The 111,653-nt window shown below is 58.4% G+C and carries 113 protein-coding genes and 1 tRNA gene (2 of these 114 only partly in view); 62 read left to right on the forward strand and 52 right to left on the reverse strand.

The window, feature by feature from the left end; all coding sequences use genetic code 11:
• The 13 genes from ACR0NF_RS11745 to ACR0NF_RS11805 all read left to right on the forward strand — a co-directional run.
• Positions 1–763, forward strand: partial view of a toxic anion resistance protein gene (locus ACR0NF_RS11745; RefSeq protein ID WP_480470476.1) — the 3' portion only. 428 nt of this gene lie to the left of the window's left edge; the window shows 763 of its 1,191 coding nt (coding positions 429–1,191); its start codon lies off the left edge, out of view; the stop codon is at positions 761–763.
• 14 nt (positions 764–777) lie between these two features.
• A complete protein-coding gene (locus tag ACR0NF_RS11750) occupies positions 778–1,734 on the forward strand; it encodes a DUF2927 domain-containing protein (protein ID WP_480658401.1) in 957 nt (318 codons plus the stop codon).
• Positions 1,735–1,756: 22 nt separating this feature from the next.
• On the forward strand, positions 1,757–2,905 hold the full coding sequence (locus ACR0NF_RS11755) for an SPFH domain-containing protein (protein ID WP_480778291.1): 1,149 nt from the start codon (positions 1,757–1,759) through the stop codon (positions 2,903–2,905).
• Between the two features lie 34 nt (positions 2,906–2,939).
• Positions 2,940–4,031: a TFIIB-type zinc finger domain-containing protein gene (locus ACR0NF_RS11760; RefSeq protein ID WP_480658405.1), complete on the forward strand. Its 1,092-nt coding sequence runs from the start codon at positions 2,940–2,942 to the stop codon at positions 4,029–4,031.
• 59 nt (positions 4,032–4,090) lie between these two features.
• Positions 4,091–4,759: a nitroreductase gene (locus tag ACR0NF_RS11765; protein ID WP_480778292.1), complete on the forward strand. Its 669-nt coding sequence runs from the start codon at positions 4,091–4,093 to the stop codon at positions 4,757–4,759.
• Between the two features lie 33 nt (positions 4,760–4,792).
• Positions 4,793–5,230 (forward strand): D-aminoacyl-tRNA deacylase, encoded by a 438-nt coding sequence (dtd, locus tag ACR0NF_RS11770; RefSeq protein ID WP_480470481.1) that lies wholly within the window; start codon positions 4,793–4,795, stop codon positions 5,228–5,230.
• On the forward strand, positions 5,230–6,333 hold the full coding sequence (locus tag ACR0NF_RS11775) for a glycerate kinase type-2 family protein (protein ID WP_480778293.1): 1,104 nt from the start codon (positions 5,230–5,232) through the stop codon (positions 6,331–6,333). Before dtd ends, ACR0NF_RS11775 begins: the two co-directional genes overlap by 1 nt.
• Positions 6,334–6,377: 44 nt before the next feature.
• On the forward strand, positions 6,378–8,372 hold the full coding sequence (locus ACR0NF_RS11780; RefSeq protein WP_480778294.1) for a CocE/NonD family hydrolase: 1,995 nt from the start codon (positions 6,378–6,380) through the stop codon (positions 8,370–8,372).
• 125 nt (positions 8,373–8,497) lie between these two features.
• Complete coding sequence (locus ACR0NF_RS11785; RefSeq protein ID WP_480470484.1) at positions 8,498–10,084, forward strand: ABC transporter substrate-binding protein; 1,587 nt, start codon at positions 8,498–8,500, stop codon at positions 10,082–10,084.
• A 1-nt stretch (position 10,085) separates the two neighbouring features.
• Positions 10,086–11,042, forward strand: coding sequence for an ABC transporter permease (locus tag ACR0NF_RS11790; protein ID WP_480470485.1), 957 nt, complete (start codon positions 10,086–10,088; stop codon positions 11,040–11,042).
• Positions 11,039–11,896 carry an ABC transporter permease gene (locus ACR0NF_RS11795; protein ID WP_480470486.1) on the forward strand — a complete coding sequence of 286 codons (858 nt, stop codon included), beginning with the start codon at positions 11,039–11,041 and terminating at the stop codon, positions 11,894–11,896. The genes ACR0NF_RS11790 and ACR0NF_RS11795 overlap by 4 nt, the downstream gene beginning before the upstream one ends.
• Positions 11,893–13,530, forward strand: coding sequence for an ABC transporter ATP-binding protein (locus ACR0NF_RS11800; RefSeq protein WP_480470487.1), 1,638 nt, complete (start codon positions 11,893–11,895; stop codon positions 13,528–13,530). The genes ACR0NF_RS11795 and ACR0NF_RS11800 overlap by 4 nt, the downstream gene beginning before the upstream one ends.
• A 149-nt stretch (positions 13,531–13,679) precedes the next feature.
• Complete coding sequence (locus tag ACR0NF_RS11805) at positions 13,680–14,516, forward strand: alkaline phosphatase family protein (protein WP_480778295.1); 837 nt, start codon at positions 13,680–13,682, stop codon at positions 14,514–14,516.
• 3 nt (positions 14,517–14,519) lie between these two features.
• Here ACR0NF_RS11805 and ACR0NF_RS11810 read toward each other — a convergent pair whose 3' ends face one another.
• From ACR0NF_RS11810 to ACR0NF_RS11825, 4 genes are all read right to left on the reverse strand, one after another.
• Complete coding sequence (locus tag ACR0NF_RS11810) at positions 14,520–15,443, reverse strand: alpha/beta hydrolase (protein WP_480778296.1); 924 nt, start codon at positions 15,441–15,443, stop codon at positions 14,520–14,522.
• A 15-nt stretch (positions 15,444–15,458) separates the two neighbouring features.
• Positions 15,459–17,348, reverse strand: coding sequence for an acyl-CoA synthetase (locus ACR0NF_RS11815; protein ID WP_480778297.1), 1,890 nt, complete (start codon positions 17,346–17,348; stop codon positions 15,459–15,461).
• A gap of 159 nt (positions 17,349–17,507) precedes the next feature.
• Positions 17,508–19,328, reverse strand: a complete 1,821-nt coding sequence (locus ACR0NF_RS11820) for an ABC transporter transmembrane domain-containing protein (RefSeq protein ID WP_480778298.1) — start codon at positions 19,326–19,328, stop codon at positions 17,508–17,510.
• Positions 19,329–19,468: 140 nt separating this feature from the next.
• A tRNA-Gly gene (locus ACR0NF_RS11825) sits at positions 19,469–19,542 on the reverse strand.
• A 188-nt stretch (positions 19,543–19,730) separates the two neighbouring features.
• Here ACR0NF_RS11825 and ACR0NF_RS11830 point away from each other — a divergent pair.
• On the forward strand, positions 19,731–21,374 hold the full coding sequence (locus ACR0NF_RS11830) for a hypothetical protein (protein ID WP_480470492.1): 1,644 nt from the start codon (positions 19,731–19,733) through the stop codon (positions 21,372–21,374).
• Between the two features lie 158 nt (positions 21,375–21,532).
• On the opposite strand, the gene ACR0NF_RS11835 is transcribed toward ACR0NF_RS11830, so the two are convergent.
• Both ACR0NF_RS11835 and ACR0NF_RS11840 read right to left on the reverse strand, forming a co-directional pair.
• Positions 21,533–22,093: a tetratricopeptide repeat protein gene (locus ACR0NF_RS11835; protein WP_480470493.1), complete on the reverse strand. Its 561-nt coding sequence runs from the start codon at positions 22,091–22,093 to the stop codon at positions 21,533–21,535.
• Between the two features lie 31 nt (positions 22,094–22,124).
• Positions 22,125–22,610, reverse strand: coding sequence for an Lrp/AsnC family transcriptional regulator (locus ACR0NF_RS11840; protein WP_480778299.1), 486 nt, complete (start codon positions 22,608–22,610; stop codon positions 22,125–22,127).
• Between the two features lie 103 nt (positions 22,611–22,713).
• On the opposite strand from ACR0NF_RS11840, the gene putA reads away from it, so the two are divergent.
• The gene (gene putA, locus ACR0NF_RS11845; RefSeq protein WP_480778300.1) at positions 22,714–26,112 is read left to right on the forward strand and encodes a bifunctional proline dehydrogenase/L-glutamate gamma-semialdehyde dehydrogenase PutA; all 3,399 of its coding nucleotides are present in this window, start codon (positions 22,714–22,716) and stop codon (positions 26,110–26,112) included.
• Between the two features lie 42 nt (positions 26,113–26,154).
• The gene (locus ACR0NF_RS11850; protein ID WP_480470496.1) at positions 26,155–26,898 is read left to right on the forward strand and encodes a rhomboid family intramembrane serine protease; all 744 of its coding nucleotides are present in this window, start codon (positions 26,155–26,157) and stop codon (positions 26,896–26,898) included.
• A gap of 6 nt (positions 26,899–26,904) precedes the next feature.
• Here the strand turns inward: ACR0NF_RS11850 and ACR0NF_RS11855 are convergent, their stop codons facing one another.
• Positions 26,905–27,723, reverse strand: a complete 819-nt coding sequence (locus ACR0NF_RS11855) for an IclR family transcriptional regulator (RefSeq protein ID WP_480470497.1) — start codon at positions 27,721–27,723, stop codon at positions 26,905–26,907.
• A gap of 191 nt (positions 27,724–27,914) precedes the next feature.
• Between ACR0NF_RS11855 and bhcA the strand changes: the two genes are divergently transcribed.
• The 4 genes from bhcA (at position 27,915) to bhcD (ending at position 32,305) form a co-directional block, all read left to right on the forward strand.
• A complete protein-coding gene (gene bhcA / locus ACR0NF_RS11860) occupies positions 27,915–29,105 on the forward strand; it encodes an L-aspartate--glyoxylate aminotransferase BhcA (RefSeq protein ID WP_480470498.1) in 1,191 nt (396 codons plus the stop codon).
• Between the two features lie 10 nt (positions 29,106–29,115).
• Complete coding sequence (bhcB, locus tag ACR0NF_RS11865) at positions 29,116–30,087, forward strand: beta-hydroxyaspartate dehydratase BhcB (RefSeq protein WP_480667575.1); 972 nt, start codon at positions 29,116–29,118, stop codon at positions 30,085–30,087.
• Between the two features lie 11 nt (positions 30,088–30,098).
• Positions 30,099–31,262, forward strand: coding sequence for a 3-hydroxy-D-aspartate aldolase BhcC (gene bhcC / locus ACR0NF_RS11870; RefSeq protein ID WP_480778301.1), 1,164 nt, complete (start codon positions 30,099–30,101; stop codon positions 31,260–31,262).
• Between the two features lie 77 nt (positions 31,263–31,339).
• Positions 31,340–32,305, forward strand: a complete 966-nt coding sequence (gene bhcD, locus ACR0NF_RS11875; protein WP_480778302.1) for an iminosuccinate reductase BhcD — start codon at positions 31,340–31,342, stop codon at positions 32,303–32,305.
• A 59-nt stretch (positions 32,306–32,364) separates the two neighbouring features.
• On the opposite strand, the gene ACR0NF_RS11880 is transcribed toward bhcD, so the two are convergent.
• Both ACR0NF_RS11880 and ACR0NF_RS11885 read right to left on the reverse strand, forming a co-directional pair.
• Positions 32,365–33,150: an inositol monophosphatase family protein gene (locus tag ACR0NF_RS11880; RefSeq protein WP_480778303.1), complete on the reverse strand. Its 786-nt coding sequence runs from the start codon at positions 33,148–33,150 to the stop codon at positions 32,365–32,367.
• Positions 33,151–33,245: 95 nt separating this feature from the next.
• Positions 33,246–34,151, reverse strand: a complete 906-nt coding sequence (locus ACR0NF_RS11885; RefSeq protein WP_480470503.1) for a LysR family transcriptional regulator — start codon at positions 34,149–34,151, stop codon at positions 33,246–33,248.
• A 94-nt stretch (positions 34,152–34,245) separates the two neighbouring features.
• Between ACR0NF_RS11885 and metF the strand changes: the two genes are divergently transcribed.
• Together metF and ACR0NF_RS11895 are read left to right on the forward strand one after the other, a co-directional pair.
• The gene (metF, locus tag ACR0NF_RS11890; protein ID WP_480658432.1) at positions 34,246–35,112 is read left to right on the forward strand and encodes a methylenetetrahydrofolate reductase [NAD(P)H]; all 867 of its coding nucleotides are present in this window, start codon (positions 34,246–34,248) and stop codon (positions 35,110–35,112) included.
• Between the two features lie 191 nt (positions 35,113–35,303).
• Positions 35,304–35,966: a J domain-containing protein gene (locus ACR0NF_RS11895; protein WP_480778304.1), complete on the forward strand. Its 663-nt coding sequence runs from the start codon at positions 35,304–35,306 to the stop codon at positions 35,964–35,966.
• A gap of 59 nt (positions 35,967–36,025) precedes the next feature.
• Here the strand turns inward: ACR0NF_RS11895 and ACR0NF_RS11900 are convergent, their stop codons facing one another.
• Entirely contained in the window at positions 36,026–36,544 is a 519-nt protein-coding gene (locus ACR0NF_RS11900; RefSeq protein WP_480470506.1) for a YHS domain-containing (seleno)protein, read from the reverse strand.
• 245 nt (positions 36,545–36,789) lie between these two features.
• Here ACR0NF_RS11900 and yghU point away from each other — a divergent pair, with 245 nt between their 5' ends.
• A complete protein-coding gene (gene yghU, locus ACR0NF_RS11905) occupies positions 36,790–37,665 on the forward strand; it encodes a glutathione-dependent disulfide-bond oxidoreductase (RefSeq protein WP_480470507.1) in 876 nt (291 codons plus the stop codon).
• A 12-nt stretch (positions 37,666–37,677) separates the two neighbouring features.
• Here the strand turns inward: yghU and ACR0NF_RS11910 are convergent, their stop codons facing one another.
• Positions 37,678–38,466: an SseB family protein gene (locus ACR0NF_RS11910; RefSeq protein WP_480778305.1), complete on the reverse strand. Its 789-nt coding sequence runs from the start codon at positions 38,464–38,466 to the stop codon at positions 37,678–37,680.
• On the reverse strand, positions 38,459–39,046 hold the full coding sequence (locus ACR0NF_RS11915; RefSeq protein ID WP_480471915.1) for a uracil-DNA glycosylase family protein: 588 nt from the start codon (positions 39,044–39,046) through the stop codon (positions 38,459–38,461). Before ACR0NF_RS11915 ends, ACR0NF_RS11910 begins: the two co-directional genes overlap by 8 nt.
• A gap of 198 nt (positions 39,047–39,244) precedes the next feature.
• On the opposite strand from ACR0NF_RS11915, the gene ACR0NF_RS11920 reads away from it, so the two are divergent.
• The 4 genes from ACR0NF_RS11920 to ACR0NF_RS11935 are packed head-to-tail and all read left to right on the forward strand — an operon-like array spanning position 39,245 to position 43,814.
• Positions 39,245–39,904, forward strand: a complete 660-nt coding sequence (locus tag ACR0NF_RS11920; protein WP_480470509.1) for an ABC transporter ATP-binding protein — start codon at positions 39,245–39,247, stop codon at positions 39,902–39,904.
• Positions 39,882–41,462 (forward strand): KpsE/RkpR family capsule polysaccharide export protein, encoded by a 1,581-nt coding sequence (locus tag ACR0NF_RS11925; RefSeq protein ID WP_480667579.1) that lies wholly within the window; start codon positions 39,882–39,884, stop codon positions 41,460–41,462. The genes ACR0NF_RS11920 and ACR0NF_RS11925 overlap by 23 nt, the downstream gene beginning before the upstream one ends.
• Before the next feature lie 6 nt (positions 41,463–41,468).
• Entirely contained in the window at positions 41,469–42,302 is an 834-nt protein-coding gene (kdsA, locus tag ACR0NF_RS11930) for a 3-deoxy-8-phosphooctulonate synthase (protein WP_480470511.1), read from the forward strand.
• A gap of 15 nt (positions 42,303–42,317) precedes the next feature.
• On the forward strand, positions 42,318–43,814 hold the full coding sequence (locus ACR0NF_RS11935; protein WP_480778306.1) for a phosphomannomutase/phosphoglucomutase: 1,497 nt from the start codon (positions 42,318–42,320) through the stop codon (positions 43,812–43,814).
• A 27-nt stretch (positions 43,815–43,841) separates the two neighbouring features.
• Here ACR0NF_RS11935 and ACR0NF_RS11940 read toward each other — a convergent pair whose 3' ends face one another.
• The gene (locus ACR0NF_RS11940; protein WP_480778307.1) at positions 43,842–45,770 is read right to left on the reverse strand and encodes an AsmA family protein; all 1,929 of its coding nucleotides are present in this window, start codon (positions 45,768–45,770) and stop codon (positions 43,842–43,844) included.
• 93 nt (positions 45,771–45,863) lie between these two features.
• Between ACR0NF_RS11940 and rimO the strand changes: the two genes are divergently transcribed.
• Entirely contained in the window at positions 45,864–47,261 is a 1,398-nt protein-coding gene (rimO, locus tag ACR0NF_RS11945; protein ID WP_480667582.1) for a 30S ribosomal protein S12 methylthiotransferase RimO, read from the forward strand.
• A 4-nt stretch (positions 47,262–47,265) separates the two neighbouring features.
• On the opposite strand, the gene ACR0NF_RS11950 is transcribed toward rimO, so the two are convergent.
• Positions 47,266–47,622, reverse strand: coding sequence for a diacylglycerol kinase (locus ACR0NF_RS11950; RefSeq protein WP_480778308.1), 357 nt, complete (start codon positions 47,620–47,622; stop codon positions 47,266–47,268).
• 133 nt (positions 47,623–47,755) lie between these two features.
• Positions 47,756–47,944 carry a hypothetical protein gene (locus ACR0NF_RS11955; RefSeq protein ID WP_480470516.1) on the reverse strand — a complete coding sequence of 63 codons (189 nt, stop codon included), beginning with the start codon at positions 47,942–47,944 and terminating at the stop codon, positions 47,756–47,758.
• Between the two features lie 215 nt (positions 47,945–48,159).
• On the opposite strand from ACR0NF_RS11955, the gene ACR0NF_RS11960 reads away from it, so the two are divergent.
• Positions 48,160–48,402, forward strand: a complete 243-nt coding sequence (locus ACR0NF_RS11960; protein WP_480470517.1) for a CDGSH iron-sulfur domain-containing protein — start codon at positions 48,160–48,162, stop codon at positions 48,400–48,402.
• 5 nt (positions 48,403–48,407) lie between these two features.
• Here the strand turns inward: ACR0NF_RS11960 and ACR0NF_RS11965 are convergent, their stop codons facing one another.
• The 5 genes from ACR0NF_RS11965 to ACR0NF_RS11985 form a co-directional block, all read right to left on the reverse strand.
• Positions 48,408–48,665 carry a DUF6455 family protein gene (locus ACR0NF_RS11965; RefSeq protein WP_480470518.1) on the reverse strand — a complete coding sequence of 86 codons (258 nt, stop codon included), beginning with the start codon at positions 48,663–48,665 and terminating at the stop codon, positions 48,408–48,410.
• Between the two features lie 8 nt (positions 48,666–48,673).
• Positions 48,674–48,934: a DUF6455 family protein gene (locus tag ACR0NF_RS11970; RefSeq protein ID WP_480470519.1), complete on the reverse strand. Its 261-nt coding sequence runs from the start codon at positions 48,932–48,934 to the stop codon at positions 48,674–48,676.
• Between the two features lie 14 nt (positions 48,935–48,948).
• The gene (locus tag ACR0NF_RS11975) at positions 48,949–49,200 is read right to left on the reverse strand and encodes a DUF6455 family protein (RefSeq protein ID WP_480470520.1); all 252 of its coding nucleotides are present in this window, start codon (positions 49,198–49,200) and stop codon (positions 48,949–48,951) included.
• A 68-nt stretch (positions 49,201–49,268) separates the two neighbouring features.
• Positions 49,269–49,631: a YigZ family protein gene (locus tag ACR0NF_RS11980; RefSeq protein WP_480470521.1), complete on the reverse strand. Its 363-nt coding sequence runs from the start codon at positions 49,629–49,631 to the stop codon at positions 49,269–49,271.
• Positions 49,631–50,332 (reverse strand): M48 family metalloprotease, encoded by a 702-nt coding sequence (locus ACR0NF_RS11985; protein WP_480470522.1) that lies wholly within the window; start codon positions 50,330–50,332, stop codon positions 49,631–49,633. The genes ACR0NF_RS11980 and ACR0NF_RS11985 overlap by 1 nt, the downstream gene beginning before the upstream one ends.
• Positions 50,333–50,452: 120 nt before the next feature.
• On the opposite strand from ACR0NF_RS11985, the gene ACR0NF_RS11990 reads away from it, so the two are divergent.
• The 3 genes from ACR0NF_RS11990 to ACR0NF_RS12000 all read left to right on the forward strand — a co-directional run bounded on the left by ACR0NF_RS11990 (position 50,453) and on the right by ACR0NF_RS12000 (position 52,112).
• Complete coding sequence (locus ACR0NF_RS11990; RefSeq protein WP_480470523.1) at positions 50,453–50,701, forward strand: hypothetical protein; 249 nt, start codon at positions 50,453–50,455, stop codon at positions 50,699–50,701.
• A 137-nt stretch (positions 50,702–50,838) separates the two neighbouring features.
• The gene (locus ACR0NF_RS11995) at positions 50,839–51,417 is read left to right on the forward strand and encodes a nitroreductase family protein (protein WP_480470524.1); all 579 of its coding nucleotides are present in this window, start codon (positions 50,839–50,841) and stop codon (positions 51,415–51,417) included.
• Positions 51,414–52,112, forward strand: coding sequence for an EI24 domain-containing protein (locus tag ACR0NF_RS12000; RefSeq protein WP_480470525.1), 699 nt, complete (start codon positions 51,414–51,416; stop codon positions 52,110–52,112). Before ACR0NF_RS11995 ends, ACR0NF_RS12000 begins: the two co-directional genes overlap by 4 nt.
• Before the next feature lie 4 nt (positions 52,113–52,116).
• On the opposite strand, the gene ACR0NF_RS12005 is transcribed toward ACR0NF_RS12000, so the two are convergent.
• Together ACR0NF_RS12005 and mce are read right to left on the reverse strand one after the other, a co-directional pair.
• Positions 52,117–52,392: a DUF1467 family protein gene (locus tag ACR0NF_RS12005; RefSeq protein ID WP_480470526.1), complete on the reverse strand. Its 276-nt coding sequence runs from the start codon at positions 52,390–52,392 to the stop codon at positions 52,117–52,119.
• 5 nt (positions 52,393–52,397) lie between these two features.
• On the reverse strand, positions 52,398–52,802 hold the full coding sequence (gene mce / locus ACR0NF_RS12010; protein WP_480778309.1) for a methylmalonyl-CoA epimerase: 405 nt from the start codon (positions 52,800–52,802) through the stop codon (positions 52,398–52,400).
• Positions 52,803–52,938: 136 nt separating this feature from the next.
• Here mce and ACR0NF_RS12015 point away from each other — a divergent pair, with 136 nt between their 5' ends.
• Positions 52,939–53,655: a response regulator gene (locus ACR0NF_RS12015; protein WP_480470527.1), complete on the forward strand. Its 717-nt coding sequence runs from the start codon at positions 52,939–52,941 to the stop codon at positions 53,653–53,655.
• A gap of 183 nt (positions 53,656–53,838) precedes the next feature.
• Here ACR0NF_RS12015 and aspS read toward each other — a convergent pair whose 3' ends face one another.
• The 4 genes from aspS to ACR0NF_RS12035 all read right to left on the reverse strand — a co-directional run bounded on the left by aspS (position 53,839) and on the right by ACR0NF_RS12035 (position 58,091).
• Complete coding sequence (aspS, locus tag ACR0NF_RS12020; RefSeq protein WP_480470528.1) at positions 53,839–55,614, reverse strand: aspartate--tRNA ligase; 1,776 nt, start codon at positions 55,612–55,614, stop codon at positions 53,839–53,841.
• Positions 55,615–55,693: 79 nt separating this feature from the next.
• Positions 55,694–56,365, reverse strand: a complete 672-nt coding sequence (locus tag ACR0NF_RS12025) for a CPBP family intramembrane glutamic endopeptidase (protein ID WP_480470529.1) — start codon at positions 56,363–56,365, stop codon at positions 55,694–55,696.
• Entirely contained in the window at positions 56,362–57,009 is a 648-nt protein-coding gene (locus ACR0NF_RS12030) for an aminotransferase class IV family protein (protein WP_480470530.1), read from the reverse strand. The genes ACR0NF_RS12025 and ACR0NF_RS12030 overlap by 4 nt, the downstream gene beginning before the upstream one ends.
• Entirely contained in the window at positions 56,964–58,091 is a 1,128-nt protein-coding gene (locus ACR0NF_RS12035) for an aminodeoxychorismate synthase component I (protein ID WP_480667613.1), read from the reverse strand. Before ACR0NF_RS12035 ends, ACR0NF_RS12030 begins: the two co-directional genes overlap by 46 nt.
• Before the next feature lie 177 nt (positions 58,092–58,268).
• Here ACR0NF_RS12035 and carB point away from each other — a divergent pair, with 177 nt between their 5' ends.
• Both carB and ACR0NF_RS12045 read left to right on the forward strand, forming a co-directional pair.
• A complete protein-coding gene (carB, locus tag ACR0NF_RS12040; RefSeq protein ID WP_480470531.1) occupies positions 58,269–61,613 on the forward strand; it encodes a carbamoyl-phosphate synthase large subunit in 3,345 nt (1,114 codons plus the stop codon).
• Positions 61,614–61,716: 103 nt separating this feature from the next.
• Positions 61,717–62,127: a VOC family protein gene (locus ACR0NF_RS12045; RefSeq protein ID WP_480667590.1), complete on the forward strand. Its 411-nt coding sequence runs from the start codon at positions 61,717–61,719 to the stop codon at positions 62,125–62,127.
• A gap of 18 nt (positions 62,128–62,145) precedes the next feature.
• On the opposite strand, the gene ACR0NF_RS12050 is transcribed toward ACR0NF_RS12045, so the two are convergent.
• Genes ACR0NF_RS12050 through ACR0NF_RS12060 form a run of 3 tightly spaced genes read right to left on the reverse strand, consistent with a single transcriptional unit; the run spans position 62,146 to position 66,699 of the window.
• The gene (locus ACR0NF_RS12050) at positions 62,146–65,187 is read right to left on the reverse strand and encodes an efflux RND transporter permease subunit (protein WP_480778310.1); all 3,042 of its coding nucleotides are present in this window, start codon (positions 65,185–65,187) and stop codon (positions 62,146–62,148) included.
• A 10-nt stretch (positions 65,188–65,197) separates the two neighbouring features.
• A complete protein-coding gene (locus ACR0NF_RS12055) occupies positions 65,198–66,235 on the reverse strand; it encodes an efflux RND transporter periplasmic adaptor subunit (RefSeq protein WP_480778311.1) in 1,038 nt (345 codons plus the stop codon).
• On the reverse strand, positions 66,232–66,699 hold the full coding sequence (locus ACR0NF_RS12060) for a MarR family winged helix-turn-helix transcriptional regulator (protein ID WP_480470535.1): 468 nt from the start codon (positions 66,697–66,699) through the stop codon (positions 66,232–66,234). Before ACR0NF_RS12060 ends, ACR0NF_RS12055 begins: the two co-directional genes overlap by 4 nt.
• Positions 66,700–66,853: 154 nt before the next feature.
• On the opposite strand from ACR0NF_RS12060, the gene ACR0NF_RS12065 reads away from it, so the two are divergent.
• Together ACR0NF_RS12065 and ACR0NF_RS12070 are read left to right on the forward strand one after the other, a co-directional pair.
• Positions 66,854–67,978: a beta-ketoacyl-ACP synthase III gene (locus ACR0NF_RS12065; protein ID WP_480470536.1), complete on the forward strand. Its 1,125-nt coding sequence runs from the start codon at positions 66,854–66,856 to the stop codon at positions 67,976–67,978.
• Positions 67,979–68,189: 211 nt separating this feature from the next.
• Positions 68,190–68,795, forward strand: a complete 606-nt coding sequence (locus ACR0NF_RS12070) for a hypothetical protein (RefSeq protein ID WP_480470537.1) — start codon at positions 68,190–68,192, stop codon at positions 68,793–68,795.
• 112 nt (positions 68,796–68,907) lie between these two features.
• On the opposite strand, the gene ACR0NF_RS12075 is transcribed toward ACR0NF_RS12070, so the two are convergent.
• Positions 68,908–69,369, reverse strand: coding sequence for a hypothetical protein (locus ACR0NF_RS12075; RefSeq protein WP_480470538.1), 462 nt, complete (start codon positions 69,367–69,369; stop codon positions 68,908–68,910).
• A gap of 358 nt (positions 69,370–69,727) precedes the next feature.
• Here ACR0NF_RS12075 and ACR0NF_RS12080 point away from each other — a divergent pair, with 358 nt between their 5' ends.
• Positions 69,728–70,306 carry a thymidine kinase gene (locus tag ACR0NF_RS12080; protein ID WP_480667594.1) on the forward strand — a complete coding sequence of 193 codons (579 nt, stop codon included), beginning with the start codon at positions 69,728–69,730 and terminating at the stop codon, positions 70,304–70,306.
• Positions 70,307–70,342: 36 nt separating this feature from the next.
• Here ACR0NF_RS12080 and ACR0NF_RS12085 read toward each other — a convergent pair whose 3' ends face one another.
• The 4 genes from ACR0NF_RS12085 to ACR0NF_RS12100 form a co-directional block, all read right to left on the reverse strand.
• Positions 70,343–70,681, reverse strand: a complete 339-nt coding sequence (locus ACR0NF_RS12085; protein ID WP_480667595.1) for a tRNA-binding protein — start codon at positions 70,679–70,681, stop codon at positions 70,343–70,345.
• Positions 70,674–71,489, reverse strand: coding sequence for a pyrroline-5-carboxylate reductase (gene proC / locus ACR0NF_RS12090; protein ID WP_480667596.1), 816 nt, complete (start codon positions 71,487–71,489; stop codon positions 70,674–70,676). The genes ACR0NF_RS12085 and proC overlap by 8 nt, the downstream gene beginning before the upstream one ends.
• A gap of 36 nt (positions 71,490–71,525) precedes the next feature.
• On the reverse strand, positions 71,526–72,026 hold the full coding sequence (locus ACR0NF_RS12095; RefSeq protein ID WP_480470542.1) for a type III secretion system chaperone family protein: 501 nt from the start codon (positions 72,024–72,026) through the stop codon (positions 71,526–71,528).
• Positions 72,027–72,340: 314 nt separating this feature from the next.
• Positions 72,341–72,589: an accessory factor UbiK family protein gene (locus tag ACR0NF_RS12100; protein WP_010441801.1), complete on the reverse strand. Its 249-nt coding sequence runs from the start codon at positions 72,587–72,589 to the stop codon at positions 72,341–72,343.
• Positions 72,590–72,686: 97 nt separating this feature from the next.
• On the opposite strand from ACR0NF_RS12100, the gene lgt reads away from it, so the two are divergent.
• From lgt to ACR0NF_RS12120, 4 genes are all read left to right on the forward strand, one after another.
• A complete protein-coding gene (gene lgt, locus ACR0NF_RS12105; protein WP_480778312.1) occupies positions 72,687–73,571 on the forward strand; it encodes a prolipoprotein diacylglyceryl transferase in 885 nt (294 codons plus the stop codon).
• Positions 73,568–74,635 (forward strand): class I SAM-dependent methyltransferase, encoded by a 1,068-nt coding sequence (locus ACR0NF_RS12110; RefSeq protein WP_480778313.1) that lies wholly within the window; start codon positions 73,568–73,570, stop codon positions 74,633–74,635. Before lgt ends, ACR0NF_RS12110 begins: the two co-directional genes overlap by 4 nt.
• Positions 74,632–75,390 carry a peptidoglycan editing factor PgeF gene (pgeF, locus tag ACR0NF_RS12115; protein ID WP_480667599.1) on the forward strand — a complete coding sequence of 253 codons (759 nt, stop codon included), beginning with the start codon at positions 74,632–74,634 and terminating at the stop codon, positions 75,388–75,390. The genes ACR0NF_RS12110 and pgeF overlap by 4 nt, the downstream gene beginning before the upstream one ends.
• A gap of 730 nt (positions 75,391–76,120) precedes the next feature.
• The gene (locus tag ACR0NF_RS12120) at positions 76,121–76,903 is read left to right on the forward strand and encodes a Hint domain-containing protein (protein ID WP_480470546.1); all 783 of its coding nucleotides are present in this window, start codon (positions 76,121–76,123) and stop codon (positions 76,901–76,903) included.
• Positions 76,904–77,021: 118 nt separating this feature from the next.
• On the opposite strand, the gene ACR0NF_RS12125 is transcribed toward ACR0NF_RS12120, so the two are convergent.
• A complete protein-coding gene (locus tag ACR0NF_RS12125; RefSeq protein WP_480667600.1) occupies positions 77,022–77,522 on the reverse strand; it encodes an Lrp/AsnC family transcriptional regulator in 501 nt (166 codons plus the stop codon).
• A 227-nt stretch (positions 77,523–77,749) separates the two neighbouring features.
• Between ACR0NF_RS12125 and trxB the strand changes: the two genes are divergently transcribed.
• The 5 genes from trxB (at position 77,750) to ACR0NF_RS12150 (ending at position 83,804) form a co-directional block, all read left to right on the forward strand.
• Positions 77,750–78,691, forward strand: a complete 942-nt coding sequence (gene trxB, locus ACR0NF_RS12130; RefSeq protein ID WP_480470548.1) for a thioredoxin-disulfide reductase — start codon at positions 77,750–77,752, stop codon at positions 78,689–78,691.
• Position 78,692: 1 nt separating this feature from the next.
• Complete coding sequence (locus tag ACR0NF_RS12135; protein WP_480778314.1) at positions 78,693–79,148, forward strand: RES family NAD+ phosphorylase; 456 nt, start codon at positions 78,693–78,695, stop codon at positions 79,146–79,148.
• A 75-nt stretch (positions 79,149–79,223) separates the two neighbouring features.
• The gene (locus ACR0NF_RS12140) at positions 79,224–80,909 is read left to right on the forward strand and encodes an adenylate/guanylate cyclase domain-containing protein (protein WP_480778315.1); all 1,686 of its coding nucleotides are present in this window, start codon (positions 79,224–79,226) and stop codon (positions 80,907–80,909) included.
• A gap of 202 nt (positions 80,910–81,111) precedes the next feature.
• On the forward strand, positions 81,112–82,830 hold the full coding sequence (locus ACR0NF_RS12145; protein ID WP_480470551.1) for a bifunctional sulfate adenylyltransferase/adenylylsulfate kinase: 1,719 nt from the start codon (positions 81,112–81,114) through the stop codon (positions 82,828–82,830).
• A 125-nt stretch (positions 82,831–82,955) separates the two neighbouring features.
• The gene (locus ACR0NF_RS12150) at positions 82,956–83,804 is read left to right on the forward strand and encodes a glycosyltransferase family 32 protein (protein WP_480778316.1); all 849 of its coding nucleotides are present in this window, start codon (positions 82,956–82,958) and stop codon (positions 83,802–83,804) included.
• 5 nt (positions 83,805–83,809) lie between these two features.
• Here the strand turns inward: ACR0NF_RS12150 and ACR0NF_RS12155 are convergent, their stop codons facing one another.
• From ACR0NF_RS12155 to ACR0NF_RS12165, 3 genes are all read right to left on the reverse strand, one after another.
• The gene (locus ACR0NF_RS12155) at positions 83,810–84,688 is read right to left on the reverse strand and encodes a PhzF family phenazine biosynthesis protein (protein ID WP_480470553.1); all 879 of its coding nucleotides are present in this window, start codon (positions 84,686–84,688) and stop codon (positions 83,810–83,812) included.
• Positions 84,689–84,773: 85 nt separating this feature from the next.
• A complete protein-coding gene (locus tag ACR0NF_RS12160) occupies positions 84,774–84,998 on the reverse strand; it encodes a DUF1150 family protein (RefSeq protein ID WP_480470554.1) in 225 nt (74 codons plus the stop codon).
• A gap of 5 nt (positions 84,999–85,003) precedes the next feature.
• Positions 85,004–85,417, reverse strand: a complete 414-nt coding sequence (locus tag ACR0NF_RS12165) for an Hsp20 family protein (RefSeq protein WP_058275530.1) — start codon at positions 85,415–85,417, stop codon at positions 85,004–85,006.
• Positions 85,418–85,581: 164 nt separating this feature from the next.
• Here ACR0NF_RS12165 and ACR0NF_RS12170 point away from each other — a divergent pair, with 164 nt between their 5' ends.
• The 4 genes from ACR0NF_RS12170 to ACR0NF_RS12185 all read left to right on the forward strand — a co-directional run bounded on the left by ACR0NF_RS12170 (position 85,582) and on the right by ACR0NF_RS12185 (position 88,190).
• Positions 85,582–85,806 carry a YdcH family protein gene (locus ACR0NF_RS12170; protein ID WP_010441787.1) on the forward strand — a complete coding sequence of 75 codons (225 nt, stop codon included), beginning with the start codon at positions 85,582–85,584 and terminating at the stop codon, positions 85,804–85,806.
• Positions 85,807–85,882: 76 nt separating this feature from the next.
• Positions 85,883–86,368, forward strand: coding sequence for a 5-(carboxyamino)imidazole ribonucleotide mutase (gene purE, locus ACR0NF_RS12175; RefSeq protein ID WP_480778317.1), 486 nt, complete (start codon positions 85,883–85,885; stop codon positions 86,366–86,368).
• Positions 86,365–87,120 (forward strand): NAD(P)-binding domain-containing protein, encoded by a 756-nt coding sequence (locus tag ACR0NF_RS12180; protein WP_480778318.1) that lies wholly within the window; start codon positions 86,365–86,367, stop codon positions 87,118–87,120. The genes purE and ACR0NF_RS12180 overlap by 4 nt, the downstream gene beginning before the upstream one ends.
• Positions 87,121–87,122: 2 nt before the next feature.
• Positions 87,123–88,190: a 5-(carboxyamino)imidazole ribonucleotide synthase gene (locus tag ACR0NF_RS12185; protein WP_480778319.1), complete on the forward strand. Its 1,068-nt coding sequence runs from the start codon at positions 87,123–87,125 to the stop codon at positions 88,188–88,190.
• A 26-nt stretch (positions 88,191–88,216) separates the two neighbouring features.
• On the opposite strand, the gene ACR0NF_RS12190 is transcribed toward ACR0NF_RS12185, so the two are convergent.
• The 6 genes from ACR0NF_RS12190 to ACR0NF_RS12215 form a co-directional block, all read right to left on the reverse strand.
• Positions 88,217–89,368 carry an alpha-D-ribose 1-methylphosphonate 5-triphosphate diphosphatase gene (locus ACR0NF_RS12190; protein ID WP_480778320.1) on the reverse strand — a complete coding sequence of 384 codons (1,152 nt, stop codon included), beginning with the start codon at positions 89,366–89,368 and terminating at the stop codon, positions 88,217–88,219.
• Complete coding sequence (locus ACR0NF_RS12195; protein ID WP_480778321.1) at positions 89,365–90,138, reverse strand: alpha/beta fold hydrolase; 774 nt, start codon at positions 90,136–90,138, stop codon at positions 89,365–89,367. The genes ACR0NF_RS12190 and ACR0NF_RS12195 overlap by 4 nt, the downstream gene beginning before the upstream one ends.
• Before the next feature lie 39 nt (positions 90,139–90,177).
• On the reverse strand, positions 90,178–91,020 hold the full coding sequence (locus tag ACR0NF_RS12200; RefSeq protein WP_480470560.1) for a DMT family transporter: 843 nt from the start codon (positions 91,018–91,020) through the stop codon (positions 90,178–90,180).
• Positions 91,021–91,200: 180 nt separating this feature from the next.
• Positions 91,201–92,841 carry a chaperonin GroEL gene (gene groL, locus ACR0NF_RS12205; RefSeq protein ID WP_480778322.1) on the reverse strand — a complete coding sequence of 547 codons (1,641 nt, stop codon included), beginning with the start codon at positions 92,839–92,841 and terminating at the stop codon, positions 91,201–91,203.
• Between the two features lie 54 nt (positions 92,842–92,895).
• Positions 92,896–93,183, reverse strand: a complete 288-nt coding sequence (groES, locus tag ACR0NF_RS12210; RefSeq protein ID WP_039523824.1) for a co-chaperone GroES — start codon at positions 93,181–93,183, stop codon at positions 92,896–92,898.
• Positions 93,184–93,336: 153 nt separating this feature from the next.
• Positions 93,337–94,011, reverse strand: coding sequence for a DUF2161 domain-containing phosphodiesterase (locus tag ACR0NF_RS12215; RefSeq protein ID WP_480470562.1), 675 nt, complete (start codon positions 94,009–94,011; stop codon positions 93,337–93,339).
• Between the two features lie 91 nt (positions 94,012–94,102).
• Here ACR0NF_RS12215 and ACR0NF_RS12220 point away from each other — a divergent pair, with 91 nt between their 5' ends.
• From ACR0NF_RS12220 to ACR0NF_RS12250, 7 genes are all read left to right on the forward strand, one after another.
• Positions 94,103–95,083, forward strand: coding sequence for a TraB/GumN family protein (locus ACR0NF_RS12220; RefSeq protein WP_480484977.1), 981 nt, complete (start codon positions 94,103–94,105; stop codon positions 95,081–95,083).
• 98 nt (positions 95,084–95,181) lie between these two features.
• Entirely contained in the window at positions 95,182–96,102 is a 921-nt protein-coding gene (locus ACR0NF_RS12225; RefSeq protein WP_480484976.1) for a manganese-dependent inorganic pyrophosphatase, read from the forward strand.
• Positions 96,103–96,245: 143 nt separating this feature from the next.
• Positions 96,246–97,121: an HAD family hydrolase gene (locus ACR0NF_RS12230; protein ID WP_480484975.1), complete on the forward strand. Its 876-nt coding sequence runs from the start codon at positions 96,246–96,248 to the stop codon at positions 97,119–97,121.
• 101 nt (positions 97,122–97,222) lie between these two features.
• A complete protein-coding gene (locus ACR0NF_RS12235; RefSeq protein ID WP_480470566.1) occupies positions 97,223–97,666 on the forward strand; it encodes a MaoC family dehydratase in 444 nt (147 codons plus the stop codon).
• 60 nt (positions 97,667–97,726) lie between these two features.
• Positions 97,727–98,659, forward strand: coding sequence for a bifunctional riboflavin kinase/FAD synthetase (locus ACR0NF_RS12240; protein WP_480470567.1), 933 nt, complete (start codon positions 97,727–97,729; stop codon positions 98,657–98,659).
• Positions 98,656–99,129, forward strand: coding sequence for a YcgN family cysteine cluster protein (locus ACR0NF_RS12245; protein ID WP_480470568.1), 474 nt, complete (start codon positions 98,656–98,658; stop codon positions 99,127–99,129). The genes ACR0NF_RS12240 and ACR0NF_RS12245 overlap by 4 nt, the downstream gene beginning before the upstream one ends.
• Positions 99,129–100,163, forward strand: a complete 1,035-nt coding sequence (locus tag ACR0NF_RS12250; RefSeq protein ID WP_480470569.1) for a threonine aldolase family protein — start codon at positions 99,129–99,131, stop codon at positions 100,161–100,163. Before ACR0NF_RS12245 ends, ACR0NF_RS12250 begins: the two co-directional genes overlap by 1 nt.
• Positions 100,164–100,245: 82 nt before the next feature.
• Here the strand turns inward: ACR0NF_RS12250 and ACR0NF_RS12255 are convergent, their stop codons facing one another.
• On the reverse strand, positions 100,246–100,848 hold the full coding sequence (locus ACR0NF_RS12255; protein WP_480470570.1) for a DsbA family protein: 603 nt from the start codon (positions 100,846–100,848) through the stop codon (positions 100,246–100,248).
• A gap of 108 nt (positions 100,849–100,956) precedes the next feature.
• On the opposite strand from ACR0NF_RS12255, the gene ACR0NF_RS12260 reads away from it, so the two are divergent.
• Together ACR0NF_RS12260 and rpiB are read left to right on the forward strand one after the other, a co-directional pair.
• On the forward strand, positions 100,957–101,976 hold the full coding sequence (locus tag ACR0NF_RS12260) for a ribose-phosphate pyrophosphokinase (RefSeq protein ID WP_480470571.1): 1,020 nt from the start codon (positions 100,957–100,959) through the stop codon (positions 101,974–101,976).
• Positions 101,977–101,991: 15 nt separating this feature from the next.
• Positions 101,992–102,441: a ribose 5-phosphate isomerase B gene (gene rpiB, locus ACR0NF_RS12265; protein ID WP_480470572.1), complete on the forward strand. Its 450-nt coding sequence runs from the start codon at positions 101,992–101,994 to the stop codon at positions 102,439–102,441.
• An 11-nt stretch (positions 102,442–102,452) separates the two neighbouring features.
• Here rpiB and ACR0NF_RS12270 read toward each other — a convergent pair whose 3' ends face one another.
• From ACR0NF_RS12270 to ACR0NF_RS12300, 7 genes are all read right to left on the reverse strand, one after another.
• Positions 102,453–102,803, reverse strand: a complete 351-nt coding sequence (locus ACR0NF_RS12270; protein ID WP_480470573.1) for an H-type lectin domain-containing protein — start codon at positions 102,801–102,803, stop codon at positions 102,453–102,455.
• 114 nt (positions 102,804–102,917) lie between these two features.
• Positions 102,918–103,328 carry a F0F1 ATP synthase subunit epsilon gene (locus ACR0NF_RS12275; protein WP_480470574.1) on the reverse strand — a complete coding sequence of 137 codons (411 nt, stop codon included), beginning with the start codon at positions 103,326–103,328 and terminating at the stop codon, positions 102,918–102,920.
• A 12-nt stretch (positions 103,329–103,340) separates the two neighbouring features.
• Positions 103,341–104,765 carry a F0F1 ATP synthase subunit beta gene (gene atpD / locus ACR0NF_RS12280; protein ID WP_170588732.1) on the reverse strand — a complete coding sequence of 475 codons (1,425 nt, stop codon included), beginning with the start codon at positions 104,763–104,765 and terminating at the stop codon, positions 103,341–103,343.
• An 18-nt stretch (positions 104,766–104,783) separates the two neighbouring features.
• Positions 104,784–105,662 carry a F0F1 ATP synthase subunit gamma gene (locus ACR0NF_RS12285; RefSeq protein ID WP_480658510.1) on the reverse strand — a complete coding sequence of 293 codons (879 nt, stop codon included), beginning with the start codon at positions 105,660–105,662 and terminating at the stop codon, positions 104,784–104,786.
• Positions 105,663–105,674: 12 nt separating this feature from the next.
• Entirely contained in the window at positions 105,675–107,213 is a 1,539-nt protein-coding gene (atpA, locus tag ACR0NF_RS12290) for a F0F1 ATP synthase subunit alpha (protein ID WP_480470576.1), read from the reverse strand.
• Positions 107,214–107,774: a F0F1 ATP synthase subunit delta gene (locus ACR0NF_RS12295; protein WP_480658511.1), complete on the reverse strand. Its 561-nt coding sequence runs from the start codon at positions 107,772–107,774 to the stop codon at positions 107,214–107,216. It abuts the gene before it with no gap.
• Between the two features lie 302 nt (positions 107,775–108,076).
• A complete protein-coding gene (locus tag ACR0NF_RS12300; protein ID WP_480658512.1) occupies positions 108,077–108,811 on the reverse strand; it encodes a class I SAM-dependent methyltransferase in 735 nt (244 codons plus the stop codon).
• A 61-nt stretch (positions 108,812–108,872) separates the two neighbouring features.
• Here ACR0NF_RS12300 and gloB point away from each other — a divergent pair, with 61 nt between their 5' ends.
• Together gloB and clpA are read left to right on the forward strand one after the other, a co-directional pair.
• The gene (gloB, locus tag ACR0NF_RS12305; RefSeq protein WP_480470579.1) at positions 108,873–109,640 is read left to right on the forward strand and encodes a hydroxyacylglutathione hydrolase; all 768 of its coding nucleotides are present in this window, start codon (positions 108,873–108,875) and stop codon (positions 109,638–109,640) included.
• 174 nt (positions 109,641–109,814) lie between these two features.
• Positions 109,815–111,653, forward strand: the 5' portion of a protein-coding gene (clpA, locus tag ACR0NF_RS12310) for an ATP-dependent Clp protease ATP-binding subunit ClpA (RefSeq protein WP_480470580.1). The gene runs 486 nt beyond the window's last position; the window shows 1,839 of its 2,325 coding nt (coding positions 1–1,839); it begins with the start codon at positions 109,815–109,817; the stop codon falls past the right edge of the window.

The following is a 111,653-nucleotide window of genomic DNA, read 5'->3' on the forward strand; positions in this document are numbered from 1 at the left end:
CCGGATCACGGACAACCTTCTGGGGCATGAGCATACGCTGCTGAAAGACATCAAATCCCTTGATCTGCTCTATGAAAAGACGCTGGATTTCTATGACGAGCTGGCGCTTTACATCGCGGCCGGAGAAGAAAAGCTGACCGAGTTGGACAGCCACGACATTCCAGAGAAAGAGGCCGAGGTTCAGGCCGCGCCCGAGGACCAGCAAGTGATGAAAGCACAGGAACTGCGTGACCTGCGCGCCGCCCGCGACGATCTGGAACGCCGGGTGCATGACCTGAAACTGACACGGCAGGTGACGATGCAGTCGCTGCCCTCGATCCGGTTGGTGCAGGAGAATGACAAATCGCTGGTGACCAAGATCAACTCGACTCTGGTCAACACCGTGCCACTGTGGGAGACGCAGCTGGCACAAGCGGTCACCATTCAGCGCAGCGCCGAAGCGGCGGCAGCGGTTCGCGATGCCAATGATCTGACCAATGAGCTGCTGACCTCAAACGCGGCTAATTTGCGCGAATCCAACAAGATGATCCGCGAAGAGATGGAGCGCGGCGTGTTCGACATCGAAGCGGTCAAGCAGGCCAATGCAGACCTGATCGGCACGATCAACGAAAGCCTTGCGATTGCGGATGAAGGCAAAGCCAAACGCGCCGCAGCCGAAGAGGAGCTGCAGAAGATGGAAGCGGAGCTGCGCGATACGCTGGCTGCGGCAAAGGCACGACAGGATGGCATTGGCGACAATGCCGGAACCGCCGTTCCCGGGTAAGGGGATCAACGCGCGTGTGGCCGTTTCCAAGGATCAACGCTGCTGTGCTTGGCCTGTCACTGCTGGCTCTGGCCAGCTGTGACGAGGTACTGACCACCTCGGTCGTACCCGAGCCGCGCCCGGTTCAGCCGCAGGGACCCAGCAACGCCTATGTCGAACCCTCTGCCGCAAGCCTCGATCTGGCACGGTACTACCAGAGCGTAGAGAACAATCTGCTGACCCGCGGCTTGCTGCGCACGGATGGAGGGGGGCCGGATACGCCATATGACGCGGATGATCTGGCCCGCAATTTCGAGACGATCGCCTTCTACAACGAATATCCCGGTCAGGGCGTGTCAAACGGCGCAGGCCGGACTCGTAGGCAGTTGAGCCGCTGGTCAGCCGCAGTTCGCATCAAACCTGAGTTCGGCCCTTCGGTCGCGCCTGAGGTCCGGCAGTTGGACGCGGCTCAGATCAATGCCTATGCGGATCGCTTATCCCGGCTGACGGGCCATCCGGTCTCAACCGTGAGCCGCAACGCAAATTTCCACGTCTTTGTGGCGGGTGAAGATGACACGGCTTATGTACAAGCGCGGTTGCGGCAGTTGATCCCTGGCATCGGACAGGCGCAACTTGATCTTTTTGATAAGCTGCCACGGTCGTTCTATTGCTTCGTTTTTGCCTCAGCCTCGAGCGGATCACCGCAGACTTATACAAGAGCGGTCGCCCTAATCCGGTCCGAGCATCCCGATCTTGTGCGCCTCAGCTGTATCCACGAAGAGCTTGCGCAGGGGCTGGGTCTGCCAAACGACAGCCCGCAGGCCCGACCGTCGATCTTCAATGATGATGACGAGTTTGCCTTGCTCACCAGCCATGATGAGAAGCTGCTGACCATCCTCTACGACCCACGCCTGCGCTCTGGCATGACCGCTGAAGAGGCGCGCCCGGTGGTCCGTATCATTGCACGCGAATTGATGGGGCAGTCGCTCTGACCCCGAAGACAGGAGTAATCCAATGGGAATTTTTGATTTTCTGACCGGCGAATTCATCGACGTCATTCACTGGGTCGATGATACCCGCGACACCATGGTCTGGCGGTTCGAACGTGAGGGGCACGAGATCAAATACGGGGCCAAGCTGACCGTGCGCGAAGGTCAGGCGGCGGTCTTTGTGCATGAGGGGCAGCTGGCGGATGTGTTCACGCCCGGTCTCTATATGCTTGAGACCAACAATATGCCGATCCTGACGACGCTGCAGCATTGGGATCACGGGTTCCAGTCGCCTTTCAAGTCCGAGATCTATTTCGTCAACACGACCCGGTTCAATGACCTGAAATGGGGCACCAAGAATCCGATCATGCTGCGCGACCCCGAGTTCGGGCCCACCCGCATTCGGGCGTTCGGCACCTACACGGTACGCGTGAAAGATGCGGCCAAGTTTTTGATCGAGATCGTCGGTACCGATGGTGAATTCACTATGGACGAGATCAGCTTTCAGATCCGCAACATCATTGTGCAGGAATTCAGCCGCGTTATCGCCAGTTCCGGCATCCCGGTTCTGGACATGGCGGCAAACACCGCTGATCTGGGCAAGTTGATCGCTGCGGAAGTCTCGCCCGTTCTCGACGGTTACGGGCTGGAGATGCCCGAGTTCTACATCGAGAATATCTCGCTGCCGCCTGCGGTTGAGGCTGCGCTCGATAAGCGCACCTCGATGGGTCTTGCCGGTGATTTGGGCAAATTCACGCAATATTCGGCAGCCGAAGCGATGACGGCGGCGGCCAACAACCCCGGTCAGGGCGGTGGCATGGGCGCAGGGCTCGGCATGGGAATGGGCATGGCGATGGCGCAGCAGATGTCGAATATGGCAGCGGGTCAGCCAAGCGGCCCTTGGGGCGGTTCCGCCCCCGCTGCCCCGCAACCCTCGGCGCATGCGGCGCCGCCGCCTCCGCCACCCGTCGAACATGTGTGGCATATCGCGGTTGACGGACAAACCAGCGGGCCGTTTTCGAAGGCCAAGATGGGGCGTATGGCCGCTGAAGGAGAACTGACGCGCGACACCCATGTCTGGACCGCCGGTCAGGACGGGTGGAAAAAGGCGGGCGACGTGCAGGAGCTGGCGCAGTTGTTCACGATCCTGCCCCCTCCGCCGCCGGGCGCGTGATCTGGCCATTGGCAACCTGAGATCGGAATCTGGAATGGCCAAAGACGAACACCGTTTTCCCTGCGATCAGTGCGGGGCGGATTACCGGTTCAACCCGGGTGATGGCACGCTCACCTGTGATCATTGTGGCCATTCCGAACCCATTGGCGCAGGTCCCTGGGGCGGTGCCAGCTTGCGCGAACTGGATTTCGACGCAGCCATCGCGGAGCGGTTACCAGACAGCGAGATCGAAGAAACCCGCGTACTGACCTGCCCGAACTGCGCTGCGCAGGTCGAGTTCGACCCGAACACCCATGCGGCTGAATGCCCATTCTGCGCCACTCCGGTGGTTACGGATACGGGCGTGAACCGTCACATCAAACCACGCGGCGTGTTGCCGTTCGCCCTGGATGAACGCAGCGCCCACAAAGCGATGGGCGACTGGTTGGGGCGGCTTTGGTTCGCGCCGAATGGCCTTAAGGAGTATGCGCGCAAGGGGCGAAAAATGCAGGGCATTTATGTGCCCTACTGGACCTTCGACGCCGACACCAAATCGAGCTACCGGGGCGAGCGCGGGGTCGTATACTACGAAACCCGCACCGTGATGCGGGACGGCAAACGTGTGCAGCAACAGGTGCCAAAGGTGCGTTGGACGCCGAAATCGGGACGCGTGGCGCGGTTCTTTGATGATGTTCTGGTGCTTGCCTCTCGATCCTTGCCAAAATCCTATACCGATGCGCTGGAGCCATGGGACCTGCCCGCGCTTGAGCCCTATCAGCCAGAGTATCTGGCCGGATTCCGGGCCGAAGCCTATACCGTTGAATTGCAGGACGGATATGCCGAGGCGCGTGCGCACATGGCCCGCGTGATCGAACGCGATGTCCGGTTTGACATAGGTGGGGACCGGCAGCGCATCCATGCGATCGACACGGACGTGCGTGATGTCACGTTCAAGCACATCCTCCTGCCGGTGTGGATGGCCGCGTACAAGTATCGCGGCCAAACTTATCGCTTTGTGGTCAATGGCCGGACCGGACGCGTTCAGGGTGAGAGGCCCTGGTCCGCAATCAAGATCACCATCGCTGTCGTTCTGGGTCTGCTGATCGCGGCAGGAGTTGGCTATCTGGTGGCTACCGGTCAGCAATAGCGGCCTTGCGCATCGCGCACCATCAGGTCATCTTCGCGCCGACCGGATCGGAGGGGTAAGTGACCTTTTCAACATTGAACCAGCTGCTGCACGCGCGCCATTCCTGTCGCGCGTTCAAGGCTGATCCTGTGCCCCGCGATCAGATCGAACAGATCGTGGCCAGTGCCAGCCGCGTGCCCAGCTGGTGCAACGCACAACCATGGCAGCTGACGATCATCGGCGGGCCTGAGACCGACGCGTTCCGCGCGGCTCTCCTGCAAGAGGCAACAAGCGGCACACCGTCCCCTGACCTGCCCTTCCCCACTCGATATTCCGGCGTCTATCAAGAGCGCCGACGCGCCTGCGGTTGGGCACTTTATGACGCCGTGGGGGTTGAGAAAGGCGACCGCGCTGCCTCGGCCCGGCAGATGATGGAAAATTTTTCTCTATTCGGTGCGCCGCACTGTGCGATCCTGTCGAGCCCGGCAGAGCTGGGCGCATACGGCGCGATGGATTGCGGCGGGTTCGTAACAGGGTTCGCTCTGGCGGCTCAAGCCTTAGGCGTGGCCACCATTCCGCAAGCAGCGGTCGCATCATATGGCCCGTTTCTGCATCGCTATTTCGACATCCCGGAAGATCGCCTCATCCTTTGCGCGATCTCTTTCGGCTATCCCGACCCTGATCACCCGGCCAATGCGTTTCGGACAGAACGCGCCGAGGTTGAGCAGATTATCGAGTGGCGCGGTTGAGCCCGAAACCTGACTGAACGAGAAGACAAGAACATGCGCGCATTGCTTCAACGAATTTCCCGAGCTTCGGTTCGCGTCGATGGCGCCGTGATCGGTCAATCTGGGCCGGGATTGATGATCCTGGTTTGCGCGATGCAAGGGGATGGTGAGGCTCAGGTCGTGCAACTGGCGGAAAAGATTGCGAAGCTGCGAATATTTAAGGATGAAGCAGGGAAGATGAACCGCTCGATCCTGGATGTTCAGGGCTCGGCGCTGGTGGTCAGCCAATTCACACTTGCAGCGGATACCTCGCGGGGAAACCGGCCCGGCTTTTCAGCGGCAGCGCCCGCGGCCGAAGGTGAGCAACTGTATGAAGCGTTCGCGCGCAAATTGGCAGCTTTGGGCATTCCGGTCGAGACCGGGGCGTTCGGGGCCGACATGGCGGTGGAACTGGTCAATGATGGGCCAGTCACGATTTGGATGGAAAGCTGATGCAGACTTCTCAACAGGCACTAGAGTTCTGGCACGCGGGCGTCGCAGCCGTTGATGGCTATCGGTCGACTCTGGATGCGACGCAAGGCATGGACCGCCCCGACCAGATACTGGCCGTTGGAAAAGCTGCAGGCGCGATGGCGCGTGCGGCGGCAGAGCGGTTTGGCGATGTGCCCGTACTGGTAGTAACCAAGGATGGCCATGGTGAGGGGCTACCCGCGCATATCCAGGTTCTTGAAGCCTCGCACCCGGTTCCCGATGCCCGCAGCCTGGCCGGAGGGCGCGCCCTGCGCGAAACCGTTGAGGGGCTGCCCGCCAGTAGCCATCTGCTGTTGCTGGTGTCGGGCGGAGCTTCGTCGCTGGCCGATGACCTCGTGCCGGGCAAAACACTGGACGATCTCGAAGCGTTGAATCGCCAACTGCTGGCAGATGGTTTGGATATCGGTGCGATGAATGCAGAACGGCGCAAACTGTCTCGGATCAAAGGCGGTGGTTTGCTGTCTCATTTTCACGGCGTGTGCGCGACGGTTTTGGCGATTTCAGATGTACCCGGCGACGATCTGGGCGTGATCGGATCAGGCATCGGTTCGTTGCCCGATACCCCAGAATTTGAGGCACAAACCTCGATCATCGCATCCAATGCCCATGCCCGCCATGCGGCGGCGCTGGCCGCGCAACAGGCCGGGTTTCAGGTTCTGGCTGATGAAGAAGCGATGCATGACGATTATTTAACCGTCGCAACCCGGATCGGCGCGCAGCTGCGCGATATGCCGAACGGTGTGATGGTGTTCGGAGGCGAACCGACAGTTGTCCTGCCCGACACGCCGGGGCGCGGAGGACGCAATCAGGGGCTGGCTCTCGCCCTGGCACGTGAAATCGCCGGACAATCAAATCTGACGGTCATCGTGGGGGGCACCGATGGCACCGACGGACCAACAGATGCGGCCGGAGCGATCGTCACAGGTGAGACATGGGCGGACGAGGCCAAGGGCTACCTGGACCGTGCAGACAGCGGCAGTTTCCTCGATATGGCCGGGGCTTTGCTGATCACGGGTCCCACGGGCACAAATGTCATGGATCTGGTGATTGCAATCCGGGACTGATCTGACATCTTGGCCGGGTCAGTTTTGGCCCGGAGATCAAACCCATGGCTCAGCCCCCCAATACACTTCGTGAAATCGAAGACATCGCCGACATGGGTATCGTCATGCCCGATGGCTGCCGCCTGTCGGCACGCGTCTGGCGGCCTGTGGATGCGCTCGACAATCCTGTTCCGGCTATTCTGGAGCACTTGCCCTACCGCAAACGTGACGGAACGACGACGCGCGATGCGCTGACCCATCCGTGGTTTGCCAAGCGCGGCTATGCCTGTATCCGGGTCGATATGCGCGGCAATGGCGATAGCGAAGGGCTGATGGAGGATGAATACACGCAACAGGAGCTGGATGACGCCGTTGAGGTGATCCGGTGGCTGGCGGATCAGACTTGGTGCAACGGTTCGGTCGGGATGATGGGGATCAGTTGGGGCGGCTTCAACTCCCTGCAGGTTGCCGCGATGCAGCCCGAGGCTTTGAAAGCGATTATCACGCTCTGCTCGACAGCGGATCGTTATGCCGATGACATCCATTATAAAGGCGGGTGTCTGCTGAACGAGAATCTGGGTTGGGGGGCGACGATGTGGTCTTATTCGTCGCGCGCGCCGGACCCCGCGCTACGGGAAAACTGGCGTGATCTCTGGCTGAAACGGCTTGAAGCTGAACCTTTCCTGCCATCGGTCTGGCTGCGCCATCAGGCGCGCGATGCCTATTGGCGGCATGGTTCGGTCTGCGAAGATTTCAGCGCAATTCGCGCGGCCACTCTTGCTGTGGGCGGCTGGGGCGACGCCTACAAGAACACTGTGCCATTGCTGGTCGAGTCGCTCGACGCGCCAGCGAAAGGAATCGTCGGCCCTTGGGTTCACAAATATCCGCATTTTGCGATCCCCGAGCCTCGCATCGGGTTTCTGCAAGAGGCACTGCGCTGGTGGGATCACTGGCTTAAGGGCGAAGACACCGGCGTTACGGATGATCCCGACTATCGTGCTTATGTGATGAACGGCGTCCGACCGGCGCGCTGGTACAGTGAAAGACCGGGACGATGGATTGCCGAGACCGTGGGGGCGACCTCGCATCTTCCTACGGTGGCAATGCGCCTCGCAGATGACGGGTTAGGCAGCGATGGCCCGCTGGATGCACGCATCCGGTCACCGCACACATGCGGGATGGAAGGCGGAGAATATTGCGCGATCTGGCTTGGTCCCGACATGCCGGGTGACCAGCGGAGCGACGATGCGCTGTCGGCCTGTTTCGACAGCACCCCACTGGGCGATGATATCGAGATCGTCGGCGCGCCCAAAATCCGGCTGCGCCTGAGTGCCGACAAACTGCAGGCACAGGTTGCCGTTCGGCTGAACCATCTGCACCCCGACGGGGCCTCGACCCGGATCACCTATGGTGTACTGAATCTGACGCATCGCGAAGACCACGCCGAGCCAACCACTCTGACCCCTGGTGAGAGCTATGACATCGAACTGGACCTTGATCATATTGCCTATCGCATACCCAAGGGGCATCGCTTGCGGGTCGCAATCTCAAGCTCCTATTGGCCATTGATTTGGCCCTCACCCGAAACAGCAGAGCTGCACCTGACCGGCGGTGAAATCGTCGTGCCAACGCGTGAGCCGGGCCACAGGGACGAGTGCGGCTTTGCTCCGCCAGATGCCGAATCCCCCCGTCCAGTCTCGACAGTGCGCGAATCGCACAACGCGCGTAGGGTTGAGATCGACATGAACACGGGTCAAACGCACATGATCATTGAGGATGACTTCGGGAAGATCCGCGACGAGATGCACGGACTGATCAACGGCAGCACTGCATATGAAAAATGGTCAATCCAACCAGATGATCCCCTGTCGGCCCGCGGCGAATGCCGCTGGACGCAAGAGCTTGAACGGGATGATATCCAACTCAGATCCGAAACCGAGTGTGAAATGTGGTCGGATTCCGGGCATTTTTTCCTGCGCGCACAGATAAACGCCTATGAAAACGAGGTTTTGGTTTTTTCGAAAAAGCTAGAGGATACCATACCACGCAAGCTTATATGACTTTCAGGCCCATTGGGTGACAGATTATTGCTTGCCCGTCGGCCTGAAATGCGCCTAGTTTGACTCATGCGTCAATAAAAAGCCCGAAAACGGGCTGACCATCCAACCAATTGGGAGATTTCTGGATGAACGATCAACTCACTCACATGTCTAAACTCGTGGCGGCAGGCAGAATGTCGCGCCGTGAATTCATGGGCCGGGCAGCTGCTCTGGGTGTATCCGTCGCAATGGCGGGCAGCGTATTCGCAACCGCGGCACGGGCGGCAGGACCGGTCAAAGGCGGTACCATCCGCGTTGGTATTCAGGGCGGCGGCTCCTCTGACAGCCTCGATCCGGCGCTGGCCGCAAACGCGACTGCAACGCAGGTGCTGCGTCTGTGGGGCGAACCGCTGCTGGAACTGGACCCCAAAGGCGGTCTGTGGCCGCGTTTGGCCGAAAGCTTCGAGGCATCCGCCGATGCGCGCGTCTGGACCTTCAAGATTCGCTCGGGTGTGAACTTCTCGAACGGTAAGACCATGACCGCCGACGACGTGCTGGCCACAATGGAGCGCCACGCCGGCGAAGAATCGCAGTCAGGTGCGCTTGGACTGCTACGCGGCATCAAGGCCATGAGCGTCGAGGGTGATAAATTCATTGTCGAACTGGACAAACCCAACGCCGACCTGCCCTATCTGCTGACCGACTATCACCTGCTCATTCAACCCAATGGTGGTAAAGACGATCCAACCGCGGCAATCGGAACCGGGCCCTATGTCCTGAGCGATGTCGAACCTGGCGTGCGCTTCGTTGGTGAAAAGAACCCCGACTATTGGGATGATAATGTTGGCCATGCCGACACGATCGAACTGATCGTCATCAACGACGACACCGCGCGTGTCGCGGCGCTGCAGTCGGGTCAGGTGCATATGATCAACCGCGTTCCGCCGCGCACGGCAAACTTGGTTGGCCGCGCGCCAAACATCAACCTGCGCACTACGTCTGGTCCGGGTCACTATGTGTTCATCATGCACGCCAACACCGCCCCCTTCGACAACAAAGACCTGCGGATGGCGCTGAAGTACGGCATCAACCGCCAAGAAATGGTCGATAAAATCCTGTTCGGCTTTGGCTCGATTGGCAACGACACACCAATCAACAGCTCATACCCGCTGTTTACCGAGTTGGAGCAGCGCGAATACGATCCGGACAAGGCCAAGTTCCATCTGGAGCAGTCAGGCTTTGACGGAGCGGTATTGCTACGCACATCTGACAACTCGTTCCCGGGTGCGCCAGACGCAGCAGCTCTGTTCCAGCAATCCTGTGGCGCTGCCGGTATCAATATCGAGATTAAGCGCGAGCCCAATGACGGCTATTGGTCTGAGGTCTGGAACAAACAGCCTTTCTGCACCAGCTACTGGGGTGGTCGCTCGACGCAGGATTTCATGTTCTCAACCGCTTATCTGTCGACCGCCGACTGGAATGACACGCGGTTCAATAACGAACAGTTCGACCAGCTGTTGTTCGCAGCCCGCGGCGAGCTGGACGAAACAAAGCGGATCCAGATGTATGCCGACATGTCCACCATTCTGCGTGATGAAGGCGGCCTGATCTGTCCGATGTTCAACCAGTTCATCGACGCGACGACTTCGGACGTGGATGGCTGGATCGATTCCGAGAACGGATTCGATCTGAACAACTTCTACGCTCCGATGACCATGTGGGTTGCTGCCTGATATGGGAATCGCGATGAAACTTGTGGTCCAGCGCATTGCGCTGGGCCTTTTGCTGCTATTAGCTGTATCTGTGCTGATTTTCGTGGGCACGCTCATCCTGCCCGGTGACGTGGCCCAATCCATCCTCGGTCAGTCCGCTACGCCCGAAGCCCTCGCCAACCTGCGCGAAGAGCTGGGATTGAATGAACCCGCCATCACCCGCTATTTCGACTGGCTATTTGCCGCGTTGCAGGGTGATTTAGGTACTGCGCTGACCAATGGTCGTGACATTGCCGAGAGTATCGGTCAACGCATGTCCAACACTCTGTTTCTTGCCTTTTGGGCCGCCCTGATTTCGGTACCTCTGGCAATCCTTCTGGGTCTGATCGCGGTGCGCTATAAGGACCGCTGGCCCGACAAGCTGATCTCGGCCGTTACGCTGGCATCAATCTCGATCCCGGAATTCCTGATCGGTTATCTGCTGATGTATTTCGTCGCGGTGAAGCTGGGCTGGTTCCCATCCGTTGCGATGATCGGTGACCACATGAGCCTGCTGCAGAAGCTTCAGGCGATTGCATTGCCCGTGATGGTTCTGACGCTTGTGGTACTGGCACATATGATGCGCATGACCCGCGCGGCAATTCTGAACGTGATGCAATCGGCCTATATCGAGACGGCCGAGCTCAAGGGATTGACCGGGTTTCAGGTTATCGCGCGCCACGCCTTCCCGAACGCCATCGCTCCGATCGTCAACGTGGTGATGCTGAACCTGGCCTATCTGGTGGTCGGCGTCGTGGTGATCGAGGTGGTGTTCGTCTATCCCGGCATGGGACAGTACCTTGTTGACCACGTGGCGAAACGTGACGTTCCGGTGGTACAGGCCTGCGGTCTGATCTTCGCCGCCGTCTATATCGGCCTCAACATGATTGCAGACATCGTCTCGATCCTGGCCAACCCGCGTCTGAGGCATCCGAAATGAAGAACATCCCTATTTCTGCACTGATCGGGCTGTTCCTGACGGCCCTCTACTTTCTCGTGGCGCTGTTCGCGCCGCTCATCGCGCCTTACGGCATGGCTGAAATTGTCGGCGGTGTGTGGGAACCCTCGAAGATCGAGATCATGCTTGGGATCGCTCCCGAAGGTTTCACCGAGTCGAATTTCTGGCTGGGCACCGACAATATCGGCCGCGATCTGCTGAGCCGGATGATCTATGGCGGGCGTACCACCATCTTCATCGCGACGGCTGCAACGATACTGTCCTTCGTGACCGGTTCGGTCCTGGGCTTCTTTGCGGCGGTGATGGGCGGCTGGGTCGATCAGGTGCTGTCGCGCTTTGTCGATCTGATCATGTCGATCCCGACACTGATCTTCGCCCTCGTGGTCCTCTCGGTGATGCCGGTGACCGTCCCGATCCTGATCGTCGTCATGGGTCTGCTGGATTCGACCCGTGTCTATCGTCTGGCCCGTGCTGTTGCCGTCGACATCACCGTCATGGACTATGTCGAAGCCGCGCGTCTGCGGGGCGAAAAGATCGCCTGGATCATCTTCCGCGAAATCCTACCCAACGCGCTGTCACCGCTGGTGGCCGAGATGGGCCTGCGCTTCATCTTCGCCGTGCTGTTCGTCTCGACTCTGTCATTCCTGGGTCTCGGCGTGCAACCGCCCGAGGCTGACTGGGGTGGCATCGTGAAAGAGAACAAGGAAGGCATCGTCTACGGCATTCCCGCCGCCCTGCTGCCCGCTGTCGCCATCGCGACGTTGGCAATCTCGGTCAATCTTGTGGCTGACTGGGTTCTGAACCGTACCACATCGCTGAAAGGAGGCCGGGGATGAGTGATACCCTTCTCAAGGTCCGCGACCTCAAAATCGGCGCGACCGTCTATCCGCCGGGTGAGAAACCCCATGACATCGAAATCGTGCACGGGGTCAGCTTTGACCTTGAGCGCGGCAAGGTGCTGGGGCTGATCGGTGAATCCGGGGCGGGCAAGTCTACCATCGGTCTGGCCTCGATGGCCTATGGCCGCGGAGGTGTGAAAATCACCGGTGGCGAGGTTTGGGTCAACGGGCGCGATATCCTCAAGACATCCTTGCGTGATATCCGCAAACTGCGCGGGGGTGAGGTCACCTATGTGTCCCAATCCGCTGCGGCGTCGTTCAATCCGGCCAAGAAGATCATGGATCAGGTGGTCGAGGCCGCGGTCGAACAGAAGAAGTTCACCCGCAAAGAGGCCGAGGCCCGCGCGCGCGAGCTGTTTGCCAAGCTGGGTCTGCCTGACCCCGACAATATCGGCAATCGCTATCCGCACCAGGTCTCGGGCGGCCAGCTGCAACGCTGCATGACTGCACTTGCCCTATGTCCGGAACCGGATCTGGTGGTGTTCGACGAGCCCACCACAGCGCTGGACGTAACCACGCAGATCGACGTTCTGATGGCCATCAAAGAGGCCATTGCGGATACCGGTGTCGCCGCTCTCTATATCACCCACGACCTTGCTGTTGTTGCGCAGGTAAGCGATGACATCATGGTTCTGAAGATGGGTAATACCGTTGAATACGGCACAACCGATCAGATCATCAACAACCCGCAGGAGGAATACACTCAGGCGTTGGTCTCGGTCCGGTCCATCGAGCACGAAGAAAAGAAACCCACGCCAGAACCTGTGCTGACCGTCGAGGGTATCACTGCGCGCTACAAGGGTCTGAATTTCGACGTCCTGCACAACGTCAATGTTGAGCTTCATCCGGGGCAGACTTTGGCGGTCGTGGGCGAATCCGGCTCAGGTAAGTCCACACTGGCGCGGGTGATTACTGGCCTGCTGCCGCCGCGTGATGGAGAGATCACCTTTGCAGGGCGCAAGCTCAGCCCTGATCTGGCTGGCCGCTCTCGCGAGGACCTGCGTGAATTGCAGATGATCTACCAAATGGCTGACGTCGCGATGAATCCGCGCCAAACCGTCGGGACTATCATCGGTCGCCCGTTGGAGTTCTACTTCAACATGCGCGGGGCCGAGAAACGCAAGCGGATCATCGAACTGCTGGATGAAATCGAACTGGGCGAAAAGTTCATCGATCGGTATCCGGCGGAGCTGTCGGGTGGTCAGAAACAGCGTGTCTGCATCGCGCGGTCGCTGGCGGCCAAACCGAAGATGATCATCTGCGATGAAGTCACCTCGGCGCTCGATCCACTGGTGGCGGATGGCATCCTGAAACTGCTGCTGGACCTGCAGAAGATCGAGGATGTGGCCTATCTGTTCATCACTCACGATCTGGCGACGGTGCGTGCGATCAGCGACAGTATTGCGGTGATGTATCAGGGACGCGTCGCGCGCTACGGCTCGAAAAGCCAGGTGCTCAGCCCGCCGTTCGATGATTATACCGACCTTCTGCTCAGCTCGGTGCCAGAAATGCATCTGGGTTGGCTGGAAGAGGTTGTCGCGCATCGCAAGATGGAGAGCGCCGGCAACTGATCACATCGTAACAGTTCCATGAAATCTCATAATCCCGACATCTTGTCCGATGACAGGTGTCGGGATTTTGCTATTGGGGGCGCGAACGGACGCCCTTGGAATCGCGAATCCAATAGGGTCACTGGAAAGAGCAAAAAGAAGGCTGAAACATGGACCGCAAACTGCTTTTGATCATCCTCGACGGCGTCCCATGGCGCAATTTCCGCCGCCTCTTTGGCAACCTCGAAGGCTGGGTCGACACCGGTGAAGCCCGCGTGTGGAAGCTGCGCGCCGTCCTGCCCTCCACCTCGGCCAGTTGCTATGCGTCGATCCACACCGGCGTGACACCGCAAGAGCATGGTTGTACCGGCAATGGCAACGTATTCCGTCTGAGCCATAAGGATGTGTTCAGCCAGGTGCGTGAAGCCGGGGGAGTGACCGGCGCCGTCACCCACAGCTATTGGTCGCAGTTCTTCAATCGCCACCCGTTCGATTACGTTCGCGACGTGGAATATGACGAACCGGACAGCAAGACCATCAACCATGGCCGGTTCCACACCATGACCGGCTATGGCAAAGCCAACCAGATGACGCCATGCGATGTGGATCTGTTCGCTTCGCTCACCAACCTGTGCCTGCGCTTCGGGCTGGACTACGGCATTCTGCACACCTGCACGCTAGACAGCATGGGCCACCGTTTCTTCCACGACTGCCCCGAGATGGATCACGCCTGTTTTGTCGCGGATGAAATGCTCGCCCCTTTCATCCCCCGCTGGCGGCAACTGGGGTACGAGGTTATCGTTACAGCAGACCACGGTCAGGATGAGCGCGGCCACCACGGCGGGCGCAGTCCGCTGCAACAGGAGACAGCCTTATATTACTTCGGTGACGCCGAAGGTCCTGAGGCCGCTACGGTGATTGATCAGCTACAGCTGGCACCGACCATCCTGACCCGGATGGGCGCGCCCGTGGCAGATACGATGAAAGCCGAACCTTTCCTGATCTAGGCTTCAATCGTAGGACCAGATCCCCTGCCCCAGCGCCTCGATGGCGACCGATATTCGTTCAAAGCTGTCGGCGGCGCGCTTTACCGTGCTTCGGGCGCGCAAATAGCCGTGGATCAGCCCAGGTTCATTGACGCAATGCGCATGCCCACCGGCGGCTGTGATGCGCTTGCAATAGGCAGGCCCGTCATCGCGTAACGGATCACAATCGGCTGTCACCACAACCGTAGGTGGGAGGTCCGAGAAATCGCGATCCTGCAAAGGCGCAAATGTTGGGTCATTATCCGGCACGTCGCCCGCACAGCGGATCGATTGGTAGAAAAGAACATCGTCGCGCGTAAGCATCGGGGCGTTAGCGTGTTCGATATATGAGCCATGCGAGGGATCTCCGCCCAGCCCAGGGTAGATCAGAACCTGCCCGAGCACATTGTCCAATCGACCCCGGCCATGATGTGCAACTGTTGCGGCAAGATTACCGCCCGCGCTGTCCCCGGCCAATACGATGGGATCGCCGAATTCCCGGACAACCCAGCAGGTTGCAGTCCAGCTGTCCTGAAACTGGGCGGGGTGCGCATGTTCCGGACACAGCCGGTAGTCGACCGACACGACGCGGTATCCGGTCTGCACACAAATCTCGGCGCAGACATCGTCATGGCTGTCCAAACCGCCGACAACGAACCCACCGCCATGAAAATACACAACGCTTCGGGTCGGATCACCCGCAGTATAGAGGCGAACCGCAACACCATCCGCGTCACGGTCTTCTACTTCAACACCCGATGGACGAGGCTGACGAAACTCCTGACACATCGCATCATAAACGCGGCGCTGATCTTCGATGGACATATCGACCGCGTCATCAGGATAGCTTTCGGCCGTGCGACGTATGAACGCCCAGGTTTCTTCGTCGATCAGGCGTTCATAGTCCATTGTCCCTCCTGCGGCTTACTCAGACCACTCCCACGGCCGGGTGAATGACCCCAGCACCTTGGCCACATCGTCCTCGGAAGACCCGTTCGCGTCAAGCTGTGCGACAAGCCCGCGTTTCTTGTCATCGATGACGGACACAACGCGCGCCGCGACACCTGCAGTTTCCAGGGCACCATTGTAGATGCGGGTGATGGCCTGTTTGCGCAGATCCGGTTTGAACACCTTGCCGACCGCGGTTTTCGGCAGCTCATCCAGAATGGTCATATGCTTGGGCTGCGCCGCGCGTTCGTGGACGTGGACCTTGCAATACTCCATCAGCTCTTTTTCGGTAACTGACGCACCCTCGACCAGCTCCACAAACGCACAAGGCACCTCACCCGAGTGCGCGTCCGGCTGGCCGATGGCCCCGGCAAAGGCGACGGCTTCGTGGCCAAGCAGAGCCTCTTCGATCTCGGCAGGATCAATATTGTGACCACCCCGGATGATCAGGTCCTTCGCGCGACCGGTGATCCAGAGGTAGCCATCCTCATCAAACCGTCCCAAATCGCCTGTGCGCAGGTATTTGTCGAAATGATAGAGGTTCGTGTTCTTGTCTGTCTCGGTATAGGTGTTGCCCGTGTAGACGCCGGGGTTCGAAATGCAGATTTCACCGATCTGATCTGCGCCGCATTCTTTAGGGCCATCCGGTCCGTCCTGCAGGATTTTGACATCCGTATAGGGGAACGGAATGCCGATCGAGCCGATCTTCTTCTCTCCATCCACAGGGTTGCACGACACCAGACAAGTTGCCTCGGTCAGGCCGTAACCTTCGACGATGGTGACGCCTGTCGCTTCTTCGAAGCGGCGGAACAGTTCGACGGGCAGCGGGGCTGAGCCTGAGAAGGCGGTTTTTACGCTTGAAATATCAGCATCAACCGGGCGCTGCATCTTGGCCGAGATTGCCGTTGGCACGGTGATGATGAACGAGACCTTCCAGCGTTCGATCAGCTTCCAGAAATTGTCGAACACGCCGTCCCCGCGATATCCAGCGGGCGTTGGGAAAATCACATGCGCCCCCGAGGACACAGCTGCCATCACAATCACATGCACCGCAAAGACATGGAACATCGGCAGAGGGCACATGATGACGTCGTTTTCGTCAAACAGCAGCGTGTTGCCCAACCAGCCGTTGTAGATCAGGCCAGAGTATTTGTGTTGCGCTACCTTTGGCATGCCCGTTGTGCCGCCGGTGTGGAAATAACAGGCGACGCGGTCTTCCTGACTGTCCTCAAAATTCAGCGTTTTCGGCTGCTTGTTCAACTCGGCATTGAAGTTCTTGTAATCCGCATGGGCCAGTTTTTCCTTGTCGCCCATCTTGGGGCGCAGGAACGGCACGAGCCAGGATTTAGGCGGCGTCAGATAGCGGTTCAGGTCAATCTCGAGGATCGTGTTGACCCCCGGCGCGTGGCGCACGGCCTCTTCCACCTTCTGGGCCACATCGGTTTTGGGGAAGGATTTCAGCGTGACCACGACCTTCGCCTTGGTCTCACGCAGGATCGCGGCAATCTGTTCGGGTTCAAGCAGAGGGTTGATCGGGTTCACGATCCCTGCAACCGCGCCACCCATCATGGTAACCAGCGTCTCGTTACAGTTGGGCAGTACATAAGCCACCACGTCCTTTTCGCCGATGCCTAGCGAGCGGAACAGGTTGGCCGCTTGATTGACTTTGCCCAGCAGCTCCGACCATGTCAGCGTCTCTGCCTTGTCAGTCGGGCCAGATAGCAATTGAAAGCTGATCGCCTTGTGGTTCGGGAACTTGCCCGCCGTCCGCGACAACAGCTGATGGAAGGTGACGGGCACATCCCGGTCCTCCCACGCCATCTCCTGCTCGATGCGCGCCTTGTCTTCCAATCCCACAAAGGCCATGTGGCTCCTCCCCTGATCTGTCTCCCGTGTCGCGCACAGGTTTGTTTGTGCCTCCAAGATGGAAGCAAAACACAGCATGCGCAAGCAAGGGCTTAGCGATCAGGTTCGGGAAAATGTAGAATGACGCTACGGCGAAACAAGATGTGCCGGAGCGTCACTTTATTCTGCGGCCACTCCGTCGGTGAACTGCAAACGCGCCAGACGGGCATACAAGCCGTCCTGCGCCACCAGATCATCATGCGTGCCCTGCGCTACGATCTGTCCCGCCTCAAGCACGACAATACGATCAGCCTTCTTCACGGTCGCCAGACGGTGCGCCACGATCAGCGTGGTACGCCCTGCCCTCATATTATCAACTGCGCCCTGCACCGCGCGTTCGCTTTCCGCATCCAGCGCAGAGGTCGCCTCGTCCAACAGCAGCACCGGCGCATCGCGGAGGATGGCGCGCGCGATGGCGATACGCTGTTTCTGACCACCTGAAAGCATTACGCCGCGCTCACCCACGAAGCTGTCATACCCTTCGGGCAGAGCCGAGATGAAGTCATGCGCGGCAGCAGCCCGGGCGGCGGCCTCAACTTCGGCATCCGTCGCATCAAGGCGGCCGAAGCGGATATTCTCGCGCGCCGACGTGGCAAAGATCACCGGGTCTTGTGGCACCAGCGCGATGTGCTGACGGAAGTCGTCACGGTTGAGGTCGCGCAGATCGCACCCGTCGAGGCTGACCTGCCCGGCATCCGGATCGTAGAACCGCTGGATCATCTGGATCACGGTCGTCTTGCCCGCACCAGACGGGCCGACAAAAGCCACCGTTTCCCCGGGTTTGATCTGCAGCGACAAATGATCCAATGCAACGACATCCGGGCGGGCGGGATAGCGGAAAGTCACATCGTCAAAGTGAATCTCGCCCCGGACTGGCGCAGGCAGAGCTCTGGCCTGCGACGGATCATTTACTGTGTCCTGAGCATTCAGCAACTCGACCAGCCGCTCAGTTGCGCCCGCCGCGCGCTGCAGTTCGCTCCAGATTTCCGACAATGCGGCAACCGAGCCTGCCATGATAATCGAATAGATCACGAACTGAATCAGCACGCCCTCGGTCATCACCCCGTTACGCACGTCATTCGCGCCCATCCATAGCACACCGACGATGCCCGAGAAAACGAGGAAGATAACGATGACCGTCAGGATCGCGCGGGTCTGGATTCGGCGCAGAGAAACTTCGTACGAAGTTTCTGTCATCTCACCGAACTGCGCCCGGCTGGCCTGTTCATGGGTAAAGGCTTGCACTGTCTGCACCGCGCCCAACGCCTCGCCCGCGTTTCCCGATGACGCCGCAATCCAATCCTGATTTTCGCGACTGATCACCCGCAACCGGCGACCCAGCACCAAAATCGGTACGACAACCAACGGAATAAGTAGCAGAACCATCCCGGTCAGCTTGGCCGAAGTCAGCAACATCAAAACCAATCCGCCTACGAACATCAGCAGATTACGCAGGGCAATCGACACCGACGAGCCCAGCACCGACTGGATTAGCGTTGTATCGGTGGTGATCCGGCTCAGGACTTCTCCGGTCATGATGCGTTCGTAAAATTCGGGACTCATCCCGATCACGCGGTCGAATACAGCCTTTCGGATATCGGCCACCACGCGCTCACCCAGTCGGGTCACCAGCGCATATCGAATACCCGTGCCTATGGCGAGGATACCAGCAATGACCAGAGCGGCCAGAAAATACCAATCCAGAAGCTCGCCATCTTCAATACGGAAATTATCAACCACACGGCGCACAGCCAAAGGCAGCATTAATGTCATGCTGGCAGTCAGGATCAGCGCCAAAGTCGCACCGATCATCAACAAGCGATACGGCAGCATGAAAGGCCACAGCGACCGCAATACGCCGATCTTCTTCGACCCGGCCCGCTCTTCATGCGCACCGGGCGCGTGTGCATTCGCTGGACTGGCTGAGCGTGTTCTTGCCATGTCTGGCCCTTGTCTTCTGGTCATCGCCGTTATCTGGCGCGTTTCAACGCTTCTTGGCGGCAGAGGCCGATGGGGTCAAGCATTGGGCGCAAATCGGACACGATCCGGGCCTTTTGACGCATTCGGCGGAGGGGCTGAACTGGAGCGGGTAGACGGAATCGAACCGACATAGCCTGCTTGGAAGGCAGGGGCTTTACCATTAAGCTATACCCGCTCAGCGTCTGGGCTGAGTAGTCCATGCGCCCCCGGGCGTCAAGAAGCGAAATCACCTATTTGTTTGGTTTTGCCATCCTCGGCTTATCTCGCTCCGGCATTGATCACAGAAATGTGATATTGTGTGGAAATCCGCGACACAGCGCACTGCTGAGCGTCTGCGCATGTACACCATGGGGGATATTCCAAATGACCGATTTTGACCTTGGCACCTACCAACGCAGGATTACCACTGGATCTCAAGATGCGCAGCGCCTGTTCGATCAGGGGCTGATCTGGTTGTTTGGGTATAATCATGAAGCGGCAGCGCACTGTTTTGAGCAGGCCATAGCTCAGGATCCGGACTGCGGCATGGCACATTGGGGCGTCGCTTATGCAATCGGCCCCAACTACAATAAACCTTGGGAGTTTTTTGAGCCCGATGAAAAAGTGGCCACGCTGGAACGAGCACATCAGGCGATCGACGCAGCGATGGCGCTGCGCGAGCGGGTTAGCCCGGTCGAAGCCGCGCTGATCGAGGCCATCGCCCACCGATTTCCAACAGATCCCACGATTGAGGATTACGGGCCATGGAATGACGCGTTCTCGGATTCGATGCGCCAAGTCTATGCCGCATATCCGGACGACCTTGAGGTCTCCTCGATCTTCGCCGAGGCGCTAATGAATCGCACCCCTTGGACGCTTTGGGATCTGAAGAACGGGGTGCCCGCTGAAGGTGCATCAACCACCGAAGCGCAAACGGTGCTGGAACGCGCCTTTGACACGTTGCCGGGCGCGTGGGACCACCCCGGCCTGCTTCATATGTATATCCACCTGATGGAGATGTCGCCCACACCCGAGAAGGCCCTGCAACATGGCGACCGGCTGGTCGATCTGGTGCCCGACAGCGGACATCTGGTGCATATGGCCACGCATATCGACGTTCTCTGCGGCGAGTATCAGAATGTCGTCTGGCGCAATCATCGCGCCGCCGCCGTCGACCAGAAATACGAAGCGATGGCGGGGGGTGAGAACTTCTATACGGTTTACCGCGTCCACAACGTGCATTTCGAAGCCTATGGCGCAATGTTCCTTGGACAACCCGAAAAAGCGCTGGCTGCATCTGAGGAACTGATGCGGATGCTGCCCGACAACGTGATCCGCTTTTTCCCGGACCTGTTCGAATCTTTCTACGGCAAAAAGATCCACGTTATGGTCCGCTTTGGCATGTGGCAGGAAATTCTGGACGAGCCACTGCCGGGGGATGCTGAGTTGTACAGCTACACCACAGCCGCGATCCATCAGGCGCGCGCCGTAGCTTTGGCCAATCTCGGGCAATTGGATGCCGCGCAGGAAGCGCGCGCACTTGCGGTTCAGGCACGCGAAGCCGTGCCGGAAAGCCGTCTGGTCTTCAATAACACCGCAGAGGATGTCTTGATGATCGGCGAGGCCATGATGGATGGAGAGATTGCGTTCAAATCCGGCGATCACGAAGGTGGCTTGGCGTATCTGCGCCGGTCTGTCGAACTGGATGATGCCTTGGTCTATGACGAGCCCTGGGGCTGGATGCAGCCCACCCGTCACGCATTGGGGGCATTGTTGATGGAGGCTGGCCAATACGAAGAGGCCGAGGCCGTCTATCGTGCCGATCTGGGCCTTGACGACACACTAGCCCGCGCCTGTCAGCACCCTCGCAATATTTGGAGTCTGCACGGCTTGCACGAATGTCTGGTCCGGCGCCGAGAAGAAACCGAAGCGCGGCATATCAAACTGCTGCTGGATCAGGCCTCGGCCCGCGCAACTATACCGGTACATGCGTCCTGCTATTGCCGCAGCAAAGCAAAAGCCGCCTAGGTCGTTTTTAGTTCGGAAACGCTAGGGTCCTGCTGCTGCAGCCGGTCGTACTAAGCTCTGCATTCGCGGCAGCCGAAGCAGAAACCACCATTGCGAGCTCATCGGTTAGTTGAACGGCGAGCATCCGCCTCTTAGCACCGGCACCGGGGACGTTTGGCTCAGATATCTTCACCCGGCGGATCAAGCAGTCCACCTGGTGCGAGCAAAGCACGTTCGGACAGCCACGGGTTCAACTCAAGGGCGTGATTCAGCGCCTCACGTGCTTCGTCGAGGCGTTTTAACCCCAACAACGACAATGCTCGCCCGCTCAGCGCAGCAACATGGTTCGGAGATAGTGCTATCGCGTGGTCCAAATCAATGAGGGCCGCGCCATAGTTTTGCTGGAGGTAATTGACAAACGCCCGCTGGTTATAGCCTTCGGCATAATCGGGGCAATAAGCGACCAAAGCGTCAAACTCGGCCAGCGCGCCCGCCAAATCCCATGCCTCGCGCAAAGACATTCCGCGGTCCAATAGGGTTTGCGCACGGACATCCGGCGCATCGGTCCAAAGCTGCCACATCTGGCCTGAAATGCCCCGTGCCTCGCGCTCGGTCACCGCGCCTTGGGCTTGCGCGATCAGCGCGTCGATCCCGGAGGTATGATCCGGCGCGACGGGGCAGTCAGCAGCGGCTTGCGCAGCAGAGGTAGCGAGAAATACAAGTGCAAGTGTGTGCTTCATCCTCTCTAACCTGATCCCGTCGGCCTATACGTCAACCGTTTTTTAGCGGGTTCAGCAGCCCGGTCTCTTTCACCGCCTCCATCGCCACGAAAGTGGATGTGTTGGCAACATGCGGCAGGGATGAGATTTTTTCGGCCAGAACCGTGCGGTATTCCGTCATTGAACGGGTGCGTATCTTGAGCAGATAGTCGAAGTTCGACGCGATCATATGGGCCTGTTCAATCTCGGCCACCTTGCGCACCGCCGCGTTGAACTCGGCCAGAGCCTTTTCGCGGGTATCGGTCAGGCGCACCTCGACAAAGGCGACATGATCCAGCCCCAGTCGGATCGGATCAAGCATGGCGCGATAGCCCGTGATGATCCCATCGGCCTCAAGTCGCTTGAGCCGCGCCTGCGTTGGCGATTTTGACAGACCGATCCTGCGCGCCAGGTCCGTTACCGAGATCCGCCCATCTTCGGCCAACGCGGTCAGGATTGCCCGATCAAACCGGTCAAGGTCGGATAAATCGTTTTGCATCAGATACACCTCCGATTTCGGTCTATTCGACCGCTCAATCTAAAAATTCAGTCCATTTGCCTGCTGTTTCATCGATATATTAGGCAAAAGCCCCGGAGTACACATGTCACATATCCTGCGCACCAAAATCGATACGCAAACCTATGCCGACCAGACCGCTGTTCTGGACGCTCTGATCACTCAAGCCGCGCTGTCACAGCCCGACCGAACGGCGATCTGTAATGCCGCGGCGCAATTGGTGCGCGATATCCGCTCCAGCACGTCACCCGGTATGATGGAGGTGTTTCTGGCGGAATACGGCCTGTCCACCGACGAAGGCGTGGCGCTGATGTGTCTGGCCGAGGCGCTATTGCGGGTGCCGGATGCCGATACCATCGATGCATTGATCGAAGATAAGATCGCGCCCTCCGATTGGGGCAAACATCTGGGTCAATCATCCTCGTCACTGGTGAACGCCTCGACATGGGCGCTGATGCTGACCGGACGGGTCCTGGACGAAGACAAGTCCTCGCCTGTCGGTGCCCTGCGCGGTGCAATCAAGCGCCTGGGCGAACCGGTGATCCGTACCGCTGTGGGCCGCGCGATGAAAGAGATGGGGCGTCAGTTCGTTCTGGGCGAAACCATTCAATCCGCGATGAAGCGCGCCAAGGGGATGGAGGACAAAGGTTACACCTACTCCTACGACATGTTGGGTGAGGCTGCGCGGACCGAGGCCGATGCCGCCCGCTACCACCTGTCCTATTCGCGTGCCATCGCCGCCATTGCCGAGGCTTGTATCCACAAGGACATCCGCGAGAACCCCGGCATCTCGGTCAAGCTGTCCGCGCTGCACGCCCGCTATGAGCTGGCGCAGGAACGGCGGGTGATGGACGAACTGGTGCCTCGACTGCGGGCGCTGGCGTTGTTGGCCAAGGCTGCAGGCATGGGTCTGAACGTCGACGCCGAAGAGGCCGACCGGCTGTCCCTGTCGCTGCAGGTCATCGAAGAGGTCATGGCCGAACCCGCGCTGGCAGGCTGGGATGGGTTCGGCATTGTTGTGCAGGCCTATGGCCCGCGCGCCGGATTGGTGCTGGATACGCTCTACGAGATGGCGGAGCGGCATGACCGCAAGCTGATGGTGCGGCTGGTCAAGGGCGCGTATTGGGATACCGAAATCAAGCGTGCACAAGTTGAAGGCGTCGATGGCTTTCCGGTCTTCACCCAAAAGGCGGCGACCGACGTGTCCTATATCGCCAATGCCCGCAAACTGTTGGGCATGACCGACCGCATCTATCCGCAATTCGCCACCCATAACGCCCACACGGTCAGCGCGATCCTGCATATGGCCGACGACCAGCCGTTCGAGTTCCAGCGCCTGCATGGGATGGGCGAAACCTTGCATCAGATCGTGCGAGACAAGCAGAATTCGCGCTGCCGCATCTATGCCCCTGTCGGGGCGCATCGGGATCTACTGGCCTATCTGGTGCGGCGTTTGCTGGAGAACGGTGCGAACTCATCCTTCGTGAACCAGATCGTTGATGAGGATGTCGCCCCGGAAATCGTTGCAACCGACCCGTTTCTGGCGGTTCAAACACCTGCCAAGCCGCTACCGACCGGGCCCGAGTTGTTCGCGCCGGAGCGCCCCAATTCCAAAGGGTTCGATCTGCATCATACGCCGACCCTGGATCAAATCGATATCGCGCGCGATGCTTACCGCGCCCATCACTGGTACGCTCGACCTTTGCTGTCGGATGACGCACAGCCTGAGGCGGACACACCCGTCATAAACCCGGCGCAGCCGCAAGATCGCCCCGGTTCTGTCGCCGCCGCCAGCACGACAGACGTGGAACTGGCGCTGGCAAGCGCGTGCCCGTGGCAGGCCTCGGCTGAGACGCGCGCTGCCGCGCTCAACAAAGCTGCCGATCTCTATGAGGCGCATTTCGGAGAGCTGTTTGCCCTGCTCGCCCGCGAGGCCGGAAAATCCGTGCCCGATGCGGTTGCCGAACTACGCGAAGCGGTCGATTTCCTGCGCTATTACGCCGCCAATATTCCTGCAGCCAAACCTGCAGGGATTTTCACCTGTATCAGCCCGTGGAACTTCCCCTTGGCAATTTTCACCGGGCAGATTTCGGCAGCACTGGCTACCGGCAATGCCGTGCTCGCCGCCCCTGCCCCGCAAACGCCGCTGATCGCGCACCGTGCCATTCAACTGATGCACGAGGCAGGCATTCCGCGCGATGCTTTGCAGCTGCTGCCGGGTGGGCCGAAAGTGGGTGCGGCCCTGACATCTGACGAACGGGTCTCAGGCGTGGCCTTTACCGGATCGACAGCGACCGCGCTGAAAATTCGGACCGCCATGGCGCAGCATATGCGACCGGGCACGCCTCTGATCGCCGAAACCGGTGGTCTGAACGCCATGATCGTGGACAGCACCGCCCTGCCCGAACAGGCCGTGCAGTCGATCATCGAAAGTGCGTTCCAGTCGGCAGGTCAAAGGTGTTCAGCCCTGCGCTGCCTCTATCTGCAGGAAGACATCGCCGATGATGTTCTGACCATGCTTCAGGGCGCAATGGATGCTTTACAGGTCGGCGACCCCTGGCTGATCTCAACCGATTGCGGTCCGGTGATTGACGAGCAGGCCCGGCAGACCATCGCGGATCACGTGGCCAAAGCCCGCGCTGAGGGACGTGTTCTGAAAGAACTCTCCACCCCACCCGAAGGCACGTTTATCGCGCCAACTCTGATCGAAATCCCTGGCATCGCAGCGCTGCAGCGCGAGGTGTTCGGCCCGATTCTGCATGTCGCCCGGTTCAAAGCACAGGATATCGATAAGGTAATCGCGGATATCAACGCCACAGGTTACGGCCTGACATTCGGTCTGCACACACGGATCGATGACCGGGTGCAGCATGTGACCGAGGCGATCCATGCCGGCAACATCTATGTCAACCGCAACCAGATCGGCGCGATCGTGGGCTCGCAACCCTTCGGAGGCGAGGGCCTATCAGGCACAGGCCCCAAAGCGGGTGGCCCGAACTATATGGCGCGGTTCTGTGCCCCGGATCGGCAGGCAAGTTCAGCAAGCTGGGAAAGCGCGGCAGAGCTGGGCGCCCCCGAAGGTCAGCCAGCCCCGCCCCGCACCCAATCGCTGCCCGGCCCCACTGGCGAATCGAACCGTCTGACAGAATATGCACGGCCACCGCTATTGTGCATGGGACCTGGACCTGAGGCCGCGCAAGCACAGGTCGATGCAGTGAAAGCTCAGGGTGGGACGGCAATCCGGATGACCGGGGCACTAGATCTGCACCGGCTTGAAAACCTGGCCGGATTCTCGGGCGTTCTGTGGTGGGGCGACGAAGATACCGCCCGTCAGATCGAGCAGCACCTGGCCCGGCGGGATGGCCCGATCATTGCTCTGATCCCCGGCCAGCCCGATCGCGCGCGCGTGTTGGGAGAACGCCATGTCTGCGTCGATACCACTGCCGCCGGAGGCAACGCCGCCCTTTTGGGAGGTGCGGCATAACCGGACCTTGACGCTGGGCGACGAAAAGCCCAGCGTCGCGCCATGTTTCCGATCCGTGACCATAACCCTTCGGGGCGTACTCCGTTTGTCGTCTACGCCCTGATGGCTGCCAACATCCTGATCTTCCTCAGCTATGTGGGGATCATGGAGGATGCGCGGCTGATCAACCGGTTTTATTTCGACTATGCCGTCATTCCGGCGCGCATCTCGGACGGTATCGCGCTGGAAACGCTTGTGAGCTCGATGTTCCTGCATGGGGGCTGGATGCATCTGGCCGGAAACATGCTGTTTCTATGGATATTCGGCGACAATCTCGAAGATGAAATGGGGCACTTCCTGTTTCTCGCATTCTATCTGTTGGCGGGAATCGGGGCGGGCCTGATCCACGTGATTTCAGCCCCGGATTCGGTGGTTCCGACCATCGGCGCATCCGGAGCAATTGCTGGGGTGATGGGGGGATATCTGCTTTTGTTCCCAAAAGCCCGAGTGGATATCCTGCTGATTCTGATCGTCTATTTCCGCGTCTTCACGATCCCTGCCTTTGTGATGCTGGGCGTTTGGCTGGGTCTGCAATTCTTCGGCAGCCTGTCCAGCAATCCGGATGAAGGCGGCGTCGCCTATTGGGCGCATACCGGAGGGTTCTTTGTCGGGCTGGTGCTCTGCGTCCCGCTCTGGCTCAGGCGCGGCGGAACCGAGTTCTGGAGTCGGACACACGGCCACCCACCGCACCCCGAACACGAGTACAAGTTATCGCAATCGCGTATCCCAAAAGTGCCGCGCAAATAGCGCTGTTTACTCTGGCAACCGTCCACCGCTGAGCCGCGTGATCTCTTCTGCCGCATGGGTGACCAGCGCTCCCAGCTCCGGCGCACGCGCCTTGCTGAACCGCACGGTCGGTCCAGAAACCGAGATACCCCCGCAAGGTTCACCTCGATCATCAAAAATGGCCGCGCCGATGCAGGACATACCTTCATAGCGCTCTTCATGATCATGGGACCAACCGCGTTGCCGGGTCAGGGCCAGATCCTCCATCAGACCTGTATCAGGGAGCCTCGTGTTCGCTGTAAAAGATATATGCGCGCTGGCCTCCAACAATTTGCTTAATCGCTCTTCGCGCATCGCGGCCAAAATCGCCTTGCCCGTGCCCGAGGCATACATGGGCGTCCGCGCGCCGGGCGGAAAAAACGCCCGGATCGGGTTCTGAGTCTCGACCTGCCCAACGAACACAACCTGTCCGCCATCCGGCACGGCCAGATTGGCCGTTTCACCACTTTCCTGCATCAAACGCCGCAGGATCGGCCTGCCAATCTCAAGTACGCTGTTGCGGCGTAGGAACGAAGCTCCGGTGCGATAAGCCTCTATCCCGATCATCCACTCCTGGCGTTCTTCATCGAAGGTGACGAACCCATGTTTCTGCAGGGTCACAAGGATACGATGGGTGGTCGCGGTCGGAACTTCCACTTCACGCGCAAGATCGCTGAGCGCCGAACGTTCGAGCCGCGCCACCGTAGTAAGAACGCCCAACGCGCGGTCGAGCGATTGCATGGTTCCCGCCGAGCTTTCCTTGAACAGTGATTTCGGCCTGCCACGAGGTCTTTTCTGCGATTCCATTCCGGCTGATCTCTCCGATCTTTTGGACGCGGTCGTTTCCAACGGTCTATCGAGCGCAATTTCGAGAAACTGAAACCTATTACATTTCAGTTGCTTGCCATTTATCTATCTATAATGAAAATATTTTTCAAGAAAATTGCAAAAAAGCGAAACACGGGTGACACTTGGTTCGAGAGCAAAGGACAAGAGCCATGTCAAACCAGAACCCGGTCTTCATTCCCGGCCCGACCAATATCCCTGATCGCCTGCGGCTTGCGATGCAGGTGCAAACTCAGGACCACCGCGCGCCGGACTTTGTCGAGACATTTGCACCGGTGCTTGAGGATACCAAGAAAGTGTTCGGCACAAGCGATGGCGAGATCGTCACCTTCCCCGCCAGCGGCACCGGTGGCTGGGAGGCTGCGATCACCAACACCCTCAGCCCCGGCGACACGGTATTGGTGGCACGTTACGGCGTGTTCAGCCATCGTTGGATCGACCTGTGTCAGCGGCATGGTCTGGACGTTCGGGTCATCGAATGCCCCTGGGGTACCGGCGCACCCGCCGATCAGTTCGAGGCCGCGCTTGCAGCGGATACATCGCATCAGATCAAGACCGTTCTGGTCACCCATAACGAAACGGCAACCGGCGTGCGCTCGGACATCGAAGCGGTGCGCAAAGCGATGGATGCGGCCGACCACCCGGCGATGATGTTCGTCGATTGCGTCAGCTCTCTGGCCTCGATGCCGTTTGAGTTTGACCGCTGGGGCGTGGACATCGCCGTCTCTGGCTCGCAAAAAGGGTTCATGCTGGCCACGGGCATGGCGATCCTGTGCGTCAGCCCCAAGGCTCTGGACGCGATGGAAACCGCCAAACTGCCCCGCACTTTCTTCGATTTCCGCGACATGATGGCCGCGAATGCGTCGGGCGGATTTCCCTATACGCCGCCGCTGCAGCTGATCTATGGCATGCGCGAAAGCCTGAAGATGCTGTTCGAAGAAGGGTTGGAAAACGTCTATGCCCGCCACCACAGACTTGCCGAGGGCGTCCGCCGCGCGGTCGATGCCTGGGGGTTGAAACTGGTCGCGCAGTCGCCCGATCTCTACTCGGACACTGTCAGCGCGATTTATGTGCCCGAAGGCTATGACAGCAACGTGTTGACCGATCATGCGTTCAACACCTATGGCGTGTCCTTTGGCATCGGTCTGGGCGAGTTGAACGGCAAAGCCTTCCGCATCGGCCATCTGGGCAGTCTAACGGATGTGATGGTGCTGTCCGGTCTGGGTGCAATCGAGATGGCGATGGCGGATCTGAACTATCCGATCGAACTGGGCAGCGGCGTGGCCGCGGCGCAGGACTATTATCGCACCGGTCCGACGGGCCACGCCAAAGCCGCAGCCTGAGGAGGAAACGATGTTGGACCATATCCCGGCGGCCGATCTGACCATCGACGACATGCGCGCCGCGCATGACCGGATCAGACCCTATATTCGCCGCACGCCCATCATAACCTCGGACTATTTGAATGACCTGACCGGCGCCCAGCTGTTCTTCAAATGCGAGAACTTTCAGGAAGCGGGCGCGTTCAAGGTGCGGGGGGCCTGCAATGCCGTGTTTGACCTGAGTGACGATATGGCCGCAAAAGGCGTCTGCACGCATTCTAGCGGCAACCACGCTCTGTCGTTGTCCTATGCCGCTGGTCGACGCAGCATCCCCTGCAACGTGGTCATGCCGCGCACCGCACCGCAAGCCAAGAAGGACGCCGTGCGCCGCTATGGTGGTACGATCACCGAATGTGAGCCCTCCACCTCCTCCCGAGAAGCGACGTTTGCTGAGGTACAGGCGCGGACGGGTGGAGAGTTCGTGCACCCTTACAACGATCCACGCGTCATCGCCGGTCAGGCCACCTGCTCGGCTGAGATGCTGGAGCAAACCGATGGCGTGGACGCCGTGATCGCCCCAATTGGCGGCGGCGGCATGGTTTCGGGCACCTGTCTGACGGTCTCGAACCTTGCGCCGGACACGGCGATCTACGCGGCTGAGCCCGAGCAGGCAGACGATGCCTATCGCTCTTTCAAGGCGGGGCACATCATCGCGGATGACGCGCCCAAAACAATCGCCGACGGGCTGCTGGTACCGCTCAAGGAAAACACCTGGCACTTTGTATCCAACAATGTGACCGACATTTTTACCGCCTCCGATGCTGAGATCATTGAGGCCATGAAACTGACCTGGAAATACCTCCGGGTGGTGATGGAGCCCTCCTCGGCAGTGCCACTGGCTACGATCCTCAAAAACCCCGACACCTTCCGAGGCAAGCGCGTCGGCGTGATCATCACCGGCGGCAACGTGGATCTGGATAAACTGCCCTGGCTGACAGGGTAAGGAGAAACAGGATGAACAAACCCATGAATATCGATCAACTCGAAGTTGGCTATGACATCCCTGCCGCGATTGGCATGGATGAGTCGGAAATCCAGACGCCTTGCCTGATCCTCGATCTGGACGCGCTGGAGCGGAACATCAAGAAGATGGGCGACTACGCCAAGGCGCATAGTATGCGGCACCGGGTGCACGGCAAGATGCACAAATCGGTAGACGTTGCGAAACTGCAGGAGCAACTCGGCGGTGCGGTTGGTGTCTGCTGTCAAAAGGTATCCGAGGCCGAGGTGTTCGCACGCGGAGGTATCAAAGACGTTCTGGTGTCGAACCAGGTGCGCGATCCGGCCAAGATCGACCGTTTGGCGCGTCTGCCCCAGCTTGGCGCTCGCACGATTGTCTGCGTCGACGATGTGGAAAATGTTGCTGACCTGTCTGCTGCAGCCGCTAAGCATGGCACTGAATTGGAAGTCTTTGTCGAAATCGACTGCGGCGCGGGCCGCTGTGGTGTCACCACAACCCCCGCCGTGATTGAAATCGCCAAGGCCACACAGGCCGCGCCAAACCTGAAATTCACCGGCATTCAGGCGTATCAGGGTGCGATGCAGCACCTCGACACCTATGAGGCTCGTAAGGAAAAGCTGGATATAGCCATTGCAATGGTCAAAGACGCGGTCGACGGGCTGAAGGCCGAAGGGATCGAATGCGAACTGGTTTCGGGGGGCGGAACCGGATCGTATTATTTCGAAAGCAATTCGGGCGTCTACAACGAGTTGCAATGCGGTTCTTACGCTTTCATGGATGCGGATTATGGTCGCATTCTCGACGAGAACGGCGAACGGATCGATCAGGGCGAATGGGAGAACGCGCTGTTCATCCTGACCAGTGTGATGAGCCACGCCAAGGCAGACAAAGCGATTTGCGATGCAGGCCTGAAGGCGCAGTCTGTCGATAGCGGCCTGCCCTTCATCTATGGGCGCGAAGACGTGGAATACCTCAAGTGTTCAGACGAACACGGCGTGATCGGTGACCCGGATGGCGTGCTGAAGGTCAACGACAAACTGCGGCTGGTGCCCGGTCACTGCGACCCGACCTGCAATGTCCATGACTGGTATGTGGGCGTGCGGGGCGGCAAGGTCGAGGCGCTTTGGCCGGTGTCGGCCCGCGGCAAGGCTTATTGATCTGCCGATAAAAGCAGCAAAGGGCGGCGCGTCGGTGCCGCCCCTTTTTGATGTCATCATAAAGAAAGGTATATGCGATGATCATCGTCCCTGAAAAGGAAATCGGCGCTCTGCTGGGTCGCAAGGAAAGTTATACCGCTGTCGAACAGGTGTTTGCCGCGATGGCCGCAGGTGATGCCTATAACTTCCCAGTCGTGCGCGAGGCGATTGGCCATGCGGATGCACTCTATGGATTTAAGGGTGGGTTTGACCGTGCGGGTATGTCTCTGGGCCTGAAAGCCGGAGGGTATTGGCCCAACAATCTGGAAACACATGGCTTGATCAACCACCAATCCACTGTGTTTCTGTTCGACCCTGACACAGGCCGCGTCCGCGCCATCGTCGGGGGCAACCTTCTGACCGCGCTGCGTACGGCAGCGGCCTCATCAGTGTCGATCAACCACCTGGCGCGCAAGGATGCCAAGGTAATCGGGATGGTCGGCGCAGGGCATCAGGCAACATTTCAACTGCGCGCGGCGTTAGAACAGCGCGCCTTCGAGAAAGTCATCGGATGGAACCTGCATCCCGAGATGCTGCCCAACATTGAGAAGGTCGCGGTTAAAGCGGGATTGCCATTTGAGGCCGTGGACCTGCCCGCCATGGTGCAGGCGGATGTGATTATCACTATCACATCATCCTTCGCGCCGAACCTGATGTCCGAGCATGTCTCGGACGGCACCCATATCGCCTGCATGGGCACGGACACGGTTGGCAAGCAAGAGGTCGCCACCGACCTGATCGCCCGCGCCAATGTCTTTACGGACGAGATCGCGCAGGCGGTGACATTGGGCGAAAGCCAGCATGCAGTCGCCGCCGGAACCAAAACCGAAAGCGATATCCGTCAGATCGGAGAGGTCATCAACAGCACCCATCCCGGACGCACCTCCGATGATGAAGTGACCCTATTCGACGGCACCGGAGTTGGGCTGCAGGATCTTGCGGTGGCAAGTGCTGTTGTCGATCTGGCGGTCCAGCAAGGCATCGCGATCGAGGTCGACTTCTAAACCAAAACGCGCGTCCGGATCGGACGCGCGCACTGCGATCAATCGACCGGGGTTGGCTATCAGCCCCGGATCACCTTTGCGAAATTGTCAAAGATCGGCTCATTGGCACAGATCACTTCGCCATCCTCAAGCACGCTGCCTTCGGGGTTCAGTGCCTGAACAAAGCCGCCAGCCTCTTTCACGATGATGATACCGGCGGCTAGGTCCCACGCATTCAGACGACGTTCCCAGAAACCTTCATAGCGACCGGCGGCCACATAGGCCATGTCCAGTGCAGCAGCGCCCCAGCGACGCACACCAGCACAGGCGGGCATCAATCGGGCCAGATCCTGCAGGGTCGCAGGCAGGTCCGAGCGGCCACCAAACGGCAGACCTGTCGAGAAGATAGATTCGATCATGCGGTGACGGCCTGAGACGCGGATGCGAGTATCGTTCATCCACGCGCCTTCACCTTTTTCAGCAAAGAACATCTCGTCCTTGGCAGGGTCATAGATCACACCGGCGACGATCTTGCCCTTGTGCTCCAGCGCGATTGATACCGCCCAGTGCGGTAGCCCGTGCAAGAAGTTGGTGGTGCCGTCCAGCGGGTCAACGATCCAGCGGCGGGTCGGGTCTTCGCCATCGATCGCGCCACCTTCTTCGGCCAGCCAGCCATAGGTCGGACGCGCACCCAGCAGTTCCTCTTTCAGGATGGCCTCGGCGGCGATATCGGCTTTCGACACAAAGTCGCCCGCGCCCTTCATCGACACCTGCAGGTTCTCGACTTCACGAAAATCCTTGACCAGAGACCGCCCCGCTTTGCGCGCGGCTTTGATCATGATGTTGAGATTTGCACTGCCAACCATTTTCCATAGGCTCCTGTTCGGTCAAGCCGCGCGTATACTGGCGCAATGCAGCCTTGCCAAGAGGAATGATGCGCATGGCTGCCCTGCACCGGGCGCTACTGCGATTGCAGCGCGCGCGCCTCGGTGCGGGCCAGCTTTACCAGTTCCTGAACAAAGGGTTTTTCAAGGTCCTCGCTGCGCACCGCAGCATAGAGCCTGCGAGTGATGCCTTCTTTGGTCAGCGGACGGGTAACATAGTCGGAGTTGTACTTGACCTCGCGCACCACCCAGTCCGGCAGCACGGAAATGCCGCGGTTCGAGGCGACCAGCAACAGGATAACGGCGGTCAGTTCGACCTGCCTGATTGAGGCCGGTTCAACTCGTGCCGGGATCAGCAACTGGCTGAACACATCCAGACGCGTGCGTTCAACCGGATAGGTGATCAGGGTCTGGCCACGAAAATCCTCGGCCTCAATGTAGGGCTTTTCGGCCAGAGGATGAGATGAGGCGGCGACGAAAACTGCATTATAGTCAAACAGCTCTACAAATTCGACGCCGGGCAGATCTTCGGGATCGGAAGAGACCACCAGATCGACCTCTTCCTTCTGCAAAGCGGGCAGCGCGTCGAAGGCCAGCCCGGGGCGAATATCCACATCAACATCCGGCCATGACTTGCGGAACGCCTCGAGCACCGGAAACAGCCATTCGAAACAAGCATGGCATTCAATCGCGATATGCATACGGCCCGTGCGCCCATCGCGCAGCGAGGAAAACTCGTGCTGCATTGCCTCGACCTGCGGCAAGATCTGTTCCGCCAATCGCAGCAGACGCAGACCTGCCGCTGACAGCTTCATCGGCTTCGACCGGCGCAGAAACAGCTCAACCCCGGCTTGATCCTCCAGACCCTTGATCTGATGGCTCAGCGCAGATTGCGTGATGTTCAGTTGATCAGCCGCACGCGCCAGACCACCGCATTCATGGATGGCCTTGATGGTCCGCAGATGTCGAAACTCAATATGCATATATCACATAACTCATGTTGTTCTTGAACAATATGAGTTTGTCTCACATTCACCAGCATGGCACAAGGGGCGCAATTGATCCTGAGAGGCCGTGATGACCCAACCTGAAATTTCATTCGAGTTCTTTCCACCCAAAACGCTGGAGGCCTCATTCCGGCTTTGGGATACGGTCCAGACACTGGCCCCGCTGGAGCCCAGATTTGTCTCGGTCACCTATGGCGCGGGCGGGACGACGCGCGAGTTAACCCGCGATGCGGTGGCGACCTTGCACAAATCATCCGGACTGCCGGTCGCGGCGCATCTGACCTGTGTCGATGCATCACGTCAGGAAACGCTGGAGATCGCGGATAAGTTTGCCCGCGCCGGTGTCGAAAATATCGTCGCACTACGGGGCGATCCTCCGAAAGGTCAGGATGCATTCACACCGCATCCCGATGGATTTGCCCACTCAGTGGAACTGATCGAAGCTCTGGCTGAAACCGAAATGTTCAGCATTCGTGTCGGTGCCTATCCCGATATCCATCCCGAAGCCCGCGATGCGCGGGCGGATGTGGATTGGCTGAAGGCAAAGCTGGATGCAGGCGCGGATGAGGCGCTAACACAGTTCTTCTTTGAGGCTGAAACGTTCTTCCGCTTCCGTGACGCTTGTGAAAAGGCCGGCATCGACAAACCCATCGTGCCCGGCATTCTGCCAATCGAAAACTGGAACGGAGCGCGCCGTTTTGCCCAGCGCTGCGGGACCCGGATTCCTGAATGGGTCGAGAATGCCTTTGACAAAGCCGTTCGCGATGATCGCGAGGAGCTTTTGGCAACCGCACTTTGCACAGAACTGTGCTCGGACCTGATCGACGGTGGTGTGGACAAGCTGCATTTCTACACGCTCAATCGCCCGGAGCTTACGCGCGACGTCTGCTTTGCATTGGGCATCACACCTCGGGCTGAATTGCAGAATGTAGCGTGATTTTGATGCGCCCCAGTTCCACAAATAGGGCTGGGGCGTATTTTCATCTGCAGGGCGGAAACGATACCAGCGACAATCGAAACTCAGGCCTAACAACTGTTGCGCAGGCCCACGCTAATACCCAGTGAAATTTGACAAAAAAGTGACCATTGGCAAATTGGGGTCAGTGTAGTTTTAACGAGTATTTGAGTATGGAGCCAGTGAGCAAGATAAAGGCTCGGGCCGAAGCCTTGCAGGTTTTGGGCCTGTCGCAAAACGCCAGTGCAAACGAGATTCGTGACGCCTGGCGCAGTGTCGCCTTCCATGATCATCCAGATCATACCGGCGGGGATTACGCCGAGTTTTCTCGAGCCAAGGCGGCGTATGATTTTCTGCGCAATGAGGGATTGACCTGCAAAGGGCCGTCTGGTGCGTCGATGCCACGCAGACCACGCCTGAAAAAACGCGTGATCGAATTGGCCATGGATGAGATCGAAGCCTGCCGCGATCTGCTGAACCCGGAACGCGCCTTATCGGATCTATCCGACAACGAAACGAATGAGGTGGCGAAGCCCAAAGTGGATCTGTCGGACCATGTGCCGGAAGCAATCGGCTGTTTCGGACGCGATCTGACCTATTTTGTGGCCTCTTCGGTTTGCGAAGGTTCAAACCGGGTCGCGCTGCCGACTTCGGTTCTGACCAGTTGCAGAAAAGCCGAAACCGAGATTCTGTCATTTCAATCCAAAAGCTCGGGCTCTGGGGAAATCGTTGTCCCCGATCCCATCCGCGAGCGCAGGTTTCCCGGCGCCAAGAGCGTAAGGATACGCTTTGAAGCGGATCAGCACATGCGGGATTTATTTGAGTTGGCCGGATAGACCGGCCCAAAGAAAAAGCCCGACCTTGGCGGTCGGGCTTTAATGTTCAGTGTAAGCAATCAGTTCGAGATCGGACCTTCCGAAGTGAATTTCGGGATCACGCTGGACGAAGCGGCATCGGATTCGATACCGGGCCAGTTGCCTTCGGCCAGGTTGATGTTAGCGGGTACATCCTCTTCCCAGAAGCCGACGACCACGTCGGTGATGTTCAGATAAAGCTTGTCATCGACGATCCGCCACAGGTTCGGGTTGGCTGGAACCTTACCGCCTTTCGACACACCATAAGCACAGTGGCCATCATATTGCGGCGCGTAATAGGCTGGGTTTTCCAGGAATTTATCGCGATTTTCCGCGGATGCGAATGCCCAGGTCGCACCGTTGTATTCTGCTGTGAAGTCGGCGCGGCCACGCACGGCCTCGGGCTGCGATTGGCCGACAGGGACCTGATCAAGGCTGCGATAAGCAACGACGTCATATCCCGACACGGCAAATCCGGTGCCATCGACATATTGATCTCCGGCAAATGCGGGAACGGCAAAGGCGATTGTTGCTGCAAGGCTCAGCGCAAAGCGTTTCATGTGGTTGGTCCTTATGTCCTTACGGTTTCCAGGAACCCGACTTGTGGGGTCTGACCAGACAATAGGCGATTTTCGCACCGCGCGAAGACCCCCTCGCGCCGCTGTTACATCAGACGGCGTTTTGTGAGCCGAACCACGCCGAATGTTACAAAGTTCGTGCCACGTTCGGGGTTGGACTTTGAGTTCTGCAATATTAGCTGTGGGTGCAGCGGCCGCGCAGGCCGGTTCTGAAGGAAAGGCACGAGATGAGCGAACAATCCACCTATACCCCTCCGAAAGTCTGGACCTGGGACAGCGAAAGCGGCGGGCGCTTTGCCAACATCAATCGCCCCATCGCCGGAGCCACCCATGACAAGGATCTGCCGGTCGGAAAGCACCCGATGCAGCTGTATTCTCTAGCCACGCCAAACGGCGTCAAAGTGACCATTATGCTTGAGGAGTTGCTGGCCCTGGGCCAAGAGGGTGCTGAATATAATGCCTGGCTGATCAATATCGGTGAAGGGGACCAGTTCAGCTCTGGATTTGTCGGCGCCAACCCGAACTCGAAGATCCCGGCCCTTTGGGATCGCTCGGGCGACACTCCGATCCGCGTGTTCGAAAGCGCCTCGATCCTGTTCCATCTGGCTGAAAAGTTCGGAGCATTCCTGCCTGAAAGCGGGACCGAGCGGACCGAGGTCATGAACTGGCTGTTCTGGCAAATGGGCAGCGCACCCTATCTGGGCGGTGGGTTTGGACACTTCTACGCTTATGCGCCCGAGAAATGGCAATACCCGATCGACCGTTTTGCGATGGAGGCCAAACGCCAGCTGGATGTGCTCGACCGGGAACTGGCCGACAAGCCCTATATCGCGGGTCAGGACTATACCATTGCAGACATGGCAATCTGGCCGTGGTACGGGCAGCTGGTGCTGGGCCGTCTTTATGACGCGGCTGAGTTCCTGGATGTGGAGAGCTACAAGAACGTCATGCGTTGGGCCAAAGAAATCGACGCACGCCCCGCGGTGCAGAGGGGTCGCATGGTCAACCGCGCCTTTGGTGAGCCGCATACGCAATTGCACGAGCGCCACGACGCCAGCGACTTCGAAACTCGCACGCAGGACAAGCTGGCACCGGCCGATTGATTGGCCGGATGACTATTTGAGAATCGGGGGCCGCGCAGGATCAGATCCCGGAGCGACCCTTTCCATGCTCGGGGTCTGAGGCTGCGGAAGATCAAAGCGCAGCCCGACCTTGGCCAGAGCCGCCGCGGCGGGCTCATCAGGTGCAAAGAAACCCACATCCAGCGCGCCGGCTTCGATACCAGAAAACGTCAGAGCCTCGGAAACCGCACGCGCCAGTGCGGGCTGCGCACCTTCAATTGCGGCGACAAAGCCCAGCAGATGGCCCTGACCGTCATCCTGAGTCTTCGTTGCCACCAGAAACGCTGCGGCGGCAAGCCCGGCGGCCGTTGCCAGTTTGGTATCCAGCGCAGTCAGCAAGACGTCGGGCAAACCGGCAGGCGGGCTGAATTCGGCCAACCGCTGCTGCACTTCTTCCGGACCATGCTGCAACGTATCGGCCAACCATGCCAACGCCTCAGCCGGGATCAACATCGACGAGGGCGCGACCTCGAGGTTCAGCCCAAGTCCGATCCCCTGCCCTGAAAGCATCGACGACAGAACCCGACCGGACAGCGCAACATATGGCACGGGGCAACCCGCAAAGCGCGCAAGACGTTCTTCAAGGTCGAAGGCCAACACGAAGCGTCCATCGGCGACATCAAACAGCTCGGGCGAGATATTCTCGTCGCGGGCTTCTTCGGTCAGCATCAGAAACAGTTCACTATCGGCAAGTCGCTCAAAAAACCGCAGACGCGCCGCATCGTCTTGCGGGACCGCCTCCATAGCGGCATGTGCGGCATCGAGCGCTGTGGTTTCAGACATTCATCACCTCTTGCACCCGAGCGCGCAGAACCGGCAGCAGATCGGCCTCGAACCACGGGTTTTTCTTCAGCCAACCCGTATTGCGCCACGAGGGATGAGGCAAGGCAAAGACCCGCGGCGCATGGTCCCGCCAGCGGCTGACGGTTTCGGTTACTGGCGTCTTGGCCCCCAGATGGTATTTATGTGCGTGACCGCCCACCAGCACGGTCAATGGCACCTCGCCCAGCGCCGCCATCACTTTGTCATGCCATGTCTTTCCGCAGATCGGCGGGGGCGGAAGATCCGCCTTGCGCGCGTTATATCCGGGAAAGCAAAACGCCATCGGTACGATCGACACACGGTCGCGGTCGTAGAATGTGGCCTCATCGACCCCCAACCACTCGCGCAGGCGATCCCCCGACGGATCGGTAAAAGGGCGGCCCGACTCATGAACCCGCGCGCCAGGCGCCTGACCTGCAATCAGGATACGTGCGCCGGGGCGGAACCATACCACGGGGCGCGGCTGGTGCGCGGTTTCAGTCTGGGCGAACTTGTCCGCGCAAAGGCGACATGCGCGTATGTCTTCGATCAATGAACTCATGGGGTCATCAGGCGTTGCGAATTGCACCGGGTCAAGACAGGCGCGGTCGAACACGTCCAGCCCTTGCAACACTTCGTCGTCATAGCCCCGGATATGCATTGATCATTTGTTTCATATTTCGACATAATGTGGCCAACATGGATCGGTAGCACCAACGCTTTCAAACCGACAAGAACCCGAGCGATCTACAGGCCGCGCATGCTGGAATTTGATAATGTCAGCAAGTCTTTCTGGACCGGAACTCGCCGCAAGGTGATTCTGGATCAGGTGTCGTTTCGGGTTGAACTTGGCACTTCGCTGGGCGTGCTGGCCCCGAATGGAACCGGCAAAACAACGTTGATCAACATGATGGCCGGGCTGGAAAAACCTGACGAAGGTGTGATCCGGCGTGACTGCCGTGTTTCGTTTCCGATGGGGTTCACTGGCGGGGTGGCCAAGCGCCTGTCAGCGCTTGAGAACGCGCGCTACATCGCCAAGATCTATGGCATGGACCCCGACTATGTCGAAGCCTACTGCAGTTGGCTGTGCAATCTAGGGGAGTATTTCAACCAGCCGCTCGGCACTTATTCGGCCGGGATGCGCGCGCGTTTTACCTTTGCGCTGATGTTGGCTCTGGATTTCGACATGTATTTGATCGATGAGGGGATGCCCTCGACAACGGATGTGGAATTCAACAAGAAGGCCGGGGCCATCTTGCAGGAAAGACTGCGTACCACGACGCTTGTAATCGTTTCGCACAACCCGGCAGTGCTTGAGAAATTCGCGCGCCAGGCGGCGGTTCTGCTGGATGGTCAGCTCTATATGTTTGAAACCTTGGAAGAGGCGAAGCAGCTTTATGACTACCAAACCCAAGGCTAGAAAATATAATCCCGACCGCACCCCAAGCGGTGAGGGGACGCCACAGGCACGCGCCGACGCTATGGCGCGTATTCGTGAGGCCACGCAACCGCCCGAAGCCGCGAATGATGTCCAGCCCGGGACCGAGTTGGACGCGATCAAGCGGGAAGGGCTGACAGGACGGCAACTGCGCGTCGCAAGACGGCTTGCGCAGAAAAACGGCCTGGCGGCAACCTCAGACTATGACGCGGTTCGCCTGCTGCGTCTAAAGGGAATTGATCCGTTTCAACGCGCCAACCTGCTTGATCTGACCGCTGTTGACACAACGGGACAGGACGGCAGTGTAGCGAAGGACAACATCAAAATTCATCTGCCGCAGACCGCGAAAGACTCACAGAAGAATCTGCCTGGTCCGGAACTCAGCCCAACCCAGCGGCGAGAGTATGAGATTGGTCAGATCCAGAAAGACATTGCGCGCCGTCGTCGTCGCAAACTTATGGGGCTGTTTGCGCGCCTGACCGCCTTTGTCCTGTTGCCGACACTGATCGTGGGAGCCTACTTCTACCGCGTGGCCACTCCGATGTATGCCAGCGCCTCGGCGTTTTCGATTTTGCAGGCCGATGGTGGAGGTGCGTCGTTCGGAGGTTTCCTTGCAGGCACTCAGTTTGCCACGGCGCAGGATTCAGTTGCCACACAGGAATTTCTGGAATCCAAAGATGCGTTGGAGCGGCTTGAAAGAGATACCGGTTTTGCCGAGATATTCCAGCAGGATTGGATTGACCCGATCCAACGTCTATCTACGGATGCAAGCCTCGAGGAAACCTACAAACTCTACAAACGGATGATAACGATCGGCTATGACCCCAGCGATGGCATCATTCGCATGGAGGTTGCGGCCCCGAGCCCTGAAATCTCAGTAGATTTATCAAGACGGCTCATCTCTTACGCCGAGGAAACCATAAATGGCCTGACCGAGAAAAAGCGTGAGGACCAGATGCGCGATGCGCGAGAAAGCTTTGAAGCCGCGCAAGCCGCACGCAGACAGGCGCAGGAGGATTTGATCGAGCTTCAGCTGCAAGGCGCAATTCTTGATCCGCAAAGCGTGATCGCAAGCCTACGCGCGCGCATCGATCAGTTCGAGTTCGAGTTGCAGGACAAGGAACTGCAACTTGCGGCTTTGCTGGACAATCTGCGCCCCAATCAAGCCAAGGTTGATGGGGTCCGCGCGGATATCGCGCGCCTCGAAGTGGTCCTCGAAGAACTGAATGCCGAGATGCTGGACGTCTCGGCAGGCGAAAACTCGCTGGCGCGTTTGAGCGTGCGGATCCAGATGGCTCAGGCTGATCTGGTCGCACGGGATATGATGCTGCAAACCGCTATGCAGCAAATGGAAGCGACCCGGACCGAGGCTAACCGTAAAGTGCGCTATCTGACCGTCTCGGTGAACCCGGTGCCCAGCGATGAACCCAGCTATCCGCGCAAGTTCGAAAATACGATTTTGGCTTTCCTGTTATTTGCTGGTATCTACCTGATGATCTCGCTTACCGCGTCGGTCCTTCGTGAACAGGTATCCTCGTAAAGACCCATGAAACATATAAAAATCGCCGACCTGACGGTTGGCAACGATCTTCCGCTGACCATTATCGCCGGCCCCTGCCAGCTTGAAACCGCCGATCACGCCCAGATGATCGCAGGCACCATGAAAGAGGCCTGCGATGCCGCAGGCGCGCAATATGTGTTCAAGGCCTCCTACGACAAAGCCAATCGAACCTCATTGTCCGGAAAGCGCGGCATGGGTATTGATGCGGGCTTGAAGGTGCTGGATGATATCCGCACGACCATGGGCATTCCAGTTTTGACGGATGTTCATACCGAAGCCCAGTGCGCAATCGCGGCTGAGGCAGTCGATATCCTTCAGATTCCGGCTTTCCTGTGCCGCCAGACAGATATGCTGCTGGCTGCAGGCAATACTGGCAAAGCGGTAAACGTGAAAAAGGGCCAGTTTCTGGCTCCGTGGGAGATGCCCAACATCGTTACCAAGATCGAAAGCACCGGTAACCAGAATATCCTGCTAACCGAACGCGGCACCTCATTTGGCTACAACACTCTGGTGGCCGATATGCGCTCACTGCCACAGATGGCGAAAACTGGGTATCCAGTGGTCATGGATGCCACCCATTCAGTGCAACAGCCAGGTGGTCAGGGTGGTTCTTCCGGCGGGCAGCGTGAGTTTGCTCCAGTCATGGCGCGGGCTGCTGTTTCGCTGGGTGTCGGCGCTTTGTTCATCGAAACGCATCAGGACCCGGACAATGCACCATCAGACGGCCCCAACATGATTCCGCTGGATCAAATGAGCCATCTGATTGACACGTTGATGCGTTTTGATGCGCTCGCCAAAGAAAACCCGATTCAAATTTAGCGATTGAGATTTGTAATGACCAAGCCCCTTGCCGAGGTGACCCCGAACACCTGGAGTTTCTTGCGCGACCCGATGATCAAGCCGACCGGTTTTCGCGAATACGATGCGCGGTGGAAATACCCCAATGAGATCAACCTGCCGGGCATGACCGCTCTTGGCCTCGGTCTGGGTAGCCAGATGCATAAGCACGGGATCGAGCCGGTGATTGCGGTTGGCAATGACTATCGCGACTATTCTCTGTCGATCAAGAACGCGCTGATCGTGGGGCTGATGCAGGCAGGTATTCAGGTCAAAGATATCGGCCCGGCGCTCAGCCCTATGGCCTATTTTGCGCAATTCCATCTGGATGTGCCTGCGGTGGCGATGGTGACGGCCAGCCACAATCCAAACGGTTGGACCGGCGTCAAAATGGGCTTTGACCGCCCCCTGACCCATGGTCCCGACGAAATGTCAGAACTGCGTGACATCGTCCTGAACGGCGAAGGCGTTGCGCGTGCAGGCGGGTCCTATGAATTCGTTGATGGCGTGAAAGAGGCCTATATCGACGATCTGATTGGTGACTTCAAAATGTCCCGCCCGCTCAAGGTCGTGTGTGCCGCAGGCAATGGAACAGCCGCCGCCTTTGCACCTGAAATCTTTGAACGCATTGGTGTCGAGGTCGTACCGAGCCATACAGAGCTGGATTACACATTCCCCAACTACAACCCGAACCCCGAGGCCATGGAAATGCTGCATGACATGGCCGACACGGTCAAAGCCAGCGGTGCTGATCTGGCCCTTGGCTTTGATGGGGATGGCGATCGATGCGGGGTAGTGGATGACGAAGGCGAAGAGATTTTCGCCGACAAAGTCGGTGTCATCATGGCCCGCGATCTGGCCAAGCTCTATCCGGGATCGACCTTTGTGGCTGATGTGAAATCGACGGGACTGTTCGCCAGTGATCCTGAGCTACAGGCCCATGGGGTGAAAGCCGACTACTGGAAAACCGGTCACAGCCATATGAAGCGCCGGGTCAAGGAAATCGGCGCACTGGCCGGGTTTGAGAAATCGGGTCACTACTTTCTGGCCGAACCGGTGGGGCGCGGATATGACTGCGGCATGCGCGTGGCGGTGGAAATCTGCAAGCTGATGGACCGCAATCCGGATCAGAGCATGTCCGACCTGCGCAAAGCGCTGCCCAAAACGTGGTCCACACCCACAATGTCGCCGTACGCCGCTGATACCGAGAAATACGATATTCTGCAGCGGTTGGTCGAGAAACTGGTCGCCAAGGCCGACGCGGGTGAGAGCTTTGCCGGTCGTGCGATCAAAGAGGTCGTGACCGTCAATGGCGCGCGGGTCATTCTGGACAATGGCAGCTGGGGGCTGGTGCGCGCGTCTTCGAACACCCCGAACCTTGTCGTGGTTTGTGAAAGCAGTGAAAGCGAAGACGAGATGCGCGCGATCTTTGCCGATATCGACGCCGTTATCCGCACCGAACCCGGCGTTGGCGACTACGATCAGACAATCTGATCTTTCGGGGGCGTGGTGCGCCCCCGGCTAATCCCCGCCAAGCAGCTTCAGAAGGCCTTTCTTGGCCTCCTCCTCAAGCTTCTTCTTCAACGCATCCTCGACCTGCCCGGTTTCGGTAATCGTGGTATCAAGCTCGTCCCCAACCTTTTGTAAAACCTTATTCTTGGCGTCATCCTCCAGCTCTTTGATCTTGCCCTCGGCGGCGGCTTCGATGACTTTGCTCAGATCCGGCTTGATCGAAGGGTTGCTCCATGGTCCCACGATCCGAACCGGGACTGAGATGCCCTGACCCGAATTGGCCCGCAAGGCTACGGGTGTGAACAGATAATCAATGTCACGCGCGCCCAGACCCACGCGCCCAGACCCATCCGCGCGGAAATTGTCCAGTTGCATCAGCAGATCGTTATTCGTCAGATCACCGTTTTGCATCGTGAAACTGGCCGTCAGACTGTTGAATACAGTCGTTCCGCCCGCGCCCTCACCGCGGCCCATCAGCCGGTCAAGATCGAGCCCCGAGATTACCCCTTTGCCCACATCGATACGGCCTTTGCCATTCAGCGAGCGCATGATCTGATCTTCAGTCTGCCCAACCCCCAGAAACTCAAGCGTGCCCGAGCCAGTTCCGGATAAGCGTTCGATATCCCCCAGCGTGGTCAACGCCTCTTTGATATCGATATTGTCAGCCTTCAGATTGCCGCCAACCGACAGGCCATTGCGGTTGTTGGCGACGACCTGACCGTTCAGTTGGCCCGAAAACAATGAAGCCGGTTGCATCTTGAGAACTGCGCGCGAGCGGTCGAGGCTGAGCATCAGATCACTTTGCCCAAACCGCATGCCCGGCACTGCAATTGAGTTAGCCTGCAAGCGGATTGTTCCATTCGCCAGCGCCAGAAACGAGGCATCGATCGGTTGTTTCGACCATCCGTCCGAACCCGACCCTCCACCAGATGATCCCTCTCCCGCCACTTTCGACAGATCGAGATCACCGGCCTTCAGACGCGCGGTAATCTGCGGCGGATCGGATATCTGGATGTCTGCTTCGCCATCCAACCGATTGCTATCCAGAATCGTGACCATATCGCGCAAGGAAATCCGGCCATCACTGGTATAGGTCATCTGCCCCGAGACCGAAGCCACACGCCCCAAGCCTTCGGGTACCGTTACACCGCCCTGCCCGAACGCAGCCAGCATCTTATGCGTGTCACGCGCTGTAACTGTGGTCTTGCCATCCATTTCACCAGCCAGATTCACCCGGCCTGAGAACTGAACATCTCCGCCCGGAGCGGTCAGGCTCAGTTCAAGTGGTGTCACCACCCCGTTGGAAAAGGCAGGCAAGTCGGGGATCGTCAGGTCGACTTCTACCGCACCTCCAGGCACGGGCATGCTGGCTTGCATCTCCATAGGGTCGGTGATGCCGGGCCAGCGCGCAGACAGGTCGACATTGGCAAAATCCATGCTGATCGCGCCGTCCTCGACATAGACCAGCCGGGCATCAGTTAGCTCCAGCCTCTCCAACGTGACCGGTCGGCTTTCAGCAGCTTGCGCCGATCCACTGGTGCCGGAGGAATTGTCAGGCTGATGCAGTTCCCAGTTCCCGCGCCCCTCCGACCGCTCCAATCGCAGCACCGGACTGTCGGCCAGCACCCGCTTGATGCGGATATCCCCCGACAGCAACGCAGAGGCATCAACCCCAACGGCCAGACTTTGCGCGCTGAGCATCGGCTCTGACCCGGCCCAGGGTGCATTGCCGAAGGTAACCGGCCCGGTTTCCATCCCCAAAACCGGCCAGAAAGACAGCCGGACATCGCCCGACAGCTTCAAATCACGACCCGTTTGCGCTTTGACCTGCTCGGCCAGAATGGTCGCCAGCTTGTCACCGGGCATCAGCAGCAACGCGCCAATGACCAGCCCGAAGGCCGCAACCAAAAGGAAAACGATACGAATGAGCCACCTCATGGGTCTGCCTTTCCGGCTTATCTGCTCTGTTTCAAGTCAGCCCTGTGCGGGCAATATTTGCAAGGGGAAGCTTTCCCCTCTATATGCCCGGCCATGAGTACGAACCCACCAAACCTCCGCCCTGATCTGGCCCCTTCGGCACAGATCACTGATACTCCGCGACGGGGCCAGCCCACCCTTGGGATGGTGTCTTTGGGATGCCCCAAGGCTCTGGTCGACAGTGAACGTATTCTGACCCGGCTACGGGCCGAAGGATACGGCATTTCGCCGGATTATGCGGGCGCCGATGCCGTGATTGTGAACACCTGCGGGTTTCTGGACAGCGCCAAAGCCGAGTCGCTGGAGGCCATCGGCGAAGCGCTGGTTGAGAACGGCAAGGTTATCGTGACGGGCTGTCTGGGGGCCGAGCCGGACTATATCCGCGAACACCATCCCAGGATTTTGGCCGTCACCGGACCTCATCAATACGAACAGGTACTGGATGCGGTCCACGCCGCCGTGCCGCCAGACCCGAACCCCTATGTCGATCTGCTGCCCGCCTCTGGCGTCAAGCTGACGCCGCGCCATTACAGCTATCTCAAGATTTCCGAGGGCTGTAACCACAAGTGCAAGTTCTGCATCATTCCCGATATGCGCGGCAAGCTCGCCAGTCGCTCAGCCCATGCGGTGCTGCGCGAAGCCGAGAAACTGGTCGACAACGGCGTGCGCGAGTTGCTCGTGATCTCGCAGGACACCTCGGCTTATGGGCTGGACCGCAAATATGACATGAACCCGTGGAAAGACCGCGAGGTGCGCAGCCATATCACCGATCTGGCACGGGAGCTGGGGCAGTTCGACGCCTGGGTAAGGTTGCACTATGTCTACCCTTATCCGCATGTGCGCGATTTGATTCCCCTGATGGCGGATGCGGGCTGCAATTTGCTGCCCTATCTCGACATTCCGTTCCAACATGCCCACCCGGATGTTCTGAAACGCATGGCTCGTCCTGCAGCGGGGGCAAAAACGTTGGATGAAATCACAGCGTGGCGCGCCATCTGCCCGGACATCACCCTGCGCTCGACCTTCATCGTCGGTTATCCCGGCGAAACCGAAGCTGAATTCCAAACTCTGCTGGACTGGATGGATGAGGCGCAACTGGATCGCGTCGGCTGTTTCCAGTATGAAAACGTGGACGGTGCCCGGTCGAACGACCTGCCGGATCACGTCCCTGCCGAGCTAAAGCAAGAGCGCTGGGATCGGTTCATGGAGAAGGCACAGGCCATTTCCGAGGCGAAACTGGCGGCGAAGGTTGGTCAGACGCTTGAGGTGATCGTCGATGAGATCGATGACGAAGCCGCAACCTGCCGGACCAAATCAGATGCGCCCGAGATTGACGGAAATCTGTTTATCGACGAGGGGTTCGAGGCTCTGAAGCCCGGAGATATCGTCTCGGTCGAAGTCGATGAAGCTGGCGAGTATGATCTGTGGGGGCGGCTGCAGTCGTCAGGCTGAACGCTCAGAACAACCCGATCAGCGCGAACACCCATGCCACGCCTGCTGCAATGGCGGTCAGCGCAACCGCTGCGCTGGCTGCGTCTTTGGCCTGCCCCGCAAGAGCATGGTGATCGGTTGAGGTGTGATCGACAGCACGTTCGATGGCGGTATTGAACAGCTCGGTCACCAGCACCAGCAAACCCATGATCAGAATCAGCGCCCGTTCTGTCGGGCCCAATGGCAGAAGAAACGCAAGCGCGGCCGAGATCAGATTGGCCCAGCCCCAGCTCCGAAAGGAATACTCGTCACGCCATGTGGCGCGCAGGCCCTGCCAGCTCCAGCGGGTGCGGTCATTCAGGCGGGTAAAGAAATTTCGCATAGGTCCGTCCGGTGGAAATTCGTGACCACAGGTTCAGCAGCGACTGTGAAAAGGCAAGAAAAAACCGCCTCGAATGCGGCGGTCTAAGCGGTACGGATGCAGACGGCCCCAACCGGGACCGCCTGCAGGCGATTTATTGTGTGACCGGATTACAGACAGTCTGGCCCGCTTCGGTCGTGGCCAGTTCATAGCCTGCCGCACAGCTGGGCGTACCGTACTTATCATAATCAGGCTGGATGTAGACCGGGGTCGGCTCTTCCTGCTGCGAGCATGCAGTCAGAACAACAGCTGTAGCGCAGATGGCAGCAAATTTCAGTTTCATGTCCGTCAATCCTCTATTACTTTTCTGATATTGCCCAGTTTTTCGGGGCCGGTGTCAGAATAAGACCAAGTTACTGATCTGGCAACCGAATCGATCACGAGGTTGTGAATTAAGGCGGAACGACGCTGGGGCCGCGATCTGAACCGGTGCTCTATCCTTTTCATTTCCACGCTCTACACTGTGTTTCTGATGCCAGCCAACAACGGAGACGCCAAATGTCAGATGCGCCGATCATTGCTCAAAAAGGTCCCTTTCCGGTCGAAGTGACCAAGGGAAAAACCTATTTCTGGTGCGCGTGCGGCAAATCCCAACGTCAGCCATTCTGTGATGGCTCGCATAAGGATACCGGGCTGGAGCCGATGAAATACACCGCTGAGAGTGACAAGAAGCTGTTCTTCTGCGGCTGCAAACACAGCACAAATCCACCACTGTGTGACGGATCTCACGCCGAACTGTAAGGCGATCAAAGCAGGTCGTTCAGCGGTTTCGAATTGGCGCAGAACGCAGGTGCTTCCTTGGCCCGTGACTGCTGGGCTGCGAGCCAGACCTGACATTTCTCGCTGCAATCAGAGGCGCGGCAGCGGGTTACGATTTGGGCATAGTCGTCGGGGGTCAGTTTACCTTCGGCCATCGCTTCGGTCAGGGATACCCCCATACAGCGTGCGACCGAGCGTGTTAGCCAGAAATGCGTTTCGATTTCCCCCAATGGAACCTGTGGCATCTGCTCACCTATGACTCTCGGAGCTTCAGCGCCGTAAACCGATCCCGGTTCGGGCAGGTGCAAGGCGCGCGTTCTGCGGTTTTGTTGTCATCCATCCAGTCCGGGCAGGCACACGCCCATTCGCATCCGCGGCAAAGCTGAATCATCTCGGCCCAATCCTGCTGGCTCAGATGACCATCACGATGCGCTGCGACCAAATCTGTACCGGTCGTGCGTGCCATGCGCAGCACCAACCTGAGATGTGTCATCACCTGACCGAGCTGTGTCATGACAGCCCCCGAGCCTAGGGTATCAACCGCTGCAACAACTCCTGGTTTCGGCAATATTCCGGGGTTCGGGACGCGGCCGGAGTTTCTGCCAGAAACGATTCGCAGTGACCTGGGTTGGGGCAGCCTGTACAGCGCAGGACGGCCTCTGATATTTCATCAATTCGCAAGGCACCGTCGAGTGCGGCTTCCTGCAGATCTACGCCCAGCGTTGTGGCCATCTCGTCCACAAGACCGGCATGACGTTTGAGCGTTTCGCGGTGGGACATGCGGTTTCCTTTCCCTGTCACGCTTTTGGGAAAGCTATCCGATCCGGCCAAGCGCGCCTTGACTCAGGTCAAAGGCCCAAATGATCCAGATAGGCCCGTGTCGCGTCCTGAACCCTTCGAAACCGGTCACCGCCAAGTTTCTTACCGCCATACCAACGGGTTACGATGATGACGTGGTCCGACAACCCGGCCCGTTCCATCATCCGCAAAATCACCATCGCGGCGCCGGTTTCCCCGTCGTCCGCCTTAAGTGCTCCTGTCGGCAGCATCGCCGCCCAGGTGTTATGCGTGGCCTTGGCATAGGCTTTGTCGGATTTCAGATCGACGAGCACGGCATCCACCTCGGCCCGACTGGTAACCTGTGCACCCGTCACGGCGTATTTTGATCCTCGATCGCTGAGGACGACGCCCAGCTGCGTCAAACCCGCCATTACTGCAATCCCAACTGACGCGCTGTTTGCAAGACCGCCTCGACCCGTTTGGCATTGGGCGGATGCGTGGCGAGGAACCGGTCACCCGGATCGGGAATGCGCTGAAAGAACATCATGCCGACCAGTGGATCATACCCGGCCGAATGGGTGATCACCGTGCCCAACTGATCTGCCTCCAATTCAAACTGTTGCGTGTAGTTTTGAACGCCGACCTGAGCCCCCAATTTCTGCGCCCGTTCGATGCCTGCCGTATCCTCGCCCCGTTCTCGCGCGAGATCGCCGAAGATTTTCGCGCTTTCCTTCGCATTGGCCGCCTGCCGCGCGATATGGCCCAGAACGTGATGCGCAGCCTCGTGGCTCATGACAAAAGCAATTTCATCAGCGTTTTGCGCCGACCGGATCATCGGTTGAGTGAAGATAATCAGCGGACGGCCATCGTCATCCAGCGTCTGGAATGCATTGGCAGGTGCATTGGGATTCAGATCGACCAATACGACAAAGTCGCAATTGCTTGAGGGCGCACGGCGGCGGCACTCTTTTCCGGCAGCAATCGCAACATCGCGCCCGACTTTCTCAAAGCTGCGTGCCGTGGCCTTCTTGCTCGTTGAGTTTGGCTTCCAGTTCTCGGCTGGAACCGCTACCAAAGACGGAGTGTCACACGCGGCCAGAAGCAACACCAACATCAGGGCAAGACGGCGCATTGGGGTTCCTTTCAGGCGCTTCGACCGAGGCCGAGCATAACCCGGCTTACCAGACGGGACCACCGCGGATTGCACGCCTATCGGGTTGCATTACAGCCCCGTGATCGGCACTCTGCATTCATGTTTTCTATCGAACACGAATTTGACTCGACGGTCATCACGCTGGTGGATGAAGGCGCAAAGCCTTTGCAGGAAGATATTGTGATCAACAGCTTCGCCGAATGCGTAACAATCGAGCAGTTGGACACCCGCACCGACCAGATCCAAAAGATCACGCTGTCGCCTGAACAGGTACGTGATCTGGCCGCGGCACTGGACCTGCCTGAAGGTGTTTACCAGATTCGCGAAACCGATGGTCCCAAGGAATAGCAGTTAAGTTCTGCCCTGGTAACCGATCACGGACAGTATTTCCGATTGAATTTGTCATCCTTTCGGGGGCAGTTTGCCCTTGAAAGCGGTCGGCATGCCTCCGACATACAGACTGCCCATGTGAAGGAAGTTAACATATGTCCCTGAAGAACCAAGCTGCGTTGGATTTTCTACAAGTGCGCCGCTCGCGCCCGGCGAAGACCCTGGTCGCGCCTGCCCCGACCCGCGATGAGCTGTTGCCCCTGCTCACAGCCGCCGCGCGCAGTCCGGATCATGGCAAGCTTGAACCCTGGCGGTTTGTTGTCATTGAAAAGGGCGCAATGCAGCGTTTGGCCGAGCTGACCGAGACCCGCGGTCAATCTCTCGGCAAGACCCCGGAAGACATTACAAAGGCCCGCAGCCAGTTTGACATGGGACATCTGGCAGTCGCGATCATCGAGGTACAGAAACCTTCGGACAAGATCCCGGCAATCGAACAGACCTATTCCGCCGGAGCCGTCTGCCTGGCGCTTCTGAACGCCGCGTTGGCAGCCGGTTGGGGTGCGAACTGGCTGTCGGGTTGGCAATCCCATGATCGCGCGTTTTGTCAGGCGGCGCTGGGTCTGACGGACAACGAATCCATCGCGGGTTTCATTCACATCGCGACCGAGGGTACGGCTCCACCCGAACGGCCACGCCCCGATATCACCGCCCTGACCCAGTGGGTTTCGGAATGATCATCATTCATTCGTTTCTTCAGGCGCTCGGCCAAATCGGTGATCCCCGGTTCCGCAAGGTGCTGCTGCTGGGTGTCGGATTGACCTTCGCGTTGCTGGTAGCGGCCTATGCCGGATTTCTCTGGCTGATCAATGTTCTGGTCGGGGAACAAGCGACACTGCCGATACTGGGAGAGGTGACATGGCTGAACGATCTGCTCAGCGTGTCGTCGTTTCTGCTGATGATGGTGCTGTCAGTATTCCTGATGGTGCCGGTGGCGTCTGCGATCACATCCATGTTTCTCGACGAAGTAGCTCAAGCAGTCGAGGACCGGCACTATCCCGGCTTGCCTCCGGCCCAACGTATTCCCTTTGGTGATGCGCTGCGTGACACGCTCAGCTTTCTGGGTGTCCTGATCGTCGCCAATCTCCTGGCTCTGATCCTCTACGCCGTGTTCTCGCCTTTCGCGTTGTTCATTTTCTGGGGCATGAACGGTTTTCTGCTGGGACGAGAGTATTTCACCCTCGCCGCCATGCGCCGATTAGGCCGCGAAGGGGCACGGAAACTGCGCGCAAAACACAGCCTCACCATCTGGGTGGCAGGGATTCTGATGGCCGTTCCCTTGTCGGTACCGTTGGTGAACCTGCTGATCCCGATCCTGGGGGCCGCAACTTTCACCCATCTCTATCACGGTTTGTCTAACACGCGCGCCTGAAGCGCTACTCGCGCGGTTCCAGCTGATTGAGCCAGTCGAAATCGCGCACCGAGATCAGACCAGAAATGATGATGCCTGCGATGATCGCCCAAAGAATCACTGTTATCCCCGTGGTGATCCAGAGCTTCTTTTTCATGTGATGCACTTCCGGCGCACCCGCATGGGTGCCCGGAACGATATCCCCAAGGTCACCCTGCGTTTTAATCCGTATCGGCAGTACGATCAGCAGGGTCAGAAACCAGATGACCGCAAACAGGACCAGAGCAGCAGTGATCGTCATCGGCGTCAGACCTGTTCCAACTCAACCAGGCAACCGTTGAAATCCTTGGGGTGCAGGAACAGAACCGGTTTGCCATGAGCACCGATCTTAGGTTCACCCGACCCAAGAACGCGCGCGCCGGTCTCTTTCAGGTGGTCGCGTGCGGCGATGATGTCCTCGACCTCATAGCAAACGTGGTGGATGCCACCCGACGGGTTCTTTTTGAGGAATCCGTTGATCGGACTGTTTTCACCCAACGGGTACAGGAGTTCGATCTTGGTGTTGGGCAGTTCGATGAACACGACAGTCACCCCATGATCGGGCTCATCCTGCGGCGCGCCAACCTTGGCCCCCAAAGCGTTGCGATACTGGGCTGAAGCGGCCTCGAGGTCGGGAACCGCGATGGCAACATGGTTGAGACGACCGATCATGGAACTCTCCTTCCGTTCTGCGTTGCAGCGGTTATGGGGTCTGTCCCGTCAAAGGGCAAGTGCGCCAAAACGCGCGTTAACCCTGTATTAGCCGGAAGTTCCTAGCGTGAGGCATCTGCTAATCAGGAGTTCTGCCATGGACGATTCGGGACCTTTCGCCCCTCCGGCGCTGGCCACCAAGATGCGGCCGCTGCTGGGCCAGACCATCCTTGTGGTCGAAGACAGCCGCTATGCCTGCGATGCAATTCGCTTGATGTGCCTGCACAGCGGTGCACGTATCCGACGTGCGGACTGCCTGAAATCGGCACGGCGTCATCTGCAGATATACCGTCCCTCGGTGCTGATCGTCGATATGGGGCTGCCGGACGGCTCTGGCGCTGATCTGATCGCTGAACTCACCCACGCGGTGCCGCGAATAGCGGTCATCCTCGGCATGTCAGGCGATGACAATTCCAAATCGGTCGCCTTGCGTGCGGGGGCAGATGGATTTCTGGCCAAACCTCTGAACTCACTATCCTATTTCCAAAAAACAATCCTTGAGCTTTTGCCCGAAGATCGCCGACCCAGCGACTTAGATGCGGTGCGCGATGAAATCGTTCATCCTGATCCTCTGGCTTATCAAGACGATATGGCCCATATCGCTGATGTGCTGACCGGACCGACCAATCAGCAAACACTGGATTACGCGGCGCAGTTTCTGCAAAGCGTGGCGCGGGATGCACAGGACACTGTCCTCGAAGATGCAGCACTTCGGCTTGCCGCATCGCGAAGGCAGGGGGCTCCGGTCACGGCTCAAGCGGCGCGGGTCGCTGGCCTTGTGCAGGAACGCCTCGAACGGCAGGAGGCGATCTGAGATGCTGACGGCCTATTTCCTGACTGCATCCTTCTTGTTTATCTGGCTTTACCGCCAGACGCGTCAGACCGCGAAGCATATCCGCAGCAATCGTCGGAACATGCATAACCCGCTAGACTGACGTCTGGCGTAAATCTTCGACACTCATAACGAAAACCGCCCGCGCGAGGCGGGCGGTTTCGATCAGTCCTGCGGGATAATGCGCAGACCCAGCTCCATCAACTGATCCGAAGTCGGATCGGACGGCGCATCCATCATCAGGTCTTCGGCGCGCTGGTTCATCGGGAACATCATGACCTCGCGGATGTTGGCCTCATCGGCCAGCAGCATTACGATCCGGTCGATCCCTGCGGCACAGCCCCCGTGCGGTGGGGCGCCGTAGTGGAAGGCATTAAACAGAGCACCAAAACGGGATTTGACCTCATCCTCGCCGTAACCAGCCAGTTCGAAGGCTTTCAGCATAATCTCGGGTTTGTGGTTCCGGATCGCGCCCGAGACCAGCTCGTACCCGTTACAGGCCAGATCGTACTGATAGCCGCGTACGTCCAGAGGGTTGCCCTGCAAAGCGTCCATGCCGCCCTGCGGCATCGAGAACGGGTTGTGTTCGAAGTCGATCGCGCCAGTTTCTTCGTCTTGCTCGTAGATCGGGAAATCCACGATCCACGCGAAAGCAAATCGATCTTTCTCGGTCAGGTTCAGATCCTCACCGATCACGTCACGGGCCTTGCCAGCGACCTTTTCAAAGGCTTTCGGCTTGCCACCTAAGAAGAAGGCGGCATCGCCAACGCCCAGCCCCAGTTGCTGACGGATCGCCTCGGTACGCTCTGGGCCAATGTTCTTGGCCAGAGGTCCCGCAGCCTCCATTCCTTCGCCCTGATCGCGCCAGAAGATGTAGCCCATTCCGGGCAGACCTTCTTTCTGCGCAAACGCGTTCATGCGGTCACAGAATTTACGGCTGCCACCGGTCGGCGCCGGGATGGCGCGGATTTCGGTGCCCTCTTGCTCCAACAGCTTCGCGAAAATCGCGAAGCCAGACCCGCGGAAGTGGTCGGAGACCACTTGCATTTTAATAGGATTGCGCAGGTCGGGCTTGTCAGTGCCATACCACAGCGCTGAATCCTTGTAGGAGATTTGCGGCCATTCCTGATCGACTTTGCGGCCACCACCAAACTCTTCAAACACACCCGTGAGAACGGGTTGGATGGTGTCGAACACGTCTTGTTGCTCAACAAACGACATCTCGAGGTCGAGTTGGTAGAAATCGGTCGGCGAGCGGTCGGCGCGCGGGTCTTCGTCACGGAAGCACGGCGCGATCTGGAAATATTTGTCGAAACCCGACACCATAATCAGCTGCTTGAACTGCTGCGGTGCCTGCGGCAGCGCATAGAACTTGCCCGGATGCAGGCGCGATGGCACCAGAAAGTCGCGCGCGCCTTCGGGCGACGAGGCGGTGATGATTGGCGTCTGATATTCGCGGAACCCCTGATCCCACATCCGACGGCGCATCGAGGCGACAACGTCCGAGCGCAGGGTCATGTTCTGCTGCATCGCCTCGCGACGCAGATCCAGATAGCGATAGCGCAGACGCGTTTCCTCGGGGTATTCCTGATCCCCGAAGACCATCAGCGGCAACTCATCAGCGGCACCCAGAACTTCCAGCTCACGCACATAAACTTCGATCTCGCCGGTGGGCAGCTTAGGGTTCACCAGATCAGCGTCGCGGGCTTTGACCGTGCCATCAATGCGGATACACCACTCGGACCGCACTTTCTCCAGCTCAGCAAAGGCCGCGCTGTCGCCGTCGCACAGAACCTGCGTTACGCCGAAATGGTCGCGCAGGTCGATGAACAGCACGCCGCCGTGATCTCGGACACGATGCACCCAACCGGACAGGCGGACGGTTTCACCGACATTGGCGGCGGTCAGAGCGGCGCAGGTGTGGCTGCGGTAGGCGTGCATGGATCATATCCCTTCGGGCGCAGAATTCGTCGCGCCGATACACCCCGTCGGGCATAGAAAGTCAAGGCAGGTCGCGCCGTCAAAACGGCCTTTGCACGTTGCCCGAGTAGAAATAGATCCCCAATCCTGCTGCAAAGATGATGTTGCCCGCGATGGCGTGCAACAAAACGGCGTAGAAGAACGACCCTCGCTTGTCGTAGGCCCAGGTAAATAGCAACCCTCCGACAAATGTCATGATGGCAACGATCCAGCTCCAATACATCAGGTGAGCGAGCGAAAAGAGTGCCGCGTTGAGCCAATAGGCGGCATATCCCTTCGGCAGGATTGCGTGATAGCGGCGAAAGAACAGCGCGCGAAACAGCAACTCTTGCGGCAAGGCCGAAGCGAGCGGGTAACCGACCCAGATGAAGGCCAGCAACTCGGGCCGGTGCTTCAACAGGGCAAAGGCAGCTTGCGGTCGCAGTGTCAGGACAAGGGTTGAGCAGACGGATGCCATCGCAATTGTGAACAGCAGAACCTCGCCCCAGGACCAGTTTCGCCAGCCATAGCGAAGCTCGGCCCACGAAAATCCGGGCGTGCTGTGCAGCAAGACAATACCCAACCCGGTGAACGCAAAGAGCGACGGAAACATCCAATCTGGTGGAAAGAGCACTGCGATCAGAACCGGTACGGCGAAGTAGAACAGCCCAAACTCGAGCTTCAGTCGCTGCACGGCAGCTGGGCGCGCAGCCCATTCGTTTTGCCTGCTCACGGTGTTACAAGCTCCGCCCGGATCAACCCTCGCAGCGAATTGCCGAAGTGGATCGTTTGCGCCTTCTGCAGATCGGCCAGGGTCAGCACCGCCTCTGTCGTGTTATCGTGCTCCAGCATCTCTTCGCGCAGAACTCCAGGCAAAACCCCACTGGACAGTGCAGGCGTCAGGCACGGCCCGCCGGGCATCTCAAGAAACAGATTGGTGATCGTGCCTTCGCATACCTCATCTCGTTCATTGAGAAACAAGAGCTCATCAACACCAGCAGGCAGGTTCGCACGCGCTCTGTCATAGATAGCCCGACGGGTGGTTTTGTGCCGCAGCCAGATATCCGACGAAGAAAGGCGCTGCTCAGCCACACCGACACGCCAGAGCGGCGGGTTCGGGGCCAAATCTCCGGCCGTCAAATCGAGTTTTCCGCATGCATCCAATGTCAGGCGACAACGCAGCGGGGTTTTCCCAGATACCGAATTCACGACCGCCTGAGCAGCGGTCCAGTCGAAGTCAATCTGGAACGCCTTGGCTGAGCGGGCCATACGGGACAAATGACGATCCAGCCGCACAAGCCCTTGCCCCGGCCGAAAAGCCAGCGTTTCGATCAGACGGAAATCAAGCTCAGCTGGTGGGCGAAGCGGGCTTTCCATAGCGCCTCCTCATATTCCGATGGGGCGGTGCTGTCCCAGACCAGCCCGCCGCCCACGTTCAGGGTTGCCTTGCCGTCCTCGACCATGAGCGTCCGGATGGCCACATTGAATTCAGACCGTCCATCAGGCGCGGCCCATCCGATGGTGCCGCAATAAACATCGCGCGGCCATGGCTCCAACTCCGACAATATCTCCATGGCGCGAATTTTTGGCGCGCCGGTGATTGAGCCGCAGGGAAACAGTGCCGTCAGAATATCCGATAGGCCAACCCCAAGATGTAATTGCGCCTGCACCAGCGATACCATCTGATGAACCGTCGCATAGGTTTCGACCTTGAACAGTTCGGGCACTTTGACCGAGCCCGCCAGCGCCACGCGGCTGATATCGTTGCGCAGCAGGTCGACGATCATCAGGTTCTCAGCGCGGTTCTTTTCATCTGATGACAAGAAAGCCCTACGACGTTCATCTTCGACCGGGTCCTCGCTGCGCGGCTGGGTTCCTTTCATCGGGCGCGTTTCGATCCGGCCCTCGGCATCGGTGCGAAAAAACAACTCAGGAGACCGGCTGAGCAGGTCGGGTAACCCCTCCTGCTCGACCAAAGCACCGTGACCAACAGGCTGACCAGCTGTGAGCGTCGCATACAGTGCGTCTGACTCTCCGGTCACCTCAAGGTCGATTGGAAACGTCAGATTCGCCTGATAGATATCACCGGCGCCAATAGCGTCGTGCACCGTCCGGAAGGCCTGTGTATACCTGGCCTCATCCCAGCGGGGCTGAAACGCCGTGACACCGCCCAAGTCCTTTGGCAGACCAACGCGATCCGGCTCTCCGAACACGCCAAAACACAGCAGCGGCAGCCGTCGCCCCTCGGGCAGGCGATCCGCCAGACGCGGCTCCAACACATAACCCAGTTCATAGCTTGCGTAGCCGGCCAGCCAGGCCCCATCTGCACGCGCCTGATCGAGCGCCGCCAGAGCCTGGGGCACCTCCTCCGCACTATCCGCGCGGATGATTTTGGATGGACGCTCAAACCGGGTGCCACGCCCGGCTGGTCCCTGATCGAAACGAATACGCAAGTGCATCCTCATTTGCCGTGCTGCGCGATATAGAGGATACGCCAGCAGGTGAAAGGGGGGAAAGCGGCAATTTCGCCCCTGTTTCCGATAGCTCTTGCACCTTTTCGCGCGGTCCCTATAACGCAGGACAATTTGGGCGCTGGGGCGGTGCCCTGACTCGCGGACAATCGAAGGAACAAGGCCATGCCGAGAAGAACCGACATCCAGTCGATCATGATAATCGGGGCGGGCCCCATTGTTATCGGTCAAGCTTGCGAGTTCGACTATTCCGGCGCTCAGGCTTGTAAAGCGCTGCGTGAAGAAGGCTACCGGGTCATTCTGGTGAACTCGAACCCCGCGACGATCATGACCGATCCCGGTCTGGCGGACGCGACTTATATCGAGCCGATTACCCCAGAAGTTGTTGCCAAGATTATCGAGAAAGAACGCCCCGATGCCTTGCTGCCCACTATGGGCGGACAGACCGGCCTGAATACCTCGCTGGCGCTGGAAGAGATGGGCGTTCTGGACAAGTTCGGCGTTGAGATGATCGGCGCCAAGCGCGACGCCATCGAGATGGCCGAAGACCGCGCCCTGTTCCGCGAGGCGATGGACCGGTTAGGTCTTGAGAACCCTAAGGCGACCATCGTCACCGCCCCCAAACGTGAAGACGGCTCCACCGATCTGGACGCCGGTGTCCAGATGGCACTGGATGAGCTTGAGGAAATCGGCCTTCCCGCCATCATCCGCCCTGCCTTTACACTGGGCGGCACCGGCGGCGGTGTGGCTTATAACCGTGAGGATTACATCCATTTTTGCCGCTCGGGCATGGATGCGTCTCCGGTGAACCAGATCCTCGTCGACGAAAGCCTGCTGGGCTGGAAGGAATACGAGATGGAGGTGGTGCGCGACACTGCCGACAACGCCATCATCGTCTGTTCCATCGAAAACGTCGACCCGATGGGCGTGCACACCGGTGACTCGATCACCGTGGCCCCAGCGCTGACACTGACCGACAAAGAATACCAGATCATGCGCAACGGCTCGATTGCTGTTCTGCGCGAGATCGGCGTCGAGACCGGTGGTTCGAACGTACAATGGGCGATCAACCCCGATGATGGCCGTATGGTTGTGATCGAGATGAACCCGCGGGTGTCGCGGTCGTCCGCTCTGGCCTCCAAGGCGACCGGTTTCCCGATTGCCAAGATCGCGGCCAAACTGGCCGTGGGCTACACGCTGGACGAGCTGGACAACGACATCACTAAGGTCACCCCGGCCTCGTTCGAGCCGACCATCGACTATGTCGTCACCAAAATCCCGAAATTCGCATTTGAGAAATTCCCCGGCTCCGAGCCCTATCTGACCACCGCCATGAAATCGGTCGGTGAAGCGATGTCCATCGGACGCACCATCCACGAATCGATGCAAAAGGCGCTGGCCTCGATGGAATCGGGCCTGACCGGCTTTGACGAGATCGAGATACCTGGCCTGAACGTCGGCGTCTGGGAAATGGCCGATGACAAGGCCGCCGTGATCAAGGCAATCAGCCAGCAGACCCCCGACCGTCTGCGCACCATCGCACAAGCGATGCGTCACGGTCTGACTGATGACGAAATCTTTGGTGTCACAAAATTCGACCCATGGTTCCTGACTCGCATCCGCGAGATCATCGAAGCCGAGCGTCAGGTCCGCAAAGACGGGCTTCCCGTTACCGAAGAGGGCATTCGCGCGCTGAAAATGCTCGGTTTCACCGACGCACGTCTGGGCAACCTGACCGGCCGTGACGAAGACAATGTCCGCCGCGCCCGGCGCAATCTGGGCGTCAATGCCGTGTTCAAACGCATCGACACCTGCGCGGCCGAGTTCGAGGCCCAGACGCCCTACATGTACTCGACCTACGAAGCCCCCATGATGGGTGACGTCGAATGCGAGGCACGCCCAAGCGACCGCAAAAAGGTCGTCATCCTCGGCGGTGGCCCGAACCGGATCGGCCAAGGCATTGAGTTCGACTATTGCTGCTGCCACGCCTGTTTCGCACTTACCGAGGCCGGGTATGAGACCATCATGGTCAACTGCAACCCCGAGACGGTCTCGACCGACTATGACACCTCGGACCGTCTGTATTTCGAACCGCTGACCTTCGAACACGTCATGGAAATCCTGACCAAAGAGCAGGAAAACGGCACGCTGCACGGTGTGATTGTTCAGTTCGGCGGCCAGACCCCGCTGAAACTGGCCAACGCTCTGGAGGCTGAAGGCATTCCGATCCTCGGCACCACGCCCGACGCGATTGACCTGGCCGAAGACCGTGAACGCTTCCAAGCGCTGGTCAACGATCTGGGCTTGAAACAGCCGAAAAACGGTATCGCCTCGACCGACGAGCAAGCGCTGGAAATTGCCGAAGAGATCGGCTTCCCGCTGGTGATCCGCCCCTCCTACGTTCTGGGCGGTCGCGCGATGGAAATCGTGCGTGATATGGATCAGCTGAAACGCTATATCAACGAGGCCGTTGTGGTTTCTGGTGACAGCCCGGTTCTGTTGGATAGCTATCTGGCGGGCGCGGTTGAACTGGACGTGGATGCGCTGTGCGATGGCACTGATGTTCACGTGGCGGGCATCATGCAGCATATCGAAGAGGCTGGCGTGCACTCGGGCGACTCGGCCTGTTCGTTGCCGCCTTATTCGCTGTCGGCTGAGATCATCGAGCAGATCAAGGATCAGGCGTTCAAATTGGCCAAGGCTTTGAATGTTGTGGGTCTGATGAACGTACAGTTCGCGATCAAGGATGATGAAATCTATCTGATCGAAGTGAACCCCCGCGCCTCGCGTACTGTACCCTTCGTGGCCAAAGCGACCGACAGCGCGATTGCATCCATCGCTGCGCGTGTCATGGCTGGTGAGAAACTGGCGAACTTCCCGCAGCGCCCCGCATATCAGGAAGGTCAGGACACCAAGATTGCCGATCAGATGACTCTGGCCGACCCGAACATGCCGTGGTTCTCGGTGAAAGAGGCCGTGATGCCTTTCGCCCGCTTCCCCGGCGTCGACACCATCCTAGGTCCGGAAATGCGCTCAACTGGCGAGGTCATGGGCTGGGACCGTGACTTCCCGCGGGCCTTCCTCAAGGCGCAAATGGGGGCTGGCATGGTCCTGCCTTCCTCGGGACGTGCGTTTATCTCAATCAAAGATGCCGACAAGGGCAAAGCAATGCTTGAGGCCGCCAATGTTCTGGTTGAGCAAGGATTTGCGTTGGTTGCGACCCGCGGCACGCAGGGCTGGCTGGAAGAACAGGGCGTCGCCTGTGAGGTGGTCAACAAGGTCTATGAGGGTCGCCCCGATGTGGTCGATATGCTGAAAGACGGTCAGGTGCAGTTGGTGATGAATACAACTGAGGGCGCGCAAGCGGTCGAGGACAGTAAGGCCATCCGCTCCATCGCGCTCTATGACAAGATTCCATATTTCACCACAGCTGCGGGATCGAACGCCGCAGCGCTGGCGATAAAGGCACAGGCCGAGGGCGATGTTGAGGTGAAATCGCTGCAGGGCTAAACCTTAGCAACAGCACGTATGAATTGACCCCGGCCTCGGCTGGGGTCTTTTTTCTTCCCCTTCGTGCTCGTGGCCCACATGATGAGAGCAAGGGGGAGCGTTCATGGATCTCTACACCACATACGGAAGCAACGACCTGCCGCGGGCCATCCGCTTTTATGATGCGATCTTTGCAGTCCTTGAGCAGCCGCGCCTGCCCGGATGGATCGATGGCTGGGCGGGATGGGGCACCGATCCCGATAGTGGAACCGGCTTTTGGATCTGCAAGCCATTCGATGGAGCACCCGCCAGCATCGGCAATGGTACAATGATCGCTTTTCCCGCAAAAAGCGCCGATCAGGTCCGGCGGTTCCATGCCATCGGTCTTGAAAACGGCGGCATGGATGAGGGAAAGCCGGGCATCAGGCCCCATTACCAACCCGATTTCTATGTGGCTTATCTGCGTGATCCTGATGGCAACAAGCTATCTTGCTTTTATTGCCATCATGATCCCGAGACAGAGGTGGGCGGCTGAATCTGCCGCCCGTTCCTATTAGTTGACCGCCAGACGACGTTTTTCTTCGCGGTTGAAGAACATCATGTAGAAGACCGGCGCGGCAACCATGGTCAGGATGGTGGCAAAAGCCAGTCCGCCCATGATCGTGACCGCCATCGACACGAAGAACGCATCCGTCAGTAGCGGAGCCATCCCCAGAATGGTGGTGATCGCCGCCAGCATCACTGGACGCAAACGCGAGACCGACGCTTCGACAATCGCAGGACGTAGGGCTTTGCCTGTGGCGCGGACCAGATCGATTTCCTCAACCAAGACGATGCCATTTTTGATCAGCATGCCAGAAAGGCTCAGCAGCCCCAGCAGCGCCGTGAAAGTGAACGGCAGGCCCGTCCCAAGCAGGCCGATGACCACGCCATTGACAGACATCGGGACCAGCAGCCAGATGATGACAGGTTGCCGGATCGCGTTGAACAACAGCACCGAGATCAACACCATGATCAGCAGGCTCAGAGGCAATTGCCGCCCGAGGCTGGCCTGCGCGTCGCCCGAATCCTCGAACTCGCCGCCCCATTCCATACTGTACCCAATCGGCAATTCCATCTCTTCAATGGCGCTGCGTACTTCGGAATGAACCTGAGCCGCAGTCATTTCGGGGGGGATGTCGGCACCAACCGTAATCGTAAGCACTCGGTCACGTCGATGAACCAGCGTGTTGAGCGCCTTGTATTCGAACCCATCCACCATCTGTTCGATGGGCACGAACCGTTCCGACTGATCGGAATAGACCACCTGATCGACAATCGAATACTCCCCATCCGCCGGACGGCGCAGGATGATCGGTATCTGGCGGTCACGCTCACGCAGAACACCCCCGGTTATGCCATCGGTCGAGAATTGCAGCGTGGCCGCGATATCCTCGCGCGTCACCCCTGCGGTCTGGGCGCGTTCGGTGGCATAGATCGGCTGCACGGCCAGTTCCTGTTCGCGCCAGTCGTGATGCACATGCAGCGCATTCGGGGACGCGGCTGACATGCGTTGCACAGCCTCATTGGCCAATTGACGCAGAACAATCGGATCACTGCCCGAGAACCGGGCCTGGATCGGATCGCCGCCACCGGGGCCAAAGATCAGGCGTTTAGTGCGGAACTCACCTTCGGGGAACTGGGCTGAGCCGAACGCCTCTAGATCGGCCTGCAGGGCAGGGATATCGTCCAGTGTCTCGGTACGGATGATCATGTGGCCATAGCTTGGGTTCGGTTTCTCTGCCGAATAAGTCAACATGAACCTTGTCGCCCCCTGCCCCACAAACGTGGCGACCGAAACGACATCATCACGTTCGGCCAGCCAGCCCTCGAACACGGCCATATCTTCGGCAGTGCGCGCAATCGGCGTTCCTTGCGGCAGCTTGTAGTGCACGAAGAACAGCGGCGTGTTCGAATTGGGGAAGAACTGCTGCTTCATCAATCCAAAGCCCGCGAAGCAGGCGACTGTGATTCCGATCAACCCGGCAACCACCAGCCAGCGGAACCGCAGCGCCCAGTTCAAGATTGCACCATAGACGCGGAACAGAATGCCGCCATAAGCGTCAATCTCACCCTCTTTGCCCTGTTTGAAGAAATAGTGCCCCAGCAGAGGCGTCACCGTGATCGCCAGCACCCAGCTCAGCAATAGTGAAATGCCGATCACGGCGAACAGCGAGAACAGGAACTCTCCGGTCGCATCAGGGCTGAGCCCGATCCCAGCGAAAGCCATGATCCCGATCACCGTTGCGCCCAGCAGCGGGATTTGCGTTTTTGAGGCCACATCTTCCGCCGCATCACGAGAATTTTTGCCCCGCAACATCGAGATCTGCATCCCTTCAGCCACAACGATGGCGTTGTCGACCAGCATCCCCATGGCGATGATCAGGGCGCCCAGCGAGATGCGCTCCATCTCAATCGAGAAAATCGACATAAAGAGCAGCGTGCCCACAACTGTCAGCAACAGGGTGGAACCCACGACGATGGCCGCACGCCAGCCCATGAAGATGCCCAGAACCGCGACCACGATGCTGACCGACATGGCGAGGTTCAGCAGGAAGGCGTTCGAGGCCTCATCGACAACAACATGCTGCTGATAAATGGGCAGGATTTCGACACCAAAGGGAATTTCGGAATCCAACTCAGCCAGTTTGGCATCTGCGCGCTGACCAACTTCGACGATATTTTCGGTGGCCAGCCCGGCGATGCCCAACGTGAAGGCCTCGATCCCGTTGAACCGGATCATGATATCGGGATCGTTCTGCCGCCCGCGATAGACATCGGACATATCGAACAGGTTGATCACTTGCCCTTGCGACCCGACCGAAAGTCCGGCGATGGCCGACACGCTGTCCGATCCCTCAGCCGTCAGGATGGTCGTCCGATCACTACTAGACCGCAGCGAGCCCGAGGCGTTGACCGAATCCGCGTTTACGATGGCCTCGTTGATTGCCTGCAGCGGAACGTTCTGATTGACCGAGATCGACAGGTCGGGTTCGATAAAGATCGCCTCATCCGGCAAGCCCTGCACCTCGACATCAGCGACGCCGCTGACCGTCAGCAATTCGCGGCGCAGGAACGTCGCTAGCTCATGTTTTTCTGCGTCCGAGAACCCGTTGGCCGTAACCGCATAGAACAGGCCGAACACATCCCCGAACCCGTCATTCACATACGGTACGCCAACGCCTGAGGGCAGCCCGCGTGCCGCATCACGTACCTTGGCACGCAGGCGGGTCCAGATATCGGGTAGCTCGTTGCCGTCATAGGTGGACTTGATCTCAACCTCGATCAGCGACTGGCCCGGCTGATTGACAGAGGTGATAATGTCCACCTCGCCCATCTGTTGAATGGCAGATTCCAACGGTTCCGAGACCTCAAGCGCGACCTGCTCGGCCGTGGCACCAGGGTATTGTGTGGCGATCACTGCTTGTTTGATCGTAAAGGCCGGGTCTTCAAGGCGGCCCAGTGACGAGAAACCCCAAATGCCGCCGAACAGGGCGATCAGGATGAACAGCCACGTATAGAGCGGCCGGTCTATCGAAGCGCGTGCGATGCTCATGAAAGCGCCCTCAGTTCGAGAAACCGACAAAGCGGCGGACGGCCTGACCATCGGTCAGCGCCCCGCCGCCAGCCACAACGATTTCATCACCGTCGGACAAACCGGTAAGCACGCGGACATCGCCACTCTGTGTAGGTTCAATCGTAACGGGGACCCGGCGGACGGTGCCTTCGTCGGCACCGACCGGAGAAAAGACCAGAACGCCCAGCGCGCCGCTGGCATCCGCGACAACGGCCGTCGGGGGAATGATGATTCCGGTACGCTCATCCTGCACCTGAACCGTGACCGTTACGGATGAGCCAGGCAAAATCTGCAGCCCCTCGGGCGGTGTCAGACCGAACTGGATGCGGTAAGTCTGGCCCACGCTTGAGGATTCAGCATCGAACTCTCGTATCTCCAGCGGAAAGATCTCATCACTGACCGGGAACTTGGCAGTGATCGTAATGTCATCCTGCTGCCCGGAGCGCTGAAACAGGATTTCGGGCACATCGACCTCAATCCTTAGCTCGGACATATCGTGGATTCGCACGATGGGGGTGCCTGCAGAAACGGTGCTAAACGCCTCGACCGCGCGGCTTGAAACCAACGCATCGAACGGAGCGGTCAGCGTGGCGTGTTCCAACTCATATTCTGCGTCCCGTACCGCAATCGCAGCCAGTTGTGCCGCGGTTTCGGCATCATCTACAGCCACCTGACTGGCTGCTGTACCACGCAGGCGCGACAGTCGGGCCAGGGTTCGATCAGCCTGATCCTTCTGCAGACGCGTGCGGTCGCGCTGCAACTCGAACGGCTCCTGATCGAGACGGGCAATCAGTTCACCCTTTGGGATCACAAACCCTTCGGTCACAGGCATCTCGACAATCTGTCCAGCGACCTGAAACGCCAGATCAACAGTCTGACGCGCAGCGACACGGCCAAAGAACTGGCGTGAAAAGCCGGGCGCTGTTTCGCTGACCTGCATCAGTTTCACGGGCTTGGCAGGCTCTTGCGCAATGGCGGGTGCGGTCAAAACGGCCAGCGCAAGGCAAACAGAGGTCAGGAGTTTCATTTCTTCAGTCCCTCGGGGATTCCGGTTTTCAGGATATTGTCGCGAATTTTGCGCGCCAGACGTGCAAACTCGGCGGTTTCTTCAGTGTTCAGGCCAGAAGCGCTGCGGAATAGCTCACCAGCGACAGCCACCAGCATGTTACGGGCTTCTTCGCCCTGCTCGGTTAGAACCAAAAGCCAGGCGCGGCGATCTTCGGGGTCGCGTTGCCGGGTCAGATGACCCGAGTGCTCCAGCGCATCAGCGGTCGCCGTGATCGTAGACGGCACAGTCAGCATATCCGCAGCCAGCACGCCCATACGTTTGGGCACATCCAGTTTGATCAGCATGTGACATTCCTGATGGCTCAGGTCTGTTTCGATGCTGTCAAAGCTCTCTTCCAGTTTCCAATAAAGCGCATAGACGCCCATCATCGCCTGAATCTCAGGGCTAAGGCGTCCTAGTCGGGTGCTGATCTCGTCTGACATGGGTCTTTTCCGTCCGAATCGCCGGGGAATATACTTCGAGTTATGAACTATTCAAGTTATGAAGCGGAAGACCGCGCATTCCCTTGGGTCAACACATCTTGATCAACGGTCGAAGGAATTGCATTTTGTGCAGATCATTAAATCAGGGCCCGCCATGTACACTCCTGCCATCACCGGTACCGGTGTCTATACGCCAGAAAACGTCATCACCAATGCCGAACTGGTGGAAGCTTTCAACGCCTATACCGACCGGATGAATGCTGAGAATGCGGATGCGATTGCAGCGGGCGAAATGGAACCGATGCAGCATTCTTCGGAAGAGTTCATCGTCAAGGCGTCGGGGATAGAGAACCGGTATGTGATGGACAAAACCGGCGTCCTGAACCCCGAGATCATGCACCCTTCGCTGCGACAGCGCAGCGATGACGAGCCGGGCATCATGACCGAGATGGCGGTGGATGCGTGCCGCATGGCGCTGGCACAGGCCGGACGCAGTGCCGAAGATGTCGATCTGGTGATCTGCGCCGCCTCAAACCACGAACGCGCCTACCCGGCGATTGCCATCGAAATTCAGCAGGCGCTGGGGATCGATGGGTTCGGGTTTGACATGAATGTCGCCTGCTCCTCAGCCACGTTCGGTATTCAGGCGGCGGCTGATATGATCCGCTCGGGCTCGGTCCGGGCGGCGTTGGTGGTGAACCCCGAGATCTGCTCAGGCCATCTGGAGTGGCGGGACCGGGATTGTCACTTCATCTTCGGGGACGTGGCCACTGCAACGCTGGTCGAACGGATCGAGGACGCCGAAGGCCCGCATTTCGAGATCCTCTCGACCCGTTGCGCCACATCTTTTTCCAATAACATCCGCAACAACAACGGCTTCCTGCGCCGTTCCCGCCCTGATGGTGTGATCGACCGTCGCGATATGCAGTTCATGCAGAACGGGCGCAAGGTGTTCAAAGAGGTTCTGCCGATGGTCAGCAAGCATATCAGCGACCATATGGACGCCGAAGGCATCAACAGCGATGATCTGAAACGGCTCTGGCTGCATCAGGCCAATAAAACGATGAACGATTTCATCGGTAAAAAAGTTCTGGGCCGCGAGCCGGAACCGGACGAACAACCCAACATCCTGCAAGATTACGCCAACACCTCTTCTGCGGGTTCGATTATTGCATTTTCAAAGCACTCAGATGATCTGAACGATGGCGATGTCGGGCTGATCTGTTCATTTGGCGCAGGCTATTCAGTGGGGTCCGTGATCGTCAAACGGCACGGCTGATCCGCAGGGCCTGCGGTTTTCCGGGCAGGGCCTCTCTGCTTTCTCAAGAATTTTTCAGACAGGCATAACGTCTCCTTCATATCGGAGTTCCACATCCTCATCGGATGCCCAGCGCATTCAGGGAATGTGGACGAAGGAGCACCTATTAATGCGTAAATATTATTCACGAGTTGGAATGGCTGCCCTGGTTGCAGCGCCATTTATTGGATTCATGGCAACTGAAACGAAGGCGGCTGAATCGCAGGTTTGCACTGTGAATACCGCGAAAACTGCTGCGAATGCCGGTGATTATGGCACGCTGTGCGATTGCTCGCAGGTGACGCGCGGGTTCGTGTCTTATCTGCAGAAACGGTCGGATTTCGACACGATTCTGCAGAATACATCGACGCAATGCCTGGGGTTAGCAGAGCTTCTGACTGATTTACCGACCGCATCAATTTCGAGCGCAAACTTTGGCGAAGATCGCAACAGCGATCGCTCAAACAGCACCTCTGGTTCCGGGGGCTCCGGAACCTCGGGCAATAGCTCAGGGGGCGATAGCGGCGGCGGAAACAACTCAGGAAATGATGGAGGCGACACGCCCAGTGACGGAGGCGGCAAACCCGGCGATGGGGGTGGCAAGCCCGGTGGCGGCGATGACAAACCTGGAAAGGGTGGTGGCAAAGGTAATCACGGCGGTGACAAACCCGGCAAAGGTGGCCACGGAGACAAGCCAGGCAAGGGCAAAGGTGGCGCCAAGGGCAATAACGGTGGCGGGAATGGCCCTGAAGGGGCTAGCCCTGGTCGCGGCAAGAATGCCAACAACGACGAAGGCTAATTCACGAAGGTTCACCCTTCATAAAACAAAAAGGCGGCGCACTGGCCGCCTTTTTTTGTTGAAATCTAATCACGGATCAATGCGGAGGCCCGGCATCGAACGGAGCGTCAGATCAGCTGACGCTTTCTTCTTCCAGATGAAGTTTCATCTCGATCAGGACCTGTTGCAGCATACTGGTTTCTTTCAGCAGGCGTTTGGCCTCGTTGACTGTGATGATTCCGTCTTCGATGGCCGACTGATATTCGGTCATCAGCATCGCAAACCGCTGGCTCAGCGCGATAACATCTGAATTCACACCACCTGTACGCGGGCTGTCCGAGTTACGACCATCATAAGACAGCGTGATATTTTTGAGCTCAGCAAGAGCAGCCGTGACATGCGGATAGGCCGCTGCATTCTCTAGGCGTGCAACCGCGTCAACCGGCATGAAGCGGTCTGCATGTTCAGGGTTGTCGGAATAGTATCTTCCCAATGTCGCTTTGGACTTTCCGGTGATCTCGCACGCCGCTTCGATCCCGACATCCTTTACCAATGCCTCGGTATGCTTCTTCAGATAGGCCCCGATATCTGCCATTTTGCTACCCTTGTTACCTGCGCTCACTTTCCCCCGCCTGTCCAAACCGGGGAAAGGGTAGGGAAATTTCCCATATTCGAGTCATAATTGAAATGCCATAAATTAACTATCCCTCAGATATGCAGGGGTTTTGTGAGTGAGTGGCGGCCGTTCGTGCCGGTAAAGAGTGAATGTAAGGCAACATTTTTAGCCTTGCTCGTTAAGGCCGCATGTAGGCCGACGACGCCGCTGTTGAGGGCGCGGGGTTCTCCATCCCCAAGAGCATCTGCTCGGCCCCGGCAGCCGCAACGGCGGCGTCGCTTTGAATTGCTCATCGATAGGCTTGCCCCTGCGGATCGCGGGAATTAGACCAAGCGCCATGGCAAAGCTCTACTTCAACTATTCCACCATGAACGCTGGTAAATCGACCGTGCTGCTGCAGGCTTCGCACAACTATCGCGAGCGCGGCATGAACACTTATCTGATGACTGCGGCCATCGACGGGCGCGCCGGCGAGGGGCGGATTGCCTCACGTATCGGTATTTCGGAACGGGCTGATACGTTTCAGCCCCAGGATGATGTCTTTGTGATGATCGAAAATCGCTTAAGCGAGGGAGCTGTTGCCTGTGTCTTCGTGGATGAGGCTCAATTCCTGTCCGAAGAACAGGTCTGGCAACTGGCCCGAGTGGTCGACGATTTAAAGGTTCCAGTTCTGGCCTACGGGCTGCGGGTAGACTTTCAGGGCAAGCTGTTTCCCGGTTCGGCAGCCCTGCTGGCGCTGGCTGATGAGATGCGTGAGGTCCGCACCATCTGCGAATGCGGACGCAAAGCAACCATGGTGATTCGTCAGGACGAAAACGGCAACACCATCACCGAAGGCGCACAGGTTCAGATCGGAGGGAATGAGACCTATGTCTCACTCTGCCGTAAACACTGGCGCGAGGCGGTGGGCACCTGAAGAATGCTGGGCGAAAGACGGCGTTCGACCTCTTCGTCAGTGCATTCGCCCGCCAATCGGAACCTCGCCATCCGGGCCGATCAGGACAATCTCGCCGGTCTTGTCCGGCAGACCCAGCACCAGCACCTCGGACATGAACTTGCCGATCTGGCGCGGAGGGAAATTGACCACCGCCATCACCTGTTTGCCCACCAGCGTCGCCGGGTCGTAATGCGCGGTGATCTGGGCCGAGGTCTTCCGCTCACCGATCTCATCGCCAAAGTCGATCCACATCTTGATCGCGGGTTTGCGGGCCTCGGGATAAGGCTCGGCATGGATCACCTTTCCGACGCGGATATCGACCTTTAGAAAATCGTCAAATGTAATCTCACTCACGAGACAGCTCCTTGGATCGGTCAGTTGCAGCCTTGACAGCGCGATGCAGAAGGTCGGGGAAGCCTTGCTTCTCATGCATCAGAACCTCAAGCGCGGCCTGAGTGGTGCCATTTGGCGAGGTGACATTGACCCGCAGTTGCGAGGGGTCTTCCTCAGCCGCCATCGCCAGCGCTCCTGCCCCGGCGACCGTCGATTTGGCCAGCTTCATGGCCAGGTCGTGCGGCAAACCCTGTGCCTGACCAGCTGCGGCAAGTGTTTCAATCAGGTGGAAAACATAAGCCGGACCCGATCCGCTGAGGCCGGTGACCGCGTCCATCTGTGTCTCGGTCTCAAGGCGAACGGTTTCTCCAATGGCGGACAGCAGGTTTTCGGCGAGCGTCACATCTTTGTCTGATGCGTCAGAATTGCCGATCAGCGCAGTAATTCCCTGCCGGATCGCTGCCGGTGTGTTCGGCATAGCGCGCACGATTGGGGTACCTGCGCCCAAAACTGATTCAAATGTGGCAATCGACGTGCCCGCAGCGACCGAAACGAACAGGCTGCCGCCACCGCCAAGCGCTTTGATCGCAGGCAGAGCCTCCCCCATCATCTGCGGCTTGACCGCCACAAGAACGACGGCAGGTGCTTCGGGCAATGGTGTGTTGATATTGACGCCCTGCGCCTTCAGCCAATCCGAAGGATAGGGATCGATGACCCAGACCGAAGAGGCAGGAAGGCCATGCTCCAACCATCCGGCGAGCATGGCCGATCCCATCTTGCCGCATCCCAAAAGCACCAGCCCCTGCTCTGCGACGCGTGACATGTCCATGATTGCCCCTCTCGTTATTCGTCTCGGGGCAAAGCTTTACGCGCGGCCGTAGGCCTCTGCAATGGCGACTTGCATCGCCTCTTCGGGATCGCGATTACCCCATGTCACCAGTTGGATCGCAGGATAATAGCGCTCGGCGCTCAGCACGGCTGCGTTGATCATGGTATCAATCTGCTCGGGGCTGGCCATCTGCCCCCCGGCCAGCACCAGACCATAGCGATAAACCATCAGCTTCTGATTGGCCCAATAGGTAAACGCCCCGGCCCAGCATTGATCATTCATCTTGTTCAACAGCTCATAAAGCTGAGATTCCCGCTCGGACGGCGGGTCCATTTCGAATGAACACACCATGCGCAGTGTTTCGTCGTAATTCGACCAGGCCAATGTGATTGAATACGTGCGCCACTGTCCTTCGACAGCCATTGCAATCTGATCATCCCCGATCCGGTCAAAATCCCAGTCGTGATGTTCTGCAAGATGTTCAACAATGTCGATCGGATGAAGGTCTTCTTCGAGATACTGCTCGGAAAGGGCCATAATGCCACCTCACTAATCTCTAGCATTTTGGGGCTGGCAGCGCCCCAGCGCTAGTTGCCTGCTCTACAAGCCGGGCTTCCCCAGTCTGTCTGTACTAAATATGGTGCGACGCGAGCGAAGTTCTGGCAACCCTATTTATTGGGGATAACAGCAATAAGTTGTGGACAGCCTGCAACGCCGATCAAAATATTGGCGTTTGATGCAGCTTTATCTTGATTAAGCCCCACAAAGCGGCAAAATACACAACACCGCACAATCCAAATCAGGATTGCGCGGCGGATGTCTTTGCCCAAAATTCTAATTTTTTTAGGACGTTACTTGTCCAGCTTCGCCTCAAGCGCGGCGATACGCTGTTCCAGCGCGGCGTTTTCCTCGCGTGCTTTCTGTGCCATGGCACGCACGGCATCGAATTCTTCGCGGGTAACAAAGTCGCGGTCGGCCAGCCACCGATCCATCATCGACTTCATCGCATTTTCCGCCTCTTCCCGCGCCCCTTGCGCCACGCCCATGGCGTTGGTCATCAGTTGAGACATATCGTCCAGAATCTTGTTGCGGGTTTGCATGGGCTTTCTCCGATTTCACGATTGCTCTCTATATGGGTAAAGAATGGACCGGGCTCAAGGTTGACTTGCCCCGTAAACCCCGGGCAATGAGACGCACATGCAGGCTGTTCTGAATTTCCCCGATCTCTCCTCCGAGCTGTTCTCGATCTCGCTGTTCGGAATGGAGTTCGCGCTGCGCTGGTATGCGTTGGCCTATATCGTCGGCATCCTGATCGCCTGGCGTATGGCTTTGATGGCATTGCGCAGACCAGATCTTTGGCCCGGCCAGACCCCTCCGATGAAACCCGAACAACTTGAGGATCTGGTCACCTGGATCATCGTCGGCGTGATTTTAGGCGGGCGCCTCGGGTTCGTGCTGTTTTATCAACCCGCTTACTACCTGTCGCATCCGCTTGAGATTCTGATGGTCTGGCAAGGCGGTATGGCCTTTCACGGCGGGCTGTTAGGTGTGGTCATCGCCACATACCTCTATGGCAAACGACACCAGCTGCCTCTCCTGTCGCTCGCAGATCTGGTGGCCTACACAGTTCCCCCCGGCCTTTTGCTTGGACGATTGGCCAACTTTACCAACGCTGAGCTTTGGGGTCGCCCAAGCGACGTCCCTTGGGCCGTGATCTTCCCTGGACCCGCAGCGCAGAACTGCCCCGACGTGGTCGGGCTCTGCGCCCGTCACCCATCGCAACTTTACGAAGCAGCGCTTGAGGGGGTGCTGCTAGGTGTCGTTCTGATCTGGCTGGCCTATCGGCGTGGGACGTTTCAGAGACCCGGCTTTATTATGGGGATCTTCCTCACCGGCTACGGCGCATCGCGATTCTTAGTCGAGTTCTTTCGCCAGCCCGATGCCCAGTTCGTCTCGCCCGGGAATCCGCTGGGGCTGGCATGGCATGTGGGAGGTTACGGCCTAACCATGGGTCAGCTTCTGTGTGTGCCGATGATCGCGCTCGGTCTGTGGTTCGCACTTCGCGCACGGCGCGTGTCATGAGCCTGAAAGATCATTTATTGGCACGCATCGAAAACGATGGCCCAATGACCATCGCTGATTACATGACTGAATGCCTGCTGCACCCGCTTCACGGCTACTACAGTACCAAAGACCCGTTTGGTGCACGCGGCGATTTCATCACCGCACCGGAAATCAGCCAGATGTTTGGAGAGATGATCGGCCTCTCGCTGGCACAATGCTGGTTGGATCAGGGTCGCCCTGATCGCTTCGCCTTGACCGAACTCGGCCCGGGGCGCGGCACGCTGATGGCAGATATTCTGAGTGCAACGAGTCAGATCTCTGGCTTTCACGATGCCGCGCAGATCACATTACTTGAGGCCTCGCCCACCCTGCGTAAGATTCAGTCCACAACCCTTGACGCTTTTGCGCCCAAATGGGTCGACACTATCAACGACCTTCCGGATCTGCCGATATTTCTGGCCGCCAATGAGTTCTTTGACGCTCTGCCGATCCGCCAGTTCCTGCGCGATGGCGATGGCTGGCGCGAGCGGTTGATCGGCAATGCAAATGGCGCGCTGACCTTCGGCCTCGGACCTCAATCGTCTCAATCAGCGCTGAACGACCGGCTGATCGACACACAGGATGGGGATCTGGTCGAACTCTGCAGCGCCTCCGCCCCGATCCTCAGCGTCATTGCCGAGCAGATCGCCCGCAATGGGGGAGCTGCTTTGATCATTGATTATGGCGATTGGCACTCGCTGGGCGATACTTTGCAGGCTGTGCAAAACCATAAGGCCACTGACGCCCTAGAGGCCCCGGGCCAGGCTGATCTGACAACGCATGTGGATTTCGAACCGCTTGCCCAAACAGCCCGCGCTGCCGGATGTGCGCATACGAGGCTGACACCCCAAGGTGTGTTTCTCGAACGGCTCGGGATCACCGCGCGGGCGCAAGCCCTTGCCGCACCACTCGGCGGGCCTCAGCTTGAGGCGTTGATTGCTGCACATCGACGGTTGACGCATCCCGATGAAATGGGAAACCTGTTCAAGGTGCTGGGCCTCTACCCGCCAAACGCTGCGCCGCCACCGGGACTGGAAAAATGACGCTGGAAATACTGACTTCGGACATTCTGTCCCCTATTCGGCACGGGTTCTTCAGCCGCCGTGGCGGCGCGTCTTCAGGTGTATTTTCAGGTCTGAATTGTGGCACCGGGTCGTCAGATCTGGCTGAGGTGGTCGCCCTGAATCGCAAACGCGTCGCCGATGCAATGGAGGTGGCGCCCGAGGCGATGATTGGCGTGCATCAAGTTCACTCTCCCACCGTAGTGACTGTCGACGAACCGTTTGAAGGCAACAGACCCAAAGCGGATGCCGTCGTTACCGCAATGCCAGGTCTGGCCCTGACAATCCTGACGGCCGATTGCCAACCGGTTCTGTTTGCTGATCCCGACGCGCATGTAATTGGCGCAGCGCATGCCGGATGGCGCGGCGCGTTGGACGGCGTGCTCGAGGCGACACTGGATGCGATGGAAGCATTGGGAGCGCAACGAAAAAACATTATCGCAGTGATCGGCCCGACCATCTCGCAGCGCGCCTATGAAGTGGGACCAGAGTTCCTCGACGATTTCATGAGCGACTCGCCCGACAACACGCGTTTCTTTGCAAATGGCCAGGGCGACCGGATGCATTTCGACCTTCCCGCATTCGGGCTGCACCGGCTGCGTCAGGCAGGAATCGGACAGGCAGAATGGACCCGTCATTGCACATATTCCGACCCTGACCGGTTTTATTCCTATCGCAGGTCGACCCATGCCAATGAGGCCGACTACGGCCGCCTGATTTCTGCGATCAGATTGTAGTTCCGCACCCAAATAAGGCAGAGCTGCCCAGATTTCGCCACATTTGTTGTGTTTATCTAAGTCAGAATCGTCTCAAATTTTCGCCAATGCTCAGACGGTTACCTAATTTTAGGGCAACCAACGGCTGGCAACACAATAAAAGAGGTAATTGGAACCTTCATTTTGTCCTCAATTCATCCCGGTACAGCCTTATGGGTGCCGCAAATCAGCGTCACATTAGGTTCACAAACGGAAACAGGGGCGGTTTGCTCCATCGAAGCAGGACAAAGATATGAAAACGAAATCACGCTTTCTCAATGCCGTCTTCGCGGCGGTCAGAGACCAGGAACCGGAAATGCCCTGGAAGCGGGTTTCAAGTCACTCTGTCAGAGTCGCGCGCCGTCTGGCCGCACGTCGCTGACACGAGAGCACCCCACGAGGCCAGCTGCCGGCCTCATAGGGCAAAGCGCGTATCGGATGTAGCTCCGGTCCGGTGTGCGCGGTCGCAGATGAGTTTGCGGCCATGTTTCGGAGTGTGTCTGCAGCAGGCAATTGTCGCCTGCGGTTAACGAGTTTGTCTGGGGGGTCATGAACTTGGCCAAAATACTGCTATTTTCTCTCGCGGCGCGGTGCCTTTGCGGCGTCCAACCTGCGTTTGCCCATTTCAAAAAAGACAAAGAACAAGGTCGCCTTTCGGGACTGCACGGGGGTTCATCCCGCTAGGGCGAATTTTAGAGGGGACGGAATATACATGAGTATTCCAAATTCACTGGCCCGTGCGGCCAGAAACGCGGTCGATACATCTGCGCTACTGCGCGATACGCCGCGCACGACAACGACACCAAAGGCGCAGCTACGGCGCTATGAAGTAAGCACTCTGCTGAAAAATGGGGATATTTCGCAGACGCGCCACATTGCGCCAGCCCTGCCGATGTTCGAAGACGCATTCTGCGCCTTCACCCGCGGTTCGCTGGTGGAGACATCGCAAGGGCCCATGGCAATCGAAGATCTGCTGCCCGGCGACGAAGTGTTGAATCAGGATGGAGCACCCGAGACCGTTCTTTGGAAAGGATCGGTTACGCTGATCCCTGGGCGTGAGGACTCACGAGGTCGGACGCGCCCGTTGACCCGTATCATGGCTGACACTTTCGGTATGCAGAAACCAATGTCGGGTGTCATCGCCGGACCGGCGGCTCGGCTACTTGGAACACCCGCACATCTGCGTCATCTGAACGGCGGTCAGCAGATGCTGACACCGGTGCACGAGTTTCAGGACGGAATGGGTGTCATCGAAACATTACCGCCCACTCCAGTGGAACTGTTTCACATTTGTGTGGCGCGCCATTCAGTTATTCGCGTGGACGGTTTGCAATTCGAGACCTATCATCCGGGCGTAAATGCCGTGCGAATGATCAGTCACTCTTTGCGTTCGATCTATCTGAATCTATTCTCTCATATCGAATCGCTGAGTGATTTCGGCCCGTTGCTGTTGCCGCGCGCCGGGGATGGTGAGATTGACGCTCTCACTGCTTAAAATGTTAACGATTACTGCAAATGTGGGGGCATCATGCAGCTATTACTAAGTTGGGTATTTTACATGACCGTGGCGGCGCTTTTGCCGCCCTGCACTGCGGATCAAAATACGGTCAGGATCAGGCCGTCCGGTTCATCCGGTCTTCCAGCACGTCAAATGGTACGCCTGGCTCGTCTTTTGCGCCTCGGATAACAAGCGAGGTTTTAACGCTGGCCACGTTCGGCGTGGTCAGCAGTTCGCCCGTCAGGAACTGCTGAAAACTGCTGAGATCGGGTGAGACGCATTTCAGGATGAAATCCACCTCGCCGTTCAGCATGTGGCATTCGCGGACCAGTGGCCAATCCCGGCATCTGTCCTCGAAGGCGCTGAGTTCGGATTCGGCCTGGCTTTCCAGCCCCACCATGGCGAAAACCTGTACTTCAAACCCCAGTTCGCGGGCGTTGACCTCGGCGTGGTAACCACGAATGAAGCCGGAATCCTCCAGCGTCCGCACGCGGCGCAAACAGGGTGGAGCCGAAATGCCGACCCGCTTGGCAAGCTCGACATTGGTCATTCGGCCGTCGGCCTGCAGTTCTGCCAGAATCTTGCGATCGATTTCATCCAGCCGAGTCGTGACCATCGAATACTCCTGAAGTTTTCAGTTGTTATAGCAGCAGGCGTGGCGGGCGCAATTATATTTCACAGCCGCGCAATTTTCTTTATTTCATATGTAGGTTTAACCGCGACCAGACTCGTGAAACGCAATTCCGATATGCGGCAGGAAGGGGCTTTAAGCGCGGCCTCACGGTCGCTATATCGATCCGCACCGGACAAAATGTCCGCCGAGGCAAACTGAGTGGGGATACCATGGCCGAAACACGACACACCAGGGTTCTGATCATCGGATCGGGACCGGCCGGATATACTGCGGGCGTTTACGCAAGCCGCGCCATGCTGGAGCCGATTCTGGTGCAGGGGATCGAGCCGGGCGGGCAGCTGACCACCACGACCGAGGTCGAAAACTGGCCCGGCGACACCGAGGTTCAGGGCCCCGATCTGATGGTTCGGATGCAGGACCACGCCAAGGCAATGGGGTGTGAGGTTATCGGCGACATCATCAATGATCTGGACCTCAGCAAGCGCCCCTTCACCGCCAAAGGTGACAGCGGCACGATCTACACGGCCGATGCGGTGATTCTGGCCACCGGTGCGCGCGCAAAATGGCTGGGCCTGCCGTCGGAAGAGAAATTTAAGGGCTTTGGCGTCTCGGCCTGCGCCACCTGTGACGGATTCTTCTACCGCGGGCAGGAAATCGTCGTGATCGGCGGCGGCAACACCGCGGTCGAAGAAGCCCTGTTCCTGACCAACTTCGCAAGCAAGGTCACGCTGATCCACCGTCGCGATGAGCTTCGGGCCGAGAAGATTCTGCAGGACCGGCTGTTCAAGAACGAGAAGATTGAGCCGCTTTGGTTCCACGAACTTGACGAAGTTATCGGCACCGATGCCCCACTGGGCGTTGAAGGTGTGCGGGTTAAGAACGTCAAAACCGGCGAGATCACCGAGATCCCGTGTAAAGGCGTCTTCGTCGCCATCGGTCACGCACCAGCCAATGAGCTGGTCAAGGACACACTGGAGACGCATATGGGCGGCTATGTCGTTACCAAACCGGGAACGACGCAAACCTCTGTTCCGGGTGTCTTCGCCGCCGGGGACTTGACCGACCACGTATACCGTCAGGCCGTTACCAGCGCCGGCATGGGCTGCATGGCCGCGCTGGATGCCGAGCGGTTCCTGGCAGAGAACGACTGATATGATTACAGAATTCTCCGGTCCGGTCTGGAGAATTCTGTTCCGTTCTCAATCCGGCGCTCCACTTGCCCCTGCACGCGCGCCGGAAGGCCGGTTCCATCATTCCGGCCAGTTCGCACTCTACGCCTCACTCAGCGCTGCGGGGGCAGGTATCGCGATTCGGCGCTATGTATCTTCAGACGAGCCTCCGCGTGTTATTCAACGACTTGAAGTTTCGGGCGCGCGATTGATGAATTTCCGCAGGCGTCCCGAGGTCTCGGTGGTTTGGCAAGATATAAGGGATCTTGGTCAGCGTTCTCCAACATGGCAATACTCCGATCTGGCGCGGACCCAAGGGGCCGATGGGCTGTTTTACAGCTCACGCTCGCGCCCGGATCTCAGTCATCTGGTGCTGTTCGACGCACGCCCCGATCTGATCACTGCGTGCGGCGCCCCCCAAACCTGGTGCCCGCAGTGATGAGCGGCCTTGTCTTGACCGCTGCGCAACGGCGTATCAGGATCACCCGAGGCAAAGCGAAAGACAGGTGAGCTTTTGGAGAATGCTCTTTGGCGCGGCGGGTGGATAAGCCGGCTCAGGATCGCAAGCGGTCTGGTGCTATTTGTCTTTGCGTTTTTCCACTTCCTCAATATCGGCCTTGGTCTGTTCGACACCGACCTGCTGCACGGGATGCAGGATGGTCGAAAGGCCGTATCCCGGCATGATTTTGTCAGCCTGCTTCTATACGTATCACTGTTAGTTCACGCAGGTCTGGCACTGATCTCGATCGCACAGCGTCGCACGTTACGGATGCCATTCAGCGTCGCACTTCAGGTGGTTCTGGGTCTACTGATCCCGCTACAGCTGATCGCCCATCTGGTGCATACGCGCTACGCCCACGAGATTTATGGGGTGAATGATGAAATGGGCTATATCATCGCCCTGATGTGGCCCAGCAGCGCAATCTGGATGCAAAGCCTGCTGCTGCTGCTGGTCTGGGTGCATGGCTGTATCGGCTTGCATATGTGGCTGCGCATGACAGCTTGGTGGCGCAAGCTGGTGCCCTATCTAATCGGTGTCGCTGTGTTCGTCCCGGGCTTTGCCCTGGCTGGCGTGCTGACCGAGGGCCGTCGCATCTGGGCCGATTTCGCTGATCCGGACCTGCGCGAGCAATATATCGAGCACTATAACTGGCCCTCGCCCGAGGCGTTTCAGGATATGTTCATCGTCAAGAACAACACCCTGACCGCATTCTGGACGGCGCTCGCCCTGACAGGCTTAATCTATCTGGGGCGTAAGCTTTGGCGGCGGCGGCATTCGGTTCGCATCCGGTATGTGAACGGTCCCGAAGTGGTCTCTGAAAAAGGCATGACTCTGCTTGAGATGTCCCACGCTAACGGTATCCCGCATACCGCGCTTTGCGGCGGCAAAGGTCGTTGCACCACTTGCCGCGTGATCGTGGAACAGGGAGGCGACAGTTTGCCCCCACCCACAGACATCGAGGCACGCAGCCTGAAAGCCGTTGGCGCGCCCGAAGGAACCAGGCTTGCCTGCCAGATGCGCCCGACCGATCCGATGACCGTGTTCCGCGTTTTCCGGCCAGATGGCGCGCGTCACCGGGGGCACGCAAGTCAAGGACAGGAAAGGCAACTGGCTGTGCTTTTTCTGGACATGCGCGGGTTCACGGCGCGCACCACCGGGCAACTCCCCTATGACATCGTTTTCCTGCTGAATCGTTTTTTTGATGCTATCGTTCCGTCGATCACGGCTCAGGGCGGCGTAGTCGATAAATACATGGGCGATGGATTGCTGGCCCTATTCGAAACAACGGACGCCAAAAGCTCAGCCCGTGCAGGGCTGGAAGCAGCCGCTGATATCGGACGCGCGCTGGAACGATTCAACCAGCAACTTGAGGCAGAAGGCAGCCAACCTGTTCGCATCGGCATGGGCCTGCATCTGGGTGACCTTGTGTTGGGAGAAATCGGAGCCGCCAAGGATGCGCCACGCACTATCATCGGCGATGCTGTCAACGTTGCCAGCCGTTTGGAAAGCGAAACCAAAGCCTTGGGTGTTGAACTTCTGGTCTCACGCGACGTGCTTCTCGCTGCAGGTCTGCAATGCGATCCCCATAATCTTCGCGACTTCCGGTTGCGAGGTGTCAACGCACCGGTCACGGCCTTACCCATCGAACACGCCTCTGCGCTCGAACGACAGATTTCAAAACAAGAACAGGCCTCCTGAAAATGCTGCCTATATCGTCAGCACACAGGATGTCTGCCGCGATTTGCTCTACAAACTGGAACGAGGTTCCATTCGCTGAAAAAACCGCACATATCTTCCTTTGTTTTTGCGCGCCTCTGGACTTCGCCCTCGCTGCGGGGCAAATGCCCGTACAAACACCTCTGAACAACATGCAAAACAAACCGCTGACACGAGTTTTCTCATGACCATGCTAGCCAATTTGGCCCCTATCCCCGAACTGTATGTTTCATACGAGTCCGCGCAGAAACTGAAGGTCGAAGCTGCTGACCTGACCAGCTGGGATCTGAGCCCACGCCAGATCTGCGATCTAGAACTGCTGATGAATGGCGGCTTCAACCCGCTTAAAGGTTTCTTGTCTCAGGCCGATTATGACAACGTCGTCGAAAACATGCGCCTGGCCGATGGCACGCTCTGGCCGATGCCGATCACGCTGGATGTCAGCGAAGACTTTGCTGAAAAGATCGAGTTGGGTCAGGACATCGCCCTTCGCGATCAGGAAGGCGTCATTCTGGGCACCATGACGGTGACTGATCGCTGGACACCTGACAAATCGCGCGAAGCCGAGAAGGTTTTTGGTGCGGATGACGATACGCACCCTGCCGTGAACTACCTGCACAATGTGGCAGGCAAGGTCTATCTGGGCGGTCCGGTGACCGGTATCCAGCAGCCTGTTCACTATGACTTCCGCGGACGTCGCGACACCCCCAACGAGCTGCGCGCCTATTTCCGCAAACTGGGCTGGCGTCGTATCGTGGCCTTCCAGACCCGCAACCCGCTGCACCGCGCGCATCAGGAACTGACTTTCCGCGCCGCAAAAGAAGCGCAGGCCAACCTGTTGATCCACCCGGTGGTTGGCATGACCAAACCGGGCGACGTCGACCACTTCACCCGCGTGCGCTGTTATGAGGCGGTTTTGGACAAATATCCGGCCTCGACGACCTCGATGAGCCTGCTGAACCTCGCCATGCGCATGGCTGGCCCGCGCGAGGCCGTCTGGCATGGTCTGATCCGCGCCAACCACGGCTGCACCCACTTCATCGTGGGCCGCGACCACGCGGGACCGGGTAAAAACTCGGCCGGAGAGGATTTCTACGGCCCTTATGATGCGCAGGATCTGTTCCGCAAGTATCAGGACGAAATCGGCGTTGAGATGGTGGATTTCAAGCACATGGTCTATGTGCAGGAACGTGCCCAGTATGAACCGAATGACGAAATCCTGGACAAGGAGAACGTCACGATCCTGAACATCTCTGGCACTGAACTGCGTCGCCGCTTGTCCGAAGGTCTGGAAATCCCGGAATGGTTCAGCTTCCCCGAGGTTGTGGCCGAGCTGCGCAAGACCAAGCCGCCGCGCAGCCAGCAAGGCTTTACCGTCTTCTTCACCGGCTTCTCGGGCTCGGGCAAATCCACCATCGCCAACGCGCTGATGGTCAAACTGATGGAGATGGGCGGTCGTCCGGTCACGCTGCTGGACGGGGACATCGTGCGAAAGAACCTGTCGTCAGAGCTTGGCTTCTCGAAAGAGCACCGCGATCTCAACATCCGCCGCATCGGTTATGTGGCGTCTGAGATCACAAAGAATGGCGGCATCGCCATCTGTGCTCCAATCGCACCCTATGGCACCACCCGCCGCGCCGTGCGAGAAGAGGTCGAGCAGTTTGGTGCCTTCTGTGAGGTCCACGTGGCCACCAGTATTGAGGAATGCGAACGCCGCGACCGCAAGGGGCTGTACAAGCTGGCGCGCGAAGGCAAGATCAAAGAGTTCACTGGCATCTCAGACCCCTACGACGTGCCGGAAAACCCCGAACTCAGCGTCGAGACCGAGAATGTTGAAGTCGACAACTGCGCCCATCAGGTTCTGCTGAAACTGGAAAGCATGGGTCTGATCGCGGCCAACTGATTTGAGACAAAGCAAGCAGCCCCCGGTTCCCGGGGGCTGTTTTCGTTTCAGGTGGCCGCACATTGCCGCCGCCATGCGAAACGGATTATAGCTTGGTCAGGACCATTCTCAGGCGCGATCAATCCATGGGGCGAAAACTGCCGACTATTGCCGGTTTCTGGTACGGCTCTGATCTGTCTTGGCTCGAAGCTCTTTGCATTCAGTCATTTCTTGATTATGGGCACCCGTTCGTTCTCTACACCACCGATCCAGTTGAAGGCGTCCCGCTTGGGGTCGATCAGCGCCACGCGTCAGAGATCCTGTGGCCTCCTCCCTTCGATTTGCGCGAAAACTTTCGGCTCAGGGTCGCTGTTTTCTCGGATATATTTCGCCTGCGAATGCTGCAGAAAACCGATTTCATCTGGGTTGATCTGGATGCTTATTGCGTTCGACCATTCGATTTTGACAGCCCTTACGTGTTCGCCCCAACCGGCGATGGGTCATATCCGAACGGCGTGCTGAAGCTGCCGCCTGACTCGTCAACGCTGACGCAGATGCTGGAGTTCACTACTTCGCAAAACCCCACCCAGCCGTGGCGCGGATCGCGTCTGCACCGGATTAATCGGGAACGCATTCAGAACGGTGAAACCTGGGGGATCGAAGCGCTCTCCTGGGGGTGTTCAGGCCCCAAGGCACTGAGCTATTTTCTGAGAGAAACCGGAGAAGATAAGCACGCATTGCCGCTCGAGGCGCTGTACCCGCTTGCGGTCGACGAGTTGTGGAAGCTGCATGACCCCAGAATCCGCATGGAAGAGATTGAACGAGAGGGCGTCCATTCCGTCCACATCTACGGTCATCAGAAAAAGTGGCTGGCCACACAGCGGTCCGGGTTGCCACTGCCCGGCTCTTATCTGGAGAAGCTCTGCCAGCGGCACTCGGTTGATCCGGCCAGCAATCCCATTGCCCGACTTGAGTGGATGAAGCCAAAGATCTGAGCGGGTCAGTCCGGCAGATCCACCTGCCCGCGCATCAGAATATGGCCGCGCCCGGCAACTCTGATCCCGGTCATCGCATCCGGGGGGCCAACGCGTGTAACCCGCGCCTGCCCGGGGCGCCCCATGTCGTGGCCTTGTTCGGCCGTGAATTGATCTTTTTTCATCAAACCGTATTTCCAGAGATAGGCCGCCATGGCCCCCGTGGCCGAACCGGTGAATGGGTCCTCTGGCGGGCTGGGCGGTGCCAGCAACAGACGCGAGAACGTATCCCCCTGCGCCGTCGCCCCTTGCAAGGTGACCAAAAACGGCTCGGCCATGTCTGAACCCGAGTAATCAGCTGCGGCAGCCACCTTACGTAAAGGCCCTTCGACCAGCCGCGCGGCGCGCAAGGCATCATGATCCCGTAGCACCGTGATGCAGAACGGCAAACCGGTTGATACCAGTTGCGGCGGGGAAATAATGGCCTCTTCTGGCAGCGAAATCGCGCTTGCAACAAGGTCGACCGGAACACTGGCCCCAAATTCTGGTGCGATCTGGGTCATCTCGATCTCATCACCATTCAGACGAATGGCGACAAGGCCCGCTCCGGTTTCCAATGTCAGAGATTCGCCCTGAACCAAACCTCGCGACCGAAGGGCAGCGACCGTTGCGATAGTCGGGTGGCCTGCAAAGGGGATTTCACGGCTGGCCAGAAAATACCGCACCCTGATATCGGCCACATCGGACGGACCGGTGAAGGTACATTCCACCAAAGAGGTCTCGCGGACATAGGCCATGCAGGTTTCATCCGATAGCCCTGCTCCGCCATGTACGACCGCACAACCATTGCCACCAAACGCGCGGTCGGTGAAGGCATCCACCCAGTCAAAGTCATACCATGCCATGACGCACACTCCTGTTTCACGTTCTGCGGCACGATCACCGCAGAACGGGCAAATGTCACGTCATTTCAGCAGAGTGTGTGGTGGCTTAGTGAACAGCCACCGGGGACAGGTCATGCTCACGCGCGAGCACAAAGGCCAGCTTGCGGTCGGCGACCAGCGCCAGTTGCTGCCCATCAGAGTCGTGGACGGCATAAAGCTGATCCAGATCGCCTGCCTGTTCGCGCAAATCACGCGGCAAGTCAGCCACTTCGACCGTTTTTACATAGACGATCCGATCGCCTTCGGCGTTGATTTCGATCGGTGTATTCATAGCTCTTACCCCTTCCTTATGTTGATTGTCTGAACCACGGTTTCAGGCACGGCGCGGGTCAGATCCACATGCAGCAGACCATTCTCCATGATCGCCTCGCCCACCTCGACCCCGTCAGCCAGCACGAACATGCGCTGGAACTGGCGTGCCGCGATGCCGCGGTGCAGGAATATGCGCCCCTCGCTGTCGTCGCGTTGACGGCCCCGGATCACCAGCTGGCGATCCTCGATGGTAATCGACAGGTCCTCTTCCGCGAACCCAGCCACAGCCAGGGTGATGCGATAGGAAAAATCCGAGGTCTGCTCGATATTGTAGGGCGGGTAACCTTCATTACCGGCCTTTGCAGACCGTTCCAGAAGGCGTTCCAACTGCTCGAACCCCAAAAGATGCGGGTATGAGCCTAAGGTAAGTTTCGACACGTATTTTCGTCCTTCATTGTCAAAGCGACGTATTCTGCGGCCCCGTTCTGGCAACCGCGTGCTATAGAATATGGGAAGATACAGGGATGTCCACAAGGTCTGGCCGGATAAACCCTGACACACTATCTTGTGTCGAAAGCACCACTTGAAACACTGAGTCGTCCATGAACGCGCCTACCGATCTTTCGATGAAAACCGATGAAGTCCTGCGGGTGGAATTGGAGGTCTTTCGACGCCAGCACCGCGATTTGGACGAGGCGATCGAGGCTTTGCAGGCCAAGGGCACCTCGGATCAGTTGACGATCAAACGGCTGAAAAAGCAGAAACTGCGCCTGAAAGACATCATCCGTCTGATTGAAGACCGTTTGACCCCCGATATCATCGCCTGAAACGCGTGTACCGCATTGCCACATAAGCGGATTTGGCTATAGTGCGCGCTCTTTCCGAAGGCAGGGGCGTAAGCGGATGAGCGATGTGAAAGTAGGGATCATCATGGGCAGCCAATCGGACTGGCCCACGATGAAAGAAGCAGCCGATATTCTGGATGAATTGGGCATCGCCTATGAGGCTCGCATTGTTTCAGCCCACCGCACCCCGGATCGTTTATGGGACTACGGCAAAACCGCCGTATCGCGCGGCCTGCAGGTCATCATCGCTGGTGCGGGTGGTGCGGCGCATTTGCCGGGTATGATGGCGTCGAAAACCCGCGTCCCGGTGATTGGTGTGCCGGTGCAGACACGTGCGCTTTCGGGTGTGGATTCGCTCTATTCCATCGTCCAGATGCCCAAGGGATTTCCGGTTGCAACAATGGCGATTGGCTCGGCCGGTGGGGCGAATGCGGGTTTGATGGCGGCGGGCATTCTGGCGCTGCAGGATACGGCGCTGGCAGAACGACTGGATGCCTGGCGCGCAGCTCTGTCCGCTTCAATTCCTGAAGAACCACAGGGATGAGCCGCATAGGCATCATTGGCACAGGTCACATCGCAGCCCCGATCGCGCGGCTGGTGGCCTCAAAAGGCCATGACCTTCACGTTACCGAGCGCAATGCACAAGTGTCTTCGACCCTGCAGGCCGAGCTTGGGGCCAGTGTTGGCACCCCGCAGGAGGTGATCGACGCGTCCGACATCGTGTTCCTCTGCCTGCGCCCGCAGGTTGCAGCAGACGTTCTGGCTCCACTGACCTTTCGCGCGGATCAGCAGATCGTTTCGGTGATGGCAGCCGTGCCCTTCGACCAACTCGCAAAGCTGTGCGCGCCATCGTCGGATTTCGTGCAGACCATCCCACTAGGTTTCCTGCAGACCGGAGGCTGCCCCCTCGCCGCCTTCGGCAACGACCGCCTGCTTGCAGACCTGTTCGAGCCCGAAAACCCTGTGGTGAAAGTCTCGGACGAGGCCGCATTGAACGCGCATTTCGCCATTTGTGCGATGGTGCCGGGTATTCTGGACCTGATGGCAACCGGGGCAGGATGGCTGGCCGATCAGACCGGCGACAAGAACGGGGCGGAGTTCTATACCACGCAGCTCATGTCAGGCTTCCTGGCCACGATGCAAAAGGGACAGGCCGGTCAATTGGCCATTGAGCGTGACGCACTTGCGACCGAAGGCACCTTGAGCCTTCAGATGACCGAGACCTTGCAGTCCGAGGGCGCGCATGACGCGTTGCGCGCCGCCCTGACCGCGATTGGCAAACGATTGGAGACGTGACGATGGCAGATATGCTCACCCCCGGAGCAACAATCGGGATTTTGGGCGGGGGTCAGCTGGGCCGTATGCTCTCCGTTGCGGCGGCTCGACTTGGTTTCAAGACCCACATTTTTGAACCCGGTGCCAACCCTCCTGCCGGGCAGGTGGCGGATCGCGTCACCACAGCAGCTTATGACGACGCAGTTGCGTTGCAGGCATTCGCGGATTCGGTGGATGTCATCACCTATGAGTTCGAAAATATCCCGACCGAGGCGCTGGATCTGCTGGAAGCACATCGCCCCATCCGTCCGGGCCGTGAGGCGCTGCGAGTCAGTCAGGACCGATTGACCGAGAAGGCTTTTCTGCAAGAGCTTGGACTGAAAACAGCACCCTTCGCCGACATCACCGATCTGGAAAGTTTGCAGAACGCTGTTAATGAGATCGGCACTCCGGCCATCCTGAAAACCCGTCGCTTCGGCTATGATGGCAAGGGGCAGGCGCGACTGCGCATCCCTGAAGACGCCGAGGCTGCATTGGCCGACATGGCTGGCGCGCCGTCCATTCTGGAAGGGTTTGTGGATTTCAGCCATGAAGTCTCGGTCATCGCAGCGCGAGGTCTGGATGGTCAGGTTGCCTGTTTTGATCCGGGTGAGAACGTGCACCGCGATGGCATCCTGCACACGACCACAGTTCCGGCGCGCTTGTCTCCGGCCCAGCGGACCGATGCGGTATTGCTGGCGGCCAATATCCTGAATGCGCTGGATTATGTGGGTGTCATGGGGGTTGAACTGTTCGTGACGCCGCAAGGTCTGATCGTGAACGAGATCGCGCCACGCGTGCACAACTCGGGCCACTGGACCCAGAATGGCTGCGCTGTCGATCAGTTCGAGCAGCACATCCGCGCCGTTGCCGGATGGCCTTTGGGCGATGGTCAGCGGCATTCCGACGTGGTGATGGAGAACCTGATCGGCGATGACATGGATCGGGTGCCAGAATTGGCTCGCGAACGGGACGTTGCGCTGCATCTATACGGCAAGTCCGAGGTGAAAACCGGTCGCAAGATGGCGCATTTCAACCGGATTATACGCTGACAGGTAAAGGTGGGGCACCGGATCGCTCAGTCGATGAACCGCGTGGCGATGTCGCCCGACATACAGCTGACACGCCCCCGCGCCAGAGTGGCAGCGACGCGCTGCGTTTGGGCGTCAAGGATCAGCAGGTCAGCGCGTTTTCCCGGCGACAGCTCACCTCGATCCAACAGCCCCAGCACTTTTGCCGGACCGGATGACACCAGCGCCCAGGCGTCTGCGAAGTCCAGCAGGCCGGATTTGGCCAGCATCAGCGCGGCGCGACGAGGGCTTGGATAGTGATAATCCGAAGCCAGCGCATCGCACAGCCCCATGGCAATCAGATCCAGCGCGCTGGCATTGCCTTTGTGGGACCCTCCACGCACGACATTGGGCGACCCCAGAATAATGTGATCCCCGCCCGCGCGGGCAATTTCTGCAACCTCAAGCGTTTCGGGGAATTCAGCTATGCTGACCCCGCGCGCACGCCAATCAAGCCGATCCTGCGTTTTGGCGTCATCATGGCTGCCCATACGAACACCACGACTGGCCAACGTGGCACACAAAGCGTTCAGGGCCTCAGGCACCTCAGAGCCACGTTTGTGCATCGTTTGCAGCATTTCCAGATGAACTTCCGGGTTACGTCCCGCTTTCAACGCCTGCCCGGTCAGGCGTGGTGGCGTTCGTCCCTGCGCCAGGCGCTCATGCGGAAGGTGATCATTGAAGACCACATATGGAACCTGCCACTCTGCTATCCGTTCGGGCAGATCGCCGTAATCATCCAGCATATGGGTTTCAAACCGAAGCTGGGGCATTAAATCGGAAACGGTGTCCGTTTTCACCGACGCGATCGCCGCAAAGACTTGAGCTGCAAACTCAGGTCCGCGCACGCCGCCTTCCCAGCTGTAGAACTGCGCCATCACTGCGGTTGTAATACCGTTTGCAGCAAGCTCGGCTTCTGCTGCGAGGATGCCTTCATTCATCAGCTTCATCGCCCCCCGCCGCGGTGCGATGTGTCGTTCAAACCCATCCCCATGCAGGTCGATGATACCCGGCAGCACGAGATACCCTGAAAGGTCGATCTGCCGCCCTGCCCTGTCACTTTGCACCAAACCGTCGGCTATCGACAATTCCGTGGCACACAGCCCCTGGCCCGGCAACAGAACCTCTGCCCCGGTAAACGTCAGATCAAGATTAGTCATTGAGAGGGCTCCGATTCAGGCTCCGAGCAATCCTGTCCGATGCAAATCTGATCGATGATGTCCTCGACCCCATCGAGCCACGTGATCTCGGGATCGAACTGTCCAAATTCGATGAAATGCAGGGTTTGTGCCATGACCTGCGGATTGTTCATCATGAAGGTGTGGGTCACCGGCAAGACGATGTGATCCGCCATGCCCTCGACCTTTGTCGTCTCGACCGAAACCTTACCATCATCCGGCCCGTCAATCAGGGACGAGAATACAGGGTTCAGCGAGTTTTCTCCGGCGATCACCCCCAGATCGAAATCAACCGGGGGCAACTTGCGTGGAATGCCTTCGGGACCAGTACCAAGGGCCAGTCCAGCCGGACCATGCAGCAAGCCAAAGACCTCCCAGGCCCCCAGTTCATCCACCAATTGACTGCCCTGGTTCGGGGGGCCAAGCATGACGACGCGCCCAAGGCTATCGAGGGTATGATCCTGCAGCCAATAGCGCAGCAGGATCCCTCCCATCGAATGCGCGACCACATTTACTGTGTCATCGCCACAGGCGGCAAAGGCATCCGGCAGAGTTTGTTCAGCAAGTTCAGGAATGGGCAGGTCTGTCGAAGAGTATCCGGGGCGAACAACCGTGTAATCATGCGCGCGGAAAAGTTGTTCCATCACCGTGAATGATGCTTCGGTCCGTGCCAAACCATGCAGCAACACAACGCATTTCGCATGCGCGACAGCAGGTACGAGACAACACAGGAAGGCGATCAGAAGCTTCATGACCCGCCAGATAAGCCCTATCGGGGGGCGAGAAAACCCCTAGCCACGGTTCAGGCGCAACACTGCCAGCGCGATGCCTCCCAAAACCAGTCCTGCGCCTATCAGCAGGCGCAGGCTTGCCACTTCGCCCAACAGCACCACACCGGCCGCGATGGCAACAACCGGAACGCTCAGCTGTACGATCGCGGCCACAGCAGGGGCCAGTTGGGGCAGAACTCGGTACCAGAGCGCATATCCCATCCCCGAAGTGACTCCGCCGGATAAGGCGGCAAGACCGTATCCCACCAAGGTCATCTGCCATGCGTCCCCCAAAGCGAGCAGAGCCAATCCTGTGACCGGAAGCGCCACGACGAAATTGGCCGCCGTTCCGGATAATGCATCAGGTTCGGATCGCCCGACTATCGAATACACCGCCCATCCGACCCCGGCAGCCACCATAAGGCTGGCCCCCAACAGATCGACGCGCAACGCGCCAGTGGGCCAAAGCACATATGCCAACCCGCCCAGCGCTATGACCGCCCCAAAAACCTGCCGCTTCGTCGGGGCCGCGCCGGAAACTGCCCCTATCGTGAACATTGTGATCTGAACCACGCCGAACAGGATCAGCGCCCCAAGCCCCGCATCAAGCGTCAGATACGCAATCGAAAAACCGATCATATAGAGCGACAACGATCCGGCCCCGGTAAAACGTCGACGACTTAGAACGGGAAGCGACCCCTTCCGCAGAGCCACCAGCGCCACCAACACAATTGCGCCTGACAACACCCGAACAATGGCAAATCCCGCCGGATCACTTGCACCAATATCAATGGCAAGCCGATTCAGGATCGAATTCGCCGCAAAGGCACACATGGTCAGAGCAGTAAGCAAAAACAGTCGCATCTCGACCGCATAGCGGTTTCAGCGTGGTTTGCACACTCACTTTCCCGCAGGCAGAAGCAGCCCTGCTGTTCTTCTGATCAGAAATGCATCCACCCGAGTCATGCCCGAGCAGAAGGCATTCCAAATGAAACGGGGCCGCCCGAAGGCGACCCCGTCGATAAGCACAAAGGCTTAAGCAGCTTACATCATGCCGCCCATGCCGCCCATGTCGGGCATGCCGCCTGCAGCAGGTGCGTCTTTCTGCGGCTTGTCGGCAACCATTGCTTCGGTAGTGACCAGCAGACCAGCAACCGATGCCGCATCTTCCAGAGCGGTACGGACAACTTTGGCCGGGTCAATCACGCCGAACGAGAACATGTCGCCATATTCTTCAGTCTGCGCGTTGAAGCCGAACGATACATCGCCGGATTCACGGACTTTGCCCGCAACAACCGCACCGTCAACACCTGCGTTCTCGGCGATCTGGCGCAGCGGAGCTTCGATGGCTTTGCGAACGATGTTGATACCGGCGTCCTGATCAGCGTTTGCGCCTTTCAGAGCTTCCAGTGCTTTACCGGCCTGAACCAGAGCAACACCGCCGCCCACAACAACGCCTTCCTGCACAGCAGCGCGGGTCGCGTTCAGAGCATCGTCCACACGGTCCTTACGCTCTTTCACTTCCACTTCGGTCATGCCGCCGACGCGGATAACAGCAACACCGCCTGCCAGTTTGGCAACGCGTTCCTGCAGTTTCTCGCGGTCGTAATCCGACGAGGTTTCTTCGATCTGAGTGCGGATCTGGCCAACGCGGGCTTCGATCTCGGCTTTCTCGCCAGCACCGTCGACGATGGTGGTTTCGTCTTTGGTGATCTCGATCTTCTTGGCGGTGCCCAGCATGTCCATGGTGACAGACTCGAGCTTCATGCCCAGATCTTCCGAGATGACCTGACCGCCGGTCAGGATTGCGATGTCCTGCAGCATGGCTTTGCGGCGATCGCCGAAGCCCGGTGCTTTGACAGCAGCAATTTTCAGGCCACCACGCAGTTTGTTGACAACCAGAGTTGCCAGCGCTTCGCCTTCAACATCTTCCGCGATGATCAGCAGCGGCTTCTGCGACTGGATCACCTGCTCGAGCAGCGGAACCATCGGCTGCAACGAGGACAGTTTCTTTTCGTGCAGCAGGATCATGCAGTCGTCGAGTTCTGCGATCATCTTGTCTGCGTTGGTGACGAAGTAAGGCGACAGGTAGCCACGGTCGAACTGCATACCTTCGACAACATCGGTCTCGGTTTCCAGACCTTTGTTTTCTTCGACGGTGATAACGCCTTCGTTGCCAACTTTCTGCATCGCGTCTGCGATCTGCTGGCCGATTTCAGCTTCGCCGTTGGCCGAGATGGTGCCAACCTGAGCAACTTCTGCCGAGTCTTTGACTTCGCGCGATGCGTCTTTGATGCCTGCAACAACTTTGGCAGTCGCCAGATCGATGCCGCGCTTCAGGTCCATCGGGTTCAGACCCGCTGCAACCTGCTTCAGACCTTCGCGAACGATTGCCTGTGCCAGAACGGTTGCAGTGGTGGTGCCGTCACCGGCTTCGTCGTTGGTGCGGCTGGCGACTTCTTTCACCATCTGCGCGCCCATGTTTTCGAACTTGTCTTCCAGTTCGATTTCCTTGGCAACCGAGACACCGTCTTTGGTGATGCGCGGCGCGCCGAAGGATTTGTCCAGAACCACGTTGCGGCCTTTGGGGCCCAGGGTCACTTTAACAGCATCGGCCAGGATGTTCACACCTGCCAGCATGCGGTTACGGGCATCGGTGTCGAACTTGACGTCCTTTGCAGCCATGTCGTTTCTCCTTGAGAAAATGTATTGGAATGAAGATCAGAGAAAGCGCGCGGCTTACTCGATGATCCCCATGATGTCGCTTTCTTTCATCATCAGCAGCTCTTCGCCGTTGACCTGAACCTCAGTGCCCGACCATTTGCCGAACAGGATCTTGTCACCAGCTTTAACAGCCATTGCGATCAGTTCGCCGCTGTCCTTACGTGCGCCTTCGCCGGTTGCAACGACTTCGCCTTCGCTGGGCTTTTCTTTTGCGCTGTCGGGAATGATCAGGCCGCCTGCGGTTTTCTCTTCGCTTTCGGTACGGCGAACCAGCACGCGGTCATGAAGCGGTTTCAATGCCATCTTTGCAGCTCCTTGGGCTCAAAGTTTGTTTATCCTCCCCTCGCCGACTGACGAGGCGTTAGCACTCGACCCTTGCGAGTGATAACGACGCATAGCTAGGGGGTCCAAATCCGTGAGTCAACAAGCTGTGAAGGATTTTTCTGACCTAATGGCTCAATCAGTTTGTTCCCAGCTATAGGCCCAGTGCTTCAGCCCCTCCTGCCCGGCCTCAGACAGACAGTAGACGCCCTTCTCGACCTTATCAAACCAGCCATAGTGGTTTTCGCGCATTAACCGGGTGGCCGAGGGCACTCCGGTCGCCACCGCAACCTCAGCGCCCTTTGTCGCGCCACATTCTGCCAGATGGGCCGCACATTTCAGCGCGTCCTGACGGTAAGCCGTGACAATCCCGTGTCGCGTCGCCCCGCCCGCATTGGGGTCGCCTTCCAACCGGTCGAACTCACGCAGCAGGCGCGCAACCTTGGACTTGTTTTTGCGCGGGGCGTAGGGACCGGGGTCACACTGGACTTCAACCGCGCCATCCGCGCGCACAGTGATCAACCCCAACCCAAGGCGTCGGCAAAGCGCAAGATTGTCTTTTAATGCTCGTCGCGCACTGCGTCCGGTTGGCTTGCACACCCCCAGATACACCTGATCCGTCAACTTCAGGCGTGCAATCGCCTGATGGAACAGGGCAAGACTGAACCGCAGCTTGAGCTCAACGACCACGGGCTCTTCACCCTCGCGAATGGCGACGATATCGGCCGCACCCACCTCACCCTTCACGGCATAGCCTTGCCGCTCCAGCAATGCTTTGATCGGGGGATAGAGGTCTTGCTCGCGCTTCATGCCGCCATGCTATGCGGTTTCGCGCGGATTGCCAGCCGTCAGAGACAAAGATAAGTCTTGAACGAAGTGCCCGCCCCAGGAAAGAGACCCAATGCGCCTGCTCAGCCTCTGCTTTAGTCTTCTGTTGCCCCTTACGGCCCACGCCGCCTGCGAAGGGCGTGATCTGCGGCTCGACCTCGCGCCCGAAACCAAAGCCAAACTGGAACAAACCCTCAGCGCCATTCCTTTCCCGGAAGGCAACCATTGGATTGCCCGGAAAGGCGACACCGTTCTGCATCTGATCGGCACCTTGCACACAAACGATCCTCGCATGGAGGCAATTGTTGAACGCCTCACACCAACCCTCAGCACCGCAGATGCCTTCTATTTCGAAGTCACAAAATCAGAAATGGATGCGTTCGAACGCGATCTGGCCGACGACTTCAGCCCGGTGCTGATTACCTCCGGCCCCACGCTGGTCGATCTTATGACCGCGGAAGACTGGGCCGCGCTGTCAGCCACCCTGGCCGAACGCGGCATTCCAAGCTGGATGGCGGCCAAGATGCGCCCTTGGTTTCTGAGCATGATGTTGGGAGTTCCGCCCTGCCTCATGTCCACGCCCGATTTTGACCGTGGCATGGATACGCGCCTGACCGAGCTGGCCGAGGCGCAAGGCATCCCGCAATTCTCGCTGGAACGGATCGAAGACCTGATCGCAATGTTCGACAGCCATCCGTTGGAAGAACAGGTGGCCTCGCTGACCCGACTCGCCGGTGCGATGCAGGCCGAAGATGATCAGATGATCACAATGGCCAACGCTTATTTCGACGAACAGCATGCCATGATCATCGAGCTTGCCAAGCTTCAGGGGTTCGAAGCCTCGGGGCTGACAGTGGAAGAATTCAATGCCGAGTGGGAAAGCTTCGAAGACCAACTCCTGGTGCAGCGCAACGCCAACTGGATGCAGAAGATTCTGAAACTGAATGATCAGACGGTCGTGATCGCCGTCGGTGCCGGGCACCTGAGCAACAAGTTCGGCTTGCTAAACCAACTGCAAGAGGCCGGCTACACATTGGAACGCGCCACTTTCTGAGATTTCAGACCAAGGGTCGCAGCCAGCCCCGTTCCGGGTGACAAGTGGAATTCTTCGCCCTATAAGGCGCGCAATTCCACATTCCTCAGGACACTGTCATGACAATCCAAGTTCTTGGTCACAAATCCCCCGATACCGATTCGACCGGCTCGCCCATCCTCTGGGCCTGGTATCTGAGCGAAGTCAAAGGCGAAGCGGCCACTCCGGTTTTGCTGGGTGAGCCCAATACCGAAGCCAACTTCATGCTCCAGCGCTGGGACCTGCCCAAGCCGCAGATCATTGAAGACGTGGCCGAAGATGCCCCGGTCGTGATCGTAGACACCAACAACCCCGCTGAGCTGCCCGCCAGCATCAACAGCGCCGACATCCGCGCCATCATCGATCATCACAAGCTGGTCGGTGGGCTGGAAACCAAAGGCCCCATCGATATCACCGTGCGCCCGCTGGCTTGCACCGCGACCATCATGATCGACCTGATCGGCGACGATGCAGCGAAAATGCCTGACGCCATCAAAGGTGCTGCGCTGACCTGCATCCTGTCGGACACGCTGGAGTTCCGCTCGCCCACCACCACCGCACATGACCGCGCCGTGGCCGAGAAACTGGCCGCCGATCTGGGTCTAGACGTATCGGCCTATGCGGCTGATATGTTCGCTGCCAAATCGGATGTGTCCTCGTTCTCGGACGCCGAACTGATCCGTATGGACAGCAAGGAATACGAAGTCGATGGCACGAAGTTCCGCGTCTCGGTGCTGGAAACCACCGCACCGGGCGTTGTTCTGGACCGCAAAGACAGCCTTGCGGCGTCCATGATCGACGTCGCCAAGGAAGACAACGTCGATCAGGTCTTGCTATTCGTTGTCGACATCCTGAACGAAGAAGCCACCCTGCTGGTTCCCAATGATCTGGTTAAAGCCGTCGCGGAAAAAAGCTTCGGGGCATCGATCAATGGCGATGCCGTCGTGTTGCCCGGCATCATGAGCCGGAAAAAGCAAATTATCCCGAACCTCAAGGTCTGAGCCCAATCCCAAAGGCGCCCAATCGGGCGCCTTTTTCTTTTGCGAAGCTCTGCCTCGCCCGGGGGCAGAGCCCCCTCTGGCCAAACATGGCAAGCTCTGCCATAGGCTTAGGTAAATCGCCTTCCCTGCCAGATGAGGGGCCAATGACCCAGATTATCTCTTCCCTTGCCGAATTCTCTGACCGTTACAAAGCGCTGTTTGTCGATCTTTGGGGGTGCGTGCACAATGGTATCACCGCCTACCCCGAGGCGGTTGCGGCCTTGCAGGCTTATCGGCAAAAGGGCGGTGTTGTGGTATTGGTCACAAACTCACCCAAGCCACGTGCGGGGGTGGCCGATCAGTTGGCACAATTCGGTGTGCCGATTGACGCCTATGACACGATTGCCACCAGTGGTGACTCGGCACGATCTGCGATGTTCCGGGGCGCAGTCGGCGAAAAGGTCTATTTCATGGGAGAATGGCAACGGGATGCCGGTTTCTTTGAGCCGCTGAAAATTCTGGACCATCCCATCCATATCGAACGAGTCCCGCTGGATGAAGCGGAAGGCATCGTATGCTGTGGCCCGTTTGACCCTATGGCCGATCCGGCGGTAAACCGGCCTGACTTTTTATATGCGAAGCAGAAGGGCATGAAACTGCTCTGCGCCAATCCTGATATTGTCGTTGATCGCGGTGAAACCCGAGAGTGGTGTGCAGGCGCCTTGGCGCGGCTTTATACCGAGATGGGCGGTGAGAGCCTTTATTTCGGCAAACCTCACCCTCCGATCTACGATCTCGCACGGCGTAGGCTTACGGAACTTGGCGTTGATATTGGCGATTCCGAGATTCTGGCAATTGGCGATGGCCCACAGACCGACATCGCTGGCGGGATGGGCGAAGGTATCGATACTCTGTTCATCACTGGCGGGCTGGCGGCAGCAGAGACCAAAACGTCGCACCACCCGGACGAAGATGCCTTAAGATCCCATAACGAAAAAGAAAACATCAATCCGACCTTCTCAATCGGGCGTTTGCGCTGATCAAAAAAGACTTGATTTTCTGCAGTTGCGAAGTAATAAAGTTGCCGAAGGGCGGCTTCTGATGGTCTTTTGTTGCCCGCACGATCTCGAATGAGGGTAGCATGTTGGACAATCTTCCGCGCGGAACGATATGTATCGAAGACATCGAAATGGGCATGACCCGGCACCTGCGCAAAGTGGTGACGGACGAAGATATCGAGATGTTCGCCCAGGTGTCGACGGATCGTAACCCGGTGCATCTGGATGATGACTATGCCCGCGACACGATCTTTGAAGGCCGGATCGCGCATGGCATGCTGACCGCAGGACTGATCTCGGCCGTGATCGGAGAGCAGCTGCCCGGCCATGGCACCGTCTATATGGGACAGTCGCTGAAATTCCTTGCACCTGTCCGCCCTGGCGACATGGTCTATGCCGAAGTGAAAGTGATCGATATCGACTTTTCCAAGCGCCGCGTGAAGCTGGATTGCCATTGCGCCGTTGATGGCAAGAAAGTGTTAGTTGGCGAGGCGATGGTGCTGGCCCCAAGTCGGAAGTTCGACTGATTATCAAACCCATCTGATCTGCGACTTGAACCTGCCCGACACTCTCGTTAGGCAATCCTCATGCAGATCATACGTGACTTTCAATTTGTTGAGCCGGAAGACCGCGGCGCAAGTGTCGCTATCGGGAACTTTGACGGGGTCCATCTAGGGCACCAATCCGTCATCCAGCTGGCGCGCGAGGCTGAACCGACCGCGCCATTGGGTGTGATGACATTCGAGCCTCATCCACGCGAATATTTCGCTCCCGACGCCCCGCCCTTTCGCCTGATGCGGGGAAATGCACGGGCGCACCGGCTGCAGAAGCTGGGGGTGCAGAAGCTTTATGAGTTGCCGTTCAACGCAGCCTTGGCGGGGCTGACACCGGAGGAATTTGCGCGAAATGTGATTTGTGACGGACTGGGCCTGGCGCATGTGGTCGTAGGCGCCGATTTCTGCTTTGGCAAAGGGCGGAGCGGCACACCGCAAGATCTGCAGCGGTTCGGCGATGAGATGGGCTTTGGCGTCACGATCGCTCCGTTGATGGAGCGGTCGGAGAATGTGGTCTCGTCCACCGCAATCCGGACGGCGCTGTCCGAAGGTCGCCCGCGCGACGCTGCCGCGATGCTGGGGCATTGGCATCGTATCGAAGGCGAAGTCGTCGGGGGCGAACAGCGCGGGCGCGAGCTGGGATTCCCGACCGCAAATATGTCAATCGAGGGGCTGCATCCGCCGAAATTCGGGGTCTACGCAGTTTTGGTAGATGTTCTCGATGGTCCACATCAGGGCAGCTATCGTGGGGCGGCGTCGGTTGGGACACGCCCCATGTTCCATGGGGAAGTTCCCAATATCGAAACCTTCCTGTTCGATTTCTCAGGCGACCTCTATGGCGCGACCCTTTCGGTGGGGTTGGTCGATTACCTACGGCCCGAAATGACCTTTGACGGCCTTGATGGGCTGATCGCCCAAATGAATGACGATTGCGCCCGCGCGCGCGCGCTTCTGGCCGCTCAATGACCAAGGACCCCATCGACCGAGACGGACTGGCCCCGCGCTTCTGGGAGCGCAAGCCACTGCAGAAGATGAACCCACGCGAGTGGGAAGCACTGTGCGACGGCTGCGGCAAATGTTGCCTCAACAAGCTGGAAGATGAAGACACCGGCGAAGTCGCGCTGACCTGCGTCGCCTGCCGTCTGCTGGATGATGAAAGCTGCCGCTGCACGCAATATGACATCCGGCATCAATTCGTGCCCGAATGCATCGTGATGCGCCCCGACAACATCGACAGCCATGCCTATTGGCTGCCGCAGACCTGCGCCTATCGTTTGTTGTGGGAGGGGAAACCTCTTTACGATTGGCACCCGTTGCTGTCAGGTACGCCGGACAGCGTTCATGCCGCAGGCATTTCCGTGCAGGGACGTACCGTGTCTGAATTCGAAACCCCCTTGGAAGAGTGGGAAGATTATATCATCGAGGAGCCGAGCTGATGCATTTTGCCTCTGACAATTCCGGGCCCGTTCATCCCGAGGTTCTGGCCGCGTTGGCGGAAGCCAATCAGGGCTATCAAATGGCTTATGGCGCGGACGTTCTGATGAACGAAGTGCGCGACCAAATCCGAGGAATCTTTGAAGCCCCCGGCGCGGCGGTATATCTGGTGGCTACGGGAACAGCGGCAAATTCACTGGCTCTGGCCACATTGTCTCAGCCATGGGAAACCGTCTTTTGCTCGCCAGTGGCACATATCCATGAGGACGAATGCAACGCGCCGGAGTTCTATAGCGGGGCCAAGCTGACCCTCGTGCCCGGTGAGGACAAGATGGCCCCTGAGGCTTTGCGCCGATCTGTCGAAGGCGAAGAAACCCGTGGCGTGCACGGGCCGCAACGCGGGCCGGTTTCGATTACGCAGGTAACTGAGCGTGGATCGGTGTATTCGCTGGAAGAGCTGCAGGCGCTTTGCGGGGTAGCCAAGGAGTATAACCTGCCGGTCCATATGGATGGCGCGCGGTTCACCAACGCTTTGGTCGCGTTGAACTGCTCTCCGGCTGAGATGACATGGAAATCCGGTGTGGATGCAGTCAGTTTCGGTGGCACCAAGAACGGGTTGATGGGTGTCGAAGCAGTGGTGTTTTTCGACGAAAGCAAAGCCTGGGAATTTGAGCTGCGACGCAAACGCGGGGCGCATCTGTTTTCCAAGCACCGCTATCTGTCGGCACAGATGGCGGCCTATCTGCAGGATGATCTGTGGCTACGCTCGGCGCGGCAGGCGAATGCCAATTGCGCACGTTTGGCTGACGGGCTGCGCGCCGCCGGGGCTGCGTTTTTGCATGAGCCTCAGGCCAACATGATTTTTGCACGTTTCCCACGCAGTCTGCATCGCAAGTTGCATGACGCAGGCGCGGTATATCACTTTTGGGGTGATACACTGGAGGGCGCAGATGAGGATGAGATGTTAGCCTGCCGTCTGGTTTGTGACTGGTCCACACCGGCGGACCAGATCGATCAGTTTCTGGCCTTGCTATAGGGGGTCGGCGGCCCTGCCCCCATCGCAGCAAGTTGCGATTCCCCCGAGGTATTTTTAGCCAGATGAAGCAAGCGGGGTTGGACTAGCCCTTCAGCGTTGCGAGGTGACGGTCGAGGTCGTCGAGGCGGTCCTGACCCCAGAACCTTTGATCATCAGGCGTAATATAGAACGGCGCGCCGAATACACCGCGGTCCACGGCTTCTTCAAGATTGGCTGCGTAGGTTTCAGCCCCCGCCAGCAGGCCGGTATCGGCCAGTTTCGGGTCGAAGCCTGCCTGTGTCAGGCAGTCTCGGATAACGCTGTCTTCGGCGATGTCTTTTTCCTCGGCCCAGCAGGCACGCAGGAAAGAGTGGCATAGCTGCCCTACATCGCCCGAACCATCCTGAACGGCAGCGATCACAGCATACGAGGACGGCGCCATATTGGTCGGCCAATGGGCTGGTTGCAGGTTGAAATCCATGCCCAGCGTCTTTGACTGGCGCAGCAGTTCCTGCGCGCGGTATTCGATGCGCGAGATATGACGGTCCTTGGGTGGGGTGCCACCGGTCCTGCCGAACAATGCGATGATATCAAGTGGTTTGTAGTTGATCGTTGCGCCATGTTTGGCGGCGACCTCTTCCAGCCGTGTACCTGCCAGATAGGAATAGGGCGAAATTGTCGCAAAATAGTAGTCAATCTGGGTCATGTGTACTTTCTCCGCTGCGTTATCTTTGCGGGACGGTAAGGCCATGCTAAGCGGTGTCAACATCACGAATCTGTCACATTGCCATTGCTGCCCGGGGATAATCAGCCGATGCCGACACTGCACGAACCCAAGCTCATTGCTGGGAACGCCAATCTTCCGCTTGCCGAAACCATTGCCCGCCGCATGAGCCTGCATCGCGGCGTCGATCAAGGTCTGGTCGAGGCGCGCGTCGAACGGTTCAATGACGGCGAGATCTTCGTCGAGGTGTTCGAGAATGTGCGCGGCGAGGATATGTTCATTATCCAGCCGACTTCGAACCCGGCCAATGACAATCTGATGGAACTGTTGATCATCGCCGACGCCTTGCGCCGCTCTTCGGCGGCACGCATTACTGCTGTCATCCCTTATTTCGGCTATGCCCGTCAGGACCGCCGCACCAAAGCGCGTACGCCGATCAGCGCCAAGCTGGTTGCCAATATGCTGACCGGCGCCGGGATCGAGCGTATCCTGACCATGGATCTGCACGCCGCGCAGATTCAGGGCTTTTTCGATATGCCGGTCGACAACCTCTATGCCTCGCCGATCTTTGCGCTGGATGTGAAAAAGCAGTTCAAGGATCAAATGGATGACCTGATGGTGGTGTCGCCCGATGTCGGCGGTGTGGCCCGCGCCCGCGAATTGGCCAAGCGCATCAACGCACCCCTGTCGATTGTGGACAAGCGCCGCGAAAAAGCGGGTGAGGTCGCCGAAATGACCGTAATTGGCGACGTGAAGGGCAAGATCTGTCTGATCGTCGACGATATGTGCGACACTGCTGGCACGCTTTGCAAGGCGGCCCAAGTGCTGATCGACAATGGGGCCAAAGAGGTGCACTCGTATATCACCCATGGTGTCATGAGTGGCCCAGCGGTTGAACGCGTTACGAATTCGGTGATGAAATCACTGGTTCTGACAGACTCGATTCAGCCGAAGCCAGAGGTCGCGAATGCCCCCAACATTCGCATCGTACCCACGGCTCCGATCTTCACGCAGGCCATCCTGAATATCTGGAACGGGACAAGCGTCTCCTCGTTGTTTGAGGATAAGACACTGACGCCGATCTACGAGTCGCTTTACCACATGGACTGAGCAGGAGGCTAAAACGTGACCGGGAAAAACCGAATTGTTCTGTCCAGTGACCACGCTGCGATTGAATTGCGTCAGGCCATCGCCAACCATCTGACGCCGCAAGGCTGGGAGGTTGTCGATATCGGTCCGACGACACCTGAAAGCACGCATTACCCCCTGCACGGCAAAGCCGCGGCCGAGGCGGTCGCCTCGGGCGATTGCCAGTTGGGCATCATTCTCTGTGGTACCGGACAGGGTATCATGATGGCCGCCAACAAAGTGCCGGGCATCCGTTGTGGCGTATGTTCAGACACGTTCTCGGCCCAAATGATCCGTCAGCACAACAATGCCAACATGCTGTCGATCGGCGCGCGCGTCATCGGCGAGGGACTGGCGCTGGATATCGTAGATGCGTTTCTGTCGGCCGAATTCGAAGGCGGTCGTCATGCAACCCGAGTGGACATGATCGAGGCGCGGGGCGATTAACGCCCTGCCCCTCAGGAAATGTCCCAGTCGTCCGGGTGCTTTACCTCGCCCATTGCAGTCCACGTGACTCGGATACGTGCGATGCGCGTGTCTGACCAGGTCCGGAAAACGGCATTGAACCCTTCGGATGTGACGTCCTTGGCCTGAACTTCCGCCCGCAACGCCGAGGACGTGTCGACATCCCACAGCGACACACCGATCTGAACAATAGGGATCGAGCGGAAAGGTTCGCTGAACCAGATCGCCGCGCACCGCTCACGCGCGCCTTCTCCGGTCCACATATTTCCGCCATCGGCGAAGTCCGAAAACAGGACTTCTTCGCCTTGATCAATGCCGATGGGGTGTGTCAGAAATTTCTTCATTCTGTCGTCTTTTCTTGCAATTTCCGCACCTTAACCTGCGGCTATGACGAAAGCACGACAAAAAACGGCCCCGCAATCGCGAGGCCGTTTCAATGCATAGATTGTCATGAACCTTTACAGGCTCATATGCGTTCCAAGGGCTTCCATGTCGGCCAGCAGCTTGGCGGCGTCGTCGACGATGGTCTGATCATCGCCTTCCTTTGCCGCCTCGTGCGAAGCGCGGGCCTCAGCGATCAGGTCGTCCAGATGCGACCGGGTCACTTCGGCAACCGGAATGGCCTTTTCGGCCAGAACTGACAGGCCATCGCCGTTGATCTGGGCAAACCCGCCGGTGACCAGGTATTCGCTGGCTCCTTCGGGTGCCTCAACCTTCAGCAGACCGGGGCGCAGCGTTGTGATGGTAGGGGCATGGTCGGGCATCGCCGTCATGTCCCCGTCCGCGCCGGGAATCTGGACCGCGGTAACCGCGAGCGAAGCTAGGCTCCGCTCGGGGCTGACGAGGTCGAATTGCATCGTGTTTGCCATCAGGGATACTCCTTAGGCGGCTTCTGCTGCCATCTTCTCGGCTTTGGCGATCACTTCTTCGATGCCACCAACCATCAGGAAGGCCGCTTCGGGCAGGTGATCGTATTCGCCAGCCACAACGGCTTTGAACGACGAGATGGTGACTTCCAGAGGAACCTGAACGCCCGGCGAGCCGGTGAAGACTTCGGCCACGTCGAACGGCTGCGACAGGAAGCGCTCGATCTTACGGGCACGGGCCACGGTCAGTTTGTCCTCTTCCGACAGTTCGTCCATGCCGAGGATGGCGATGATGTCCTGCAGCGACTTGTAGCGCTGAAGGATCTGCTGAACGTCGGTCGCGACCTTGTAGTGCTCTTCACCCACGATGGCCGGGTCGAGCAGGCGCGAGGTCGAGTCGAGCGGGTCAACCGCCGGGTAGATACCCTTTTCCGAGATCGCACGGTTCAGAACGGTGGTCGCGTCCAAGTGGGCAAACGAGGTTGCCGGCGCAGGGTCGGTCAAGTCATCCGCAGGCACGTAGATCGCCTGCACGGACGTGATCGAGCCCGACTTGGTCGAGGTGATGCGTTCCTGCAGGGCGCCCATGTCGGTGGCCAGCGTCGGCTGGTAGCCCACCGCCGAAGGAATACGACCCAGCAGAGCCGAAACCTCGGAGCCCGCCTGCGTGAAGCGGAAGATGTTGTCGACAAAGAACAGAACGTCGGTACCGGATTGGTCGCGGAACTGCTCGGCCAAGGTCAGACCGGTCAGAGCAACACGCGCACGCGCTCCGGGAGGTTCGTTCATCTGACCGTAAACCAGGGCTACCTGCGATTCCGACAGGTTGTCCGGCTTAATAACGTTCGATTCGATCATCTCGTGGTACAGGTCGTTCCCTTCACGGGTCCGTTCACCAACACCCGCGAACACCGAGAAGCCCGAGTGCACTTTTGCGATGTTGTTGATCAGTTCCATGATCAGAACGGTTTTACCAACGCCGGCGCCGCCGAACAGGCCGATCTTACCGCCTTTGGCGTAGGGGGCCAGCAGGTCAACAACCTTGATGCCGGTTACCAGAACTTCCGACTCGGTCGACTGTTCGTCGAAGGTCGGTGCTGGCTGGTGGATCGCGCGGGCCTCAGATGCTTCAACCGGGCCTTTTTCGTCGATCGGTTCACCAACCACGTTCAGGATGCGGCCCAGGGTGGCGTTACCAACCGGAACCGAGATCGGTGCGCCAGTGTCGGTGACTGCCTCGCCACGAACCAGACCTTCGGTCGCGTCCATCGCGATGGTGCGGACGGTGTTTTCACCCAGGTGCTGAGCAACTTCCAACACCAGGCGCTTGCCGTTGTTGGTGGTTTCCAGCGCGTTCAGAATTTCAGGCAGCTGATCTTCGAAGTGCACGTCGACGACGGCCCCGATGATCTGTGTGACTTTGCCTTTTGCATTCGCCATGTTTCGTCTCCGGTTTTCTTACAGCGCTTCGGCGCCGGAAATAATTTCAATCAGCTCGTTGGTGATCACGGCCTGACGCGAGCGGTTGAACTGGATCGTCAGCTTGTCGATCATCTCACCCGCGTTGCGTGTCGCGTTGTCCATCGCGGACATCCGTGCACCCTGTTCAGACGCTCCGTTTTCGAGCAGAGCCGAGAAGATTGCGGTCGCAACCCCCTTGGGCAGCAAGTCGGCCAGGATGGCCTCTTCGCTGGGCTCGTAGTCGAAAATGGCACCGCTGTCGTCACCCGTCGCTTCGTCTTCGAACGAGGCGGGGATGACCTGCTGTGCCGTCGGGATCTGGGTCACAACGTTGACGAACTTCGAGTAGAAGATCGTGGCAACGTCGAACTCACCCCCGTCAAAGCGGGACAGGACGTCCTTGGCGATGTCCTGCGCGTTGGAATACCCCAGACGCTTGACCTCGCTCAGGTCGATATGTCCAACGAACAGATCGCCAAAATCACGCTTGAGCGCGTCGCGGCCTTTCTTGCCGACGGTCAGAACCTTGACCGTCTTGCCTTTGCCGCGCAGCTCGTCCGCTTTGGCGCGGGCAAGCTTGGCGATGTTCGCGTTGAAGCCGCCACACAGGCCGCGTTCAGCTGTCATCACAACCAGCAGATGGACATCATCACTGCCCGTACCACGGAGCAGCTTGGGGGCGCTGTCGCTGCCCCCGACCGAAGCCGCCAGCCCCGCCATCACGGCATTGAACCGCTCGGCATAGGGACGCGAGGCTTCGGCAGATTCCTGGGCGCGACGCAGTTTTGCTGCCGCGACCATCTGCATGGCCTTGGTGATCTTGCGGGTCGATTTGACCGACTCGATCCTGTTTTTAAGGTCCTTCAGACTAGGCATCGGAACCTCCTATCAAGCGAAGGTTGCGGCGTATTCGTCGATCGCTGCCTTGATCTTGTCGGACGCATCACCTTTGATCTTCGGATCTTCGTCAGTGAGCCACTGAAGCAGGTCGGCATGCTTGCCGCGCAGGTGCGCCAGCAAACCGGCCTCATAGCGGCCAACATCCGATACGTCGATCTTGTCGAGGTAACCGTTGGTACCTGCGAAGATGACGCAGACGATTTCCGCGTTGGTCAGCGGCGAGTACTGCGGCTGTTTCATCAGCTCGGTCAGACGCGCACCACGGTTCAGCAGCTGCTGAGTTGCGGCATCGAGGTCCGAACCAAACTGCGCAAACGCAGCCATTTCGCGATACTGAGCCAGTTCCAGTTTAACCGGACCAGCAACTGACTTCATCGCGTTGGTCTGAGCCGAAGAGCCCACACGCGAAACCGACAGACCGGTGTTCACAGCAGGACGGATGCCTTGGTAGAACAGTTCGGTTTCCAGGAAGATCTGGCCGTCGGTGATCGAGATCACGTTGGTCGGAATAAAGGCTGATACGTCACCACCCTGAGTTTCGATAACCGGCAGAGCGGTCAGCGAACCCGCACCGAAGTCCTCGTTCAGCTTCGCCGAACGTTCCAGCAGACGGGAGTGAAGATAGAAAACGTCACCAGGATAGGCTTCACGTCCGGGCGGACGGCGCAGCAGCAGCGACATCTGACGATACGAAACAGCCTGTTTCGACAGGTCATCATAGATGATCAGCGCGTGGCGACCGTTGTCACGGAAGTATTCTGCCATCGCAGTCGCGGCGTAAGGCGCCAGGAACTGCATCGGAGCCGGGTCGGACGCGGTCGCGGCCACAACGATCGAGTATTCAATCGCGCCGGACTCTTCCAGTTTCTTCACCAGCTGCGCAACGGTCGAACGCTTCTGACCAACCGCAACGTAGACGCAGTACAGTTTCTTCGACTCGTCGTCGCCTGCGGCTTCGTTGTAAACTTTCTGGTTCAGGATGGTGTCCAAAGCGACAGCGGTTTTACCGGTCTGACGGTCACCAATGATCAGTTCCCGCTGGCCACGGCCAATCGGGATCATCGCGTCAACCGATTTCAGGCCAGTTGCCATCGGCTCATGCACCGATTTACGCGGGATGATGCCCGGGGCTTTGACGTCTGCAACGCCACGCTTGGAGGCGTTGATCGGGCCTTTGCCGTCCAGCGGGTTACCCAGACCGTCAACAACGCGGCCCAGCAGCTCGTCACCAATCGGAACGTCCACGATCGAGTTGGTGCGCTTGACGGTGTCACCTTCTTTAATGTCACGGTCAGAACCGAAGATAACGACACCAACGTTGTCGCTTTCCAGGTTCAGGGCCATGCCCATGATGCCACCGGGGAATTCGACCATCTCACCCGCTTGCACGTTGTCCAGGCCGTATACACGGGCAATCCCGTCACCGACGCTCAGCACGCGGCCGATCTCGGCCACTTCCGCTTCCTGACCAAAATTCTTGATCTGGTCCTTCAGGATTGCAGAAATCTCTGCAGCTTGGATTCCCATTTATCCGACCTCTTTCATTGCATTCTGTAGGGAGTTCAGCTTCGAACGGATCGAGCTATCGATCATTTTCGAGCCCACTTTAACGACAAGACCGCCGATGAGGCTTTCATCCACGGTCGCATTGATAGTCACGGTCTTGCCCACACGCTCGGACAGCGTCTTGGACAGTTTATCCAGTTGTGTCTTGGTCAGCGCCTTGGCCGAGGCGACATCGGCGGTCACTTCGCCACGCTCTTCAGCAAGCATGTCGCGCAGGACCTGCACCAGCTGAGGTACAACAAACAGGCGGCGTTTCTGCGCCATCAAACCCAGCGTGTTGCGCAGGATTGCATGCAACCCCATCTTGTCCGCAACTGCTGTAATCGCGCCTTCCTGTTCGGCGCGGGAAACCAGAGGCGAGGCGATCAGGTCGCGCAATTCGGCGCTTTCGCCCAGAGCTGCTGACAGATCATTGATGCCGGTTTCCAGACCTGCAAGGTCATTATTCTCTTTCGCGATCTCGAAGATCGCAGTGGCATAGCGCTCGGCGATGCCTGTGGAAATCGAAGCTGGTTCGGACACGTCCACCCTTCCGATACTTTAGGCCCCGAAAACCGCGCGCGCGGCCACCCCGGGGGCGTGAAGAAACCCCGTCCATAAAGGGCGGGGATCAAAATCACCGGGGATGTAGCAGAGGTGTTCCAACCAAGCAATACGCTATAGCGGTAACAGAATTATCCACAAACCTTTAACTTTCAAATACTTACACCAAGTGCGACCCTTTGGACCGGTTACGGCAGTTGAAAAATGTTACGAATATGCAGGTTTTTGCGATTCCTGTGACTTTTTTTCCGCAATTTTTCCCTGTCGAACGGGTGGGATTGTCATGCAGGCTTCAACAAACCATCCAGCGCCTTGATCGGTCGTTTGGCGGTGTCCTTGGTCACACTTCCACTGGGCGGACGAATGAGTTTGCTGACCTCGACCATCAGCACCCCACCGGCCATGACCGTTGGAATACGCTGCCCGGTTTTTTCGATCAGGCTGCCGGACTTGAGCCAGAACCGACGGAAGGAAGGCGGCAGATATAGTGCCGAGCAATGGTTTTCCGGCACAAAGTGATGTGCCCGCAACTGGTTCTCAAGCTGTGTCGCGGAATATGGTCGCCCGAAACCAAAGGGCGTCTTGTCGGTTCGCGACCAGAGCCCGGCCCGGTTCGGTACCACAAACAATGCGCGGCCACCGGGACCCAGCACGCGCCAACATTCCTCAAGTAACTGACTTGGGCGACTCGACGTTTCCAAGCCATGCATGACGACCAGTTTATCGACATGCCCGGTTTCGATCGGCCACTTCGTCTCCTCCGTCAGAACTGAAACATTGGGCATTCCCGCGGGCCAAGGCATCACACCTTGTGGTCCTGGCATCAGACCGATCACGCGGCGGGCATCTGCCAGATACGGGCGCAACAAGGGGACAGCAAAGCCAAAGCCAACCACGGTCTGTCCCTTGGCTTCCGGCCACAGATCGACCAGCCGACCACGGATCGCCGCCTGCGCCGCGCGGCCCAGGGTGCTGCGATAGTAAAAGTTTCTTAGATCCTGCACATCAAGATGCATTGCGGACACCCGGTCAATCGGCTTAGCTGGGCGCAGTCTAGCAATGAAAGGGCAAAAGGCCATGCCTCTTGAGATCGTTACCGTCCCCTGCCTGAGCGACAACTATGCCTTTCTCGCCCATGATCCGGCCAGCGGCGAGACCGCACTGATCGATGCGCCAGAGGCTGCTCCAATTCTGGCCGAACTGAATGCGCGTGGTTGGCGGCTGAGTCACGTGTTGCTCACCCACCATCACTGGGATCACGTGGACGGACTGACGGGTATACTCGAGACACAGCCCGCGCGGGTGATCGGTGCCAAAGCCGATGAACACAGGCTGCCGCCGCTTGATCAAGCAGTGGTTGAGGGGGATACGTTCTATATCGGGGGTGAACCGGTCGAAGTACTGGATGTCCCGGGCCATACTTTGGGGCACATCGCATTCTACATGCCGAAAAGCGACGCTGTATTTACTGCAGACAGCCTGATGGCGCTGGGATGCGGGCGCTTGTTCGAAGGGGAACCGGCGCAAATGTGGGCCTCTCTCAGCAAGCTGGCCGCATTGCCCGATGAAACAATCGTGTGTTCGGGTCACGAATATACGCAATCAAACGCCAAATTCGCACTGACAATCGATCCTGACAATCCCGCCCTGCAGGATCGCGTTGCCGATATCAATCGTGCCCGCGCCGCCGGGGAACCCACTGTGCCCTCGCTTCTGTCGCTGGAAAAGGCCACAAATCCGTTTCTGCGCGCTGCTGATCCGGCGATTCAGGCGCATCTGGGCATGGAAAATGCTGACCCTGCGTCAGTTTTTGCTGAGATTCGTGCCCGAAAAGACCGCTTTTGAGCCGTTTAGGGCCCTCTTCATGGCCACGGTCACAGGAAATGTGACTGTCAAGTGCAAGAAAACCCTTGAAGCCGGGCCACGATCAACCAAACTCTAATAGTATGAGGACATGGTTGGGATGGGGATCCTGCCGATACTCGACCCCCTTCCGGCCCAATATAGAGGAGCACCCGCGTGCCTTCATTCTCGAGCACATTGGAACAAGCCATCCACGCGGCCCTTGCGGCGGCGAATGAACGGCGACATGAATTCGCGACGTTGGAGCACCTGCTGCTGGCGTTGCTGGAAGAACCCGATGCGGTGCGCGTCATGAAAGCGTGTAGCGTCGATCTGGATGAGTTGCGCAGCACGCTGGTCGAATTCATCGACGAAGACCTGTCAAACCTCGTGACCGATATAGACGGGTCCGAAGCGGTACCCACCGCAGCCTTCCAGCGTGTTATTCAACGCGCCGCGATCCATGTACAGAGTTCCGGCCGTACCGAGGTGACCGGGGCCAATGTACTGGTCGCCATCTTCGCCGAGCGCGAAAGCAATGCAGCATACTTCCTGCAGGAACAGGATATGACCCGCTATGACGCGGTGAACTTCATCGCCCACGGTGTGGCCAAAGATCCCGCCTATGGAGAGAACCGTCCGGTGACCGGCGCGGATGAAGCTGAGGATGAAGCTCAGACCACCTCGGGTGAGGCGGATCAGAAGGAAAGCGCGCTGGGTAAATACTGCGTCGACCTGAACGCCAAATCGCGCGCCGGGGATGTTGACCCGCTGATCGGTCGCTCGGACGAAGTAGAACGTTGCATTCAGGTGCTGTGCCGCCGTCGTAAGAACAACCCGCTGCTGGTGGGTGATCCGGGCGTAGGAAAAACCGCCATCGCAGAAGGTCTGGCACATAAGATCGTCGCCGGGGAAGCGCCTGACGTGCTGTCCGAAACCACAATCTACTCGCTGGACATGGGCGCGCTGCTGGCGGGCACTCGCTATCGCGGCGATTTCGAGGAACGGCTGAAGGCAGTCGTGACCGAGTTGGAAGATCACCCCGATGCAGTGCTGTTCATCGACGAAATCCACACGGTGATCGGTGCCGGTGCGACCTCGGGCGGCGCCATGGATGCGTCGAACCTGCTGAAACCTGCCCTGCAGGGTGGAAAACTGCGCACCATGGGCTCAACCACCTACAAGGAATTCCGTCAACACTTCGAAAAGGATCGTGCGCTGAGCCGCCGGTTCCAGAAGATTGACGTAAATGAACCCTCGGTCGAAGACAGCGTGAAAATCCTGCGCGGCCTGAAGCCGTATTTTGAAGAGCATCATGCGATCAAATACACCGCAGATGCGATCAAAACTGCGGTGGAATTGTCGGCCCGTTACATCAACGACCGTAAGCTGCCGGACAAAGCCATCGACGTGATCGATGAAGCCGGGGCGGCACAGCATCTGCTGGCCGAAAGTAAACGTCGCAAGACCATTGGCGTGAAAGAGATCGAGGCCGTTGTCGCCAAGATCGCTCGTATCCCGCCCAAGAACGTCACCAAGGATGATGCGGAGGTTCTGAAAGATCTCGAAACCTCGCTGAAACGGGTGGTGTTCGGTCAGGATGAAGCCATTGAGGCGCTGTCCAGTGCGATCAAACTGGCTCGTGCTGGTCTGCGCGAACCCGAGAAGCCCATCGGCAATTACCTGTTCGCTGGCCCAACCGGTGTGGGTAAGACCGAGGTTGCGAAACAACTGGCGGATACGCTGGGTGTGGAGCTGCTGCGGTTTGATATGTCCGAGTACATGGAAAAGCATGCCGTCAGCCGCCTGATTGGTGCCCCTCCGGGCTATGTCGGGTTTGATCAGGGCGGTCTGCTGACGGATGGCGTCGACCAGCACCCGCATTGTGTGCTGCTGCTGGATGAGATCGAAAAGGCGCATCCGGATGTGTTCAACATCCTGCTGCAGGTGATGGATCACGGTGAACTGACCGACCACAATGGCCGTACAGTGAATTTCCGCAATGTGGTTCTGATC

The organism is Ruegeria sp. CF4 (genome assembly GCF_056537345.1).

What these genes read in the sequence shown, in the direction of transcription:
- ACR0NF_RS11755 (WP_480778291.1), top strand. Translation starts at nt 1,757, where the DNA reads ATGGGAATTTTTGATTTTCTGACCGGCGAATTCATCGACGTCATTCAC.
- ACR0NF_RS11760 (WP_480658405.1), top strand. Translation starts at nt 2,940, where the DNA reads ATGGCCAAAGACGAACACCGTTTTCCCTGCGATCAGTGCGGGGCGGAT.
- dtd (WP_480470481.1), top strand. Translation starts at nt 4,793, where the DNA reads ATGCGCGCATTGCTTCAACGAATTTCCCGAGCTTCGGTTCGCGTCGAT.
- ACR0NF_RS11775 (WP_480778293.1), top strand. Translation starts at nt 5,230, where the DNA reads ATGCAGACTTCTCAACAGGCACTAGAGTTCTGGCACGCGGGCGTCGCA.
- ACR0NF_RS11780 (WP_480778294.1), top strand. Translation starts at nt 6,378, where the DNA reads ATGGCTCAGCCCCCCAATACACTTCGTGAAATCGAAGACATCGCCGAC.
- ACR0NF_RS11785 (WP_480470484.1), top strand. Translation starts at nt 8,498, where the DNA reads ATGAACGATCAACTCACTCACATGTCTAAACTCGTGGCGGCAGGCAGA.
- ACR0NF_RS11790 (WP_480470485.1), top strand. Translation starts at nt 10,086, where the DNA reads ATGGGAATCGCGATGAAACTTGTGGTCCAGCGCATTGCGCTGGGCCTT.
- ACR0NF_RS11795 (WP_480470486.1), top strand. Translation starts at nt 11,039, where the DNA reads ATGAAGAACATCCCTATTTCTGCACTGATCGGGCTGTTCCTGACGGCC.
- ACR0NF_RS11800 (WP_480470487.1), top strand. Translation starts at nt 11,893, where the DNA reads ATGAGTGATACCCTTCTCAAGGTCCGCGACCTCAAAATCGGCGCGACC.
- ACR0NF_RS11805 (WP_480778295.1), top strand. Translation starts at nt 13,680, where the DNA reads ATGGACCGCAAACTGCTTTTGATCATCCTCGACGGCGTCCCATGGCGC.
- ACR0NF_RS11810 (WP_480778296.1), bottom strand. Translation starts at nt 15,443, where the DNA reads ATGGACTATGAACGCCTGATCGACGAAGAAACCTGGGCGTTCATACGT.
- ACR0NF_RS11815 (WP_480778297.1), bottom strand. Translation starts at nt 17,348, where the DNA reads ATGGCCTTTGTGGGATTGGAAGACAAGGCGCGCATCGAGCAGGAGATG.
- ACR0NF_RS11820 (WP_480778298.1), bottom strand. Translation starts at nt 19,328, where the DNA reads ATGGCAAGAACACGCTCAGCCAGTCCAGCGAATGCACACGCGCCCGGT.
- ACR0NF_RS11830 (WP_480470492.1), top strand. Translation starts at nt 19,731, where the DNA reads ATGACCGATTTTGACCTTGGCACCTACCAACGCAGGATTACCACTGGA.
- ACR0NF_RS11835 (WP_480470493.1), bottom strand. Translation starts at nt 22,093, where the DNA reads ATGAAGCACACACTTGCACTTGTATTTCTCGCTACCTCTGCTGCGCAA.
- ACR0NF_RS11840 (WP_480778299.1), bottom strand. Translation starts at nt 22,610, where the DNA reads ATGCAAAACGATTTATCCGACCTTGACCGGTTTGATCGGGCAATCCTG.
- putA (WP_480778300.1), top strand. Translation starts at nt 22,714, where the DNA reads ATGTCACATATCCTGCGCACCAAAATCGATACGCAAACCTATGCCGAC.
- ACR0NF_RS11850 (WP_480470496.1), top strand. Translation starts at nt 26,155, where the DNA reads ATGTTTCCGATCCGTGACCATAACCCTTCGGGGCGTACTCCGTTTGTC.
- ACR0NF_RS11855 (WP_480470497.1), bottom strand. Translation starts at nt 27,723, where the DNA reads ATGGAATCGCAGAAAAGACCTCGTGGCAGGCCGAAATCACTGTTCAAG.
- bhcA (WP_480470498.1), top strand. Translation starts at nt 27,915, where the DNA reads ATGTCAAACCAGAACCCGGTCTTCATTCCCGGCCCGACCAATATCCCT.
- bhcB (WP_480667575.1), top strand. Translation starts at nt 29,116, where the DNA reads ATGTTGGACCATATCCCGGCGGCCGATCTGACCATCGACGACATGCGC.
- bhcC (WP_480778301.1), top strand. Translation starts at nt 30,099, where the DNA reads ATGAACAAACCCATGAATATCGATCAACTCGAAGTTGGCTATGACATC.
- bhcD (WP_480778302.1), top strand. Translation starts at nt 31,340, where the DNA reads ATGATCATCGTCCCTGAAAAGGAAATCGGCGCTCTGCTGGGTCGCAAG.
- ACR0NF_RS11880 (WP_480778303.1), bottom strand. Translation starts at nt 33,150, where the DNA reads ATGGTTGGCAGTGCAAATCTCAACATCATGATCAAAGCCGCGCGCAAA.
- ACR0NF_RS11885 (WP_480470503.1), bottom strand. Translation starts at nt 34,151, where the DNA reads ATGCATATTGAGTTTCGACATCTGCGGACCATCAAGGCCATCCATGAA.
- metF (WP_480658432.1), top strand. Translation starts at nt 34,246, where the DNA reads ATGACCCAACCTGAAATTTCATTCGAGTTCTTTCCACCCAAAACGCTG.
- ACR0NF_RS11895 (WP_480778304.1), top strand. Translation starts at nt 35,304, where the DNA reads ATGGAGCCAGTGAGCAAGATAAAGGCTCGGGCCGAAGCCTTGCAGGTT.
- ACR0NF_RS11900 (WP_480470506.1), bottom strand. Translation starts at nt 36,544, where the DNA reads ATGAAACGCTTTGCGCTGAGCCTTGCAGCAACAATCGCCTTTGCCGTT.
- yghU (WP_480470507.1), top strand. Translation starts at nt 36,790, where the DNA reads ATGAGCGAACAATCCACCTATACCCCTCCGAAAGTCTGGACCTGGGAC.
- ACR0NF_RS11910 (WP_480778305.1), bottom strand. Translation starts at nt 38,466, where the DNA reads ATGTCTGAAACCACAGCGCTCGATGCCGCACATGCCGCTATGGAGGCG.
- ACR0NF_RS11915 (WP_480471915.1), bottom strand. Translation starts at nt 39,046, where the DNA reads ATGAGTTCATTGATCGAAGACATACGCGCATGTCGCCTTTGCGCGGAC.
- ACR0NF_RS11920 (WP_480470509.1), top strand. Translation starts at nt 39,245, where the DNA reads ATGCTGGAATTTGATAATGTCAGCAAGTCTTTCTGGACCGGAACTCGC.
- ACR0NF_RS11925 (WP_480667579.1), top strand. Translation starts at nt 39,882, where the DNA reads ATGACTACCAAACCCAAGGCTAGAAAATATAATCCCGACCGCACCCCA.
- kdsA (WP_480470511.1), top strand. Translation starts at nt 41,469, where the DNA reads ATGAAACATATAAAAATCGCCGACCTGACGGTTGGCAACGATCTTCCG.
- ACR0NF_RS11935 (WP_480778306.1), top strand. Translation starts at nt 42,318, where the DNA reads ATGACCAAGCCCCTTGCCGAGGTGACCCCGAACACCTGGAGTTTCTTG.
- ACR0NF_RS11940 (WP_480778307.1), bottom strand. Translation starts at nt 45,770, where the DNA reads ATGAGGTGGCTCATTCGTATCGTTTTCCTTTTGGTTGCGGCCTTCGGG.
- rimO (WP_480667582.1), top strand. Translation starts at nt 45,864, where the DNA reads ATGAGTACGAACCCACCAAACCTCCGCCCTGATCTGGCCCCTTCGGCA.
- ACR0NF_RS11950 (WP_480778308.1), bottom strand. Translation starts at nt 47,622, where the DNA reads ATGCGAAATTTCTTTACCCGCCTGAATGACCGCACCCGCTGGAGCTGG.
- ACR0NF_RS11955 (WP_480470516.1), bottom strand. Translation starts at nt 47,944, where the DNA reads ATGAAACTGAAATTTGCTGCCATCTGCGCTACAGCTGTTGTTCTGACT.
- ACR0NF_RS11960 (WP_480470517.1), top strand. Translation starts at nt 48,160, where the DNA reads ATGTCAGATGCGCCGATCATTGCTCAAAAAGGTCCCTTTCCGGTCGAA.
- ACR0NF_RS11965 (WP_480470518.1), bottom strand. Translation starts at nt 48,665, where the DNA reads ATGCCACAGGTTCCATTGGGGGAAATCGAAACGCATTTCTGGCTAACA.
- ACR0NF_RS11970 (WP_480470519.1), bottom strand. Translation starts at nt 48,934, where the DNA reads ATGACACAGCTCGGTCAGGTGATGACACATCTCAGGTTGGTGCTGCGC.
- ACR0NF_RS11975 (WP_480470520.1), bottom strand. Translation starts at nt 49,200, where the DNA reads ATGTCCCACCGCGAAACGCTCAAACGTCATGCCGGTCTTGTGGACGAG.
- ACR0NF_RS11980 (WP_480470521.1), bottom strand. Translation starts at nt 49,631, where the DNA reads ATGGCGGGTTTGACGCAGCTGGGCGTCGTCCTCAGCGATCGAGGATCA.
- ACR0NF_RS11985 (WP_480470522.1), bottom strand. Translation starts at nt 50,332, where the DNA reads ATGCGCCGTCTTGCCCTGATGTTGGTGTTGCTTCTGGCCGCGTGTGAC.
- ACR0NF_RS11990 (WP_480470523.1), top strand. Translation starts at nt 50,453, where the DNA reads ATGTTTTCTATCGAACACGAATTTGACTCGACGGTCATCACGCTGGTG.
- ACR0NF_RS11995 (WP_480470524.1), top strand. Translation starts at nt 50,839, where the DNA reads ATGTCCCTGAAGAACCAAGCTGCGTTGGATTTTCTACAAGTGCGCCGC.
- ACR0NF_RS12000 (WP_480470525.1), top strand. Translation starts at nt 51,414, where the DNA reads ATGATCATCATTCATTCGTTTCTTCAGGCGCTCGGCCAAATCGGTGAT.
- ACR0NF_RS12005 (WP_480470526.1), bottom strand. Translation starts at nt 52,392, where the DNA reads ATGACGATCACTGCTGCTCTGGTCCTGTTTGCGGTCATCTGGTTTCTG.
- mce (WP_480778309.1), bottom strand. Translation starts at nt 52,802, where the DNA reads ATGATCGGTCGTCTCAACCATGTTGCCATCGCGGTTCCCGACCTCGAG.
- ACR0NF_RS12015 (WP_480470527.1), top strand. Translation starts at nt 52,939, where the DNA reads ATGGACGATTCGGGACCTTTCGCCCCTCCGGCGCTGGCCACCAAGATG.
- aspS (WP_480470528.1), bottom strand. Translation starts at nt 55,614, where the DNA reads ATGCACGCCTACCGCAGCCACACCTGCGCCGCTCTGACCGCCGCCAAT.
- ACR0NF_RS12030 (WP_480470530.1), bottom strand. Translation starts at nt 57,009, where the DNA reads ATGGAAAGCCCGCTTCGCCCACCAGCTGAGCTTGATTTCCGTCTGATC.
- ACR0NF_RS12035 (WP_480667613.1), bottom strand. Translation starts at nt 58,091, where the DNA reads ATGCACTTGCGTATTCGTTTCGATCAGGGACCAGCCGGGCGTGGCACC.
- carB (WP_480470531.1), top strand. Translation starts at nt 58,269, where the DNA reads ATGCCGAGAAGAACCGACATCCAGTCGATCATGATAATCGGGGCGGGC.
- ACR0NF_RS12045 (WP_480667590.1), top strand. Translation starts at nt 61,717, where the DNA reads ATGGATCTCTACACCACATACGGAAGCAACGACCTGCCGCGGGCCATC.
- ACR0NF_RS12050 (WP_480778310.1), bottom strand. Translation starts at nt 65,187, where the DNA reads ATGAGCATCGCACGCGCTTCGATAGACCGGCCGCTCTATACGTGGCTG.
- ACR0NF_RS12055 (WP_480778311.1), bottom strand. Translation starts at nt 66,235, where the DNA reads ATGAAACTCCTGACCTCTGTTTGCCTTGCGCTGGCCGTTTTGACCGCA.
- ACR0NF_RS12060 (WP_480470535.1), bottom strand. Translation starts at nt 66,699, where the DNA reads ATGTCAGACGAGATCAGCACCCGACTAGGACGCCTTAGCCCTGAGATT.
- ACR0NF_RS12065 (WP_480470536.1), top strand. Translation starts at nt 66,854, where the DNA reads ATGTACACTCCTGCCATCACCGGTACCGGTGTCTATACGCCAGAAAAC.
- ACR0NF_RS12070 (WP_480470537.1), top strand. Translation starts at nt 68,190, where the DNA reads ATGGCAACTGAAACGAAGGCGGCTGAATCGCAGGTTTGCACTGTGAAT.
- ACR0NF_RS12075 (WP_480470538.1), bottom strand. Translation starts at nt 69,369, where the DNA reads ATGGCAGATATCGGGGCCTATCTGAAGAAGCATACCGAGGCATTGGTA.
- ACR0NF_RS12080 (WP_480667594.1), top strand. Translation starts at nt 69,728, where the DNA reads ATGGCAAAGCTCTACTTCAACTATTCCACCATGAACGCTGGTAAATCG.
- proC (WP_480667596.1), bottom strand. Translation starts at nt 71,489, where the DNA reads ATGGACATGTCACGCGTCGCAGAGCAGGGGCTGGTGCTTTTGGGATGC.
- ACR0NF_RS12095 (WP_480470542.1), bottom strand. Translation starts at nt 72,026, where the DNA reads ATGGCCCTTTCCGAGCAGTATCTCGAAGAAGACCTTCATCCGATCGAC.
- ACR0NF_RS12100 (WP_010441801.1), bottom strand. Translation starts at nt 72,589, where the DNA reads ATGCAAACCCGCAACAAGATTCTGGACGATATGTCTCAACTGATGACC.
- lgt (WP_480778312.1), top strand. Translation starts at nt 72,687, where the DNA reads ATGCAGGCTGTTCTGAATTTCCCCGATCTCTCCTCCGAGCTGTTCTCG.
- ACR0NF_RS12110 (WP_480778313.1), top strand. Translation starts at nt 73,568, where the DNA reads ATGAGCCTGAAAGATCATTTATTGGCACGCATCGAAAACGATGGCCCA.
- pgeF (WP_480667599.1), top strand. Translation starts at nt 74,632, where the DNA reads ATGACGCTGGAAATACTGACTTCGGACATTCTGTCCCCTATTCGGCAC.
- ACR0NF_RS12120 (WP_480470546.1), top strand. Translation starts at nt 76,121, where the DNA reads ATGAGTATTCCAAATTCACTGGCCCGTGCGGCCAGAAACGCGGTCGAT.
- ACR0NF_RS12125 (WP_480667600.1), bottom strand. Translation starts at nt 77,522, where the DNA reads ATGGTCACGACTCGGCTGGATGAAATCGATCGCAAGATTCTGGCAGAA.
- trxB (WP_480470548.1), top strand. Translation starts at nt 77,750, where the DNA reads ATGGCCGAAACACGACACACCAGGGTTCTGATCATCGGATCGGGACCG.
- ACR0NF_RS12135 (WP_480778314.1), top strand. Translation starts at nt 78,693, where the DNA reads ATGATTACAGAATTCTCCGGTCCGGTCTGGAGAATTCTGTTCCGTTCT.
- ACR0NF_RS12145 (WP_480470551.1), top strand. Translation starts at nt 81,112, where the DNA reads ATGACCATGCTAGCCAATTTGGCCCCTATCCCCGAACTGTATGTTTCA.
- ACR0NF_RS12150 (WP_480778316.1), top strand. Translation starts at nt 82,956, where the DNA reads ATGGGGCGAAAACTGCCGACTATTGCCGGTTTCTGGTACGGCTCTGAT.
- ACR0NF_RS12155 (WP_480470553.1), bottom strand. Translation starts at nt 84,688, where the DNA reads ATGGCATGGTATGACTTTGACTGGGTGGATGCCTTCACCGACCGCGCG.
- ACR0NF_RS12160 (WP_480470554.1), bottom strand. Translation starts at nt 84,998, where the DNA reads ATGAATACACCGATCGAAATCAACGCCGAAGGCGATCGGATCGTCTAT.
- ACR0NF_RS12170 (WP_010441787.1), top strand. Translation starts at nt 85,582, where the DNA reads ATGAACGCGCCTACCGATCTTTCGATGAAAACCGATGAAGTCCTGCGG.
- purE (WP_480778317.1), top strand. Translation starts at nt 85,883, where the DNA reads ATGAGCGATGTGAAAGTAGGGATCATCATGGGCAGCCAATCGGACTGG.
- ACR0NF_RS12180 (WP_480778318.1), top strand. Translation starts at nt 86,365, where the DNA reads ATGAGCCGCATAGGCATCATTGGCACAGGTCACATCGCAGCCCCGATC.
- ACR0NF_RS12185 (WP_480778319.1), top strand. Translation starts at nt 87,123, where the DNA reads ATGGCAGATATGCTCACCCCCGGAGCAACAATCGGGATTTTGGGCGGG.
- ACR0NF_RS12190 (WP_480778320.1), bottom strand. Translation starts at nt 89,368, where the DNA reads ATGACTAATCTTGATCTGACGTTTACCGGGGCAGAGGTTCTGTTGCCG.
- ACR0NF_RS12195 (WP_480778321.1), bottom strand. Translation starts at nt 90,138, where the DNA reads ATGAAGCTTCTGATCGCCTTCCTGTGTTGTCTCGTACCTGCTGTCGCG.
- ACR0NF_RS12200 (WP_480470560.1), bottom strand. Translation starts at nt 91,020, where the DNA reads ATGCGACTGTTTTTGCTTACTGCTCTGACCATGTGTGCCTTTGCGGCG.
- groL (WP_480778322.1), bottom strand. Translation starts at nt 92,841, where the DNA reads ATGGCTGCAAAGGACGTCAAGTTCGACACCGATGCCCGTAACCGCATG.
- groES (WP_039523824.1), bottom strand. Translation starts at nt 93,183, where the DNA reads ATGGCATTGAAACCGCTTCATGACCGCGTGCTGGTTCGCCGTACCGAA.
- ACR0NF_RS12215 (WP_480470562.1), bottom strand. Translation starts at nt 94,011, where the DNA reads ATGAAGCGCGAGCAAGACCTCTATCCCCCGATCAAAGCATTGCTGGAG.
- ACR0NF_RS12220 (WP_480484977.1), top strand. Translation starts at nt 94,103, where the DNA reads ATGCGCCTGCTCAGCCTCTGCTTTAGTCTTCTGTTGCCCCTTACGGCC.
- ACR0NF_RS12225 (WP_480484976.1), top strand. Translation starts at nt 95,182, where the DNA reads ATGACAATCCAAGTTCTTGGTCACAAATCCCCCGATACCGATTCGACC.
- ACR0NF_RS12230 (WP_480484975.1), top strand. Translation starts at nt 96,246, where the DNA reads ATGACCCAGATTATCTCTTCCCTTGCCGAATTCTCTGACCGTTACAAA.
- ACR0NF_RS12235 (WP_480470566.1), top strand. Translation starts at nt 97,223, where the DNA reads ATGTTGGACAATCTTCCGCGCGGAACGATATGTATCGAAGACATCGAA.
- ACR0NF_RS12240 (WP_480470567.1), top strand. Translation starts at nt 97,727, where the DNA reads ATGCAGATCATACGTGACTTTCAATTTGTTGAGCCGGAAGACCGCGGC.
- ACR0NF_RS12245 (WP_480470568.1), top strand. Translation starts at nt 98,656, where the DNA reads ATGACCAAGGACCCCATCGACCGAGACGGACTGGCCCCGCGCTTCTGG.
- ACR0NF_RS12250 (WP_480470569.1), top strand. Translation starts at nt 99,129, where the DNA reads ATGCATTTTGCCTCTGACAATTCCGGGCCCGTTCATCCCGAGGTTCTG.
- ACR0NF_RS12255 (WP_480470570.1), bottom strand. Translation starts at nt 100,848, where the DNA reads ATGACCCAGATTGACTACTATTTTGCGACAATTTCGCCCTATTCCTAT.
- ACR0NF_RS12260 (WP_480470571.1), top strand. Translation starts at nt 100,957, where the DNA reads ATGCCGACACTGCACGAACCCAAGCTCATTGCTGGGAACGCCAATCTT.
- ACR0NF_RS12270 (WP_480470573.1), bottom strand. Translation starts at nt 102,803, where the DNA reads ATGAAGAAATTTCTGACACACCCCATCGGCATTGATCAAGGCGAAGAA.
- ACR0NF_RS12275 (WP_480470574.1), bottom strand. Translation starts at nt 103,328, where the DNA reads ATGGCAAACACGATGCAATTCGACCTCGTCAGCCCCGAGCGGAGCCTA.
- atpD (WP_170588732.1), bottom strand. Translation starts at nt 104,765, where the DNA reads ATGGCGAATGCAAAAGGCAAAGTCACACAGATCATCGGGGCCGTCGTC.
- ACR0NF_RS12285 (WP_480658510.1), bottom strand. Translation starts at nt 105,662, where the DNA reads ATGCCTAGTCTGAAGGACCTTAAAAACAGGATCGAGTCGGTCAAATCG.
- atpA (WP_480470576.1), bottom strand. Translation starts at nt 107,213, where the DNA reads ATGGGAATCCAAGCTGCAGAGATTTCTGCAATCCTGAAGGACCAGATC.
- ACR0NF_RS12300 (WP_480658512.1), bottom strand. Translation starts at nt 108,811, where the DNA reads ATGCATCTTGATGTGCAGGATCTAAGAAACTTTTACTATCGCAGCACC.
- gloB (WP_480470579.1), top strand. Translation starts at nt 108,873, where the DNA reads ATGCCTCTTGAGATCGTTACCGTCCCCTGCCTGAGCGACAACTATGCC.